The sequence below is a fragment of the Actinomyces timonensis DSM 23838 genome, from assembly GCF_000295095.1.
Lineage (GTDB): Bacteria > Actinomycetota > Actinomycetes > Actinomycetales > Actinomycetaceae > Actinomyces > Actinomyces timonensis.
Window position 1 is genome coordinate 433,327 of record NZ_JH806632.1, and the last position, 114,063, is coordinate 547,389.

Here is a 114,063-nt window from a genome sequence, read left to right on the forward strand (position 1 = left end):
TTAGCCCACGGCAGCAGGGTCTTGCCCTGCCAGCCGGCGGGCAACGTGGCCTCAGCGTCGAAGGGCATGATGAGGCCGCGTCCCTGCCGTCGCAGATGAACGAGCATGGCGCCCGATGAGGCGATGCGCGCCTCGTAGTCGCCGGCGACCAGGTCGATGAGTTCTCCGTTGATCATGGTTCCTGTCCCAGTATGCGGGGGCCTGCGCCCCACGGTATTGGCATGATGGTCGGCATCACCGTACGCCACCCACGCTCCGACCTGCGGCCTCAGATGCGGCCAGCGGTACGCGGCTTGCTCCGGCGCTCACGCTTCGACTCCCACGGTTCACGCAGCGCGGGCCGTCGTGTCCCGGACGACCAGGTCGGGCACCACCCGATAGAGGCGGCCGCCCAGGCGCCGGTCCTCGCAGGCCACCTCCGCGGGGATCCGGCCATCCTGATCCGGGTGCATGCGGGTCAGCAGCGCCCGCACCGCCACCTCGGCGATGAGACCGGCATTCTGACGCACTGTGGTCAAAGAGAAGGCCGTAGCCGCTGTCACCGGGATGCCGTCATAGCCGGTGACAGCCACGTCCTGCGGGACGCGTACGCCTTGACGGCGCAATTCCATGAGAGCCCCCACGGCGCAATGGTCGTTGAAGCACAGCAAGGCCTCGGGCAGCTCACCGGACTCGATGAGGTGGTGGACCGCTCTGGCACCACTGTTCTCATCGCCTCCCCCGGGCACCACCCGGATGGTGCCCCCCAGTCCGCGCTGCTCCATGGCCTGGCCGAAGCGCTCGACCCGTCGCTTCGCCGCGGTCTCTTCCCCACCGTCCACATGGGTGATACGACGCCGCCCGGTACCTGCGAGATGATCGACGAGCAGCTGGATGCCGACGTCGTCGCGGGAGTGTATCTCGTCGACGTCACTCAACTCGGTGCTGGTACCGATGACGACCGCCGGAGTACGACCCACGATGCGGGCCAGGGCATCCACCGGGATATCGGGGTCGACGAGGGCGAGCCCCTCGCAGCGCTCCAGCAGCAGGGCGCGCAGTCCATCGGCCACGTCCCGGTGCGGGGTGGAGGTGGCCAGGACCAGACCGTGCCCCAGGTTGGAGGCCGCCTGGTAGAGCCCGTCCACGACGAGCCCCTGATAGGCCTGCCCGATGGCGAAACTGGCCCCGATGAGCCCGGTATGGCTGCGGCGCAGGAACTGGGCGCGCGGGTCCGCCTGGTAACCGAGCTCGGCGGCGATGCGCAGGATCTCCTCGCGGGTCTTCTCGGCGACGCCGTCGGAGCCGTTGAGTGCCGCCGAGACGGTGGAGATGGAACGGCCGGCGTGCTCGGCCACGGTCCTGATCGTGACCCTGCCACCGCGCCCTCGAAGTTCCTTCACCGCAGACGCCTCCCTTCCCACACCGTTGTGCCTACCGATCCCGCACGTTGCGCGAGACCCGGCACCCGACCTCGGGCACCGTTCGCCCCATCCTATCCGACGACGCCGTTTCAGCAGGTAGATGGCCACTCGTAGGCCCGCAATCAGCCCGCCTGGACCGCACCCGCGATACGGTCGAGCAGCGCGCACCCTGCACCGGCAGGCGGATGAAGGCCACTCGGGCAGGTCCGACCAACATCCCGGGTCACATTGGATGAACTTTCATCCAACTTTCATCTTGTCAGGACAAAGTCGCTCTGATATGTTCCTGTGACGTCATTAACGACGGGTGCTTCCCGGGTCTTCCGGACGTACTTCCACACACGCAGCAGCCGACAGTGTTGTCGGAAAGGAACGTTATGACCGACAAGAGAATATTGGGCCTCGGAGTCATCTCCCTGGGATGGATGGGGCGGCTCCATGCCCGCAGCTACCGCGCCATCGCCGAGCGCTTCCCTGAGCTGGGCGTGGTCCCGCGTCTGGTTGCGGCCGCCGATCCGGTGGACCAGGTGCGTCAGGAGGCGGTGGACAATCTGGGCTTCGAGCGCGCCTACGCCGACTACCACGATCTGCTGGCCGACCCCGAGGTGGAGGCCGTCTCCATCTGCGCCCCCAACTTCCTCCACCATGAGATGGCCATTGCGGCCGTCAAGGCCGGCAAGCCCTTCTGGATCGAAAAGCCCATGGGGGTCAGCGCCACACAGTCCCGCGAGATCGCCCAGGCCGCCGAGAAGGCGGACCTTGTCACCGCCGTCGGCTTCAACTACCGCCACACCCCGGCGATCGAGTACCTGCGCTCCCTGGTGCGCGGCGGCGAGCTCGGCCGCATCACCAATGTGCGCGTGTGGTTCATCGCCGACTACAACGCCTCCCCCCTGGGCCCGCTGACCTGGCGCGCCTCGCGCGAGAAGGCGGGCGCCGGCGTCGTCCCCGACCTCATGAGCCACGGAGCCGACCTGGCGCAGTACGTCGTCGGGCGCATCTCCTCGGTCACGGCGGCCACTGGCACCTTCATCACCGAGCGCCCCATCCCCACGAAGATGGGCATCGGCCACTCCGGCTTCGAGATCGGCGACGAGGTCGGACCCGTGGAGAACGAGGACTACGTGGCCATGCTCGTCCGCTTCGACGACGGCACGATCGGCACGATGGAGTCCTCCCGCGTCTCCGTGGGCCCGCGCGCCGAGTACGTCGTCGAGGTCTACGGCACCGAGGGCTCGGCCCGCTGGAACTTCGAGCGCCTCAACGAGCTCGAGGTCTGCGTCGGCATCGACGGCGGCCCCACCCACGGCTACACCCGCGCCATGGCGAACCCCGCGTGGGGGCAGTGGCACCGCTACCAGCCCGCCATCGGCACCTCCATGGGCTTCGACGACATGAAGTCCGTCGAGGCGGCGCAGTTCATCGAGTCCGTCATCACCGGCGAGCAGATCGCCCCGTCGGCGGCCGACGCCTGGTGCGCGGCCGAGGTCGACGAGGCCATCGTCGCCTCCGCGGCCGACGGCCAGTGGCACGAGGTGGCGCGCGTCGACGGCGCGACGACCTTCGACCGCTGAGACGCGCCCCCACTCCTCCGGCGGCCCTCCGCCGGCGGCCCCACTCCCCCGGCATCGTCGCCAGGACGGGGCCATCCGGGCGATCCCGCCCATCTCCTCATCCCCCGGCCCTGAGCCGACCATCCAAGGAAACCATCCATGAGTCAGACCAGCAACGGCCTCTCGCTCAGAGGCATCACCACGGACCAGATGCGCCAGGCGGTGGCCGAGACCCCGCCGTCGGGCAAGCACCGCGGCATCGGCGCGGTCGCCGCCGTCGCCACCCTGGGCTCGCTTCTCTTCGGCTATGACACCGGCGTCATCTCCGGGGCGCTGCCCTACATGTACATGCCCCACGACGCCGCCGGGCTCCAGCTCACCAGCGGCCAGGAGGGCGCGATCGGCGGCACGCTGCTCATCGGCGCCGCCCTCGGCGCGCTCTTCGGCGGTCGCCTGTCCGACCGCTACGGGCGCCGCCACAACATCACCATCCTCGCCATAGTCTTCCTGTTGGGCGCGCTCGGCACCGCCACCGCGCCCAACATCTGGCTGATGTACATCGCCCGCTTCGTCCTCGGCCTGGCCGTCGGCGGCGCCTCCGCCACAGTGCCGGTCTACCTGGCCGAGACCGCGCCCAAGCGCATCCGCGGATCGATCGTCGCCATCGACCAGCTCATGATCGTCACCGGCCAGCTCCTCGCCTTCGCCATGAACGCCGCCATCAGCGCGGCCAGCGGCGGCCCGAGGATCACCATCGAGGCCGATCCCTCGGGCTCGGGCCTGGTCAGCCTCGGCGAGCAGTCCTTCGACAACCTCGCCCACCTCCAGTCCTCCCAGGGCGGGACGCTGTCGTCGGCCGAGTACCACGAGTTCCTCAACCAGCTCGTCATCTCGCACGGCAACGGTGAGACCTGGCGCTACATGCTCGTCCTGTGCTCCATCCCCGCCGTCGCGCTGTGGATCGGCATCCGCCTCATGCCCGAGTCCTCGCGCTGGTACGTGGCCAAGGAGCGCCTCTACGACGCCATCGGCGCCCTCAAGCGGGTGCGTGACGAGGCCAAGGACGGCCCGCTCGAGGACGAGCTCATGGAGATCGCCGAGGCCCGCCAGCACGAGCTGGAGATCCAGTCCAAGCACCTGGGACTCGGCTACGTCTGGAACACCCCATGGCTGCGCAAGCTCATGCTCGTCGGCATCTTCCTGGCGATCGTCAACCAGACCACGGGCGTCAACACGGTCATGTACTACGCGCCCAAGGTCCTGGAGTACGCCGGCATGTCCTCCGCCTCGGCGATCACCGCCCAGGTGGCCAACGGCGTCATGAGCGTCATCGGCTCGGCGATCGGCATCTGGCTCATCATGCGGTTCCGCCGCCGCCAGATCCTCATCGCCGACGTCACCGGCGTGGGCATCTGCCTGCTGGGCATCGCCGCCACCTTCACCATGTTCATCGCCCCGCACATGGACAACGGCACGCCGCCGCCCTCCTGGGCCGCCTACCTCATCCTTGGGCTCATGTCCGTGTTCATGCTCATCGTCCAGTCCTCCAACGGGACCGTGGTGTGGACGATGCTCGGCGAGATCTTCCCCGCCAATGTCCGCGGCATCATGAACGGCACCGCCGTGTTCTGCATGTGGATCGCCAACGCCATCATCACCTGGACCTTCCCTCGCATGATGGAGAGCCTCGGCGGCGGGATCACCTACACGATCTACGGCGTCCTCAACCTCGTCATCGCGCTCATCCTGCTCAAGATGATGCCGGAGACCTCCGGCAAGTCCCTGGAGCAGATCGAGCACGAGATGGAGGAGCGCTACTCCTGACGGCCCCAGCGCCGCCTTCACGCCCTACACTTGTCCTGACAAATGCGGCACCCCTGCCGCAGCGGACCCGCGAGCCCCTCCTCGCGGGTCCGCCCAGGCGCCACCGACGGCGCCGCACCACCGCGAAAAGGAGCAATGATGTCCTTCACCCTCGATCCAGCGACCGCCATCTCCGACCCCCACGGCATCTCCTGGGGCATGCACCCGATCACCTGGCGCAATGACGACATCCCCGAGGTCGGCGCCTTCAACACCCTGGAGGACATGCTCCTGGACCTGGCCGACACCGGCTACCGGGGAACCGAGTGCGCCGGCTTCTTCCCGCCCAAGGAGGAGGTGAAGGCCGCCGCCGACGCCCGGGGCATCAAGATCGTCGCCCAGTGGTTCTCCTCCTTCATCGTGCGCGACGGCGTCGAGGCGGTCATCCCGGACTTCGAGGCCACCTGCGCCTACCTGGAGTACCTGGGCGCCACCCGCGTGGTGGTCTCCGAGCAGACCGGCTCGGTGCAGGGCAAGCGCGACGTCTGCATCTTCACCAACAAGCCCTCCCTGACCGACGAGGAGTGGGACGTCCTGGCCGACGGCCTCAACCGCCTGGGCGACATCGCGCACGCCCACGGCCTCGAGCTCGTCTACCACCACCACCTGGGCACGGTCGTCCAGACCAAGGCCGAGACGATCCGCCTCATGGAGGCCACCGACCCCGCCAAGGTCTCCCTCCTGTTCGACACCGGTCACGCCTACGTGGGCGACGGCGACGTCATGGGCCTTCTCGAGGCCTGCATCGACCGCGTCAAGCACGTCCACTTCAAGGACGTGCGCCCCGAGAAGATGGCGGAGTCCAAGGCTGCCGAGCGCTCCTTCCTCGACTCCTTCCTGGCAGGGATGTTCACGGTGCCCGGGGACGGCACCATCGACTTCACCGAGCCCTACCGCTTCCTCGTGGACCACGGCTACAACGGCTGGATCCTCGTGGAGGCCGAGCAGGACCCGGCCATCGCCAACCCGCTGGAGTACGCCCGCAAGGCGCGCGCCTACATCGAGTCGACGCTCCTGAAGGCCTGAGCCCAGCATTCCGCCCGGCCCCGGCCGCGCGCGGCTCCTTCAGCGGCCGCGGGTCACGACGGCGCCCCCATCCGGACAGTGGATGGGGGCGCCGGCGTCGTCACCGCCACCGGCTTCACCTTCCGCCGCAACGCCGCCGTCGCCGAGCTCGCCAAGCTCGTGGACACCGGGCACCTGGGCGAGATCAACCACTTCGACGCCCGCTACTGGTGCGACTACGGCGCCGACCCCACCACCCCCATGGCCTGGCGCTACAAGGGCCCCATGGGCTCGGGCGCCCTGGGCGACGTCGGCAGCCACCTCATCGACACCGCGGAGACCATCTGCGGGCCCCTGGTGAGTGTGTCGGGCGCGGCCATGATGACCTCGATCAAGCAGCGCCCCGTCGCGGCCGGCCACGTCACCCGCGGCACCGCGCTGGACACCACCAACGCCGTCTACGAGGACGTGGAGAACGACGACGTCGCCACCTTCACCGCGACCTTCGCCAATGGCGCCATCGGCACCTTCTCCTGCTCGCGCGTGGCCTGGGGCCTGCCCAACTCCCTCATGGTGGACGTGCTGGGCTCCAAGGGCCGGGCCTCCTGGGACCTCGCCCGCTGCGGCGAGATCAAGGTCGACGACGTCAACTCCCCCGCGGGCCTGGGTGGCGCGCGCCGGGTCCTGGTCAACCCGGACTTCCCCTACTTCGGGCGCGGCTCCTCGATGGCCTTCGGCGGGGTGGGGCTGACCCAGATCGAGCAGTTCACCTACCAGGCCCACGCCTTCCTCCAGCAGGTCGCCGGCGTCACGGGCGAGGGCGCCCTGCCGCCCTGCGCCACCTTCGCGGCCGGATACCGCGAGATGCGCATCGCCGACGCCATCGCGCGATCTGCCGCCAGCGGCGGCGCCGCCGTCGACGTCTCCGGATTCTGAGCGCCTCCGCCCGAGCCACCAGCAACCCACCACTTGATCGAAGGAGATCACCCACCATGGCACTGAACTACGGCGCCTACACCGCCTGCCTGTCCGACCGCCCCCTGACCGCCGCCCTCGACGTCCTCAAGGAGGCGGGGCTGACCGGCGCGGAGGTCAACGTCGGCGGCTTCATCCCCTCGCCCCACTGCCCCGTCGACGCTCTGCTAGTGTCCCAGGCGGCCCGCGAGGACTACCTCGGGATCTTCGCCGAGCGCGGCATGAGGCTCTCGGGCCTCAACACCTCCGGCAACCCCACCTCGCCGCTGCCCAACGAGGGCCTCAAGCACGCCGAGGACATCCGCAACGCCATCCGCCTGGCCGGGGCGCTGGGGGTGGGCGAGATCGTCACGATGTCCGGCACGCCGGGCACCGACCCCACCGCCAAGTACCCGACCTGGGTGGTCAACCCCTGGAACGGCATTGACATGGAGATCCTGGACTACCAGTGGAGCGTCGTCGTCCCCTTCTTCAAGGAGATCGACGCCCTGGCCCGGGACAACGACGTGCAGGTCTGCCTGGAGCTCCACCCGCGCAACCTCATCTTCAACGTGCCCGCCTTCGAGCGGCTCGTCGAGGAGACCGGCGCCACCAATATCAAGGTGAACATGGATCCCTCGCACCTCTTCTGGCAGCAGATGGACCCCATCGCCGCCACGAAGCGCCTGGGCAGGCTCATCGGCCACGTCCACGCCAAGGACACCAAGATCTTCCCCGGCGCCGCCTACCGCGGCGTGCTCGACACCGACTTCGGCCACGTTCCGGCCGAGGCGGAGGGCAAGGTCCCCGTGGCCTACGGCTACTGGTGCAACGCCTGGCCCGAGGACCCCGCCTGGCGCTTCGTCGCCTTCGGCCTGGGCCACGACGCCGACTACTGGGCCGAGTTCCTGCGCGCCATCGCCGAGGTCGACCCGGAGATGAACGTCAATATCGAGCATGAGGACGCCGAGTACGGCAACGTGGAGGGCCTCAAGCTCTCCGCGGCGAACCTCCTGGCGGCCGCCGCCAAGCTCTGAGCGCGCACCATGACCAGGGCGTAGCGTCCTGATCGATCCTCCTATCCACCCTTCTCACCCGACGGCGGGCCAGCCATGAACGCACCCCTTCTCTCCTCAGCGCTCGTGGCCGCGCCCGCCGTCGGCCTCCTCCCCGACGCCGCCACCACGGGGCCGGCGGCCGCCTGGGCGCTCCTCCTCGTCGGGGCGCTGCTCGTGGGCCTGTCCAAGACCGCCCTGCCCGGCGTCACCACGATCGCCGTGGCCATGTTCGCCCAGGTGCTCCCCGCCAAGGAGTCCACCGGCGTCATGCTCCTGCTGCTCCTGACCGGCGACCTCCCCGCCATCTGGACCTACCGGCGCGACGCCGACGCCGCCATGCTCAGGCGGCTCGTTCCCGCCGTCGTCGTCGGCGTGCTGCTCGGCGCGCTCTTCCTGCGCATGGCCTCCGATGACCTCATGCGCCGCGTCATCGGCTGGTTGCTCATCATCCTCATCGTCGTCACACTCGCGCAGCGGGGCCGCGGCAGGCGACGTGGCCGGGGCCCGGGGCCCCAGGCCGCGAGCGCGGGAGCCAGCCCCGCCGATGGCACGGGCTCGGCCTCCCGGGCGGGCTCCTCCCCCATCGCCCGCATGGTCTACGGGGCGCTGGCCGGATTCTCCACGATGGTCGCCAACGCGGGCGGCCCCGTGACGAGCCTGTACTTCCTGGCCTGCCGCTACCCGGTCAAGGCCTTCCTGGGGACGACCGCCTGGTTCTTCTTCCTGGTCAACCTCACCAAGCTCCCCTTCAGCATCGCCCTGGGCATCATCCACCCCTCCGTCCTGGCGCTCGTCGCGGAGCTCATCCCGGCGGTGCTCGTGGGGGCGCTGGCCGGCAGGCTCCTGGCCGACCGCATGCCGCAGCGCGTCTTCGACCCCATCGTCATGATCCTCACCATCGTCGCCGCCCTCCCCCTCATCGCCTGAGCCACAGCCTCTCCAGCTCCTATGAGCGGCCTGTGGGTGTTCCCACAGGCACGGGGAACAACCGGTTGAGGGACTTTGGTCGCCCTCGGGCGCCGAGAGGGGCACAATCGGTCATGAAGTGCCGGCCGCCGACCGGCGCCGCCGCTCGACGTCGAGATGAGAGAAGGACCAGCACCGTGGCGCGCAGCATCTACATCGCATCCCCCAACGCAGGAACCGGCAAGTCGACGGTGGCCCTCGGCCTGGTCACCGTGCTCGCGAAGGTCGTCGCCAAAGTCGGCGTCTTCCGCCCCTTCGTGGACTCGCGCGACGAGCACCCCTTCCTCGACCTCCTCCTGGCCCACTCCGGCTCGTCCCTGCCCGCCGAGCAGTGCGTCGGCGTCACCTGGGACGAGTTCCACGCCGACCCCGAGGAGGCGCTGCCACGGATCGTCGACGCCTACCGCGCTGTCGCCCGCGAGCACGACGTCGTCATCATCGACGGCTCCGACTTCACCGACGTCGCGGGCAACCCCGAGCTGTCCTTCAACGCGCGCGTCGCCGCCAATATCGGCGCCCCCATGCTGCTCGTCGTCTCCGGCGAGGGCTCCCCCGAGGAGGTGCGCGCCAGCGTCGAGGTCTCCATGGCGGAGATCTCCGACAACCTCGGGCGCACTGCCGCGGTCCTGGCCAACCGCTGCCCCGAGGCCTCCCGGCAGGCGATCGCAGAGGCCCTCGGCGGCATCGAGGGCGTCACCGCCTCCACCCTGCCCGAGGTGCCCCTCCTGTCGGCCCCGTCGGTCGGGGAGATCCTCGACGCCGTCGACGGCACCCTCATCTCCGGCGACACCGCCCTGCTCGAGCGCGAGGCCGAGTCCGTCCTCATCGGCGCCATGGACGTCTCCCACCTCCTCGACCACCTCAAGGGGGGCCAGCTCGTCATCGTGCCGGCCGACCGCTCCGCCGTGCTCATCTCGCTGGCGGCCGCCCAGGCCTCCTCCACCTTCCCCACGCTGTCCGGCCTCGTGCTCAACGGAGGCTTCGACGTCGCCCCGCACGCGCTGAGCATCGTCAAGGGCCTCGGACTGACCCTGCCGATCATCACCTCGCCGATGGACACCTACGCCGCCGCCTCCGCGGCCGGCTCGGTCAAGGGCTACCTGGCCACCGCCTCGAAGCACAAGCTCGACGTCGCCATCACCGCCTTCGAGAAGGAGGCGGATATCGCCTCCCTCATGGCGGCCCTCGAGGTGGAGCCCTCCGACGTCGTCACCCCGATCATGTTCCAGGCCGAGCTGGTGGAGCACGCCAAGGCCCGCACCACCACGATCGTCCTGCCCGAGCCCGACGACGACCGCGTCCTGGAGGCCGCCGACGCCATCCTGCGCCGGGGCATCGCCGCCATCGTCCTGCTGGGCGACGAGACCACGGTCCGCTCCCGGGCCGCCGAGCTCGGCCTGGACATCTCCGCCGCGCGCGTCGTCTCGCCCTCGGACCCCGAGCTGCTGGAGAGGTACGCCGCCGAGTTCGCCCGCCTGCGCGCCAAGAAGGGCGTCACCCTGGAGCAGGCGCGCGAGAAAGTCCAGGACGTCTCCTACTTCGGCACCATGATGGTCCACATGGGCGACGCCGACGGCATGGTCTCCGGCGCCGCGCACACCACCGCCCACACGATCGTCCCGTCCTTCCAGATCATCAAGACCAAGCCGGGGACCTCCATCGTCTCCTCCGTCTTCCTCATGCTCCTGGAGGACCGCGTCCTCGTCTACGGCGACTGCGCCGTCAACCCCGAGCCCACCGCCGAGCAGCTCGCCGATATCGCCATCTCCTCGGCCGAGACGGCCCGCCAGTTCGGCGTCGAGCCGCGCGTGGCCATGCTGTCCTTCTCCACCGGCACCTCCGGCCAGGGCGCGGATGTGGACAAGGTCCGCGAGGCGACCGAGCTGGTGCGCGCCAAGGCGCCCGAGCTCGCCGTCGAGGGCCCCATCCAGTACGACGCCGCCATCGACCCGACCGTCGCGGCGAAGAAGGCCCCGGGATCGGCGGTGGCCGGCAAGGCCACGGTCTTCATCTTCCCGGACCTGTCCAGCGGCAACATCGGCTACAAGGCCGTCCAGCGCTCCTCGGGCGCCGTCGCCGTCGGCCCGGTCCTCCAGGGGCTCAACAAGCCCGTCAACGACCTGTCCCGCGGGGCGCTGGTCGAGGACATCGTCAACACCGTGGCCATCACCGCGGTCCAGGCCCAGGGCTGACCGGCCACCGCGGCCCCACCCCTCCCCCTCCCCCCACGAAAGGCAGACATGACCACCCGAACCGTCCTCGTCATCAACTCCGGCTCCTCCTCCATCAAGTACCAGCTCGTCGACCCGGACTCCGGCGCCTCCCCGGCCTCAGGGCTCGTCGAGCGCATCGGCGAGGCCGAGGGCGCCATCAAGCACAAGCACGGCGAGGACGTCACCGAGCTGACCGAGCCCGTGCCCGACCACGGCGCCGGGCTGAAAGAGGTGCTGCGCCTCTTCGATGAGAAGGGCCCGGCCCTCGCCGAGGCGAACATCGTGGCCGTGGGCCACCGCGTCGTCCAGGGGGGCAAGTACTTCTCCGGCCCGGCGCTCATCGATGACGACGTCGTGGCCACCATTGAGAAGCTCGTGCCGCTCGGCCCCCTGCACAACCCCGCCCACCTCAAGGGCATCGAGGTGGGCCGCGAGCTCCTCTCCGACGTCCCGCACGTCGCCGTCTTCGACACCGCGTTCTTCCAGGACCTGCCCGAGGAGGCGGCCCGCTACGCCCTCAACCGGGAGGTGGCCGACACCTACGAGATCCGCCGCTACGGCGCCCATGGCACGTCCCACCAGTACGTCTCGGGCGTCGTCGCCGACACGCTCGGCCGTGACGACCTCAAGCAGGTGGTCCTCCACCTGGGCAACGGGGCCTCCGCCTCCGCCGTCGTCGCTGGGCACGCCAAGGACACCTCCATGGGCCTGACCCCGCTGGAGGGCCTCGTCATGGGCGGGCGCACAGGCGATATCGACCCTGCGGCCGTCTTCCACCTCGCGCGCGTGGCGGGCAAGAGCGTCGACGAGATCGACCATCTCTTCAACCGCGAGTCCGGCATGAAGGGCCTGAGCGGCGACAACGACATGCGCGCCGTGTGGGCGCGCATCGAGTCGGGCGAGGCCCAGGCCCGTGAGGCCATGGACATCTACATGCACCGCCTGGTCAAGTACGTCGGCGCCTACACCGCCGTCATGGGCGGCCTCGACGCCCTGACCTTCACGGCCGGCATCGGTGAGAACGACGCGAACCTGCGCGCCGAGCTCTGCGAGCGCCTGGCGTACATGGGGGTCCGGATCGACGGCGAGGCGAATGCCCTCCGGTCCTCCGAGGCGCGTATCATTTCGACTCCGGAATCCACCGTCACCGTACTCGTGGTTCCCACCAACGAGGAGCTCGCCATCGCGCGTCAAGCGATGACCCTGGTTCAAGGCTGATCTGAGGCTTTCCCGACGCCGACCACGGCGGCTCCTCGAACGGGCCCGGTCGCAGCTCCCCGCTGCGGCCGGGCCCGCTGGTTCCGGCCGGGCCCCGCAAGGGGCATACAGGGCCTATAGAACACTTTGTGTTGGTTCGAGGCCTGGTTTTCGTTGGAATCGAGGGGTTTCCTCGGTGTCCGAGTCGGTTCGTCCCAACTTCATCCCCGGACATTCTGTGCTGGTCGAACACGGGGCTTTCGTTGCAATGGCGGGGCAAACCCGCGTCTTGACTCACTAATCGGGCAGTAGGGACCATGGACATACCGTGTTGGCTGGGCGCTGGGCTTCCGTTGCGATCTCAGCGAAATCGCTCTGCTGAAGCCAGGTGCTGCCCCCACCCACGCCTCCCGATCCCACTTGCGCCGCACCACCACCACAAACCCAGGTGAGCCATCCCCCGATAGGCCGCTGCCGTGACTGTCTGGACGGGGGTTCGGCCCTCTGGACGGGCTCTTCCCCGTCAGGACGGCGGTAGCGCCCCCGTCCAGAGGCGCAAGACCCCGGTCTGTTGCCCGAACCCGCGTCCAGACGGGCAGCGAGGAGCGCGCCGTGGGTGTCGCTGGCGACGCCACGCCGTCGGAAGCACCTGGAGACCGTCTGAAGCACCCCCAGACCGTTGAAAGCACCCCGTAGCAGGGTGCTCAAGACGGTCTGGGGGTGCTCTGGACGGCTTGGGGAGACTCTCGACGAGGAGGCGCCAGCGGTGCTGCCGTCGTCACCGCCCCGTGACTCTATGCAGGACCACCGTGGGCGTCACAGCGACGCCGCGGCCCCCAGCATGCCCAGGCCGAGGAGCGCCACCACGATCCCGGCGGCAGTCGCTTTGAGCTCCTTGCGGGACCGGTGCTCGTGGAGGATGAGGAGCGCCCCCAGGGTCGCGACGATGAAGCCGAGCTGGGACAGCGTGAAGCCGGTGGCCACCCCGACCTTCCCCGTCGCCCACAGCATGAGGGCGTTGCCAAGGCACCAGACGGCCCCTGCCCCGAACGCTGGGAGGCGCCTCGGCCCCGCGATGGGCTCACGCCTGGGCAGGACCACCATGGTGAGGACCGCGCCGAGGAGCACGCCGATCCCCATCGGGCCCAGGGCGTGGTCGGAGGGCACCTCCACTTCCCGGAGCACCGAGGCGTACGAGCCGTAGAGCACTGAGGTGATCGTGGTGCTGATCAATCCTCGACGGCGAGCCGCCGCATCGGGCTCCGGGCCGGCGCCGGCCTTCTCCTGCCATGAGCAAGCCGTGCCGCCAATGCTGATGAGCAGCAGTGCTGCCAGTCCGAGGGGCATGGCCCCGGGCGCCCGCCACTCGCCGAACAGCACAATGCCGAGCATCGCGTTGATGCTCAGCTGCATCGCGCTGGTCAGTGGCTGGGTCAGAGCGACGCCCCAGGCCATGTAGGCGCGCAGCATGAAGATCTGACCGCCGGTCCACATGAGACCGCAGACGATGCCCCACACAAGGGACCGGCCGTACCAGGGGGCGCCCAGGAGCAGGGCGGCGAGGATACTGCCCGTTCCCGCCCCAAGAAGCACCATCGTGTTCTGGCGCCTGGGATCGGTGGGGAACGCTCCCAGAAGGAGGGCCATGACGCCCCACAGGACCGAGGGGATAAGGGCGAGGGCGATGTTCATCGCCATAGTTTACGGTCCCGGAACCGCGCGGGGGTCGAGTCCGCTGGGGCAAGGTCCGATCAGGCGGTGGCGCCCAGCGGCCAAGGGCCAGAGGCCCTCAGAAGAGCGTGCCGCGCTCGGCGCGCAGGCGGGCGCGACGAGCGGCCGTGGCGCCGGGCACCGCGGCGGGCTCCCCGGATGCGCCGGTCGGCCCCGACGGCGTCCGCGAGCCGTCGGCACTGGGCGCGCCTGACGGCGTCGGGGAGGCGCCGACCCCCGGCCAGCCCGGCCCGCTGGGTACAGCGGCGCCCCGCTGGTAGGCGGTGGCGGCGGCGCGGGCGCGGGTGTCGGCCGCCTCGTTCATGGGGTGGCCGACGTGGCCCCGCACCCATTCGAAGCGCACCTGGCGCCCGGCCAGGGCCTCATCGAGGGCGCGCATGAGGTCCTCGTTGAGGACGGGCTTGCCGTCGGCCTTGCGCCAGCCGCGCTTCTTCCAGCCGTGGCGCCACTTGGTCAGGGAGTTGATGACGTACTGGGAGTCCGCCTGGATGAGGAGCTCCTCCCCCGCCAGGCCCGCGGCCGCCGTCGTCCGCAGGAGCTCGAGGACGGCGGTGAGCTCGCCGCGGTTGTTGGTGGACTCGGGCCAGCCCCCGGCCGCCCAGCAGCCCTCGTCCACGTACCACGCCCAGCCCGCGGGACCGGGGTTGCCCAGGGCGGACCCGTCCGCCGCCGCGATGATCGTCATGCCGCCCAGCCTATAGGCCGCGGCCGGCCGGTCCGCACCGCTCGATGGTCCGGGCGCTTCAGCCGCTCAGCCCGGGGAAGAGCCGGGACAGGCCGGCTGCCAGCATGCTCACGGCGATGGCGGCCAGGATCATCCCCATGAGCCGGGTCATAATGGTGCGCAGCGTAAGCGACATGTGCCGCCCGATGGTGCTGGAGAAGTGCAGCACGGCGCCCAGCGCCCCCAGGACCAGGACGAGGGAGAGCACGACGGCGGCGATCCCCTTCGCGCCGCCGGCCTGGGTGAACAGGACGATAATGGTGGTGATGGTCCCGGGACCCACGATTATGGGGAAGGTCATGGGGTAGAAGGCGACGTCGTTGGCGGCGGCGTAATCGACGGCGTGGGCCTTCTCCGTCTTGCTGCCCTCGTGCGCGCTCGAGCCGCGCCCGCTCAGCATGCCCAGCGCGATGGTGAGCAGGACCAGGCCGCCGGCGACCCGGAAGTCGTCGATGCTGATCCCGAAGAAGCGCAGCAGGGCCGAGCCGCTGACCGCGACCACCGCGCACATGAGGGCGCTGAACAGGGTCGTGCGCCAGGCGGTCCGCCGCTGCTGGGCCGGCTCCTGGCCGGCTGTCAGGGACAGGAAGAGCGGCAGGTTGACGAAGGGGTTCATAATGGCGAAGAAGGCACCCAGAGCCTTGACGAGCAGGGTGAGGTCCATGGCGCCATTGTGCCCCCTTCTCACGATCGTGGGGCGCGCACCACCACGGTGCGCGCCCCACGCCGGATGAGCGGGCGGTCCGCCCGCGACGCCTCAGGCGTCCAGGTCGGTCTCGAGGAGGGCCTTGAGCTCCGCGAGGGCGCTCTCGGATCCGTCAGCCTCGGAGGCAAGGGTGACGACGTCGCCGTGACCGGCGCCCAGCGTCATAACGCCCAGGATGGAGGAGGCGTCGACGGGGGCGCCGCCCTCCTTGGCGATGGTGACCGGGACGCCCTTCTCGGCGACGGCCTTGACGAAGGTGGCGGCAGGACGGGCGTGCAGCCCGACCTTGGAAGCGATGGTGGCGGTGACCTGTGCCATGAGCGGCTCCTTATGAGATGAGAGGGGCGGCACCTCGAGACCGTATGCGCCCCATGATTGACGCGCACCAGCTGGAGGGCTGGCGTCCTGACTGACAGTACCCGACGGGGCGGCCTCGTCGCAGGCGCATGGGCGGGCCGATGCGATCCGATCGCGATCCGAACGCGCGCACCGGCTCGTCGCGCGCCGGGGCGCCGCTCAGCTCGGGGCGTAGGGGGCCAGGACGATGCCGACGCGCTGGAGCTCCTTGACGTCGCTATAGCCGGTCGTGGCCAGGGTGCGGCGCAGGGCGCCCATGATGTTGAGCGTGCCGTCGGCGCGGTCGGAGGGGCCGTTGAGGATCTCCTCGAGGGTTCCCACGGTGCCCACGTGGGTGCGGTAGCCGCGCGGGAGCCGGGCGTGGTAGGCCTCCGAGCCCCAGTGGTAGCCGCCGCCCGGCGCCTCGGCGGCGCGGGCCAGGGCGGCGCCGAGCATGACGGCGTCGGCCCCGCAGGCGATGGCCTTGACGACGTCGCCGGAGTTGCCGACCCCGCCGTCGGCGATGACGTGGACGTAGCGGCCCCCGGACTCGTCCATGTAGTCGCGCCTGGCGGCGGCCACATCGGCGACGGCGGTGGCCATGGGCATGTGGAGGCCGAGGACCTGCCGGATGGAGGAGGACGCGCCGCCTCCCTGCCCGACGAGCACGCCAGCGGCCCCGGTGCGCATGAGGTGGAGGGCCGCCGTGTAGGTGGTGACCCCGCCGACGACGACGGGCACGTCGAGCTCGTAGATGAAGCGCTTGAGGTTGAGCGGCTCCTTGGCCCCGGAGACATGCTCGGCCGAGACCGTGGAGCCCCGGATGATGAGCAGGTCAACGCCGGCCTCGATGACGGCGCGCCAGTGCTCGAGCGTGTGGTTGGGGCTGAGCCTGCCCGCGACGACGGCGCCCGAGGCCCGCAGCGCCGCGACGCGCTCGGCGATGAGGCCGTGGTCCACGCGACGCGAGTAGACATCCTGCAGGACGCGCGTGGCCTCCTCGGGGGCGGCCGAGCGGATGCGCGAGTAGGCCTCGGAGGGGTCCTCGTAGCGGGTCCACAGGCCCTCCAGGTCGAGGGCGCCGATGCCGCCCAGGCTGCCGACGGCGATCGCGCTGCCGGGGCTCATCGCGGAGTCCATGGGGGCGGCCATGACGGGCAGGTCGACGTGGTAGGCGTCGAGCTGCCAGCCGACGCGCACGTCGCGCACGTCCCGGGTGCGCCGGGAGGGGACGAGGGCGATGTCCTCGAAGGAGTAGGCCTGGTGGGCGCGCTTGGAGCGCCCGATCTCGATCTCACCGCTCATGGCCCGATCCTAGACGGGCGCTCCCGGCCACCGCCCGCGGGGCGCCCGGATACGTGTCAGTGCCCAGTGGCATCCTGGGTCCATGAGCGCAGAACCCGCCGCATGGGCCTCCGGACCACTCCTCGGATTCGACACCGAGACCACGGGCGTCGATCCCACCAGCGAGCGCCTGGTGACCGCCGCACTGGTGGCGCGCGGGCCACGCGGGGCCGACGGCGCGCGGTCCCAGTCCGTCACCACGTGGCTCGCCGATCCCGGGGTCGAGATCCCGGCGGCGGCCGCCGCCGTCCACGGGATCACCACCGAGCGCGCGCGGGCGGAGGGGCGCGCCATCGAGGAGGTCCTCGCCGAGGTCTCCGACGTCCTCGTCACCGCGATGGGGGCGGGCACCCCCGTGGTCGCCTTCAACGCCTCCTATGACCTCACCCTCCTGGAGGCCGAGCTCTCCCGCCATGGCCTGGCCACCATGCGCGAGCGCCTGGGACGCGAGCTGGGGCCGATCCTCGATCCGCTGGTCATCGACCGCGCCGTGGACCGCTTCCGCCGGGGCAAGCGGCGCCTGGGGGACATGGCCGCCGTCTACCGCGTTCCGGTGGATGAGGCCCTGCACACGGCGGAGGTCGATGTCATCGCCACGCTCGACGTCCTCGAGGCGATCCTCACCGCCCACCCGGCGGTGGCCGCCACCCCCGCCGAGGAACTGGTGGCCGTGCAGGCGCGCTACCACCGGCAGTGGGCGGAGTCCTTCAACGAGTGGCTGGCGAGGAAGAACCCGGGCCGGCCCGGGGCGCAGACCGCCTGGCCGCTGCCGGACTCCGCACTGGCCTGAGAGCCGCCGCCAGCCCGTGCGAGCGGGCGGGCGCGAGTGGCGGCGGGGCGCTGGCGCGCTGGCCGGCCAGGCGCCGCCGCCCCAGCGTCCCAGGGCCACGCCGCTCAGTCGCCCTAGGAGCGCGACTGGTAGTTGGGGGCCTCGGCAGTCATCATGACGTCGTGCGGGTGGGACTCCTTGAGCCCCGCGGAGGTGATCCGGACGAACTGCCCGCGCTCCTTGAGCTCGGGGATCGTGCGGGCTCCCACGTAGAACATCGACTGGTGGAGGCCTCCCACCAGCTGGTAGACGACGTCGGCCAGCGTGCCGGAGTACGGCACCTGGCCCTCGATGCCCTCGGGGACGATCTTGGAGTCCGAGGAGACGTCGGCCTGGAAGTAACGGTCCTTGGAGTAGGAGCGGCGCCCGCGCGAGCTCATCGCGCCGAGCGAGCCCATGCCGCGGTAGCGCTTCCACTGCTTGCCGTTGACGAAGACGAGGTCCCCCGGCGACTCGGTGCATCCGGCCAGCAGGGAGCCCAGCATGACCGTGTCCGCGCCGGCCACGAGGGCCTTGGCGATGTCGCCCGAGTACTGCAGGCCGCCGTCGGCGATGAGCGGGATGCCCGCGGGACCGCAGGCGCGCGCGGCCTCGTAGACGGCGGTCACCTGGGGGACGCCGACGCCCGCGACGACGCGGGTGGTGCAGATCGAGCCCGGGCCCACGCCGACCTTGACGGCGTCGACCCCGGCGTCGATGAGCGCCTGGGCGCCCTCACGGGTGGCGACGTTGCCGCCGATGACCTGGACGCGGGAAAAAGCCGGGTCGGACTTGAGGCGCGAGATCATCTCCAGCGCCAGGCGCGCCCCGCCATTGGCGGTGTCGACGACGAGCACGTCCACGCCGGCCTCGGCCAGGGCGGTGGCCCGCTCCCAGGTGTCACCCCAGTAGCCGACGGCGGCGCCGACGACGAGCCGGCCCTCGGCGTCCTTCGTGGCGTTGGGGTACTGCTCGGTCTTGACGAAGTCCTTGACGGTGATGAGACCGGTGAGGCGCCCGGCGTCGTCGATGAGGGGGAGCTTCTCGATGCGGTGCTCGGCGAGCAGGGCCTTGGCATCCTCGCGCGAGATGCCGGTGCGCCCGGTGACGAGGCGCTCGCGCGGGGTCATGCAGTCGCGCACGCGGATCGTCGACCACTTCTCGGCCGGGACGAAGCGCAGGTCGCGGTTGGTGATGATGCCGTGGAGCTCGCCGCCGGGGCCCACCACGGGCAGGCCGGAGACCTTGTACTGGCCGCACAGCTCATCGAGCTGGGAAATGGTGGCGTCCGGGCCGACGGTCACGGGGTCGGACACCATGCCGGACTCCGAGCGCTTGACACGGCGCACCTGGTCGGCCTGGTCCTCGATGGACAGGTTGCGGTGGAGGATGCCCATGCCGCCCTGCCGGGCCATGGCGATGGCCATCTCCGACTCGGTGACGGTGTCCATGGCGGCGCTGAGCAGCGGTGTTGACAGGGTGATCCCACGGGTCAGGCGGGAGGTCGTATCGACCTCGGAGGGGATGACGTCCGTCAGCCTGGGCAGGAGGAGCACGTCGTCGTAGGTCAGTCCGGTGGGGGCGTAGATGTCGGGGCTGGTGATCGAGTCGCTCACGGTCGCATCGTAGGTCGGCGGCGGGCAGCGGCGCATCCCAGGTCCGCCTGCCGCGGTCAGCGGGGCGAGCGCCATCGCTCCCTCGGGGGCCCGAGCGGCCCCAGTGCATTCCCAGGGCGCTCTCAAGGCGCTGCGAGAATGCTCGGATCCCCCGGCGGCCGTTGCGGCTGCCGGGGGATCCGAGAGGCGCGGGCTCGTGCCCGCGGGAGTCACTTCGTGACGACCGCGAGGACGTCGCGGGCGGAGAGGATGAGGTACTCCTCGCCGTCGTACTTGACCTCGGTGCCGCCGTACTTGGAGTAGATGACGATGTCGCCCTCGGCGACATCGACCGGGACGCGGTTGCCGTTATCGTCAACGCGGCCGGGGCCCACGGCCATGACCTTGCCCTCCTGGGGCTTCTCCTGGGCGGTGCCCGGCAGGACGATTCCGGAGGCGGTGACCTGCTCGGCCTCGACCGTCTGGACGACGATCCGGTCCTCGAGCGGCTTGATGGAGATCGACATTGCGGACCTCCCCTTCTCGCTAGTGGGTGTGATGACGTTGTCTGCCGCGCTCGATGCGCGCTGTGCCGCCGTCGCGGGGGCCGGCAAGCGCTCCTGAGTGCGAGCCGCGGGGCCGGTCGGGCCCCGTGCCGGGAATGAATCTACGTCCGCGATTAGCACTCAGTCAACGCGAGTGCCAGACGGTCGCGGTGCTTTCGCCGACGGCGTGGCCGGGGGCGCCGGGGCTGAGGAGGCGGCCGCGCGCGGCTCAGCGGTGCGCGCGGGTCCAGGCGACGGCGTCGTCGACGCTCGTCTCATGGCGACCGAGGATCGGATCGCGGCCGCTGAGGGCGTCCCATGCGGCCTTGGGCAGGGCCAGCCCCTCCCTGGCCAGGGCCTTGGCGTAGGTGCCCCGGTCGGCGTGGGCGCGGGCGTCCCCCACGCCGTCGGCATCGACGCCCGCCGCGCGGCACAGGGCGACGGCCCGGGGCACGTGGTAGTCCTGCGAGACCATGAGCGCACGGTCGACGCCGAAGACCTTCTTCGCGCGCACGCAGGTGGCGTGGGTGTCGAAGCCCGCGTAGTCGAGGGCGATCGCCTCGGTGGGGACGCCGTCGCGCTCAACGAGGTAGCGGCGCATGGCCTCCGGCTCGTTGTAGTGGGCGTCGCCGTTGTCCCCGGAGACGAGGATCGCGTCGACCTTCCCGTCCCGGTAGAGCTGCGCGGCGGCGTCCAGGCGGTAGGCGAGCCAGGGCGATGGATCGCCGGAGGGGTAGACCTGGGCGCCCAGGACGATCGCGACCGGCGCCGAGGGGGTTCCGCCCTCGCCCGGATCGTACAGCCGCCCCGCGCTGGCGCCAGCCACCCAGATGGCGGGCGAGGCGAGGAGGACGACGGCGAGGCCGAGGCATCCCAGGATGATGCGACGGCACCGCCTGGGGCGGGGAGAGCGCCGCTCGTGGGCCTCGCCGTCGGCGCGCTCCGCGCTCGGCGCGCCCGGGCTGGCCGGCGCGCCCGGCATACCCGCGCTGGCCGGAGTCGTGTTCGGCGCGCCCGGGCTCCTCGAGCCCTCCGGGTTCGCGCTGCTCGCGACGTCGTGCCCGGGGTCGGTCATTCTTCCCTCCTCATCGGATCCGCCATGGCATGCGGACCACCTTAGGGCCGCCGGGCCCGGATGGCGACGGGGAGAACTGAACACATGCCATGATCGGGGCGATGACTGACTCCCCGCACGACACCGCCACGACTGAGCCCGATCACACCGAGCAGCCCGCCGCGCCCTCCGACCAGGCCGCCCAGCCCACGCAGCCCGCCGCGCCCTCCGACCCGGCGGCGCTCGCCCTCATGCCCCTCCTCACCCCGGAGGGCTGGGCGCTGCTCGGCTCGCTGCCCCCGTATGACGAGGCTGAGGCGCTCAGCCTCACCGAATCCATGCGCGAGGAGGGCCACTCCCCCGAGCTCGTCGCTGCGGCGCTGTCGCAGCAGCGCCTGCGGGGGCGGGCCGAGGCCAAGTTCGGCCCCTTCGCCACGGCCATGCTCTTCACCCCCGATGGGCTGGAGCAGGCCACGCGCCTGGCCGTCGCCGCCCGGCACGCCGCCCGCTACTCGGCGGCAGGGGCGAGCAGGGTCGCGGACCTCGGCTGCGGCATCGGCGGGGATGCCATGGCCCTGGCGGGGCTCGGGCTCGCCGTGCTCGCCGTCGAGCGCGACGAGGCGACGGCGGCGCTGGCCACGATCAACCTCATGCCCTTCGAGCAGGCGCGGGTGCGCTGCGGCGACGCCCTGGGCATCGACCTTGAGGCCGAGGGTGTCGACGCCGTCTTCGCCGACCCTGCCCGGCGCGCCGGGAGCCGCCGCATCACGGACCCGGAGCAGTGGTCCCCCGCTCTGTCCGAGCTGCTGGCGCTGCGCGAGTCGGTTCCCGCCCTCGGCCTCAAGGTGGCGCCGGGACTCGACCACGCAGCCATCCCCGACGACGCCCATGCGCAGTGGGTGAGCGTCGATGGCGCCGTCGTCGAGGCCGGGCTGTGGTTCGGGCCGCTGGCGCCCGAGGGCCCGGGGCGCTCGGCTCTGTGCCTGCGCACCGGCGGCGCGGATGGGGCATCCGCTGAGGCCGGCGGGACTGGCGCGGTGAGCGCGTCAGTGCTGCGCGATGAGAGCGGCGCCGCGCCGTCGTCACAGCCCGAGCAGGCCGAGCCCATCGGGGGAATCGACGAGCTCGGCGCGCTCATCATCGAGCCCGACGGCGCTGTCATCCGCGCGGGCCTGGTGGCGCAGGTGGCCAGGAGCGCGGGCGCCCGGCCCGTCGGCTCGCGCATCGCCTACCTGACGGCGGATGAGGCGCCGGGCGCGGAGCTCGAGCCCTTCGTGCGGGCGTGGCGGATCGTAGACGTCCTGCCGCTGCACCTGAAGTCCCTCAAGGCGCGGGTGCGCGAGCGCGGCATCACCCGCCTGGAGATTCACAAGCGCGGCGTCGACGTCTCTCCCGACCAGCTCCGCACGGCCCTGCGGCTGCGCGGAGGCAAGGGCAACGAGGGCGAGACCTGGCTGCTCACCCGCATCGGCGCCCAGGGCGGCGAAGGGGAGAAAGGCTCCAAGGGCGCGAAAGGCGCCGTCCTCGTCGTCGCCCCAACTCCTTAGCCCCGCTTATCGCCGAAACCGGGCGAACAGCACGGCGAAACCGGGCGGTTTTCCACAGATCCGAATCTCGCCGTGCTGTTCGCCCGGTCTCGTTCATAGGGTGGGGCGATGAGGGGGCGGGTCAGGAGAATCAGGGGATGCGGGCGATGATCGTGTCGAGCGGCATGCCGGAGTCGGGTGCGAAGTCCAGGGGCGAGGGCTCGACGCCGGCGCGCACGGCAGCCGCCCCCAGGGCCGCGATCTGGGCCCCGTTGTCCGTGCAGTAGCGCAGCGGCGGGATGCGCAGCGCGATCCCCGCCGCCTCGCAGCGCTCGGCAGCGAGCTCGCGCAGCCGGGAGTTCGCCGAGTAGCCGCCGCCGATGACGAGAGTGTCGCAGTCGGCGTCGAGGCAGGCGGCCACGGCCTTGGCGGTCAGCGAGTCGTTGATCGCCTCGGAGAACGCCGCGCAGATGTCGTCGACGGGGACCTCCTTCCCGCCGTCCTCCAGGGACTCCACATAGCGGGCCACGGCCGTCTTGAGGCCGGAGAAGGAGAAGTCGTAGCGGTGGCGCTCGCGGTCCTTGGCGGCGGCCAGCCCCCGTGGGAAGCGGATCGCCTCGCGGTCGCCGGCCCGGGAGTGGCGGTCGACATGCGGGCCGCCGGGGTAGGGCAGGCCGAGGAGGCGGCCGACCTTGTCGAAGGCCTCCCCCGCGGCGTCGTCGAGGGTGCCTCCGAGTTCGACGACGTCGGTGGCGATGTCCCGGATGCTCAGGATGTTCGAGTGCCCGCCGGAGACGATGAGCCCGATGAAGCGCTCGGGCAGGGGCCCGTCGACGAGCTCGTCGACGGCGAGGTGCCCGATGACATGGTTGACGCCGTAGATCGGCTTGCCGAGCGACGTGGCGAGCGCCTTGGCGGCGGAGATGCCCACGGTGAGCGAGCCGATGAGCCCGGGCCCGGCGCACACGGCGATCGCGTCGACCTCCTCCAGCCCCACCCCGGCACGCTCCAGGGCGGCGTCGAGCGTGGGGACGAAGGACTCCAGGTGGGCGCGGGAGGCGATCTCGGGAATGATCCCACCGAAGCGGGCGTACTCATCCATCGAGGTGGCGGTGACATCGCCGAGGAGCTCGCGGCCGCGCACGAGGGCGACGCCGGTCTCATCACAGGTGGACTCGATGCCGAGGATCAAGGGTTCGCTCACGGCGCTCAGCCTAGTACGCGCTGGGGCGGCCACCTGTGCGGTGGCCGTCCCAGCGGCAAGGCGCGTGCGCGCCGTCATCCCCCGTGCCCGGGAGGCGGAACTCAGTGCGATCTCAGTGAGCCTTCTGGCCCTTCCACAGCGCGTGGCCGAGGTCGCGGTTGAGGCGCGAGATGACCTCGATCGGCACGGACTTGGGGCACACCGCGGCGCACTCGCCAATATTCGTGCAGCCGCCGAAGCCCTCGGCGTCGTGCTGGTTGAGCATGGAGACCACGCGGGCGAGGCGCTCGGGCTGGCCCTGCGGGAGCAGGCCCAGGTGCGAGATCTTCGCGCCGGTGAACAGCATGGCGGAGGCGTTCGGGCAGGCGGCCACGCAGGCGCCGCAGCCGATGCAGGCGGCGGCCTCGAAGGCGGCGTCGGCCTTCTCCTTCGTCACCGGCACTGAGTGCGCCTCGGGGGCGCCGCCGGTGTTGACCGAGATGTAGCCGCCGGCCTGGACAATGCGGTCCAGGGCGGAGCGGTCCACCATGAGGTCCTTGAGGATCGGGAAGCCCGTCGAGCGCCAGGGCTCGATGGTGATCGTGGAGCCGTCCTTGAAGGAGGGGTCCTCGGCCAGGTGGCGCATGTGCAACTGGCAGGTGGTGGAGCGGATGGGCCCGTGGGCCTGCCCGTTGATGACGACGCCGCACTGGCCGCAGATGCCCTCGCGGCAGTCGGAGTCGAAGGCCACGGGGTCCTTGCCCTCGGCGAAGAGCTGCTCGTTGAGCAGGTCGAGGACCTCGAGGAAGCTCATGTGCTCCTCGATGCCGGTCATCGAGTACTCCTCGAAGTGGCCCTTGGCGCTCGTGTTCTTCTGGCGCCAGATCTTCAGCTTGATGTTCACTTGTAACTCCGCTGCTTGAGCTCGATGTCCTTGTAGATGAGGTCCTCCTTGTGGAGGATCGGCGGCTGGTTCTCGCCGCCCCACTCCCACGCGGCGACGTAGAGGAACTCGTCGTCGTGGCGCAGTGCCTCGCCCTCGGGGGTCTGAGACTCGGCCCGGAAGTGGCCGCCGCAGGACTCGCGGCGGTGGAGGGCGTCGATGCACATGAGCTCGGCAAGCTCGAAGAAGTCGAGCAGGCGCCCAGCCTTCTCCAGTGCCTGGTTGACCTCCATGGCCTCGCCGGTGACCTTGCCGTCCCTCCAGAACTCCTCCTTGAGGGCGCGGATCTGCTTGATGGCCTCGCGCAGTCCGGCGTCGCGGCGCTCCATGCCGCAGTACTCCCACATGATGCGGCCCAGGGCCATGTGGAAGTCGTCCACGCTCCGGTTTCCGCGCAGCGCCATGAGGCGGTTGACGCGGTCCTCGACACTGGCCTTGGCCTCGGCGATCTCGGGGGCGTTCGGGTCGGCCTTGCCCAGGCGCAGCATGTCCGCCAGGTAGTCGTTCATGGTGTCGGGCAGGACGAAGTAGCCGTCGGCCAGGCCCTGCATGAGGGCGGAGGCGCCCAGGCGGTTCGCGCCGTGGTCGGAGAAGTTGGCCTCGCCGCCGATGTACAGGCCCGGGATGTTGGACTCCAGGTCGTAGTCGACCCACAGCCCGCCCATCGTGTAGTGGACGGCGGGGTAGATGCGCATCGGGACCTCGTAGGGGTCGTCTCCCGTGATGCGCTGGTACATCTCGAACAGGTTGCCGTAGCGGGCGGAGACGGCGTCCTTGCCCAGGCGGCCGATGGCCTCGGAGAAGTCGAGGTAGACACCGCGGCGCATCATGCGCTCGGTGCCGTCCGGGGTGGTCTCCTTGATGGCGGGGCCGACGCCGCGGCCCTCGTCGCACATGTTCTTGGCCTGGCGCGAGGCGATGTCGCGCGGCACGAGGTTGCCGAAGGCCGGGTAGATGCGCTCGAGGTAGTAGTCGCGGTCCTCCTCGGGGATCTGGCGCGGGTCCTTGTCGCAGTCCTCGGCGCGCTTGGGCACCCAGATGCGCCCGTCGTTGCGCAGGGACTCGCTCATGAGGGTGAGCTTGGACTGGAAGTCGCCGGACTGCGGGATGCAGGTCGGGTGGATCTGCGTGTAGCAGGGGTTGGCGAAGTAGGCGCCCTTGCGGTGCGCGCGCCAGATGGCCGTGGCGTTGCAGCCCATGGCGTTGGTCGACAGGAAGAAGACGTTCCCGTACCCGCCGGTGGCCAGGACGACGGCGTCGGCCAGGTGAGTGGTGATCTCACCAGTGACCATGTCGCGCGCGACGATGCCGCGGGCCCGGCCGTCGACGATGATGAGCTCGACCATCTCGTGGCGGCGGAACTCCTTGACCGTCCCGGCGTGCACCTGGCGCTCGAGGGCCTGGTAGGCGCCGATGAGGAGCTGCTGGCCTGTCTGGCCGCGGGCGTAGAAGGTGCGGGAGACCTGGACGCCGCCGAAGGAGCGGTTGTCGAGCAGGCCGCCGTACTCGCGGGCGAAGGGCACGCCCTGGGCGACGCACTGGTCGATGATGTTGGCGCTGACCTCGGCGAGGCGGTAGACGTTGTCCTCGCGGGCGCGGTAGTCGCCGCCCTTGACGGTGTCGTAGAAGAGCCGATAGACGGAGTCGCCGTCGTTGCGGTAGTTCTTCGCGGCGTTGATGCCGCCCTGCGCCGCGATGGAGTGCGCGCGGCGGGCGGAGTCCTGGTAGAAGAACACCTGGACGTTGTAGCCCTGCTCGCCGAGCGACGCGGCGGCGGCGCCACCGGCCAGGCCCGAGCCGACGACGATGATGTCGAGCTTGCGGCGGTTGGCCGGGTTGACGAGCTTGGCGTTGAACTTGCGCTGCTCCCAGCGCTGCGCGATCGGGACGTCGTGCGGGGCCTTGGTGTCGGCGATCTTGTCGCCCTCATAGTAGAGGCCGTCGACGAGCGGCGCCGTCGGGGTGGGGGTCGATGCGGTGGTGTTGCTCATGTCTTTCACTTACCCATCCAGTTGATGCCCGCGTTCGCGGCCTCGACGGCGTACTTCGCGGCGTCCATGGGCTCAGGGGTGAGGCCCAGGAGAATCGCGGTGGGCACGCACATGAAGGCGAAGAAGAGGCCGAAGGCGACGATGAACGCGATGAGGCGGACGAAGGGGATGACGTTGCCGCGGATCGCCCCGAGGGTCTGCAGGGCGGACCACACGCCGTGCCACACGTGCAGGCACAGGGCGGCCAGGGCCACCGCGTAGATGAGCCAGACCCACCACAGCTGGAAGCCGTAGTACATGTTCATGTAGGCGCGGCCGTGCTCGTAGTGCCCGCCGGGCGTCAGGTGGAGAGTGGTGAACTGGAGGATGTGCCAGACGAGGAACAGCAGGAGGATGACGCCGCCCCAGCGCATGGTGCGCATGGCGTAGCGGGAGGCGAAGTAGTCCGCGTTGGACTTCTTCACCGCGTAGGCGTCGTTGCCGCGGGCCTTCTTGTTGCGGATCCACAGGTGGAAGGCGCTGCCGGCGTGGGCGGCGAGGCACACGAGGAGGGCCACGCGCAGGATCCACAGGAAGCCGCTGAAGGGCAGGATCGGGACGAGCAGCTCGCGCAGGAAGTACGCGTAGTGGTCGTAGGCGATCTCACCCTCGAAGTAGTGAGTGTTGCCGTAGGCGTGGAACAGGACGAAGAACAGGAACACGAGGCCTGAGACCGCCATCATGCGCTTCATGAAGACGGTCGTCGTCAACGCGCTCCGCTTCTTGGAGGGAACAGTCGCTTTGGTCACGCGGCGAGCCTACGGATCCCTCGCCGCCGATGTTCGGGACCCTTGGACCCAGAACGTCAGATAACCCGCCCGACCCCGCGTTTCCAGGCAAAACTCTGGACATTTCGCCGTCGCGCGCTGCTGGCAGGCCCATGGGGTGAGGCCCGGACAGCACTAGATCAGCCCGGCATTTCGTCACACCCATGTATAGGAAATAGTGATGGAGGTCCTATTCGACGGCGCCCCGAGGTGCCTGGGAGGGCTGTTCGGGCCGGTCAGACAGCCTCCGAGCCCACGGGCCCGACGCCGCTGGCGCGCGCGGTCCCGGGGAGCGCCAGTCGCATGACGACGGCGTCCTCGGTGGGGGCGGAGTAGTAACGGCGGCGCCTGCCGATCGGCTCGAAGCCGCGTGCGAGGTAGAGCGCCTGGGCGGGCTCGTTGGAGGCGCGGACCTCCAGAAGGATGGCGCCACAGCCGGCCTCCCGCGCCTGCGCGATGAGGTGATCGAGCATGAGGCGGGCCAGGCCGCGGCGCCGGGCGCGCGCCGCCGTGGCGATGGTGAGGAGGTCGGCGTCCCCCCGGCCGTCGCCGAACCAGAGCCCCGCGTAGCCGAGGATCGCGCGGCCGCCATCGGCACCGCCAGCGCCGCCAGCGCCATCAGCCCCATCGGAATCATGAGCGCCCTCGCCCTCAGCATTCTCGCTCTCGACGACGACGTAGCGGCGGTCGGCCCCCTCCCCCTGGCTGGCCGCGAGCTCGGCGCCCAGCAGCGCCGGGCTCCACGCCTCACCCCCGAAGAGCTCGGCCTCGAGGGCGGCGACGACGTCGAGATCATCGGCGCGCATCTCGCGCAGGCGCGCTGGCGGGCAGGCGGGGGGCTCCGCGGGCTCGGTGCGCATGAGGGCCTCGGCCGCCCTCAGCCCGCGAGGGCGCGCTTGCGGCCCGCGGGCATCTGCACGTCCGCCAGGCGCAGGTAGAGGGGCTCGGTGGCGAGCTCCTCACCCCGGGCCAGGCGGGCCAGGGCGATGCGCACCTGCGCCTCGGCGCTGCCCGAGGCGGGGGCCAGCACGGGGCGGCCATCCGCGATCTCGGGGTAGAGGACGCATCCCGATCCGGCGGGGACTGCGTCAGGGCCGAGGCCCGCCAGGCGCTCGGCGGCGGCGAGCGGGGTCGTGACCGCTGGCGCGGAGAGAGCCTCGACGTCGTCGGCACCCCGAGCGCGGTAGGCGGCGCAGTAGACCTCCTTGCGGCGCGCGTCCGTGGCCACGAGGATGGTCGCGGCCTCGGCCGCCTCCCGCCCGCGCTCGGCGGTGAGCTCGTCGAGGGCCAGGCGGGCGACGGCGTCGAGACTCGGCACCCCATGCGCGGGGATCGAGCGGGCGCGGGAGAGGGCCCGGGCGGTGACGAGGCCGGCGCGCAGGCCGGTGAAGGGCGCGGGGCCGGTGGCGGCCACGACGGCGTCGAGCGGGACGTCATCGGAGGGGGCGGCGAGGGCGGTGGCGAGCATCGGCCCGAGCGACTCGGCGTGACGACGGGAGTCCTGGAGCGCTTGGGCGGACAGGATCTCCAGGGGGCGCCGGACGCCGTCGGCGGAGACGCCGGGCTCGGCGTCGCACAGGAGGAGCTGGGTGCCGAGGGAGGAGTCGATGGAGAGGATGCGCACGGGGGGAGCCTATCCCGGCGCGGGTCAGGGCTGCTCGGGCGTCCTGGCCATCTCGGGGGTCTTGGCGTCCTCAGCAGAGCCCTCGCCACGCTTGGGAGCCTGGTCCGGGCGGGCGACCTCAGCCGTCCTCCAGCGCCGGGGCTTGGCCGGGGGCCTCGTGGGCGCGAGGACCCGCCGCTCCCGGCGCACCGTGATGACGATGAGGAGCAGGCCGAGGCCGACGGCGGCGGCCACCTCCGCCTGCTGGTCCGAGCTGAGCACCGAGTCCTCGCCCTTGCTGCCCACGGCGGGGGCGGGGGTGGTGCCGTGGGAGCGCTGGAGGATGACGGCGGAGTAGTCGTCCAGGGAGATGGGGCCGGCGAGCATCTCCTGGGCACCATGGGAGGCGGCCCGGGCTTGGCCGCCCGAGACCACGTACCAGTCGGTGGACTGCCCGAGGACGATGACGGTCCCCTGGGCTCCCGAGGGGGATGCCGAGCCCGTGGAGGTGGGCGAGGGACTGGCCGACGGCGTTCGCGCCGTGGGTGGCGCCTGGGTGCTGCCGGGGGCTGAGGCCTGGGGGGAGGCGGTCTCCAGGAGGGCGGCGGCGAGGAGCTCGTCCTCGACGGGGGCGCCCTGGGCCGTGGAGTCGGCGACGACGACGGCGATCGCGCCGATGGGGTCGCCGTCGGCCAGGACGGGCGCGACCCAGAGGGCGGCCGCGGGGAGAGGAGCCTCCGGGGCGCTGCCGTCGAGGAAGCCGGTGGACCAGCGGTGGACCTGGGCGGGCTGGCCAAGCGTCGTGGAGGCCCCGCTCGCCGCCATGCCGGAGGCGAGCGACGACCCCTGGTCCTGGAGCCACGCGCGCGCGATGGCCTCGTCCCCGGGGGCGGGATCGGCGGCGGCGTGCAGGTCGGGGATCGTGGAGGATGAGGCGGGGGCCGTGGGTGTCGTGGAGCGCGCGGGTGAGGCGGCGGCGCTGGGGGCGATGAGGAGCCGGGCGGCTGCGAGCGGCGCGAGCATCATGAGCACGACGACGAGCGCCGGGATCACGGGGCGCGCCGGGAGGCGGCGGGGGGCCGTGCGCATCATCCGGCCAGCGCGCTGAGATCCACGCCGGCCCAGCGCCGCCCGTGGGCGCGGATCGTGATGGCGCGGCGCCCGTCGTCGACGCCATCGAGGTCGAGGGCCGGGCGGGCCGCGGGGTCGGCGTCGCCAGGTGCGGAGGCGCCGTCGTCACGAGTCGCGGGATCGGCGCCGCCGGCCGCGGGGAGCCCGCCGTGGGGGCGGTCCACGGAGATCTCGAGGCGGTCCTCGGCGAGGCCCTCGACCTTGTCCTGGCCCCATTCGACGAGGGTGACGGAGCGCTCAATGGAGGAGTCGAGGTCGAGGGCGTCGACCTCCTCGAGGCTGGTGAGGCGGTACGCGTCGACGTGGATGAGGTCCGGCCCGTCCCCAAGGGCGGGGTGGGCGCGGGCGATGATGAAGGTGGGCGAGGAGACGCGGCCGCGCACATCCATGGCGGCGCCGATCCCTTGGGCGAGGGTGGTCTTGCCCGCGCCGAGCCCACCGGTGAGGAGCACGAGGTCACCGGAGCGGAGCAGGGCCGCGAGGCGCGCGCCGAGGGCGCGGGTGGACTCCGCCCCGGTCGTCTCGACGACGATCTGGCTCAGGGTGTGGAACATCGCGACTCCTCTCGGCTGGAAGCGGCGGTTCAGACTCTATCCTCCCAGCCAACTCCCAGATAAACGCGCGGGACCCGCGCGCCAAGGCGGGTGACGATCTCATAGTTGATCGTTCCGCACACGGCGGCCCACTCGTCCGCCGTCGGGATGCCCGCGGGATCAGCGCCGTCGCCCCACAGCACGGCGGTGTCGCCGGCCCGAGCGCCGGGGGCGGGGGCGCTGGAGCCGCCGGGGGCGGGGGCGCCAGAGCCGCCGGGAGCGGCGGGCCCGAGGTCGATGACCATCTGGTCCATGCACACCCGGCCGACGATCCGGGCGTGGACCGGGGCGGGGGCGGCATCGCCGCCTCCACCCTGGGAGGGGATCACCGTGACGGGGGCGCCGGAGGCGGAGCGGGGAATGCCATCGGCGTAGCCGAGGGGGACGAGGCCCACCCACCGGTCCGTGGGCGCGGTCCAGGTTCCGCCATAGGAGACCGCTTGGCCGGCGGGGATGCGCTTGACGAGGGTGAGGGGCGCCTCCAGGCGCATGGCGGGGCGAAGCCCGAGCCCGGCGCTGGTGGCCACGGTGGGATCGGGCGAGAGCCCGTAGAGCCCGATGCCGGCGCGCACGAGGTCGAGGCGCGCGTCGGGGTGCCAGAGCAACCCGCCGGTGGCGGCGAGGTGGCGGACGACGGGCGTCAGGCCGGCGGAGGCGACGGCGTCGGCGGCGGCGTGGAAGCGGGCGAGGTGGTCCTCGGTGGAGCCGGAGTCGGGCTCGTCGGCGCGGGAGAGGTGGGACCACAGGCCGACGACGGCGAGGCTCCCGGCGCGCTCGGCGCCAGCGAGCTCGGCGGCCAGCGCGGGGAGCTCGTTGTCGGTCGCGCCGGCGCGGGACATGCCGGTGTCGGCCTTGAGATGGACGCGGGCGGCGCGGCCCTCGGCCTCGGCCGCCGCGGCGATGGCGCGGGCCTGGTCGATGGTGGACACGGAGAGGTCGAGGTCGGCGGCGATCGCGGCGCGCAGCGGGGAGCCGGGGGCGGCGGCGCGCTCGGGAGTGAGGACGGGGGCGAGCCAGGTGAGGACGCGCGGCGCCGTCGGGGTCGGAAGCGCGCGGGCCTCGGGAGCGGGCCGGGCGATGCCGGCGGCGTCGAGCAGGGAGCGCAGGTGGAGGGCCTCGGCGAGCTGGGCGACGCCGAGCCAGGTGGCGCCGGCGCCCAGGCAGGCGCGGGCGACGGGCTCCAGGCCGTGCCCGTAGGCGTCCGCTTTGACGACGGCCATCCACGGGGTGCCGGCAGCCTGGGCAAGAACCGCGGCGTTGTGGGCGATGGCGCCGAGGTCGATGACGGCCCGGGAGGTGGTGGCGGGGGTCGGCTGCGGGGCAGAAGGTGTTGTCGCGCTCACGCGGTGATTCTCCCACTCCTCCCCCACCCCCACCCATCACCCCCTCTTATAACCGAGACCGGGCGAACAGCACGGCGAAACCGGGCGGTTTTCCACAGATCAGAATCTCGCCGTGCTGATCGCCCGGTCTCGCATATAGGGGCGGGCTATTTCTTGGTGGTGCGCGGGGTGGGGAGGGCTCGGGCGCGGAGGCGCTGACGGGCCTGGGGAAGATGCTCGGCGACATCCATGGCGGCGATGGGATGTCCCTCCTTCCCCCGCGCCTCCCCACTGGCCAGGCGGCCGGCGTCGGCGTGGAGGCGCACAGCCACGGCGGCCGCGAGCGCGATCGCGTCCCCGAGGGCCAGGCCGCTGACCGCGCCAATACCCCGCTCGTCATGCTCGCCGCCCCCGCCACGCGCGCCCTCACGATCCGCGCGCACGGCCGCGAGCACCGCGCCGAGGGCGCCGGAGAGGACGTCCCCGCTGCCCGCGGTCGCCAACCAGCCCGGGCCAGAGCCCAGCGAGAGGAGGGGCGCGCCGTCGGGACGGGCGATGAGCACCGGCGTGCCTTTGAGGACAACGGTCGCACCGGTCTCCTCGGCGAGCCCCCGCACGGCGGATGCGGGCGCTGCCTCGACCTCCTCTCGCGTCGTCGGCTGCCCGAGGCCGGCGAGGAGCGCGGCGGCCTCGCCCGCGTGCGGTGTGAGGACGTGCTCGGGACCGCAGGCGAGCCCTTCGGCGGCAAGGCCGGGCAGGAGCGGGAGGGCCCCGGCGTCGATGACCGCCCACTGGCCCTCATCCCTCCCTTGCCGCAGCGCGGCGCGCAGGGCCTCGCGCAGTTCCTCGGCGCGGGGCTCGTCGGCGGGGTCGGTTCCGGGGCCGACGACGATCGCCTGGCAGCGCCCTGGCGCGGGGACCGCCTCGGGGCGGGAGGCGAGGACGAGGTCGGTGGCCCGCCGGGGGGCCAGGATGCGCGCCATGCCGGTTCCGGCGCGGATGGCGCCGCTGACGGCGAGGACCGCGGCGCCGGGGTAGGCGTCGCTCCCGGCGTGGATGCCGACGACGCCGCGCGTGTACTTGTGGTCGGTGGCGCCGGGGACGCGGAGGAGCGGGGCGAGCCGGGCGGGGTCGGGGGCGATGGCGAGCGGCGCGCCGTCTGTGGGGACCGGCAGCCCGAGGTCGACGACGTCGACTCTCCCGTTCAGGGGCGCTGCGGGCGGGAGGAGGTGGGCCCCGCGCGGGCAGGTGAAGGTGACGGTGCGGTCGGCGGCGAGGACGGGGCCGGGCAGGGCGCCGTCGTCGACGCCCACGCCGGAGGGGATGTCGACGGCGAGGACGCGGAAGCCCCGCTCGCCAGGCGGGCCCGCGGCGATGAGGGGGGCGAGGAGCGCCGCGGCGCGAGGACGCAGGGGCCCGCTGGCACCGATGCCGGTGAGGCCGTCGATAACGAGGTCGAGGCGGGCGGCCTCGGCAGCAGGCTCAGCGGCTGGCCCATCCGCGATCACCACCCCAGCGGCGCGGGCTTCGGCCAGCGCGTCCGCGTGGGGGTGGTCGGTGGCCAGGCGCGCCTCCACCGTGGCGCCGCGGCGGGCCAGGATGGCCGCGGCGAGGAGGGCATCGCCGCCGTTGTTCCCACCTCCCGCGAGCACGAGGACCTGTCCTTCGGCGACGGCGCCGGAGGCCTCCCACAACTCGGCGAGGGCGGCGGTGGCGAGGGCCTGGGCGGCGCGGCGCATGTACTGGTCAGTGCCCGCGGTCAGGGGTTCCTCGGCCCGCGCGATGGCGCGGGCGGCATAGGCGGTGCGGGCCGCGAGGGCGGGGGTGCCGGCGGCCACTGCGGCCCCAGCGGGCCTTGCGGCTCCGGTGGCGCGGGCCCTGTTCCTAGCGGTGGTCATGGCACCATCCTCGCTCCCAACAGTCCGCAGAACCAGGGGTTTGGGCGTCGAGATCCCGGCTGCGGGGCGGGGCAACCGCGGCAGCTGGGAGACAGCGGCGCCGTCCGGCTCACTCCTCGTCGTCGACGGCGCGGGGGCGCAGCCAGATCGTGAGGGTGGCGACGCCGGTGAGCGCCAGGGCCCCAGTTCCTGCCAGGGCGTCGTCGACGGTCGCCATGACCCAGGCCCACCAGTAGGCGACCCCGTCGTGCTCGATGCCGAGCAGCCAGTTGGCCATGACACCGAAGATGACGAGCATGCCCGCGGCTCGGGGACCGGTGAGTGGAGCGAGCCCGATACCGGTCGCCGCGAGGAGCAGGGTGTTGCGGGCGAATGTGGGCACACCGAGCGCCCAGGCGAGCGCGCAGGTCGGGATGAGGAGGACGGCGACGCCGAGCACGAGGATGCCGAGGACGCGGGGCCTGCCGCGCGCGGAGACGATCTCGCGCTCGCCGATGCGCCCGGCGGCCGCCATGATGGCGAGCGCGGGGATGGTGGGGATGATGTTGGTGACGACGGCGCGCACGTTGAGTCGCCCGGGGATGGGCAGGGGCTCCTTGGTCATGACGGCGCAGAGGAGCACGCCGACGGCGCAGGCGGCGGCGATCTGCGGAAGGAGGAGGTAGCGCAGGGCGGCGAGCCGCGGACGCGCGCGGTAGGCGTCGGGCAGCCGGTGGCGGGGAGCGTTGTGGTGGGAGCGCCTTGCGGGGCGCCCCAGAGCGGGCGCCGCCCCGCCCCGGCGCGCTCGGCTCATTGAGCCCCTCTGGTGCTGCCGGGCTGTCCGCACTGCTGAAGGTCGTTGATCGCGGCAAGGAGAGCCGCGTCGCGCTCCTCCTGGGGCATGGAGGCGAGGTCATCAGCGGAACCGAAGGTCCCACTGCCCCCCTCGGCTGATCTTGAGCCAGAGCATGATCGTGTCCCGGCTTCTGGAACCCTCCCCGGGGCCTCTTACCGGAGGGCAGTTCCGCGCGTACCAGCGAACAATGTTGTTCTCAACACGGAACTGCTGCGAATCCATAAGATCGAGCGAATTCAGCGGGATAGCGTCACCAGAGTAGCCATTCGACTGCTCCAGCCGCGCCGGAACCGCGGCACCGGCGCGATTCAGTGAGGCTTATTCATAGGGTGTAGGTGAATATGAGTCCGAGGACTGCGGTGATGGTTTCCGGGAAGGTTTCCGGTGGTCTTCTGCAGCCGGTGCGCAGGACTCTCCAGGCCTTGATGTTGGCGATGACTCGTTCGATCTTGTGGCGGATCTGGTTGACGGCCCGGTTGCAGGCCTTGTCGTCTGGGTGGAGGGGAAGTCTCGCGGGTTCTCTTCTCGGGGTGATCATGCCCAGCCCGATGCGCCCCTTGTCGCCAATACGCCTGGGTGGTGACGCCCCGTCGGGCAGGTCGGCGGCGGGGACGTCGAGCAGGCCGCCGCGGCGCAGGGCCTGAGCGTCGTGCGCGCATCCGTCCTGGGGGTCGGACACCCAGGCCAGGGTCCCTGACAGGGCGCAGGCCACCTGGACGCTCAGCCCCGTGGTCTTGTGCTCACCGGAGCACAGCTCAAAGTGGTCCTTCCAGGACCAGCACTGAAAGCAGGGCGCCGTCGATGATCAGCTGGGCCGTGGCATCCAGGTCCTCCACCGTTGGAGCACTGCCGTTCAGGCATGCGGCAATCAGGGGCGTGCAGGCGCTGATGACGCGAAAGACGGTGGCCTGCCAGACGCCGTAGAGCTCGGCGAGCAGCTCCTGGGGCAGGCTGTGCCGCAGCCAGGATCAGGGTCAGGCGCACGCACACGAACAGCCCCAGCGCCCTCGCCCCGAAGACCGGCAGATCGGGGTTCTCGGCGAAAATGGCCTCGCACAGGCCCATAACCTCACACCGAGGGATTCTCGTGCTACTATTCGTCATGGCGGTTTGCCTCTTGGTCGGATTGGCTTAAGCACCAAAGATTCTCTCAAGAGCAAGCCGCCACCCTGCTTAGCGACACGCTATTACCAACAAAACACCCTAAACACCCCTATGAATAAGCCTCGCTGCATGGTCCCGCCGGAAAGAGTCCCGATCCTCGATTCCAGCACCGCATCGAGCCCCAGGGCGACTGCGAGCTCGTCGATCCGATGGTGGGTCTCCCCCTCGCCCATCGCCTGGAGCCACGCCGCGTAGAGGAGCGCCGCTCTCACGGTCAAGCGCCTGGGGAAAGAGGATCTCTGCGGCAGGAATCCGAGGCCTGCCCTGGCCTGGCGCGTCTGGCTCACGAGATCGTTCCCGCCGATGGAGACCCGGCCGCGCTCCAGTGGAATGAGCCCGGTGATCGCGCGGAGGAGAGTGGTTTTACCACTGCCATTGGGCCCGACGACGGCGGTCACTCCCGTGCCGCAGGTCAAGGATATTCCGTCGAGAATCTCCCTCCCGCCAAGCCGGACTCGGACGCCATCGACCACAAGGCCGTCGCCTGTTCCCATGCCCCTCCTTCGGCGTTCCCATCAGCCACAGAATCCATCCTGACCGCGTTATTCACAAGGACCATCAGTGGTTTCCCGTGCCTTTGCCAGGCTCCTCCCAGAATAAGCCCTCCTTTCACAGGAGGGTTCGCCGTTCTTCCCGTCGGCAGTCGCACCGCATCGGGCACACTTGCGCCATGGGCGCTATCAAGGGGATCGGGACGGACCTCGTGGGGATCGCGCGTCTCGCGGAGGCGCTCGACCGCTCGCCGTCGCTGGCCCGGCGCCTCTTCACCCCCGCTGAGCTGAGCTCGGGCGGCGACGGCGGCACGAGCGCCCCCGGCAGCGCGGCCCATGCCGCCAGTCCCGGCGCGGCGAGCCTCGCCGCGCGCTTCGCCGCCAAGGAGGCCGTCATCAAGGCCATTGGCGCGGCCGGCCAGAGCGCTCCCCCAGGCAGCGTGCCCCCTCCCCCACCGTCCTGGCGCTACACGGAGATCGAGGTCGTCTCCTCCCCCGGGTCTCCCCCGCGCCTCGCCCTCCACGGCGCCGTCGCGCGGCACGCCGCCGCGCTGGGCATCACCGCATGGCACCTCTCGCTCAGCCACGACGCCGAGGCGGCCCTCGCCTTCGTCGTCGCCGAGTAGCACGGGGGACGCCGAGTAGCGGAGAAGCAGGCTCCCGGAGGACAAGAGCTCAGGGCCCCGGCGGGCGCGATCGACTCGCTCCCGCCGGGGCCCCATCACAACAGCGGCGAGACCCGCCTATCTCACTCCACGGTGACGGACTTGGCCAGGTTCCTCGGCTGGTCGATGTCCAGGCCCTTGGCGCCCGCGAGCGCAGCGGCGAAGACCTGCAGCGGCACAACGGTCAGCAGCGGCGCCATGAGGGTCGGCGTGGCGGGGATGCGGATGATGTGCTCGGCGAAAGCGTCGACGGCGTCGTCCCCCTCCTCGGCGACCACGATGGTGCGCGCCCCGCGGGCCCGGATCTCCTGGATGTTGGACAGGACCTTGTCGTGCAGGATCGGACGGCGCGGGGTCGGCACGATGACGAAGACCGGCAGCCCCTCCTCCACGAGGGCGATGGGGCCGTGCTTGAGCTCGCCGGCGGCGAAGCCCTCGGCGTGGACGTAGGCGAGCTCCTTGAGCTTGAGCGCGCCCTCGAGGGCCACCGGGAAGCCCACGTGGCGGCCCAGGAACAGGAAGGACGAGCGGTCCGCGAGCGCCGCGCCCAGCTCGCGCACGGCGGTCTCCTGCTCGTCGAGGATCCACTGGACCTTGTCGGGCATCTCGCTGAGCTTGGCGAGGTAGTCGGCGACCTCGTCGGGCCACTTGTTGCCACGCAGCTGCGCCAGGTAGAGGCCCAGCAGGTAGCAGGCGGTGATCTGGGCGAGGAAGGCCTTCGTGGAGGCCACCGCGACCTCGGGACCGGCGTGGGTGTAGAGCACGGCGTCGGCCTCGCGGGCGATGGTGGAGCCGTAGGTGTTGACGATGGCGAGCACCCGGCTGCCCTGCTCGCGCGCGTGGCGGACGGCCTGGATGGTGTCCATGGTCTCCCCGGACTGGGAGATCGCCACGGTGAGGGTCTTCTCGCTCACGACGGCGTCGCGGTAGCGGAACTCGTGGGCGAGCTCGACCTCCACGGGGATGCGGCACCAGTGCTCGATGGCGTACTTGGCGACGTGCCCGGCGTAGGCGGCGGTGCCGCAGGCGATGACGATGATCTTGTCGACGCTGCGCAGCACGGCGGAGTCGATGCGCATCTCGTCGAGCTGGATCTCCCCGCGCTCGTCGACGCGGCCCCGCAGGGTGTCGGCGACAGCGGCGGGCTGGTCGTGGATCTCCTTGTCCATGAAGGTCTCGTAGCCGCCCTTGACGGCCGCCGAGGCGTCCCAGGAGACCTCCCAGGTCTTGGGCTCGACGACGCTGCCGTCCTTGTCCCACACGGTGACCGAGTCGGGGCGCAGGAGGAGGATCTGGTCGTCGTCGACCTCGGCGGCGTGGGAGGTGAAGGCCACGAAGGCGGCCACGTCCGAGCCGAGGAAGTTCTCGCCGTCGCCCAGGCCGATGACCAGGGGGCTGGAGCGGCGGGCGGCGACGATCGCCTCGGGGGCCAGCGGGGTGACGGCCAGGAGCGCGAAGGCGCCCTCGAGGCGCTCGGTGACGGCGCGCATGGACTCCACGAGGACCTGCGCGGGGTCCGCGGCGGGATCGGCAGCGGTCGCCTCGGCCAGGCGGGCGGTGAAGTCCATGTCGAGGATGTGGGCGGCGATCTCGGTGTCCGTGTCGGACAGGAGGGTGCGGCCGGCCTCCTCGACCTCGGCGCGCAGGGCGCGGAAGTTCTCGATGATGCCGTTGTGGACGACGGCGATGTTGCCGGCGCGGTGCGGGTGGGCGTTCTGTGTCGTCGGCCCGCCGTGGGTGGCCCAGCGGGTGTGGCCGATGCCGGCGGTGGCGGGGGCGGGGGGCTCGGCGGCGATGGCGGCCCGCAGGTTCTCGAGCTTTCCCGCCGCCTTGGCGACCTGCAGACCGGAGGGGCCGACGAGGGCGACGCCAGCGGAGTCGTAGCCGCGGTACTCCAGGCGGCCGAGGCCGTCGAGGAGGACGGAGAGGGTGCGCCCCTCCACCTCGGGGGTCGCGGGGGAGGAGATGACGGGGGCAAGGGGGCGGACGTGCCCGACGATTCCACACATGGGGTGATCGAATCATGAGTGGAGCGCTCAGGAAAGCGTCATTGGTCGGGTCTTCTGTGATTCGCGGCAATCGGTTGCGCGGATCTGCGCGCGATCTTGACGCATGAGTCAGACTTGGGCAGTGACCTCCTCGCACTCCCCCTACATCGAGCTGGCGCGCGAGCAGTGGAGGGCCCTGGCGTCCTCCACTCCCCTGCCCCTGACGCAGGACGACGTCGTCAAGCTCCGCGGCCTGGGAGACCCCACGGACCTGGTCGAGGTCGACGCCGTCTACCGCCCCCTGACCGCGATCCTCCAGGACTACATCCTCACCTCCCGGGAGCGCGCCCGCCGCACGGCCGAGTTCCTCGGCGTCGACACCCGCCCGACCCCCTTCGTCATCGCCGTGGCCGGCTCGGTCGCGGTGGGGAAGTCGACGACGGCCCGCCTCATCGCCCATCTCCTGGCCCGCTTCCCGGGCACGCCCCGCGTGGACCTGGTGACCACCGACGGGTTCCTCCTGAGCAACGCCGAGCTGGAGGCGCGCGGGCTCATGGCGCGCAAGGGCTTCCCCGAGTCCTACGACCGGCGCGCGCTCGTGGACTTCGTTGCCGCCGTCAAATCCGGCGCCCCTCGCGTCGAGGCCCCCGTCTACTCCCACAAGGTCTACGACATCGTCCCCGGGAGCAGCGTCGTCGTCGAGCAGCCCGACGTCCTGGTCCTGGAGGGGCTCAACGTGCTCCAGCCCGCGCCGAGGGGCAGGGCCGCGCCCGAGCACGACGTCCTACATGAGGGGCATCCCTCCTCCGCGGCCCTGGCGGTATCGGACTTCATCGATTTCTCGATCTACGTCGACGCCGATCCCGCCGACATCCGCCGCTGGTACCTGGACCGCTTCCTCACCCTCAAGCGCACCGCCTTCAACGACCCGGAGTCCTACTTCCAGCGCTTCGCGTCGATCCCCGACGACATCGCCCTGACGGCGGCCAGCGAGATCTGGGAGTCGGTCAACCTGGCGAACCTGCGGGAGAACATCGCCCCCACCCGCGGTCGGGCGACCCTTGTGCTGGTCAAGGGCCCCGATCACCACATGAGCCGCGTCCTGCTGCGCAAGGCCTGAACCCGCCCGCCGCCGTCTCGCCATGCCGACGGTCCTAGATGGTCCCCGCGATCGCCCTCTACTGTTGCGCCCATCACTCACATCCCTGTGATCTGCGTCCTCTCGTCGCAGCGCCACGGGGATGCCTGCTGAGAGGAGCCACCATGCGCGTGGGAATCCCCTGCCAACCACCGGGCCATGCCCTGGCAGCCGCGACGCCGCGGACCGTCGCCCGGATCGTCCGCCTGGGCTACGAGGTCGCGGTCGAGCGCGGCGCCGGGGCCGCCGCCAGCTTCCCCGACGCCGACTACGAGGAGGCCGGCGCGCTCCTGACCGATCGCGCGGGCGCGTGGGGGGCCGACGTCGTCGCCTCCACCGGAGCGCCCACCGCCGCCGAGCTCGACCTCATGCGCCCGGGCGCCGCGCTCATCAGCCGCCTCGGCCCTGCGCGCAGCCCGGAGCTCCTGGAGGACCTGCGGCGCCGCGGCCTGACCGGCCTGGCGATCGACGCCGTGCCCCGCATCTCCCGCGCCCAGGCCATGGACGTGCTCTCCTCCCAGGCGAACCTCGCCGGCTACCGGGCCGTCATCGAGGCCGCCTCCAGCTTCGGCCGCCTGCTGGGCGGGCAGGTGACCGCGGCCGGCAAGTTCCCGCCGGCCACCGTCTACGTCATCGGCGCTGGCGTGGCAGGGCTCGCGGCGATCGGCACAGCGCACTCGCTGGGCGCCGTCGTGCGCGGCACCGACGTGCGCCCCGAGGTGGCCGACCAGGTGCGCTCCGTGGGCGCCGAGTTCGTGCCCGTGCCCACCGCCCAGGAGGTCTCCTCCGACGGCTACGCCAAGGAGATGAGCTCGGACCAGGCTGCCCTCGCCCAGGCCCTCTACGCCCGCGAGGCGGCCGGCGCGGACATCGTCATCACGACGGCGAACATCCCGGGCCGCCGCTCCCCCATCCTCCTTGACCGCGCGGCCGTGGAGGCGATGCGCCCCGGCACGGTCATCGTGGACATGGCGGCGGCCAACGGCGGCAACACCGAGCTGACCGTGCCGGGCGAGACCATCACGACGCCCGGCGGCGTCACCATCATCGGGGCCACGGATCTGGCCGAGCGCCTTCCGGCCCAGGCCTCCCAGCTCTACGGGCAGAACATCGTCAACCTGCTCACCCTCATGACACCCGCCAAGGACGGCGTTCTCGCGCTCGACCTGGAGGACGACGTCGTCCGCGGCATCACCGTGTGCGCCGACGGCGAGCTCCTGTGGCCACCACCGCCCATCTCGGTCTCGGCGGCGCCCGCCCCCGGCACCGCGCCGCAGCGCTCCCCGGAGGAGGAGGCGGCCGAGCTCGCCGCGGCGGCCCGGGCCAAGGCCCGCTCCCGGCGTCGGCGCATGGCGGGGATCGCGGTCACCGCGGCGCTGGCGGCCGCCCTCGTCCTGGCCACGCCAGCCGCCGTCACCAGCCACTACATCGTGCTGGCGCTGTCCATCATCCTCGGGTTCCACATCATCTCCAACGTGACCCCCGCGCTGCACACCCCGCTCATGTCGGTGACCAACGCGATCTCCGGCATTATCCTGCTGGGGGCAATCTCGCAGGTCGGCAACGCGAACCCGCTCATCAGCGCCATCGCCTTCGTGGCGGTCGCGCTGGCCACGATCAATGTCTTCGGCGGATTCGTGGTCACCCACCGCATGCTCGCCATGTTCAGGAAGGACTGAGCCGATGCACGCAGCACTCGCCCTGCCCTCCCCGGTGGCGCTGGCGTACATCGTCGCCGCGCTCCTGTTCATCGCCGCTGCGGCGGGCCTGTCCCGCCACGAGACCGCCGTCACCGGCAATATCGCCGGGGCGGTCGGCATGGGGGTCGCCGTGGCGGCCGCCATCGGGCTGGCCCTCACCTCCCACCCGGGCCGCGGCGTGATCGCCACCGCGGTCCTCATCGCGCTCGCCCTGGGGATCGGCGCGGTCATCGGCATGTTCCTCGCCGGGAGGGTCGCGATGACCGGGATGCCGCAGCTCATCGCCGTCCTCAACGGGCTCGTGGGCCTGGCCGCCGTCCTCGTGGGATACAACTCCTACGCCACCCCGGACGAGATGTCCCACGCCCTGGGAGCCTTCCACCTCGGCGAGGTGTTCCTGGGCGTCCTCGTGGGCGCCGTGACCTTCACCGGCTCGGTGCTCGCGGCCCTCAAGCTGTCCGGCAAGGTGCCTGGGCGCCCCCTGACCCTGCCGGGGCGCAACCTGCTCAACCTCGGGATGCTGCTCGTCTCGGGCGCCCTCATGGTCGCTTTCATGCTCCTGCCCGAGCACTCGCCGGCCGCATGGGCCTGCCTGGGGGTCATGACGCTCCTGGCGCTCATCCTCGGCGCGCACCTCGTGCTGGCGATCGGCGGCGGGGATATGCCCGTCGTCGTGTCCATCATGAACGCCTACTCGGGCTGGGCCTCGGCCTTCACCGGCTTCATGATCAACAACGACCTGCTCATCATCACGGGCACGCTTGTGGGCTCGTCCGGCGCCTACCTGTCCTACCTCATGTGCCAGGCGATGAACCGCTCCTTCATGTCGGTGCTCCTGGGCGGCTTCGGCACCGAGGGTGCGACGGCGCCCAGGGCGTCGGCGCAGGAGGGCACGATCGTCGAGACCGATGCCGCGTCCCTGGCGCGCGACCTGCAGTCCGCGCGGCGCGTCGTCATCACCCCGGGCTACGGGATGGCAGTGGCCCAGGCGCAGTACCCGGTGGCCGTGCTCACCGAGATGCTGCGCTCCCAGGGCGTTGAGGTGAGCTTCGGCATCCACCCCGTGGCGGGCCGCCTGCCCGGGCATATGAACGTCCTGCTGGCCGAGGCGAAGGTCCCCTACGACCTGGTCCTGGAGATGGACGAGGTGAACGACGATTTCTCCGACGTCGACGTCGTGCTCGTCATCGGCGCCAATGACACGGTCAACCCGGCCGCCGAGGAGCCCGGCTCCCCCATCGCGGGCATGCCCGTGCTGCGCGTGTGGGAGGCGGGGCGCGTCGTCGTCTTCAAGCGCTCGATGGCCACCGGCTACGCGGGCGTGACCAACCCCCTGTTCTTCAAGGAGAACACCGCCATGCTCTTCGGGGACGCCAAGGGCACGGTGGAAGAGATCATCCGCGCCCTCGACTGACGGGCCGCCGCGTTCTCAGTACTCTCGGCGCCCTCAGCGCTCCCACCGCGGACATGGAGCGGGGCCCCGGCGCGCTGCCGGGGCCCCGCTCCATGAGGTCTATCGCGGTCCCGCCTCAGAGGGCCAGGCGCTCCTTGACGACGCCGGCGAGTCGGCTGGCGACGGCGTCGGCCTGCTCCTGGGTGGCGGCCTCGACCATGACGCGCACGAGCGGCTCGGTGCCCGAGGGGCGCAACAGGACCCGACCGGTCTCGCCCAGGTCCTTCTCCGCGGAGGCCACCGCGTCCTGCACGGCCTTGTTAGTGCTGGCGGCGCCCTTGTCGACGTTCTTGACGTTGATGAGGGTCTGGGGCAGGCGGGTGACGACGCTGGCCAGCTCGGCCAGCGTCTTGCCGGTGCGCTTGACGCGCGCGGCCACGTGCAGGGAGGTGAGCACGCCGTCACCGGTGGTGGCGTGGACAGTGTCGATGACGTGCCCGGACTGCTCGCCGCCCAAGGTGTAGCCGCCCTGGAGCATCCGCTCGAGCACGTAGCGGTCGCCCACGCCGGTCTGGACGGTGCGGATGCCGTGCTCGCGCATGGCCAGGATGAGGCCGAGGTTGCTCATGACGGTGACGACGAGCGTGTCGGAGCCGAGGGTGCCGTCGGCCTTCATGCCGATGGCGAGCATGCCCATGATCTGGTCGCCGTCAACGAGCTTGCCGTCGGCGTCCACGGCCAGGCAGCGGTCGGCGTCGCCGTCGTAGGCCACACCCATGTCCGCCCCGACCGCCGTGACGTAGTTCTGCAGCTGCTCGGGGTGGGTAGAGCCGCAGTTGTCGTTGATGTTGAGGCCGTCCGGGGAGGCGTTGATGACAATGACCTCGGCGCCGGCGGCCCGCAGCGCGGCCGGGCCGACGGCGGAGGCGGCACCGTTGGAGGCGTCGACGACGATGCGCAGCCCGGACAGATCGGTGGCGACGGAGTCGACGAGATGGTTGATGTAGTTCTGGTCGGCGACGGTCTCCCCCTTGATGACGCGGCCGACGTCGGCGCCGGTGGGGCGGTCGTTGACCTTGCCCAGGAGGGCCTCGATCTCGTCCTCGACGGCGTCGGCGAGCTTGTAGCCGCCGCGGGCGATGAACTTGATGCCGTTGTCCGGGAAGGGGTTGTGGGAGGCGGAGATCATGACGCCCAGGTCGATCTCCTGGGTGGCGGTCAGGTGGGCGATCGCGGGAGTCGGCAGGACGCCGACGCGGGTGACATCCACGCCGGAGGAGGCCAGGCCCGAGCTGATGGCGTGGTCGAGGAACTCGCCGGAGGCGCGGGTGTCGCGCCCGACGATCGCGCGGGGGCGGGCGCCACGGGAACGCGCGCGGGCTTCCTTGGTCAGGACGCGGGCGGCGGCCTCGCCGAGTTGGACGGCGAGGGCGGGGGTGAGCAGGTCGTTGGCCAGGCCCCGAACGCCGTCGGTGCCGAAGAGTCGTGCCATGGGTGGGTTCCTCTCGTGTCTGGATTCCGAGGAGCATCCTCCCACTGTCCGCCGCGTCGCGCACCGCCAATACCGCCGGCACCGCCAATACCGCTGGCGCTGCCAGCACTGGCAGCGCCGCCCGTGCCCGGTCGGGAAGCGCGGACGGCGCCCCGCCGGCCTCGCGTGGGAGCGGGGCGGACGGGGCGCCGTCGTTGTCGGAAGGGCATGGCCAGGGCGGCCAGCCCACGCCGTATCAGCGCTTGGAGTACTGCGGGGCGCGGCGGGCCTTGTGCAGACCGGCCTTCTTGCGCTCGACGATGCGGGCGTCGCGGGTCAGGAAGCCAGCCTTCTTGAGGGCCGGGCGGTTGGCCTCGCGGTCGATCTCGTTGAGGGCGCGGGCGACGCCCAGGCGCAGGGCACCGGCCTGGCCGGAGATGCCGCCACCGTGGATGCGGGCGACGACGTCGAAGCGGCCCTCGAGGTCGAGGATCGTGAAGGGGGCGCGCACGAGCTGCTGGTGCAGCTTGTTGGGGAAGTAGTCCTCCAGAGTGCGGCCGTTGATGGTCCAGTTGCCGGTGCCGGGGATGAGGCGGACGCGGGCGACGGCCTCCTTGCGGCGGCCAAGGCCCGCCCCGGGGGCGGTGATGGACTGCCCGCGGCCCTCCACGGAGGTGCCGCCGGTCTCGGTGGTGTAGCTGGAGGGGGCGTTCTCCTCGTCCAGCGCGTCGATGTCGACAGTGGTCTCAGCCACGATGTGTCCTTTGCTTGTCGCGGGGTGCCGGGCGCTGGAGCGCTTACTGGGCGACCTGGGTGATCTCGAAAGCCTGCGGGTTCTGCGAGGCGTGCGGGTGCTCGGGGCCGGCGTACACCTTGAGCTTCTTGAGCTGGGCGCGGCCGAGCTTGGTGTGAGGCACCATGCCCTTGATGGCCTTCTCGACGGCGCGCTCGGGGCGCGTCGCCAGCAGGTCGCGGTAGGAGACGGCCGTCAGACCACCCGGGTAGCCGGAGTGGCGGTAGGCGAACTTGCGGTCGGCCTTGCCGTTGGTGAGGGCCACCTTGTCGGCGTTGATGATGACGACGTAGTCGCCGCAGTCGGCGTTGGGCGTGAACTGCGGCTTGTGCTTCCCACGGAGCAGGTTCGCGGCCTGAGCCGCGAGGCGGCCGAGAACGACGTCGGTGGCGTCAATGACGTACCAGTTCTTCTCGACGTCGCCGGGCTTCGGTGTGTACGTGCGCACGGGCGTTGCCTTCGTTTCTCTTGGCGAGCGGTCACGTCGACGAGCGTTGAAGCGTCGCTGTTCGACGAGACCGCCATGGTCAGGTGAGGTGGTCGGAGCACTCGCGCCCCGGGGCGAGTGGGATGGCACCGCGGTTGCGCGTTCAGCGTGCTGCACGACGGTTGCCCACATTACCGGCCGCTTGTCAGGGGGGTCAAAAGAAGGGGCCGCGCTCCCGCCGTGAATCCTGCCACGCTAGTGCCCTGCCTCCTCCGCCGGGAGGGAGCGCAGGACGCGGGCGCGCTGGGCCTGGGCCGCGAGCTCCTCGTCGGCGGGGTAGGCCACCCGCTCCAGGGTGAGGCCATGGGCGGGGGCGACCGGCGCCGCGGCGTCCCGGCTCGCCCTCAGCAGGATCCGCGCGGGCCAGTCCTCCTCCCGGCGCCCCTGGCCAACGGCGATGCAGGCGCCCACGAGGGAGCGCACCATCGAGTGGCAGAAGGCGTCGGCGACGACGTCGAGCACGACGAGGCCCGCATCCGCCCCTTCCCTCCCGGGGGCGCCATCGGGCACCCGGGACCATTCCAGGCGCTTGAGCGTCCGGATGGTCGTGGCGCCCTCACGGGGCTTGCAGTAGCCGAGAAAGTCGTGCTCGCCGAGCAGTGGCGCGGCGGCGCGGCGCATGGCATCGACGTCGAGCGCCTCCGGGATCCACAGCACGCTCCCCCGCCGCCCCGGGTCGCGCAGCCCCGCCGCGGGCCCGCCGTCGGCGATCCGGTAGCGGTAGGCGCGCTCGGTGGCGGAGAACCGCGCGTCGAAGCCCTGCGGCGCCTCGCGGACCCCATGCACGACGACGTCGCTCGCCCCCCGCGGCGCACTCCCCCCTCCCCCGCCACCAGCGCTCTCGCGGGCCTCGCGCGCGAGGACCCCGGCGACGCGTGTGAGCAGGGCCTGGGCGGGGGCGCGGTCCGAGCGGCCCGGCAGTGCCCGCCAGGCCTCCTGAGCGACGTCGACATGGGCCACCTGCGCCGCAGCGTGAACACCCGCGTCCGTCCGCCCGGCCACGGTCAGCCGCACGGGGGCGCGCAGCACCGTGCCGAGCGCCTCAGTGAGCACTCCCTCAACGGTGCGAAGGCCCGGCTGCGCCGCCCAGCCCGCGAAACCCGCACCGTCATAGGCCAGGTCCAGCCGCACCCGCACCAGCGAGCCATCGCCGATCGACTCCCTCGAGCCGTTCAACTCCTCCATGCCCTTATTCGATCACGGCGCGGGGCCCCGCCGAAGCGCCTGGCGGCCCCAGCCCGCCCATCCTCGGGGCGCCTGCCCGCGCTTGGCGGTAGCGTCATCCCCGTGAGCACGAATCCCGGAGCCCCGAGCCAGGCAAGCCGCGCCAGTCACTCCTCTGTGACGACGCTGTCCGTCGACTGCGGGGGCGGCGGCATCAAGGCCTCCGTCCTCGACGCCGAGGGGACGATCAGCTCGCGCGCCGTGCGCACCCCCACCCCCTACCCGCTCCCGCCGATGAAACTGGTGAAGACGATCGCCGGCCTCGCCGAGCAGCTGCCCCGGGCCGACCGGGTCACTGTGGGGATGCCGGGGATGATCCGCCACGGCGTCGTCGTGGCCACCCCCCACTACATCACGAAGGACGGGCCGCGCTCCAAGCCTCTCCCCGAGCTCGTCGAGGCGTGGCACCGCTTCGACATGGGCTCGGCCATCGCCGAGCACCTCGGCCTGCCCTCGCTCATCCTCAATGACGCGGAGGTCGCCGGCGCCGGTGTCGTCACGGGGCACGGCCTGGAGATGATCGTGACCCTGGGGACGGGCCTGGGCAACGCCATCTTCGACAACGGCGTCCTGGCGCCGCATGTCGAGGTCTCCCAGGGCCCCGTCCGCTGGGGCCTGACCTACGACGACTACATCGGCGAGCACGAGCGCCTCCGCCTGGGCGACGCGCACTGGTCGCGCAGGGTGCGGCGCGTCGTCGACGGCCTGCGGCCCATGTACCTGTGGGACCGCCTCTACCTCGGGGGCGGGAACTCCCGCAGGATCACAGCCCTCCAGCTCACCCGCATGGGCGACGACGTCGTCGTGGTCCCCAATGAGGCTGGGATGACCGGCGGGGCGCGCTGCTGGACCATGGCCCGCCCCTGAGGCGGCCAGCCCTGCCACGGCCCCGACGGCGGAACTGCCGCCGGGGCCGTATGGCACCCGGACGACGCGACGGCGGGCTCCGCACGCCAGCCCGCAGAGTGCCCGAACCGCGGGCACCCACCTGATGCGAGCGCGCGAAGGGCCCACCCGGATGATCCGGGTGGGCCCTTCTCTCAGTCCGTGTCAGCTCTCAGTGACGATCGCCGACGGGGACCGGGTGAGGATCAGGCGCGGCGACCGCGACGAACCAGGAAGATACCGCCACCGATGACGGCGCCCGCGATGAGCACCGGGACCACGATGCTGGCACCGGTCTTGGCCAGCGACGGCTTGGAGGTGGGCTGGCTGGTGGACGGGGCCGGGGCGGCGGGGGCCGGAGCGGCCGGGCTCTTGGGAGCCTGGGCGCCGGGCTGCTGCGGAGCCGGGGCCGGGGCGGGCGCCTCGGTGGTGGCGGGAGCCGGAGCGGGGGCCGGGGCCTCGGTGGTGGCCGGGGCGGTCGGCATCGGAGCCGGAGAGGTGGTCTCGGGAGCCGGAGCGGGGGCCGGGGCCTCGGTGGTGGCCGGGGCGGTCGGCATCGGAGCCGGAGAGGTGGTCTCAGGGGCCGACGGGGCCGGAGCCGGAGCCGGAGAGGTGGTCTCAGGGGCCGACGGGGCCGGAGCCGGAGAGGTGGTCTCGGGCGCCGACGGCATCGGGGCCGGAGTGGTCTCCGCCGGGGTGGACGGCGTGGCCGACGGCGTCATGGTCTCCGGGGCGGAGGGGGTCGCGGTCGGCGGGGTGTTGCTGTTGTTCGGCGGAGTGGTCGAGGGGGTCGGCGTCGGGGTGGCGTTCTTGCCGCCCTGGGCGTTGCCGGAGCCTGCCTCGGTGGCGGTGATGCCGTTGCGCGAGAAGGTCTGGTCGTTCACCGTGGCGGTGTTGGCCTGAGCGGCCTTCGTGGGCTCGGTGATCGTGTAGAAGCGAACGCGGCAGATGGCGTCAGCGGACGGGGAGTCGAACTCGATCTGCTCCTGGGGCCAGCCGGGGGCGACCTTCACGTTGGCCGCGCCCTTGCCCTCCTGCCAAGAGCCGGTGGTGCACACGACGGAGTCGGCGACGTAGGAGGCGCCCGGGTCCTTGACGACCCAGTGGGTGTTCTGGGCGCCGCCGGTGTTCTGGGCGCGCACCTCCCACATGAAGACGTACTTGCCGCTCTCGTTGATGCCGTTGAACCAGCCGGACTTGAAGGGGTTGGGCTCGGGGTAGTTGGGCTTGACGCCGTCGCAGCCGGTGTCGCAGGTGCCGTCACCGTTGGAGTCGCCGAAGACGATGGGAGCGGTGGTCGGGCCGACCTGGACGGTGCTCTTCTTGAGGCCGATGCCCTTGTTGTTGATCTGGGCCTGCGCGGTGAGAGTGCCGTCGGTGAGCTTGTCCCACTTCTCGGCGCCGGCCGTCAGGGTGCAGGTCATGTCCTGCGAGCCGACGGTGAAGGTGCAGTTGCCGACGTCGGAGCCATCCTGGTCGAGGAGGTTGAAGGCCAGCGAGCCGTACCACTCCATGCCCTCGCCGAGCTTGACGGTGAAGGAGTCGCCGGCCTTGGGGGCGTCGGCCTCCCACTTGGCCTGGAGGCTCACCTTGTCCCAGGCCTCGACGGCGACGCCGTTGACCGGGCGCTGGCGGGCCTCGGAGGTGACCTTGACATCGGTCACCTTGATGTTGTCGGAATCGGCGGCCTGAGCCTGCGTGCTCACGGCGGCGGGAACGAAGGCGCCTGCGGCGACGAGCGCGCCGGCGGCAAGAGCGGAAGACCGTCTCATGACTCTCCTCATGCGAATATGGGACTGGTATGGCTGATCTGGGCACACCGCGCCCGAGGCGCGGCCACGTGCCCAAACTAACGGATTCAGAGGCAGATGTCTCGTCTGCATCACAGATTAACTGGTAGATCACATCTCTGTCACAGAGTTCTGAGGTACCGCAGGTCACCGCCGTTCCAAGGAAATAACGGAGGGCTGGGAGCCTCCCGGCTCCCAGCCCTCCGTCGTCATGCGACGTGAATCACATGCAGGTGTCTCAGGCGTCGACCTTCTGCGCGGCAGCGCCACCGGCGGGGGCGAAACCAGCGGCCTCGGCCTCCTCCACCGTGGCGAACCAGACCTCGGCGACCGTGGCGTCATACCAGCGCGAGCCGGGAACGTGGTACTTCATCGAGTCCTCGTTGCCCTTGATGCGGTGCTCGTCGTCGGGGGCGTCCGCGGAGCCCTCGTCGAGGCGGACGGCGCCGGCGAACGCGACCTTCTCAGCCTTCTCGCCGGCGTCCTTCGCGGCGGGCTTGGCGTCGTCCTTGGCGTCTGCCTTCGCGGCGTCGGCCTTGTCACTCTTGGCCTCGGCGACGGCGTCCTGCGCGGCCTTCTTCGCGGCGGACTTGGCGGTCTTGACCGCGTCCTCGACGACGGCCTTCTTGGCGACCGGCTCGAGCACGAGGGAGATGACGGCCATGGGGGCGTTGTCGCCCTTGCGGGGAGCGGTCTTGACGATGCGGGTGTAGCCGCCGTCGCGGCCCTCCATCTTCGGGGCGATCTCCTCGAAGAGGCGGTACACGGCGTACTTGTCCGTGATCTTCTTCATCACGGTGCGGCGGGCGTGGAGGTCCCCGCGCTTGCCCTTGGTGATGAGCTTCTCGGCGTAGGGGCGCAGGCGGCGGGCGCGGGCCTCCGTCGTCGTGATGGACTCGTGGATGAAGAGCTGCCGGGCGAGGTTGGCCAGCAGGTGGCGCTCGTGCTGGGCGGAGCCGCCCAGGCGGGGTCCCTTGGTGGGGCGAGGCATTGTTGTCTCCTAGTGTTTGACGAGGTGGGGCTCAGGCCTGCTCGTCGCTGAAGGTGGGGTTGGTGTAGTCGTCCTCGGCGAGGTAGTCGAGGGGGGAGCCCTTGAGGGACAGGCCGAGCTCGGCGAGCTTGTCCTTGATCTCGGAGATCGACTTGGCACCGAAGTTGCGGATGTCGAGCAGGTCGGCCTCGCTGCGCGAGACGAGCTCTCCGACGGTGTGGATGCCCTCGCGCTTGAGGGCGTTGGAGGAGCGCGCCTGGAGGTCCAGCTCGTCGATCATGAGGGCGAGGTCCTGCTGGAGGGCCTGGTCCATGGGGGACAGGCCGACCTCGATGCCCTCGGCCTCCACGTTGAGCTCGCGAGCCAGGCCGAAGAGCTCGACGAGGGTCTTGCCCGCCGAGGCGAGCGCGTCGCGGGGCGTGATCGAGGACTTCGTCTCGACGTCGACGATAAGGCGGTCGAAGTCGGTGCGCTGCTCGACACGGGTGGCCTCCACGGAGTAGGAGACCTTCTTGACCGGCGAGTAGATGGAGTCGACCGGGATCCGGGAGATCTCCGCGTTCGGGTCCTTGTTCTGGTTGGCGGAGACATAGCCGCGGCCGCGCTCGACGGTCAGCTCGATCTCCAGCTTCCCCTTCTCGTTGAGGGTCGCGATGACCAGCTCGGGGTTGTGGACCTCGACACCGGCGGGCGGGGTGATGTCACCGGCGGTGACGGCGCCCGGGCCGGACTTGCGCAGGTACATGACGACCGGCTCGTCGTTCTCACTGGAGAGCACGATCTCCTTGATGTTGAGGATGATCTGGGCGACATCCTCCTTGACCCCGGGGATCGTGCGGAACTCGTGGGGCACTCCGTCGATGCGCACGGAGGTGACTGCCGCGCCCGGGATGGACGAGAGCAGCGTGCGGCGCAGGGAGTTGCCCAGCGTGTAGCCGAAGCCGGGCTCGAGGGGCTCGATGATGAACCGCGCGCGGCGGTTCTCCTCGACGACCTCCTCCGTGAGGGTGGGACGCTGTGCGATGAGCACTGTCGGTTTCCTTTCGTCGCGGCGCCCGCTATATGACGCCGTTCCTCATGGTTATCGCCGTGGCACCGGGACTCCCGGGGCGGCGGCCCCGCGCGGCGGGGCTGTGTACGGGCCGACGGCGCCCGTGGCCCTTGGGAGGGCAGGGGCGCCGTCGAACCGGCTGTCTCAGACGCGGCGGCGCTTCGGGGGGCGGCAGCCGTTGTGGGCCTGGGGGGTGACGTCCGTGATGGAGCCGACCTCGAGGCCAGCGGCCTGGAGGGAGCGGATCGCGGTCTCGCGACCGGAGCCGGGGCCCTTGACGAAGACGTCGACCTTCTTCATGCCGTGCTCCTGGGCGCGGCGCGCGGCGGCCTCGGCGGCGAGCTGGGCGGCGTAGGGCGTCGACTTGCGGGAGCCCTTGAAGCCGACCTGGCCGGAGGAGGCCCAGGCGATGACGGCGCCAGCCGGGTCCGTGAGGGACACGATGGTGTTGTTGAAGGTGGACTTGATGTAGGCGTTGCCGTGGGTGACGTTCTTCCGGTCCTTACGACGCGGCTTGCGCACGGCGGTGCGGGTCTTCGGAGGCATTCTTCCTTCTTCTTCTCAAGATCTGGTCGCGCGGCGGGCGTCAGCGCCCGGGCCGCGGGTCAACTGCTTACTTGGCCTTCTTCTTGCCGGCCACGGTGCGCTTGGGGCCCTTGCGGGTACGCGCGTTGGTCTTGGTGCGCTGGCCGTGCACCGGGAGGTGACGGCGGTGGCGCAGGCCCTGGTAGCAGCCGATCTCGACCTTGCGACGGATGTCGGCCTGGACCTCGCGGCGGAGATCGCCCTCCACCTGGTAGCTGGAGTCGATGTGGCTGCGCAGAGCCACGAGCTCCTCCTCGGTGAGGTCCTTGACGCGGGTGTCGGGGTTGACGCCCGTTGCCTTGAGGGTCTCGTCCGCACGGGTGCGGCCGATCCCGAAGATGTAGGTGAGCGCGACCTCGACCCGCTTCTCGCGGGGGAGGTCGACGCCGGAAATGCGTGCCACGGTGGTGGTTCTCCTGTGTGCTCCCGGAGGTCGTCACCCACCTCCCCCGCCTCCTTCGGGCGGCCCCGGCCTCCAGGAACCGAGGGTTGCGCAGTGCTGGCCGATCGGGCTCAGCGCTGATCGCTGGGGTGGATGCTGATGGTGGCCACGCCTCGCGTGGCCGGTGCGCGGGGCCTCAGCCCTGGCGCTGCTTGTGCCGCGGGTTCTCGCAGATGACCATGACACGGCCGTGGCGACGGATCACCTTGCAGCTGTCACAGATCTTCTTGACGCTCGGCTTGACCTTCATGATTGTCCTCCGCCGGCCGGGGGCCGACTTGTCACTTGTACCGATAGACGATGCGGCCGCGCTGGAGATCGTAGGGACTCATCTCCACGACAACGCGGTCCTCGGGGAGGATGCGGATGTAGTGCTGCCGCATCTTTCCGGAGATGTGCGCGAGCACGACGTGCCCGTTGCTCAGCTCCACCCGGAACATCGCATTCGGAAGGGCCTCGACGACCGATCCCTCGACCTCGATGACTCCGTCCTTCTTAGCCATGTTCCTCCGTCGGTTCTCTCGCTCGAGTTCTCCGGCGACGACGCCGCCGGTCGGGCGCGCATGCCTCTGCCCGGCCGGGAGGGACGGATCAGGAGCGGTGGGCGCACCGAGGGCCAACGATACGACACCTCGATACCGCGCCACCATGCGGGAAGGCGCTCCCAGCCGGTGTTTCCGGCCACATCGGCGCCAAGGGATCGCTCAGCCGCGCTCGGGCAGGGGGCGGGGCGAGATGCCGAAGGGCGCCAGGCCCTCCTCCCCGCCGTCGGGGGCGGTGAGCACCCACACTCCCCCGGGGACGATCGCGACGGTGTGCTCCCATTGGGCGGCGCGCGAGCCGTCCTGGGTGACGACGGTCCAGCCGTCGTCGAGCTCGCGGACCTCGGGGCCGCCGGAGGTGAGCATCGGCTCGATGGCCAGCACCATGCCGGGGCGCAGCTTGGGGCCCTTGCGCTTGATCGAGTAGTTGAGGACGTCGGGGGCCTGGTGCATGGCGGTGCCGATGCCGTGGCCGACGTACTCCTGGAGGATGCCGAGGCGGGCGCCGGCGCTCTCCTCGCGGGCCGTCTGGGCGAGGGCGCGGTCAACGGTGGCCTCGACGGCGTCGCCGATCGCGTTGAGCCGGGCGGCGCGCCCGCTCGTCTCCCCCGCGGCGGCGCGGGCGACCGCGGCGATGGCCTCCCACAGGGCCTGGCGGGTGGTGGTGTCCAGGAGGCGGTCGGCCTGGGAGGCGTACTCGCCGCCGACGACAGTGGTGAAGGCGGCGTCGCCGTGCCACTGCTCGCCGTCGTCGTCGAGGATGTACGCGCCGCAGTCGAAGGTGACGAGGTCTCCCTCCTCCAAGACGCGCGGCCCGGGGATGCCGTGGACGACCTCGTCGTTGACCGAGACGCACACGGTGGCGGGGTAGTCGTAGTAGCCCAGGAAGTTCGAGTGGGCCCCGGCGGCCTCGATGGTCGCGGCGCAGACGGCGTCGAGCTCGGCGGTGGTCGCGCCCGGGCAAACGGCCTCGCGCAGGGCGGCGTGGATATCGGCGACGACGAGGCCCGCCCGCCGCATGAGCCGGACCTGGTCCGGTGTCTTGATCTCGATCTGCTCGCGCGCCAGCACCGCGCGCCCCCTCTCTCATAGCAGTGGCGCGGGACCTCGCCGGTCCCGCGCCACTGGGGATGACTTGCTCAGGCCGTGGCGCCCGCGGAGGCGAGCGCCGTCATGATGCGCTCGGTGACCTCGTCGATGTCGCCGATGCCGTCGACGCGCACGAGGAGACCCTTGGCCTCGTAGAGGGCGGCCAGCGGCTCGGTCTGCTCGGCGTAGACCTCAAGGCGGCGGCGGATGACCGGCTCGGTGTCGTCGGCGCGGTTCTGCTCAGTGGCGCGCTTGAGGAGGCGCTCGACGACGACCTCGGCGTCGGCGGTGATCTCCAGGACGACGTCGAGGGCGAGGCCCTTGGCGGCGAGCATGGCGTCGAGCTCGTGGACCTGGGCCTCGGTGCGCGGGTAGCCGTCGAGGAGGAAGCCGGAGGCGGCGTCGTCGGCGGCGATGCGGTCGGCGACCATCGCGTTGGTGACGGAGTCGGGGACGTACTCGCCCTTGTCCATGTACTCCTTGGCCTTGAGGCCGAGCTCGGTGGCGCCGGCGACGTTGGCGCGGAAGATGTCGCCGGTGGAGATCGCGGGGATGGACAGGCGCTCGGAGATGCGGGCGGCCTGCGTGCCCTTGCCGGCCCCGGGAGGGCCGAGGAGGACCATGCGTGCGCTCATGAGAGAAACCCTTCGTAGTGTCGCTGCTGGAGCTGGGAGTTGATCTCCTTGACGGTCTGGAGGCCGACTCCCACCATGATGAGGATAGTCGTGCCGCCGAAGGGCAGCGACTGCGAGAGGCCCAGCCAGATGACCGCGATGGTCGGCAGCAGCGCGAGGAGCACGAGGTAGATCGCGCCGACGACGGTGACGCGGTTGATGACGTAGGACAGGTACTTCACGGTGGGCTCGCCCGCGCGGATGCCGGGGATGAAGCCGCCGTACTTCTTCATGTTGTCCGCGATCTCGTCGGCGTTGAAGGTGATCGCCGTGTAGAAGAAGGTGAAGAAGAGGATGAGGACGCCGTAGGCGACGAGGTAGATCGTGTCCGTCTGGCGCAGGTTCTGGCCGACCCAGGCCGCCCACGAGCTGTTCGGGGAGAACTGGGAGACGAGCTGGGGCATGGCCAGGATCGAGGAGGCGAAGATGACGGGGATGACGTTCGCCGTGTTGATCTTGATCGGGATGTAGGTGGTGGAGCCGCCGTACTGGCGCCGCCCGATCATCCTCTTGGCGTACTGGACGGGGATGCGCCGGGTGCCCTGCTCGACGAAGACGACGGCGATCGTGGCCACGAGGATGACGGCGATGACCATGAAGAACTTCGAGGCGCCGCCGCTGCCGGTGAGGATCGAGCCGAGGTTCTGCGGGAAGCGGGCGACGATCGAGGTGAAGATGAGCAGCGACATGCCGTTGCCGATGCCGCGGTCCGTGATGAGCTCGCCCAGCCACATGATGAGGCCGGTGCCGGCGGTCATGGTGACGATCATGAGGGCGAGGTTGACCGGGCTGTCGTTCGGGATGACCGGGACGGTGCAGGTGGGGAAGAGCTGGCCGTTGGCCGCCGTGGCGACGATGGTGGCGGACTGGAGGACGCCCAGGCCGATCGTCAGGTAGCGGGTGTACTCGGTGAGCTTGGCGGTGCCGGCCTGGCCCTCCTTGTGGAGCTCCTCGAATCGCGGGATGACCACGCGCAGGAGCTGGATGATGATGGAGGCCGTGATGTAGGGCATGATCCCCAGCGCGAAGACGCTCAGCTGGAGGAGCGCGCCGCCGGAGAAGATGTTGATGAGGCTCAGGAGGCTGGCGTCCTCGGCCTGGCCCACGCAGGTCTGGACGTTCTTGAGGCTCACGCCCGGCGTCGGCAGGACCGAGCCCAGGCGGAACAGGGCCATGATGCCGAGGGTGAAGAGGAGCTTCCTCCTCAGGTCAGGCGTCTTGAATGCCTGGACGAAGGCGCTGAGCACGCGGTCTCCTGTGGGCTCGGGGAATCGGCGTCGAATGGCCCGGACACGGGCGCGACGGCGGACGCGCAGGCGCGCGCCGGGCTCACACTACCCCGGAGCACGGGTCTCCTTCGAGGCCGTGACCCTTTCGGAAGGCAAGGCGTATATCACGCGCGCTCCTCCCCGCCTCCACCCCTCCGGCCGAGACCGGGCGAACAGCACCGCGAGACCGGGCGAGCAGCACGGCGAGGCCGGTTCGGGCGGCTCCGCGCGCCGTCGTCGCGAGACCTTCCCCGCCCGACAGCGCGGCGAGGCCCCGGTGGAGCGGACCTCACGTCCGCCCCCACCGGGGCCTCGTCATGCTCGCTTGGAGCGATCAGCTCACTGATCAGTCCTCGGAGAGCTCGATCGTGCCGCCAGCGGCCTCGATCTTCTCCTTGGCGGAGGCGGACCAGGCGTCCGCCTTGACCGTCAGCTTGACGGAGACGTCCCCGCCGCCGAGGACCTTGACCAGGTGCCCGTGGCGCACAGCGCCAGCGGCCACGAGGTCGGCCACGGTGACCGTCCCACCGGAGGGGAACAGCTCGGCGATGCGGCCGACGTTGACCGGCTGGAACTCCACGCGGTTCGGGTTGCGGAACCCGCGGAGCTTGGGCAGGCGCATGTGCAGAGGCATCTGACCGCCCTCGAAGCCGGGGCGCACCTGGTAGCGGGCCTTCGTGCCCTTGGTGCCGCGCCCGGACGTCTTGCCCTTGGAGCCCTCACCGCGACCCACGCGGGTCTTGGCCTTCTTGGCGCCCGGGGCGGGGCGGAGGTGGTGCAGCTTGACGACGCGCACCTTCTCCGTCTCGGACCCAGCGGCGTTCTCGGCGGCCTTCTCAGAGGCCTTCTTGGTGTCTGCCATCTCAGACCTCCTCAACGGTCACGAGGTGGTGCACCGTCGCGATCATGCCGCGAACGGTGGGGGTGTCCTCGCGAACAGTGGACTGGCGGATCTTGCGCAGGCCGAGGGACTTGAGGGTCTCGCGCTGGCGGTGGGTGCCACCGATGCCGGAGCGGACCTGGGTCACCTTGAGCTGCTTCGTGCTCGCGGTCTTGGTGTCAGCCATCACGCCTCCACTCCTTCAGCGGCCTTCTCGGCCTCCTTCTTCTCCGCCTCAGCGCGCTTCTCGGCCTCGCCCTCGGCGCGGGCCCGCAGCATGGACTGCGGGGCGACGTCCTCCAGGGGCAGGCCACGGCGGGCGGCAACCGTCTCGGGCTGCTCGAGCCTCTTGAGCGCGTCGACCGTCGCGTGGACGATGTTGATCGCGTTCGAGGAGCCGAGCGACTTCGACAGGATGTCGTGGATACCGGCGCAGTCCAGCACGGCGCGCACCGGGCCGCCGGCGATAACACCGGTACCGGGGGACGCCGGGCGCAGGAGGACGACTCCGGCGGAGTCCTCGCCCTGGACCAGGTGGGGGATGGTGCGCCGGATCATCGGGACGCGGAAGAAGTTCTTCTTCGCGAACTCCACGGCCTTGGCGATCGCGGCGGGCACCTCCTTCGCCTTGCCGTAGCCGACGCCGACCGTGCCCTCGCCGTCACCGACGACGACCAGCGCCGTGAAGGTGAAGCGGCGGCCGCCCTTGACGACCTTGGACACGCGGTTGATGGTGACGACGCGCTCGATGTACTTGTCGTCGTTGCCGCGGCCGGAGTTGCGGTCGCGGCGGTCGTTGCGGTCACGACGGCCGCGGCTCTCGCCCCGGTTCTCGTCGTTGCGGGCCGAGCCGTCGGACGACGCGGACCTGTCTCGCTGCGGTGCAGCCATCAGATTCTCCTTTGCTTTCTCGTCGTCTCAGTGCTCAGAGCACCAGGCCGCCCTCGCGGGCGCCGTCAGCGACGGCCGCGACACGGCCGTGGTACTTGTTTCCACCGCGGTCGAAGACGACCGCCTCGATGCCCAGGGCCTTGGCGCGCTCGGCCACGAGCTCGCCGACCTTGTGGGCGGCGCCGACCTTGTGGCCCTCGACGCCCTTGCAGGCCTCCTCGAGGGTCGAGGCGGAGCACAGCGTGTGGCCGATGGTGTCGTCGACGACCTGGGCGACCATGTGGCGGTTGGAGCGGGTGACGACCAGGCGCGGGCGCTCGGGCGTGCCATTGACGTGCTTGCGCACGCGCTGGTGGCGGATCTTGCGGGCAATAGCCTTGGACTTGCCCCTCTTGATCGAGTAAGCCATGGTCACTTACCAGCCTTTCCGACCTTGCGGCGCACGTTCTCGCCGGCGTAGCGCACGCCCTTGCCCTTGTAGGGCTCCGGCGGGCGGATCTTGCGGATGTTCGCGGCGACCTCGCCGACCTGCTCCTTGGAGATGCCGGAGACGGCGATCTTCAGGTTGCCGTCCACCGTGAAGGTGATGCCCTCGGGGGGCTCGACGACGACGGTGTGAGAGAAGCCGAGGAAGAGCTCGATGGCCGAGCCCTTGGCGGCGACGCGGTAACCGGTTCCGACGATCTCGAGGTTCTTGACATAGCCCTCGGTGACGCCGATGACCATGTTGTTGATGAGCGTGCGGGCCAGGCCGTGGAGCGAGCGCGAGCGGCGCTCGTCGTCGGGACGGGTCACGAGGATCGTGCCGTCATCCTGCTTGGCCACGCTCAGGGGCTCCGAGATGACGCGGCTCAGGGTGCCCTTGGGGCCCTTGACCGTCACCTCGTTGCCATTGATGGTGACGTCCACTCCGGCGGGAACCGGAACGGGGAGTCGTCCAATACGAGACATGGTGTTCCTCCGTTCCTTTCTCTCACCAGACGTAGGCGAGGACTTCCCCGCCGACGCCCTTGTTCTCAGCCTGGCGGTCGGTCAGGAGGCCGGAGGAGGTGGACAGGATGGCCACCCCCAGGCCGCCGAGGACCTTGGGCAGGTTCGTGGACTTCGCGTAGACGCGCAGGCCGGGCTTGGAGATCCGCTTGAGGCCCTGGATGGCGCGCTGGCGGTTGGCTCCGTACTTGAGGCTCAGCGTGAGCGTCTTGCCGACCTCGGCATCCGTGACCTCGTAGTCGGCGATGTAGCCCTCGGTCTTCAGCATCGCGGCGATGTTGACCTTGAGCTTGCTCGACGGCATCGAGACGGTGTCGTGGTAGGCGCTGTTTGCATTGCGCAGACGGGTCAGCATGTCTGCGATCGGGTCTGTCATAGTCATGAGTGGGCCTTGGCCCTTCCTCGTCGTGGTTTCCTCAGCGGACCTGCGACGTAAGTTCTTACCAGCTGGACTTGCTCACGCCGGGGAGCTCGCCACCAAGGGCCATCTCCCGCAGGCAGATACGGCACAGGCCGAACTTGCGGTACACGGAGTGCGGGCGGCCGCAGCGCTGGCAGCGCGTGTAGGCACGAACACCGAACTTCGGCTTCCGGTTCGCCTTCTGGATGAGAGCGGTCTTCGCCATGTCACTTCTCCTTGAAGGGGAAGCCGAGCCGCGCGAGCAGCGAGCGGGCCTCCTCATCGGTCTTGGCCGTGGTCACGATGGTGATGTCCATGCCACGGACGCGGTCGATCGAGTCCTGGTCGATCTCGTGGAACACAGCCTGCTCCGTGAGACCGAAGGTGTAGTTGCCATTGCCGTCGAACTGCTTGGGGCTCATTCCGCGGAAGTCGCGGATTCGCGGCAGCGAGATCGAGATGAGGCGGTCGAGGAACTCCCACATGCGGTCGCCGCGCAGCGTGGCGTGCGCGCCGATCGGCTGGCCCTCGCGCAGCTTGAACTGCGCGATGGACTTGCGGGCCTTCGTGATCTGGGGCTTCTGGCCGGTGATGGCCGCCAGGTCGCGGACGGCGCCCTCGATCATCTTGGAATCGTGGGCGGCCTCGCCCACACCCATGTTGACGACGATCTTCGAGATGCGGCCGATCTCCATCACGTTGGAGTGCTTGAACTCATCGCGGAGGGCGGGGAGCACCTCCTCGGCGTACTTGGTCTTGAGACGGGGGGTGATCTTGTCGCTCATCAGAGGTCCTTCCCGCTCGCCTTGGCGTAGCGCACGCGAACGGTGCGCTTGCGGCCGTTGGGCCGGACGCCCTCCTCGACGCGGAAGCCGACGCGAGTGCGCTTCTTGGTCTGGGGGTCCACGGGCATCACGTTCGAGATGTGGATCGGGGCCTCGACGGTCTCGATGCCGCCGGTGCGGGCGCCCTGGGCGGACTGCCCGACCTTGACATGCTTGGTGACGCGCTGGACGCCCTCGACGACGACGCGGTCGGTGGCCTTGATGACCTCCAGGACACGGCCGGTCTTGCCCTTGTCCTTGCCCGCGATGACGATGACCTGGTCGCCCTTCTTGATGCGTGCCATTTTCAGATCACCTCCATGGCGAGCGAGACGATGCGCATGAACTTCTTCTCGCGAAGCTCACGGCCGACGGGGCCGAAGATGCGCGTGCCGCGCGGCTCCCCATCAGTGTTCTTGAGGATGACGGCCGCGTTCTCATCGAAGCGGATGTACGAGCCGTCCGGACGACGGCGCTCCTTGCGGGTACGGACGACGACGGCCTTGACGACGTCGCCCTTCTTGACGTTGCCGCCGGGGACAGCGTCCTTGACGGTGGCGACGATCGTGTCGCCGATGCCCGCATAGCGCCGGCCCGAGCCGCCGAGCACACGGATGCACAGGATCTCCTTGGCACCGGTGTTGTCGGCGACCTTCAGTCGCGACTCCTGCTGGATCATAGGGTGTTCTCCTTCGTCGAGCCGGTTCTCGGGTCCCCCCGAGCCTTGCCGAACGTTCTTGGTGTTCTTGCGCGCTGCTCCCCCGGCCCGGAGGCAGGAGGAGTCCACGAAGCGTGGGTCCCATCAGACACAGGCGCAGGAGCGCGGGGTCTCTGATGGGCGCGCCGAGGGCGCACGCAACTGTCACAGCCTAGTGCAGCGCCGAAGGCCCCCGATACCAGAGGCCCCCTCCCACCCCTGTGCCTTTCCTCACCAGCCTCCCGCCGCTCTCCCCCAACCCGCCCCCGCCTGTCCCCCGCCTGTCCCCCGCGCCATTCATCGCCCGTCCTTATATCCGAGACCGGGCGAACAGCACGGCGAAACCGGGCGGTTTTCCACAGATTCTCCAGCCCTGTTCCATCGCGCTGCTCCGGCAGTGACCCTTGATACATGTACGACCCCCATGACACCCCAGCTGCTCCCCATCCCACGCACCGCGCATCAACTGCCGCTCATTCCCATCACGACGTCGCCTCCGGCGCCGTCAAACCGCTTCGCCGAGGAAGCGTCCTGGTTGTCCACCCCGATGAGCCCTTCTGGGAAACCGCCTCACGCGCCCGGGCGAAGATCCTGTCAATATTCGAGGCAGAGCGCTTGGAGGGCACCGTCTGCCTGGAATCCGCCGCCAGACTTCATGGCGCGCGGGTCATGGCGCAGAGCCAGTCCGTGGACATCATCACCTCTTGGAAACCGAACGGCCTCAAACGGAGGCCCTGTCCTCGTCGCCCAGCCCGCGTCCCGTCCCGCGACGCCTCCCCCGCCGAGCGCCGCCGCCTCCTCGAGGCCAGGCCGATCGTGCGTCACCACATGCCACTGGCCGCGGGCGACGTCGTCGACCATGACGGGCTGCGCGTCACCAGTCCGGAGCGGACGATTCTCGACTGCGCGCGCTTCCTTCAGCCCGACCGCGCCCTCGCCGTCGTCGATTCCCTCTTCGCCGTCGTCGTGGGCGCGGGCGATCACCCGTGGGACCACCGGCGCCGGATCGAGGCGGCCTGCGCGGAGCTGCGCCGCCGACTCCTCGCGCGACTGGAGGAATGGGCTGGTCAGCGCGGCTACCGGCGCGCTCAGGCGGTTCTCCTCGCAGCGACGGCCATGAGCCAGTCCGTCTGGGAGTCCGAGGCCCGGCGGCTCTGCCTAGCCTCTGGGATCACTCCCCCGCAGGTGCAGGTACCCGTGCGCGGGGCCGACGGCGGCGTGTACTTCGCGGATCTCGGCTGGCTGCTCGTCCGCCTTCTCCTGGAGGTCGACGGCGAGGTCAAGCTCGCGGTGGATCCCGACGGCGAGATGCGGCGTCGGATCGCCCGGGAGGAGGCGATCCGCGAGGCCGGCTTCGATGTTCTTCGCCTAACGCCCGAGGATCTGAGAGACTCTCGCGCGGCGGTGCGCCGAATCTGGGACGCGCTGCCGCCGTCGGCACGGGACGCCAGTCCGATCACAGCACTGCTGACGACTCACGAGCGCGACTCCGGAGGGTTACGGCCGTCGGCGTGAGCCCGCAGCACCCTCCGCTGCGAATCTCGCCGTGCTGTTCGCCCGGTTTCGCCGTGCTGTTCGCCCGGTCTCGGTGAGAAAGGACGACGACGCCGCGGCAGCCGGCATAAGCGGGGCTACCGCGGCGTCGCGATGCTGTGATCAGCGGGAGGTCACTTGGCCTTCTCGATGATCTCCACGAGGCGCCAGTGCTTGGTGGCGCTCAGGGGACGGGTCTCCATGATCGAGACGAGGTCGCCGACGGCGGCCGTGTTGTTCTCGTCATGGGCCTTGACCTTCTTGGACCGACGGATGACCTTGCCGTAGAGGGAGTGCTTGTAGCGCTCCTCGACGAGGACGACGATCGTCTTGTCCATCTTGTCGGAGACGACGTAGCCGCGGCGGACCTTGCGCTGGTTGCGCTCGGGGGCGGCCTCAGTACTGGTGGTCTGCTCGCTCACTTGGACTCCTGGCTGCTCGGAGCGGTACGGATGCCGAGCTCACGCTCGCGCACGATGGTGTAGATGCGGGCGATGTCGCGGCGCACGGCCTTGAGTCGGCCGTGGTCCTCGAGCTGGCCGGTCGCCGAGGCGAACCGGAGGTTGAACAGCTCGGCCTTCGCCTTGGTGAGCTCCTCGGCGAGGCGCTCGTTGTCCATGCCGTCGAGGTCGGCGGGGGTCAGGCCCTGGGATCCGATTGCCATCAGACGTCACCACCCTCACGAGTCACGAAACGGGTCTTCATCGGGAGCTTGTGCATCGCGCGGCGCATGGCCTCACGGGCGAGCTCCTCGGGGACGCCCCCGAGCTCGAACATGATGCGGCCGGGCTTGACGTTGGCGATCCACCACTCCGGGGCGCCCTTACCGGAACCCATGCGGGTCTCGGCGGGCTTCTTGGTCAGCGGACGGTCCGGGAAGATGTTGATCCACACCTTGCCGCCACGCTTGATGTGACGGGTCATGGCGATACGGGCCGCCTCGATCTGGCGGTTGGTGATGTAGGCGGGCTCGAGGGCCTGGATGCCGAAATCACCGAAGGCGAGCTGATTGCCGCCCTTGGACATGCCCGAGCGGTGCGGGCGGTGCTGCTTGCGGAACTTGGTCCGGCGGGGGATGAGCACGGCTCAGGCCTCCGTTCCCTGCGTGGCGGCAGCGTTCTCGGTGGCCGGCGCCTGCTCGACCTGCTGCTCGCCGCCCTGACGCGCGCCGCGCTCGCCGCGTCGCGCACCACGGCGGTCGCCGGAGCGACCCCCACGGCCGCGCGGGGCGGACTCGGCCTGCTGGCGGGCGAACTCACGCTCGGTGAGGTCGCCCTTGTAGATCCACACCTTGACGCCGAGACGGCCGAAGGTGGTCTTGGCCTCGTAGAAGCCGTAGTCGATGTTCGCGCGCAGGGTGTGCAGCGGCACGCGGCCCTCGCGGTAGAACTCGGAACGGCTCATCTCGGCGCCGCCGAGGCGGCCGGAGCACTGAACACGGATGCCCTTGGCGCCGGCGCGGATGGCGGACTGCATGCCCTTGCGCATCGCGCGGCGGAAGGACACGCGGGAGGCGAGCTGCTCGGCGATGCCCTGTGCCACGAGCTGGGCGTCCAGGTCGGGGCTCTTGACCTCGAGGATGTTGAGCTGGACCTGCTTGCCGGTCAGCTTCTCCAGAGAGCCGCGCAGGCGCTCGGCCTCGGCGCCGCGGCGCCCGATGACGATGCCCGGGCGGGCGGTGTGCAGGTCGACGCGGACGCGGTCGCGCGTGCGCTCGATGTCGACCTTGGAGATGCCGGCCCGCTCCATGCCATCGGCCATGAGGCGGCGGATCTTGACGTCCTCCTCAACGAAGTCGCGGTAGCGCTGACCGGGCTTCGTGGAGTCCGCGAACCAGCGCGAGCGGTGGTCCGTGGTGATGCCCAGGCGGAACCCGGTCGGGTTGACCTTCTGCCCCATTACCGGGCTCCTTCCTTCGTAGCGGTGTCGGCGCGGTCGCCGACGTAGACGGTGATGTGGCTGGTGCGCTTGAGGATCCGGCTCGCGCGGCCCTGGGCCCGCGGGCGGAACCGCTTGAGGGTCGGGCCCTCGTCAGCGAACACCTCGGTGATGAACAGATCGTTCTCGTCGAACCGCTCGCCGGCGGCCTCGGCCTTGAACCGGGCGTTGGCGATCGCGGACTCGATGACCTTGCGCACCGGCACGGCAGCGGCCTGCGGGGCGAAACGGAGCACGTTGACAGCCTCGACGGCGCGCTTGCCGCGGACGACGTCCACGACGCGGCGAGCCTTCATCGGCGTGCAGCGCACGTACTTGGCCTGCGCCTTAGCTTCCATAGTTCTCTTTGCCTCTCAACTCTCCGCGCGTCAGCGGCGCGACTTGCGGTCGTCCTTGACGTGCCCGCGGAAGGTGCGGGTCGGGGCGAACTCGCCGAGCTTGTGGCCCACCATGGACTCGGTGATGAAGACCGGGACGTGCTTCCGGCCGTCGTGGACGGCGAAAGTGTGTCCGAGGAAGTCCGGCGTGATGACCGAACGACGGGACCAGGTCTTGATGACGTTCTTGGTGCCCTTCTCGTTCTGGGCGTCCACCTTCTTCTGGAGGTGGTCGTCGACGAAGGGACCCTTCTTCAGACTGCGCGGCATATCCGGCTCCTATCAGCGCTTCTTGCCGGTCCGACGACGACGCACGATGAGGCGGTCGCTGGACTTGTTGGGACGACGGGTACGGCCCTCGGGCTTGCCCCACGGAGAGACGGGGTGGCGGCCACCGGAGGTGCGGCCCTCACCACCACCGTGCGGGTGGTCCACCGGGTTCATGACGACACCGCGGACGGTCGGGCGGACGCCCTTCCAGCGCATGCGGCCGGCCTTGCCCCAGTTGATGTTGGACTGCTCGGCATTGCCGACCTCGCCGACCGTGGCGCGGCAGGCGACCTCGACCATCCGGATCTCGCCGGAGGGCATGCGCAGCGTGGCGTACTTGCCCTCCTTGGCGACGAGCTGGACGGAGGTGCCGGCCGAGCGGGCGATCTTCGCGCCGCCACCGGGGCGCAGCTCGACGGCGTGCACAAAGGTACCGGTGGGGATGTTGCGCAGCGCGAGGTTGTTGCCGGGCTTGATGTCCGCGCCCGGACCAGCCTCGACGACGTCGCCCTGGGCGAGCTTGTTCGGAGCGATGATGTAGCGCTTCTCGCCGTCGGCGTAGTGCAGCAGGGCGATGCGCGCGGTGCGGTTGGGGTCGTACTCGATGTGAGCGACCTTGGCGGGCACGCCGTCCTTGTCGTGACGACGGAAGTCGATCACGCGGTAGGCGCGCTTGTGACCGCCGCCCTTGTGGCGGGTGGTGACGCGGCCGTTGTTGTTGCGACCACCGGTCTTGTGGAGCGGGCGAACGAGGGACTTCTCGGGCTCGCTGCGCGTGATCTCGACGAAGTCGGCCACGGAGGAGCCACGGCGACCCGGCGTCGTCGGCTTGTACTTACGGATTCCCATGTCGATCCTTTACCTTCCGTGTCCGTGTCAGTTCGCCACGTCGCCGAAGATGTCGATGCTGCCCTCGCGCAGCGTGACGATCGCGCGCTTGGTGTCCTTGGACTTGCCGAGCCCGGTGCGGGTGCGGCGGGTCTTGCCCTTGCGGTTGGCCGTGTTCACCGAGTCGACCTTGACGTTGAAGATGGACTCGATGGCCATCTTGATCTCGGTCTTGTTGGAGCCCGGAGCCACGAGGAACGTGTACTGGCCACGGTCCATGCAGGCGTAGGACTTCTCGGAGACGACCGGCGCGATGATGATGTCGCGGGGGTTCTTGGACTTCTCGAGGCTCACTTGGACTCCTCCTCGCCCTTGCCGAGGAACGAGTCCAGGGCAGCGGAAGTGAAGACGACGTCGTCGTTGACCAGGACGTCGTAGGTGTTGAGCTGGTCGGCCCACAGGACGTGCGCCTCGGGAGCGTTGCGCAGGCTCAGGCGGCTCAGGTCATCCTCGCGGGTGACGACGACGAGGGCCTTGCGGTCCGTCAGGTTGCGCAGCGCGCCGAGGGCCGACTTGGTGGAGGGCTTCTCGGTGGTGACGAACTCGGTGATGACGTGGACGCGGCCGTTGCGGGCGCGGTCCGACAGGGCCGAGCGCAGGGCGGCGGCTTTCATCTTCTTGGGCGTGCGCTGGGTGTAGTCGCGCGGCTGCGGGCCGTGGACGGTGCCACCGCCGGCGAACTGGGGGGCGCGCGTGGAGCCCTGGCGGGCGCGGCCGGTGCCCTTCTGGCGGTAGGGCTTCTTGCCACCGCCGCGGACCATGCCGCGGGTCTTGGTGGCGTGGGTGCCCTGGCGGGCCGCGGCGAGCTGGGCCACGACGACCTGGTGCATGAGCGGGATGTTGAGGTCGACGTCGAAGATCTCGGCGGGGAGCTCGGCGGTGCCCTTCTTGGCGCCCTTGGAGTCGACGATCGCGACGGTGAGGGTCTGGTTCTCAGCCATGGTCTCAGGCTCCCTTCACGGCCGTGCGGACGACGACGACCTGTCCCTTGGGGCCCGGGACGGCGCCGTTGACGAGGAGGTAGCCCTTCTCGACGTCGATGCCGCGGACCTTGAGGTTCTGGACGGTGGTGGTGGCGTGGCCCATGCGGCCGGCCATGCGCAGGCCCTTGAAGATGCGGCCGGGCGTGGCGCAGGCGCCGACGGAGCCGGGCTTGCGGTGGTTGCGGTGCGCGCCGTGGGAGGCGGAGACGCCCTTGAAGCCGTGGCGCTTCATGACACCCGCGAAGCCCTTGCCCTTGGAAGTGCCGGTGACGTCGACCAACTGGCCGACCTCGAAGGTGTCCGCGCCGAGCTCCTGGCCCGGGGTGAACTCCGAGGCGATGGAGGTGCGCAGCTCGGCCACGTGGCGGCGGGGGGCGACCCCGGCCTTGGCGAAGTGGCCGGCGAGGGGCTTGGTGACCTTGCGCTCGTCGATGTCGCCGAAGGCGAGCTGGACGGCCTCGTACCCGTCGGTCTCGACGGTGCGGACCTGGGTCACGACGTTGGTGTCGACGCGCACGACCGTGACGGGGCGGAGGACTCCGTTCTCGTCCCAGATCTGCGTCATGCCGAGCTTGGTGCCGAGGAGCGCCTTGGCAGGCGCGGCGGCTGCCGGCTTGTTAAGCGTAGTCATGGCGATGGTCCTCAGAGCTTGATCTCGATGTTGACATCGGCCGGGAGGTCGAGGCGCATGAGCGAGTCAACGGCCTTCGGCGTCGGGTCGATGATGTCGATCAGCCGCTTGTGCGTGCGCATCTCGAAGTGCTCGCGGCTGTCCTTGTACTTGTGGGGCGACCGGATGACGCAGAACACGTTCTTCTCGGTCGGCAGCGGCACCGGGCCCACGACCGTCGCGCCAGCGCGGGTCACGACGTCGACGATCTTGCGCGCCGAGGAGTCGATGACCTCGTGGTCGTAGGACTTGAGCCGGATGCGGATCTTCTGTCCCGCCATGGCGCCAAACCTCTCTTACTTTCGGGCGACCGGTCCACGCGCTCGGGCGTGTCGCAAGCGCGACGCTCCACGGGTCTCTCTCATGAGGGAGGGTGGGCCGGTCTGGACACACGGAAACCCGATCGGTGATCGGCTCCGTCAGACTGGTTCCCGGGACGACCCCGGGAGGTGGCTGCCGGGACTGGCGGGCGCCGCCGCGATGAGCGCGGCAGCAGGACCAGGGCCCAGCGGCTGGACAACGCTATCAGGGCGGGGTGCGGGCCGGTCAACCTGAGAACGGGCGCAGGGCTGTGAGACCGACCACCGTCCCACGCGCTCGGGCGTGTCGCGGGGAGCTGGCGGGTGGGTGGCCGGTTGCGGCGGGCGACGCCGCCCCCCTCCCCCCTCTCCGCTCCTCCTCTGTGGCGAGACCGGGCGATCAGCACGGCGAAACCGGGCGATCAGCACGGCGAGACCGGTTCGGGGTCGGCTCGAGGGGGCTCGCGGAGCACCGTGAGGTGCGTCCTGCACCGGTGGTTGCGCGGAGCACCTTCGGCTGCGTTCCCACCGCACCCCACGGTGCTCGAGGCAACCACCGGTGCAGGACGCACCCCACGAGGCCCATGACCAGGCCCCCGATGGCGTCACCTCCGCCGCCTACGATGGTGCCGCCTTCTCCGGCACCTCCTCCCGGAACACGTCCGTGTCCTTGCCGGGGAAGGAGGCAGCCAGGGAGGAGGTGAGGGCCGTGACCCGTCCGAAAGGCCGGCACGCCAAAGTCCACGAGGACAAGGAAACGGCCCGGCAGGTGAGCGAAATACTTAACTCCATCGCTCGCCTGATCCGAGCCGTCGGTGTCCTTGTGGATGCCCTCGGTCGATGGATCAACTGAGCCATCGGCCTCGGAGACCCATCCGGTAGCCGCCGGATGGGTCCCCACCATTATGGGCCCCGACGCCGCGGCTGTCCACGACAGGTGGCGAGGCGCCCGGCCTGGTAATCGCATCAGGACATCGGAGACGTTCACGCGCATCCCAGGCGACCCGATCGATGTATCTCGCCGTGCTGTTCGCCCGGTTTCGCCGTGCTGTTCGCCCGGTCTCGACTAGGAGGTGAGGGGGCCGTAGGGGGTCTGGCGGGAGACCCTGGAGGTGAGCTCCTCAGAACGTCCCTCAGAAGAGCCAGGGTCGTCGGGGCTGTCGGCCGACGGCGTGGAGCCCGCGGATGAGCCGGAGCTCAGGGGCGTCCACTGGACCTCGTCGGGCGAGGGCGCGGACCATGTCTCCCCCGATCTCGGCAGAGGGCCGGCGTCCGGGTCCTCGGGCGTCGCAGCCGAGTGGAGGGAGACGGCGCTAGCGACCTCTACCGACGACGGCGTGGCCGCGGCAAGCGCCTCCTCACCGGAGCCGCCCTCACCGTCCTTACCGTCCTCGCCGCCGTCCTTCTTGGCCGCGGCGGCCTTGGGCGGGTAGCCGGTGCGCCAGAGGTAGAGGCCAACAGCGATGACGACTCCGCTGATCCACACCGCCCACCAGGGGAATCCGGGGACGTCGGGCTTGGCGCCGGCCGCGGCGAGGTCGTCGGCGGGGGTGGGGGTGATGCGCTCGGCGGTGACGAGGATGCGGTGGGTGTTGATGCCGAGCGGGGTGCAGGTGACGAGGGTGACGAGGTCGCGGTCGGGGTCGGCGCGCAGAGCCTCGGTCTCCTCGGGGGCGACGACCTTGGTCTCGACGACTTGGTAGCTGAGGACCTCGCCGAAGACCTCGAGGGTGAAGGTGTCGCCGACGCCGACCTTGTCGAGGTTGGTGAACATGGTGGCGTTGGCGAGGCCGCGGTGGCCGGTGATGACGGAGCGTGTGCCTTTTCCTCCGACGGGCAGGGAGGTTCCTTGGAGGTGGCCGAGTCCGGCGAGGAGGACCTCGTCGGAGGTGCCGTGGTAGATGGGCAGGTCGAGGTCGATGGTGGGGATGCGCAGGCGGCCCATGAGTCCGACGGCGTTGGCGGAGAGGATCTTGTTGTAGTCGAGGGAGTCGTCGGGATGCTCGCCGGCGCCGATGGGGATGTTGGTGTTGGCCTCGAGGACGGCACCGGAGGAGAGGGCGTCGTTGTAGGCGTGGGCTTGGGCGAGTTGCTCCTCGGCGGCGGGCTTGGCGTTGTCGACCTGTTGCTCGTAGTCGGCGACGACTTTGGACTGGTTGTACTGGCTGAACCAGGAGGCGACGGACGGGTAGGAGAAGAGGGCGAGCCCGGCCAGGGCGAGGACGGCGGGGATGATGTTGATGAGGCGGAGCCGCCAGCGGCGCTTGCCCTCGGGACGGGCGCGGCGGGAGCGGCGCTTGGGAGAGCGCGCGGTGTCGGGGGTGCCGCCGGCCGGAGTGGAGTTCTCGACGGCGGATGCGGACTCGGGGCTGCCCGCGCTGCTGGCCCGGTCGGGCAGGCTGCGGCTGCGGGTGTCGCTGGGGGCGTCAGCTGTGCCGGTGGTGCTGCTCATGGCGGCTCGGGCTCCTGGTGGGTGGGCGGGGTGCGATGGCTGGGATGGTGGGCGACGGACGACGACGGCGTGGCCGGGGGCGCCGCGCACCGTCGCGGCAGGGGTGGGGGTCCTGGGGCGGGCCGACGGCGCAGCGCGGAGCTGGGCGGGACGCGCGGAGGTGGCGGGGAGGCTGGTGCCTCCCCGCCACCTCATGCGTGGGGCTGATGCCGCCGGGCGCGGGGCGGGGTCATGCCCGCGCCGGGGTGGTCATCAGGCCTCGTTGGCGCGGCGCTTGCGGGCCGCGAGGACGAAGCCGACGGCGATCGCCATGAGCGACAGGCCACCGACGGTCATGAGGATCTTGCCCGCGGCACCGGTCAGTGGCAGCTGCGGAACAGTGCTCTTGGTGTTGGTGATGTCGACCTGGTGGTCGGTGGTCTCGCCAGCCGTCACCTTGAGAGCGGTATTCGCCCCGTCGTCAGTCGGAAGAACGTAGCCCTCAGGAGCTTTCGTCTCAACCAGCACGTAGCACCGGCTGTTGTGCTCAACGGCGACCTCCTCCTGGCCCGCCGCGCCCTTCTTGGAGTCCACATAAAGACCATCGATGTTGAACTTACCGTGCTCATCGGTCGTGAACTCCGTGTTCCCATTCACGGAGATGGGAGCGTTCTCCACTACGTCAGTCTTTGGATCGTCAGAGGCAACGACAGCCTTGCCGCAGTCTTGCGCCCACGGATCAGCAGCATTGTAGATCTTGAAGGTAGCACCCTTCAATGCGTCGTTGTTCTGCTTGTCCTTCTTGAACACCGAGGCCGCGCCCCAAGCAGTGACGGCCTTGTTGGAAGGCACAGGGGGAACGTTCGTCGGAGGGGTCGGGGTCGGGGTGTCCGGAGGAGTTGCCCCCGGAATGGTGTTGACATAAAGATTCGCAGTGTTGTCGATCTTCGCGGAAGGCGTCTTGGTCTTCGCGGTGAAGACGACCGCGACCTTGGCGTCGGGGTTCTTCTTCAGATTCTCAAGTCCGACCTTCGTGAACGAAAGAGTGATCTCGTTGCCAACAAGCTTCTTGGTGTACCAAGACGAATCGACAACATTACCAGCAAGAGTCACAGAGTTCTCTTTGATGTCAGGGGTGGTGTAACCCTCACCCATCGGATCGGAGAGAATGAAGTACTCGAACGACACGTTATCGCTGATCTTCGGCACAGTGGCCGTGACAGGGAACTCAACCTGAGCCTCATCGTTCAGACCATACTTGACGACCTTGACGTCCTTCTCAGGAGCCTGGACGAGCACGTTCTTCGGGTAGACATTGACATTGTACAGCCACTTGCCGTTCGAGTTCTCGCCAGCCCCCTGGGCCTTGTTCTCCTCGGTATTGGGGAACGGCACGGTCACAACGAAGGGAGCGGCCTTCTCGGTCACCTTCGCAGGAGAGGCGGTCTCACAGACCAGGTAGGCGCCGACCGCGAGCTGGCCAATCGTGGCCTGACCGTCAGATCCAGTCTCGTTGGACTCCTTCTTCTGGTCCTTCTGCACAGCGAGGGTTCCGACCTGATCAACAGGCGACTTGAAATCACTGCCGCATGCATCATTCGGCACGGTGAGCTCGGACAGCTTCTTCCAGACCCCATTGTCGCTGAGGTCGGCGTCGAGCTTGAAAGCAGTGAAGGTGACCCCCTGAACAGGAGCCCCTGTTTTACCAGGAGTTCCAGAAGCGGTTCCAGTCGTCGCCCCCTCCATCTTCTCGTGCTTGTGGATGAGGATGGATCCCTTCTCATCGAAATTGATGTTGCCAGGACCGATGGGATCCGCCGCCAGCGCGGTGGCGCCGAGGCCGGAGAGGCCCAGGCAGAGGACGCCGGCTGCGCCGAGCGCTCCTCGGGAGAAGCGTGTTGCACGCATGGGTAGGGATTTCCTTTCAGGATGTGCCCGGGGATGGGCTGGCGCCGCAGTGTGGGAGCACTGCGCGGGCTCTCATGTGAGAGACCCATGCACCGTGATTGATGGGAACCTGTGGGATGAGCCGACGGGGATCGGCCATGGGATCAGGCATCCGTGCGATCAGCCCACCCCCTTAGCTCGGACCAAGCGTCGGCTCAGGACTGGGGCCATCGACATTGAGCATATCGGCTCTCCAGGTCTGAAAACGTCCTGGACGATTGCGATCCGATCTCTCATTATCGCGAGCTGGCGTCTCATTCCTGCCGCCTCCGGCGCCGGCGGACCACCTCCGCGACGACGGTGAGGAAGAACAGGCCCGCCGCTCCCATGAGGAAGACGTCCGAGCCCATACCGCCGGTCAGCGGAAGTGTGGGGACGGGGCTCTTCTGGTTGGTGAACGGATCGTCGAAGGCGTAGTCCCGCGCGTCGGCAGCGATGGTGAACTCGTGGGAGTCCTTGCTCAGCGTGTAGCCAGCAGGAGCCTTCGCCTCCACCAGGCTGTAGGCCCGCGCGTTCCAGGGAAGGTCGGCCAGCTTGAAGTGCCCAGGACGCGGATCCTGATCAAGATACGCGCCCACGACGCAGGTGGCCTGCTCGCAGTCCTTGACCACTGTGTCCGCGGGGACGCCCGGGCCGGTCAGCCTCCACTCGGACCCGGCGAGATCCTCGCTGGTGTCCGCGTCGACCTTCTGCCAGGCCACCGATCCTTTCTGGGGCTCGTTGCCGATCGCGCCATTCTCGTCCACCACTCCCCCGGCGGGCAGGGTCGCCTCGAGCGCGGAGGGCTTGATCTGCGGGAAGGTGAATGTCTCCGTGCTGGGCACGTACCCACTCGGGGCGGCCTGCTCCGTGATGGAGTACGTCCCCCACTTGAGACCGGTCAGCGAGAATCGGCCGGGGGCGGGGTCCTGGTCCTGGTAGTCCCCCGCGGGGCAGGTGCCGGACTCGCAGTCGGTGACCACGGTGCCCGCCGGGACCTCCGGGCCGCTGAGCGTCCACGCGCTGCCGCCCAGAGCATCGCCGGTGGCAGAGTCCCGCTTGCCCCAGGTCAGCGCACCGGGCTTCGCGGTGTTCGTGATCTCGCAGGAGACGCGGTCGAGGTTGTTGACGGTCAATGTGGCCGCGCCGCTGCCGTCTGTGGCGCCAACAGACGAGGAGTACACCTTGACGTCGCCGCGAACGGCGTCATTGATCGTGCCCGGCGTCTCGGAGCAGGTCCATTGGCCGGGCGCGTAGCCGGCGGCGCCGTCGTTGCTGGAGGACTCGGAGAGGGCGACCTTCCCAGCGGCGATCGCCAGCGGGTGGTCGCCCGTCGTCCCCTCGGCGGAGACCGTCGCGTTCTCGCCCTTGCCGGAGACGGTCCACTGATCAGCGGTCAGCCCCGGCACCTCGTCGGTCTCGTAGGGGTTCTCCACCTTCTTCGTCAACTGGATCGTGGGAACGCGAATGGAGACCTTGTAGTCCTCCACCTCACCGGTCGCCGTGATGCCGCTCGGCTGCTGGTTGTCACCATTGTTGTCGTTGGTGATGCGGATGCGCATGTAGGAGTCAGCGCGAGAACCGGTCTCCCCGTCAACGCTGCGCACCGTGTTGGTGACGTCCGCCGGGACGGTCCAGGTCAGTGTCGCACCGCCGCCGCTGCAGGCGACCTCGTCGCTCTTCTCGCCGGGTTCGAAAGTGCCGTTGTTGTTCCAGTCGATCCATCCGGCGACCTTTCCGACGCCGCCGCATTTGACGTACTGCTGCATCGCTTTGCCCGGCCCCGTGGTGATGCCGCGGGAGCCGCCGTTCCAGATCGAGGTGTCGATGGCGTCCTCGTCGTCGCGCCACCAGGTGTTCTCATCGTCTCCCAGAGCGTCGTCACTGAACTCCTGGTAGCCCTCGGCATCGATATAGGTGCCGAGGACGGGCGAGCTCTGGTCCATGTACATCGACGCCTGGGACACGCTGAAGACATCCGTGGTGCGGGAGATCTCCCCCTCGGTCCACTTCGGCTCGAAGAGCGCGCCCGCGTTGCCATAGGAGCTGGGGGCGTCGCCGAAGTCGGTGGCGACGATGAGGCCAAGGGCGACGGCGGAGTAGCCCGCGCCCTGGATGGTGATCGTCGCGCTCGTCGCGCCCTGCATGAGCATGACCGCGTCAGGGCCGCCGAGGCCATTGGGGCGGCTATATCTCCCGCCATTCTGGTAGACGCACTCGTCGCCAGTGGGCATGAGGCGCAGCGTCCGACCGCCCCCGGAGATCTCAGCGTTCGTGGTCGTCGGGCAGTTGTCAGACTTGAGGGTGTCCAAGACTCGCCAGGTCACGGGTTGGCTCGTCGAGGCCTGGACCCACTCGTCGCTCCACTCGTCAGGTGCGTCCCTGAGGGGTTTCACTCCGAAGCGCTTCGACGAGGCCTCCGCATCGGCGAAGACGAGACCCTGGAGGGGGACATTCTTCACCGAGCCGTCCGAGGCTCGCAGTTCCGCCTTGCAGGAGTAGTCCACGCTCACACGGGCGTTGAAACCGGTGGGGGTGGTGTCGGAGCCAGGCGTGCCCCAGTCCTTGCCGTCCCAGGTCTTGTTACCGTTGTAGGCGTAACCGTTGGCCAGACCGATGACCATCTGGTTCTTGTTGACATAGTCCTGGGGATACTTGAGGCCGGCGTGCCACGCCGCACTGCCATCGGTCCATTGACCGGGGCCACCGACGTTGTAGAGGTTGTCGAGGGCGTCGCCCGCCCAAGCGCCGGGGATGGTCGCCACGAGGGGGCCCGTGGACTGCTCTTTGGGCATCTTGCCAGGGTGCCCAAGGTGCTGCAGGTTGGACAAGGTGCAGGTGGTCACCAGTGTCCCGGCGTCGCCCAGGTCCCGGGTGTTGGTGAAGTTCCTCGTCTCACCGTAATCCAGCACCGGGACATTCGGCTTGGCCACGCCGTCGAACTTCGAGTAATCAGCCCACTGGAGCCACTGGATGGCATCGACATACCGGCCCTTGCCACCGGTCGCGAAGATCGCGGGCTGGGAGGAATCGCCAGGCGCGGCCTGCGCCGCTGAGGGCAGCGCCGCGGGGGCGGTCAACCCGAGGACCATGCCCGCACCGAGGAGCGACGTGACCCCGGCGAGCCGGAGACGCCGCCGAAGTAGGGATCCGAGGGTCATAGTGATGGGAACTCTCTCTCTATCGCGCCACCAGAGCCGTGATGGCCCTGCTGAGGGATGTGGCTGGATCATGCTGGCGACCGCGGGGAACGGCACCACGATGGTGATGAGCAACGCCATCGGCGCACCCGCTCTTGACTTTACACGGGGTCGACAACAGCAAGCTCACAGCACAATCACATCAGCGTCACGATTTCCGACGAGCGCCAGCAGGCAACTTTCCGCAGTCCACGGGCATGGTTGCGTCTCAGCATCTGCGCCGACTGCGGAGGATCGCCACGATCTGAATGACCGATCCCTCCACGTGGATGCGGAGCCCTTCACCGTCGCTTGTGGCGAACGATCCCAGCCAGGATCGCCAGGGCGCCAAGCACTCCGCCACCGATATAGAACATGTCGGCGCCCATGCCGCCGGTCAGTGGCAGGGTCGGCACCGGGCTTTTGGCGTTGGTGAACGCCCCCGGGAAGGCGTGGTCCTGAGGGGTGCCGTCAGCTGCAACCGTGATGGTGAACTCGTGAGGAGCGGTATCCAGGGTGTACCCGGCCGGCGCCCGGTGCTCGGTCACCGCGCGGGTCACCGCGTCATCCGCGGGCAGTCCCCGCACCTTGAAATACCCCGGGCGCGGGTCGGCGTCGAAGTATGTGGCGCCATTGGCCTGGGCCGCGCAGTCACCATCCACGCAATCCGAGATGAGCGTGCCCGCCGGAATATCATCGGCGGTGAGCTCCCACTGGGAGTCTGCCAATGCCTCGCCCGTGGCGGCATCGGTTTTCGACCAGATCACCGCCCCCAGTGCCCGGGTATTCGTCACCGTGCCCAGGTCGAGCGAGAGGGTGCCATCCGCTCGGGGCGAGCGGTAGTCGAGTGTCCCGGCCTTCCGATCATCGGACTTCACATAGCCCTTCGGCGCGGCCGACTCCACGATCGTGTAATCGCCCCAAAGCGCGGTCAGCCGGAAGTAGCCGGCGCGGCCATCCTGATCGAGGCTTGTTTCCTCGCAGGTCCCCACGCAATCCGCCACCTCGAAGGTCTGCTCATCCGAGCCGTCGGTCCTCGTGCGCGTGAGGGTGAAGGTGGCCCCGCCCAGGGGCGTGGCGCCGTCGGCCTCTGTCTTGGTCCACGTGACGGCACCGGCCTGGGCGCTATTCGTGATCTCGCAGGTGATGCGGTCGTGGTTGTTGACCGTCAGCGTCCCCGTCCCCGTGCCCTCCTGGGAGGCCACGGTGGAGGAGTAGTCCGCGGCCCCGTCGGTTGAGGAGCAGGTCCATGCCGACGATGAGTAGCCACCCGCCACCGAGTTCGTCGACGCCTCGGCGAGGTTGACCTCGCCCACGGGGATGGGCGTTTCCGCGGCCTGCCCGGCGCCAGAGAGGAGTTCGCCGCCGCCCTGAGAGGCGGTCAGCGTCCACTGGTCGGCCTCGATACCCGCGCCGTTGGCGGAATCGTTGACGACGTTCTTCTTCAGCGTGAGCGTCGGGAGCAGCACGGTGATATTGCCGTGGTCCTCCACCTCACCGTTGAGAGTCAGGCCTGTGGGCCCCGGGATCACCGGGGAACCGTCCGGGTTCCGGTCGTCCGTGATGCGCAGGCGCGCGAAGGTCGACGCCGAGCCGGCCTCCCCGGGAACAGAGCGCTTCGCGTCCGCTGGCACCTTCCAGGTGAGCGTCGCCTTGGAACCATCGCAGGTGGTCGGGGAGCCATCAGGGTTCATCGAGGAGCGCTCGCCGTCGTCGAAAACGCCATTGCGGTTCCAGTCGATCCAGCCGACGACGGTCGCTCCCGCGCCCGCGCACGTGAAGGTGGTGCTCCAGTCCGCCCCGATATAGGTCTCCGCGGTCAATCCCGGTGAATTGGCCGTGCCGATCGCGTCCTCGTCGTTCCTACTGCCGACAACGTCGTCCCCTGTGGCATCTGCGGAGATGGGCGAGTCCGGCTCGGCATCCACGCGTTTGCCGAGGCGCAGGCGCGGGGCCGAGGCCTCCGCGACATAGCCCTGGGCCTGCGCGTCGGTGAAGTTGTACCAGGTGCCCGAGGCCTCGGGCGGCGCGGGCGAGGAGGAGATATCCGTGGTGTCCGTACCGCCGGGCTTGCCGCCCCACCAGGTGGGCTGGAACAGGGAGGCCGCCTCGCCGTAGGAGGCGGGGGCATCCCCGTGATCCACATAGGTGACGACGCCCAGCGCCATCGCACTCACGCCGCCGCCCTTGATCTCGACGTAGCCGCCGTCGGCGTTCTCCATGAAGAAGACCGAGGAAGGGCCGTGGCCGACGTTCCGCACCGCCCAGGTGGCGCACTCGTAGCCATCAGGGCGCAGCTGCAGTCCGGTCCGCGCGCCGGACGGATAGGGGAAGGTGGTCTCCCCTCCCCAGGAACTCGTCGTGCAACCCGGGGAGCGAGTGCTCTCCATCAGCCGGAACGTCACATCGCGCTTGCTCTTGCCCTCCATGGGAATAGCGTCAACGGTGATGGACTCGCGGGATCCAGGCATCCAGTTGGAGGCCTCCGCGTCCGCGTAGACCATGCCCACCATGGGGATCTGCTTCTTCGGCAGGCCGTCCAGCGCGCTCTTCGCCGGCTTCGACGCCGACTCGATCGCGTAGGTGGTGCAGTCGAACTTGAAGTAGGCGTTCGCCGAGTTGCCGTACTTGCCGCCCTGCACGTTGGAGATGCCGATCGGCAGATTCGAGCGCACGTTCTTGGTCTTGTAGTTGACGCTCTGATCCAGCCAGCCCGGCTGGATCTCCACGCCGTTGTCATAGCGGGAGGAGTCGTTGTAGAGGCGGGCGAGGCCATCCCCCACCCAGGAACCGGGGACGTAACCGAGCCGGAGGCCGGCATCGGCATTGATCGGCGGGTTCTTCCCGCTAGGGTCGACACTCTCGAAGTGGGTCTCGACCTCGCTGATCGTGCACTGGCTGGAGCGCCACTGGCCCTCCACGAGCTTGGTGGGCGTGGACCATACCGTCACCGTGCCGCCGTCGACAGCGATGCGCCGCGTCCTGCCGTCCGTGTCGAGTTCGGCCCCAGTCATCTCCGTCCAGTCGATCCAGTCGATGACCTCGGCGTACTGGCCGGATCCGCCGTCAGGCGCCGCGTAGATCGCCGTCGCCGGGGGCGTTCCGGCGCCCAGCGTATGGACGACGATCAGCGCGGCGGAGGAGAGCACAGCCGCCAGACGAGCACGGCGCGCCGCCAGCGGAGCCGTGGTGGCCGCGTGTCCGTAGCGACGACGGCGAGGAACGGGATGAGTCATGAGTGGGAACTCCGGCCGGGCGAGCGACCTCAGCAGGATTGCTGAAACGGGGATGGGATGGGGGGGTGAGCAGAGTCCTGAGGATGGGGAACGGACCCGCTCTCCACTGCGCGAATGAGGACTGAGGACCTATCCGGCAGGTTTCGCATCACGATAGCACGCACAAACTCCTCGTCACAGGAAGTATCCCCCGATATTCAGCCCTTCCGGGCGTCAGCATCGCAGCCGATTCCCTACAAGCGGCGGAATACAGCGGGATTCTCGAAGGATCACAGTTGAGCCGCACCTTCTGAAGCGCCTCGTCCTGGGACAGCGCTCGGCGGCTTATGGACGTTTGCTGTTGGTTCTGGTTTCTGCTGGCGCTGGGGTCGATGGCCCGGTCGGCGGTCTCGTCGGGTGCTTTCAGCACCGGCGGCTGCGCTGAGCACTGCGGGTTGCGCTGAGCACCTTCGGCTGCGGTGAGAACGCAACCCACGGTGCTGGAGGCAACCGCTGGTGCAGGAGGCACCCCGCGGTGCTCTCGAGGGCGCAGGGTCGCCCACGACCGCCCAGCGCTGCTCAAGACACACCCACGCGAGCCCGCGGCGGGCTCCAGGCGCTGCCCGACGGCACAGCGTCGCCGACGACGCCCACGCCGCGCTCCGTCCGGACTGTCTGTACGCGGGTTCGGGCGACATGACGCGGGTTCGGGGGTCATGCCGGGTGTTCGGGGGTCATGCCGGGTGTTCGGGGCACAGGACGGGGTCGTTGCCCCCGTCCAATGGGGTAAGACCCCGGTCAGAGGGGCGAACCCCCGTCCGGAGGGCCACGACGGCCACGTATCGGAGGAGGCTTCACCTGGGCTCACTCATGGGCGCACTCGGTTGACGCCCCGCCCCCGCACTTGTGAACGTGCGGCGGGTTTGCGGACGTGCGTTGGGGTTGTGGATGTGCCCCCGGGGCGCGTCGGCAACCCTGGAGCACGTCCACAACTCCCGGGCACGTTCACAACGAGGCGAGTCCCGCGCATCTGCGCGGCGCCGGCGGGCGCCGCCCCACGGGCGGCACGGGTGGGATCGGCAGGCTCGGGCGGGCCCCGCCGCGCCGACTTCATCACGCCGATTCCGGCGCCATCGCGACGAAAACCCGGCGCCTGGCCAACACGATATGTTCGGGGTCCCCACTGCCCGATCAGTGAGTCAAGACGCGGGTTTTCCTCGCCATTGCAACGAAAACCCCGTGTCCGACCAACACGGAATGTCCGGGGATGGACCCAGGACGAACCGACTCCAACACCGAGGAAACACCGCGATACCAGGGAAACCCGACCTCAAACCAACACAAAGTGTCCAATAAGCCAGCTCGGCGCCCTTTCATCGGCATCTCGCCGTGCTGTTCGACCGGTTTCGGCGGGAATGCGGGTTCCCCCGGTACTCGCGGGGAGTACCGGGGGAACCGGGGGCTCACAGAGCCGGAAATTCATAGGCCCACAGAGCGCAGGAGCTGCTCACGCAGCGATCATCACTTGATGATCTTGGTGACGCGGCCGGAGCCGACGGTGCGGCCACCCTCGCGGATGGCGAAGCCGAGGCCCTCCTCCATGGCGATGGGCTGGATGAGCTCGACACTCATCTCGGTGGTGTCGCCGGGCATGACCATCTCGGTGCCCTCGGGCAGGGTGATGACGCCGGTGACGTCCGTGGTCCGGAAGTAGAACTGCGGACGGTAGTTCGAGTAGAAGGGGTTGTGGCGGCCGCCCTCATCCTTGGTGAGGATGTAGACGTGGCCCTCGAACTGAGTGTGCGGGGTGATGGAGCCGGGCTTGCAGACGACCTGGCCGCGCTCGACGTCCTCGCGCTTGGTGCCGCGCAGGAGCAGACCGCAGTTCTCGCCGGCCCAGGCCTCGTCCATCTGCTTGTGGAACATCTCGATACCGGTGACCGTGGTCTTCTGGGCCTCGCGGATACCGAGGATCTCGACCTCGGAGTTGATCGGCAGCTTGCCGCGCTCGACACGGCCGGTGACGACGGTGCCGCGACCGGTGATGGTGAAGACGTCCTCGATGGGCATGAGGAACGGCTTGTCCATGTCACGCTCGGGAGTCGGGATGAAGGTGTCGACCTCGTCCATGAGCTCCTTGATCTTGGCGGCCCACTCGGCGTCGCCCTCAAGGGCCTTGAGCGCGGAGACGCGAACCACGGGGGCGTTGTCGCCGTCGTAGTCCTGGGAGGACAGCAGCTCGCGGACCTCCATCTCGACCAGGTCGAGGAGCTCCTCGTCGTCAACCATGTCAGCCTTGTTGAGGGCGACGAGGAGGGCGGGGACGCCGACCTGACGGGCGAGCAGGACGTGCTCGCGGGTCTGGGCCATCGGGCCGTCGGTGGCGGCGACCACGAGGATCGCGCCATCCATCTGGGCGGCACCGGTGATCATGTTCTTGATGTAGTCGGCGTGACCGGGGGCGTCGACGTGCGCGTAGTGGCGCTTGTCGGTCTCGTACTCGACGTGCGCGATGTTGATCGTGATACCGCGCTGGCGCTCCTCAGGAGCCTTGTCGATCTCGTCGAAGGGGGTGAAGGGGTTGAGCTCCGGGTACTCGTCGTGCAGAACCTTCGAGATCGCGGCGGTCAGCGTCGTCTTGCCGTGGTCGACGTGACCGATCGTTCCGATGTTGACGTGCGGCTTGGTCCGCTCGAACTTGGCCTTGGCCACTGGTGTCCTCCTGGGACTCGGGTAGTGCTCTTCGTCGGGATTCGACTAGCACATGCTAGCCGGTCCTCCTGCCAGAGCCACTACAGGATGGTTGTTGGAAATCTTACTGGAATGCGAGCTCGGCGCCGAACGGCCCGAGCAGTCCCGGGGACCGGGCCGGATCAGTCCGGTCCCCGGGCTCATGGGCCCCTCGCGGGGCCGGCGGGCTCAGGCGCCCTTCGCCTTGGCGACGATCTCTTCCTGGACGTTGCGCGGGACCTCGGCGTAGGAGTCGAAGGTCATGGAGTAGACCGCGCGGCCCTGGGTCTTGGACCGCAGGTCACCAACGTAGCCGAACATCTCGCTCAGCGGCACGTTGGCGCGCACCACCTTCACGCCGACGGCGTCCTCCATCGACTGGATCATGCCGCGACGAGAGTTGAGGTCACCGATGACGTCGCCCATGTACTCCTCAGGCGTGCGGACCTCGACGGCCATGATGGGCTCGAGGATGACCGGGCTGGCCTTCTTCGCGCCCTCCTTGAACGCCATGGAGCCGGCGATCTTGAAGGCCATCTCGGAGGAGTCGACCTCGTGGTAGGCGCCGTCGATGAGGGTGGCCTTGATGTCCACCATCGGGTAACCGGCGAGCACACCGGTCTGCATGGCGTCCTGGACACCGGCGTCGACACTGGGGATGTACTCGCGGGGCACGCGACCACCGGTGACGGCGTTGGCGAACTCGTAGTGGACCTTCTCCTCACCCTCGGCGGCCTCGACGACCTCCAGGGGCTCGAAGGACATCTGCACCTTCGCGAACTGGCCGGAGCCACCCGTCTGCTTCTTGTGGGTGTACTCGACCTTGTCGACCTTCTTGCGGATGGTCTCGCGGTAGGCGACCATCGGGTTACCGACGTTCGCCTCCACCTTGAACTCGCGGCGCATGCGGTCCACGAAGACGTCCAGGTGCAGCTCGCCCATGCCGCCGATGACGGTCTGGCCGGTCTCCTCGTCCAGGCGGACGGTGAAGGTCGGGTCCTCCTCGGACAGCTTCTGGATGGCCACGCCCAGCTTCTCCTGGTCGCCCTTGGTCTTGGGCTCGATCGCCACGTGGATGACCGGGTCCGGGAAGGTCATGGACTCCAGGATGATCGGGGCGCTCTGGGAGGAGAGGGTGTCACCGGTGGTGACGTCCTTGAGGCCGATGAAGGCGTAGATGTGGCCCGCGGAGGCCACCTCCACCGGGTTCTCCTTGTTGGAGTGCATCTGGAAGAGTTTGCCGATGCGCTCCTTCTTGCCCTTGGTGGCGTTGAGGACCTGCTCGCCCTGCGCGACCTTGCCGGAGTAGACGCGGACGTAGACGAGCTTGCCGTAGAAGGGGTGCGTGGCGACCTTGAAGGCCAGCGCCGAGAAGTCCGCCTTGGCGTCGGCCGGACGGGTGTCGACCTCCTCCTCGTTGCCGGGCTTGTGGCCCTCGACCGCCGGGACGTCCAGCGGGGAGGGGAGGTAGTCGAGCACGGCGTCGAGAACGGGCTGGATGCCCTTGTTCTTGAAGGCCGAGCCGGCCATGACCGGGAAGGCCTTGCCGGCGATGGTGAGCTTGCGGATGCCGGACTTGAGCTCGGCGATGCTCAGCTCCTCGCCCTCCAGGTACTTCTCCATGAGGGCATCGTCGGCCTCGGCGACCGTCTCGACGAGCTCGGCGCGCAGCTCCTCGGCCTTGGCCACGAGCTCGGCGGGGATCTCCTCGTACTCGACGACGGAGCCGCGGGTGTCCTTGCCGTCGGCGTCCTTCTCGGGGAAGCGGATGGCCCGCATCTCCAGGACGTCGACGAGGCCGGAGAACTCGTTCTCGGCGCCGATCGGGAAGTTGATGACGATCGGGGTGGCGTGGAGGCGGTCCCGGATGGTCTGGACGGAGAAGTCGAAGTTCGCGCCCAGCTTGTCCATCTTGTTGATGTAGCACACGCGCGGGACGTTGTACTTGTCCGCCTGGCGCCACACCGTCTCCGACTGGGGCTCCACGCCCTCCTTGCCGTCGAAGACCGCGACGGCGCCGTCGAGCACGCGCAGGGAGCGCTCGACCTCGACCGTGAAGTCCACGTGGCCGGGGGTGTCGATGATGTTGATCTGGTTCTTCTTCCAGAAGCAGGTGGTGGCGGCGGAGGTGATGGTGATGCCGCGCTCCTGCTCCTGCTCCATCCAGTCCATCGTCGAGGCGCCGTCGTGGGTCTCGCCGATCTTGTAGTTGATACCCGTGTAGAAGAGGATGCGCTCCGTCACGGTCGTCTTGCCGGCATCGATATGGGCCATGATGCCGATGTTGCGGACCTTGGTGAGGTCGGTCAGCACGTCGAGTGCCACGTGTGGTGTCCTTCGTTCGAGAGATCTGTGGGTTCGCGTCGGGCGGGGCGGGCTCGGGCCCGCGATCGCGCGAGGCGGCTCCGGGGCGCGGGGCCCCAAGGGATGCCAGGCGGGCGGCTTCGGGAATCCCGCCCCGGCCGACGATGGGGCTTACCAGCGGTAGTGCGCGAAGGCCTTGTTGGACTCGGCCATGCGGTGCATGTCCTCGCGGCGCTTGACCGCGGCGCCGAGGCCGTTGGAGGCGTCGAGGATCTCGTTCATGAGGCGCTCGGTCATCGTGTTCTCGCGGCGCTGCCGGGAGAAGTCGACCAGCCAGCGCAGGGCCAGCGTGGTGGCGCGGTTGGGACGGACCTCGACCGGGACCTGGTAGGTCGCGCCGCCGACGCGGCGGGAGCGGACCTCGAGGGCCGGGCGGATGTTGTCCAGCGCGCGCTTGAGCACGGAGACCGGGTCCTGGTCCGTCTTGGCGCGGACGCCCTCGAGGGCGCCGTAGACGATGCGCTCCGCCGTCGACTTCTTGCCGTCGAGGAGGACGCGGTTGACGAGCTGGGTGACGACCGGGGAGCCGTAGACGGGGTCGACGACGAGCGGGCGCTTCGGGGCGGGGCCCTTACGAGGCATTACTTCTTCTCCTTCTTGGCGCCGTACTTGGAGCGTGCCTGCTGGCGGTTCTTGACACCCTGGGTGTCGAGAGCGCCGCGCACGATGTGGTAGCGGACACCGGGAAGGTCCTTCACACGACCACCGCGGACGAGCACGATCGAGTGCTCCTGGAGGTTGTGCCCCTCGCCGGGGATGTAGGCCGTGACCTCGATGCCGGAGGAGAGGCGCACACGCGCGACCTTCCGGAGGGCGGAGTTCGGCTTCTTAGGGGTCGTGGTGTACACGCGGGTGCACACGCCACGACGCTGCGGGCTGGCCTTCAGCGCCGGCGTCTTGGACGCGGAGCGCTTCGTCGAGCGGCCCTTGCGGACCAGCTGCTGAATCGTAGGCACTACGGATTCTCCATCTTGAGTGCATGCTGACAGTGCTGCTGCCCTCACCAGCCCCGCTCCCCTGGTCCGCGACGACGCGCACCGCGCTCATGGCGGGGCCGGCCCGCCCGGGGCATGGTCCTCGGACGCCCGGAGCCCTCCGGCCAGTGGACTGGAGGACCCGTCGGTTCCCGCTGCGGCAGACCCGCATGGCGGAGGGGCGCGCTCGCGCGCTGCTCGACCGCTGGGAACGGAATGGAGATCGGAGCCCGGATGCGGGCACCGGGGGCAACAGTACTCGGGCGGCGCCACCCGGGCCAGACCACGGGCGCCCGCTCGCGCATGATCCTCGCCACGCGCCGTCGTGCTCCTCGCGAGACCCTCCACTGGGCCACCCCAGCCGAGGCGCTCAACGCCTTCCTCACCGCCCAACCCACCACCGGCTAAACTCGCCCCCGACACCGGGTGTTGCACTCACCCCCGGAACCCGCCCCCTGATATCGACCGGTCTCGGCGAGGGGGCGGAGGGCGGAGGTGAAGGCCTCCATGCTCTCGGGGCGGTCGGCGGGGTTGAGGGCGAGGGCGCGGGAGAGGAGCGCCTCGAGGGCCTCGGGGACGTCGTCCCGGCCGATCGGCGGGCGCGGCTCGTGCATGACCCGGTTGAGCACGGAGAGCTGGTCCCCACCGGTCCATCGCCCTGCCGCGCCGGCGCGCCCCTCCCCCTCCGCCTCGTGTGGGGAGCGGCCGGCGAGCAGGGTGTGGAGCGTCGCCCCGAGCGCGTAGACATCGGCCGACGGCGCCACCGCCCCCTCGCCGAGCTGCTGCTCCGGGGGCGCCCACAACGGGGACGCCCCGCCCGCCGTGCCTCCCCCGGCGCTCGCGCCGAGCGGGGCCGCGATCCCGAGGTCGATGAGCACCGGCGCCCCCATGGCGTCGAGGAGGATATTCGCCGGCTTGATGTCGCGGTGCGCGTACCCCGCCCCGTGGATCGCCGCCACCGCGCCGGCCACGCCCAGCACGATCTCCAGGGCCCGCTCCACCGGCAGCGGCCCAGCCTCGAGGAGATCGACGACGGCGGGCGGCGGGCAGTGCTCCAGGGCGACCCAGTCCCGCCCATCGGCCGCCACGCCCGAGTCGAGAACGGTGGGCAGGCCCGGATGGCCGGACAGCTCGATGAGGAGCGCGATCTCGCGCCGAAAGGCGCGTGCCCGCCCCTCGGGAGCCCCCGGGCGCAGCGCTTTGACGGCGCACACAGGGGCATCGCCGGCATCCCTGCTGTCCCCGCCATCGCCGCTGGCCCCACCGGCCTCACTGCCCAGACTCCCCCCGGCCCAACGGCACAGGACGACGTCGGCGAAGCCGCCGCGACCAAGAGGTCGCAGGGGCTCCATGCCGGGGATGCTCGGGACGCCCGGCGGGGCGCCCCCGCGCGCCGCGCCCATCGCGGGCTCAGGCCTCGACGAGGACCGAGACGCCGTCGCCCAGGTCGATGACATCGCCCGCGCGCAGCAGCGCCCGCTGGTGCTGGGTGAGACGGCGCGGGGGCTCGGAGGGGCGCATGAGGATCGTGCCATTCGTCGAGCCCAGGTCCTCGACGCTCAGGTCCCAATCGTCCAGCCTCACCGCGCAGTGGGACTTGGAGATGGCCTTGGAGGGGCTGATGACCGCCATGAGGCGGGGCTGGGGCTCGCCCTCCGGGGCGTCCGACTTGGGCACGCGCCCGATGATGATGTCGCCGTCGATCGGCAGGGCGGTGCCGTCGGAGGCGTGCAGCGTGCCGAGCACGGGCCGGTTGACGTGCCCGGTGCGGCTGGTCAGCGCCCCGCCGCACACGCGGCAGTGCGGGGCGTGGATCGGGTTCGGGTGGCCCTCTGTGCAGAACGCGGCGAGGACCTTGACGGCGTTCGCCGGCTCCTCCTCGTCCGTGGTCGCGGGAGCGGAGGTTCCCGCGGCCGCGGCGGCGCTGGACGAGCCGCCCGCCTGGGGGCTGCCGGCAGTGGCCGGCGCTTCCTCGACTGACGGCGTGGCGGCGGGCATGTTGGTGAGGGTCTGCCCGTCATGCGACCAGGGCTCAGCGGCCTTGTCGCTCGCGGGCGCGCTGATCCCCACACCGGCGTCGGCAGCGCTGCCGCCCACCTGGGCGGGCATCGGCAGGACCGGCGTCGGCTCGGCGGTGGCGGCGATCTCGGCCTCCGCGTAGGCCTCGAGCCGCCTCGCGGCGCGGGTCAGCTCGGACAGGTCGTTGACCGCGGGGACGTCGTCGGCGCTGATGGGCTCGACGGCGACGATCGGCGCGGCGACGTCGGGCAGCGCCCGCGCATCACCAGTACCAGCACCGGTCTCACCGCCCGCAGCGCCATCGATGCCCGGGCGGCGCTCGGCCTGCCAGCGGCTGATGACCGCGTCCTCGGGCGCGCCCGTGGCGGACAGCACCGGGGACTTCACCGATGGCGCCGCCAGCAGGGAGGGCTGGTGGTCCGCGGCGATCGGGGAGGCGGTCGTCTCGTCGTCGACGGCGGAGTCAGCGCCGTCAGCGCCATCGGTGCCAACCGTGCCCGCGGCACCGTCCCTGATCGGGATGGGACCCGTGGGCGCTGCCTGCGAGGGGATGCCGACGATCGCGTCGATCTCCGCGAGATCAGCCGGGGAGGGCTCGTTCACGGCGGCTGCGGCCTGAGCCGCGGCACGGCGGCCGCTGCGGCTGCGGCCCTGGGGGGCCTCGGCGACGGCGGAGTCAGTGGTCGATTCGGCGGCCGGCTCAGCAGCGGCGGAGTCGGTGGCGGAGGTGTCAGTGGTACCAGCGGAACCCGCTGGTCCAGCCTCCTCGTCGTCGGAGGAAGGGGCCTCCGAACTGGACGACTTCCGGGAGCCCTCTGCCAGGGAGCCCAGGGCGACGGAGGAGGCGGCGACAACGCCGGAGGCCACCGGCAGCGGGGCTGTGTCCGTAGCGGCGGAGTCGGTGAGCTCGAGGCCGATGCCGCGCACGCCGCGCAGGCGGACCTCCTCCCAGGCGAGCACCTCGGGGGCGGAGATCGTGCGCATGCCCTCGTCGGTGTCGACGATGAGCTTAAGGCTGCCCCTCACGGCAGCGGTCAGCTCGCCGTCCTCCAGAACGGCGACGACGAACTCGGGCAGGTCGAAGACGCTCCCGCCGTGGGAGTCCATGAGCCCGTGGAGAAGATCGATGAGGGAAGCGCCATCGAGCATCGCGGACCAGAGCCGGGGGACGTCCTCGGTAGAGGCCTCCCCGCCGCGGGCGGAGGCGACGGCAGCCAGGCCGCGCTCGCAGATGGCGGTGCGGGTCAGTCCAGGGATGTGGAGGGCGGCAGCATGGCCAGGGATGCTCTGCGCGTGCCTCATGAGGGGTTCTCCTTGCTGCTGTGCTGCTCCCGCGCTCGGGGCAGCGTGTCGTGCTTCGTCGACGGGATCGTCGTACTGTCCACGTCCGGCGCGGTGTCCGTCATCGCGGGCGGAGCGTGGGTAACGTCGATGACAATAACTGTCGCATTGTCCCTGCCGCCAGCCCCCAGTGCAGCGTCAATGAGCGAATCCGCTGTTTCCTGGGGCCTCTGGCCTCGGTGAACGATGCTGCTGATCGAATCGTCATCAATCTCACCACTGACCCCATCAGTGCACACGATGAGCCGATCGCCAGCCCTGGCGGGGATGAGGAAATGGTCGGCGAGGGCCACAGGGCCGATGCCCGCCCCCAGCGCGCGGGTGATGACGTGGCGGCGGGGCGAGGCCAGTGCCTCACCCGCGGTCAGCTGGCCTGAGGACATGAGCTCCTGGACCTCCGAGTGGTCCACTGTGATCTGCTCAACGCCGTCGGGAGTCATCCGGTAGGTCCGCGAGTCCCCAATGTTGAGCACCCGCAGGCAGGCGCGCCCGTCGATGCTCGTGACGACGACGCCGCTGAGGGTGCAGCCCGGCAGCCCCATGAGGGGGTCGCGGTCGGCTCCCAGGGCGTCGACGTCGCGCGCGGCGCGGCCCAGGCATTCCATGAGGGCGTCACCGGAGATCTCGGGAGCGCCGAGATATGGGGAGAAGGCGGCCAGGGCGGTCCTCGAGGCCACGTCCCCGGCCTCATGGCCGCCCATCCCGTCGGCGACGAGGAAGACAGGATGGGCGGCGAGGTAGGAGTCCTCGTTGTGGGCGCGGGTCAGGCCGGTATCGGTGGCGGCGCCATGATCCAGGACGATCGCGCGAGCGCCCGCCCTCGATTCACCTCCTCGCGACATCTCAGGCTTCCAGTCGCGCGGTGCGCTCGCCCAGACGGATCGTGGAGCCGACGGGCACGGGGACCATCATGCCCGGCAGCACCTGGGTGGCCGCGCCGCTGGGCTCGACGACGACCGTCCCGTTGGTGGACTGGAGGTCCTGGATGACGAGCCGGCCGCCGTCGTAGGTGATGAGGGCGTGCGTCTTGGAGATGGAGAAGGCCGGGTCGTCCACGGGCACGGGCTGGGCCTGCGCCCAGGGGCCCGCGGCGACGGGCGCGCGGCCGATGAGGGAGGTCCCGCTGAGTTGGACCACCTGGCCGGTATCGAGGGCCAGGCGCAGGGACGGCGCGCCGATCCCTGCCCGCTGCGCGGAGGAGCGGTCGAAGACGACGGTTGCCGCGGCGCCCGCCACCTGCGCCTCGTAGGCTCCAGCGCCCGGGGCCTGGGGGGCGGGAGCCTCAACCTGTGGAGGCTGGGGGGCCTGAGGGACCTGCGGCGCTTGGAACGGCGCGGCCGGAGTGGGCTCGGGGCCCGGGACGGGCAGGCCCGGCTGGGCCTGCCCGGCGGGCGAGGCGTAGGGGGCGATTGGCTGCTGCTGGAAGCCGGGCTGCTCGTAGCCGGGCTGCTGGTAGGGCTGCGTCGGCTCGGCGAGTCCGGGGGCCTGGTATGGCTGGGCGGGCGCCTGCGGGGCCTGCTGGCCGGTCTGGTAGGCCTGCGCGAGCTGGTCCGCCTGGGCGTACCCCGGCTGGACCGGCGCCTGGCTGAAGCCCTGCTGAACCGGCTCAGCCGGCTGAGCCGCGCCCGGCTGGTGGGGCTGCTGGTACGGCTGGGAGAAGGGCTGGCCCTGTTGGAACGGCTGGGCGTCCTGCTGCTGGTAGCCGGGCTGCTGGAAGGCCTGCGCCTGATCCCACCCGCCACTCTGCCAGCCGCCCGATGCCGGGATGCCCTCCGGGCCGGTCTGGGGCGCCTGCGGCTGGGAGGACTGCAGCGCGGAGACCCAGCCGGTTCCCTCGGCCGCGGGGGCACCGGGAGCCGGCGCCTGGGGCTCGGGCGAGGGCCACTGGCCCGATGTCCCAGCGCCGGAGGGAACCGCTGGGGCCGACGGCGCCTGCGGGGCGGAGGGGACCTGGGGCTCCGGTGCCGCGTGAGCGCCCCGAGAGCGACGGGGCGCCTGATCGTCGGCCTGGTTCGGACTGCCCTGGAAGGCGGCGCGAGCCGCGTCCCGATCGATGTAGGTGGTCTGCGCCTGGAGCGAGGCGAGCATCTCCGCCGCGTCCGGGGCCTGGGCGAGCGAGGGGGCGGTCTCAGGAGCGGGCGCGGCGGCGTCGGGCCCGGGAGCAGGGGCGACGGGGGCGCCCTGCCAGTCGGTCTGGTCCGCCTGCTGCCACTCGGCGGGGGCAGTGCCCTGAGGGCCCTGGGCGTCCAGGGAGTACTGGTCCTGCCCCGGCTGCTGCCATGGGGCCTGGCCAGCCGGGGCGCCGAAGCCGGATGACTCAGCGCGCAGGGCCTCGTCGGGACGGAGCTGCCAGTCGCCGGTCGAGGACTGCGCCTCCGAGGCGCCGCCCATCGGGTCGCCGCCCATCATGGCCAGGGGCGATCCAGCGTCGTTGTAGGCGGGGGCAACGGCGATGGGCTCCTCGCCCCAGGGCAAGGAGGAGTTCTTGGCGTCGACGGCGTAGATGTCGGTCACCCGGTCGAACCAGAAGCGGTCGAACTCGTCGCGGGTGCAGCAGTAGACGATGATCGCGCCGATGCCAATGGTGAAGATGCCGATGAGCGACTGGATGATCTTCTTGATCAGGCCCTGCCAGCCGGGGTAGTCGGGGTAGGACCAGCGGGCCCAGGTCACGCCCGCGATGCGCATACCGGGTGTCGCGCCTTTCCTCATCAAGGCGATGATCCAATACTTGATCGCCACCCACAGGACGATGATCGCGCCGACGAGTCCACCGATGATGGCACCGGCGGTATCGCCGACCGCTTTGCCTCCACAGACGGTGGCTCCGATGACGAGGCCGAGCAGTCCCCCGAGGACGCCGTCGAGCAGCAAGGCGATGAATCGCGCTGAGAGCCGCGCCGGCGGAGCGCTTGCGAGGTGCGGCGGGAGCAGCCCGGGATCGCTGGTGCTGGGGAGAGTCATAGTCACGTCCATCCTGATCGGCGTCGCCCAGTCAGTGGGTGGGGCGCAGATTGCAGAGTCACCGCGCCTCGCGGGCACGGAATCGGATGCGGCACGCCAGCGTCATCATGGATGGATGACACGAGTCTTCACCGATCCGTGATCTGAGCGTAGCGAGGACTGGCCGCTCGCGCTTCCCCCATGAAGGGATGAACTGGATCGAGGACGTGGGATATCTCGCCCTCCGGGACGGGCCCGGACCGTGCGGAGGGCGGCCAGCAACGCCCGGGACGCCGGCTCGGGGCCTCACATACGGGCGGTCGGCGCCGGGACCTTCCCCACGGCGGCCGTGATGACCTGCGTGGCCGTGGCCCCGGCGAACTCGGCGTCGGGGTCCATGACGAGCCGGTGCGCCCACACGACCTCCGCGAGTGCCTTGACGTCGTCGGGCAGGACGTAGGCGCGGCCCTGCGAGGCGGCCCACACGCGGATCGCCCGGGTCATGGCGATGGCGCCACGCGTGGACACGCCCAGGCGGGTGGACGGATCCTCCCGGGTGGCCTCGATGAGCGCACCAATGTAGTCCAGGACGGCGGACTCCACGTGGTTCTCCGAGGCGAGGTCGGACATGGAGGCGACGGCGGAGGAGGAGATGACCGCGGAGATCGCCTGGGACCGGTCGGGGCGGGCCGAGCCGGCCAGCACCTGGGTGAGGGCGGTGCGGTCCGGGTAGCCCACGGAGGTCTTCATGAGGAAGCGGTCGAGCTGCGCCTCGGGGAGCCGGTAGGTGCCGGCCTGCTCGACCGGGTTCTGGGTGGCTATGACCATGAAGGGGCGGCCCGCGTCATGGCGCTCCCCATCGACCGTCACATGCGACTCCTCCATGACCTCCAGGAGGGCGGACTGGGTCTTCGGCGAGGCGCGGTTGATCTCATCGGCCAGGACGATCGAGGAGAAGACAGGCCCGGGGTGGAACTCCCAGGAACCGGTCTTCTGGTCGTAGACGGTCACGCCCGTAATGTCGCTGGGCAGGAGGTCGGGGGTGAACTGGATGCGCGAGTGCGTGCCCTGGACGGTGGCCGCGATGGCGCGGGCCAAGGCCGTCTTGCCGGTCCCCGGGGCGTCCTCCAGGAGGAGGTGGCCCTCGGCGAGCATCGTGGTCAGGGCGAGGCGGATGACATCCTCCTTGCCCAGGAGGGCCTGGCCGACGTTGTCGACCATCTTGCCGAAGGTGTCGGCGAACCAGGTCGCGTTCTCCTGGGTGATGGGCATGGCTGGGTTCCTGTTCGGGTCACGGCGGAGAGGAGGCTAGGGACGGGAGCGCTCCACCGGAGAGCTCAGGGCCCACTCCCGAGGCGCCCCGCGCGCCAGGTCCGCTCGTTCAGGGATACGCGGACCGGCCTGTCACGGGATGCCTCCGTTCGTCAAGGATTCTCGCATACTCGCCCGCTCTGGCCGGGGCAGGCACCGCCCTGCCAGGCCTCAAATTGGACTCAATGATGAATGCCCAGGTGAAACCCTGTCACAACTGATGGCCGTGGGCCGGTCCCTGCTGGGGACCGGCCCACGGCCATCATTCGCGCTCCCGGGCGCGCTGGGCTCGCGGAGTGCTCAGCGAGCCCGCCGCGGCCCGGGGGCGGATGAGAACTGAGTCAGAACTCCACGTCCTGGCTGTTGAAGCCCGTGCGGAAGTCGTCGGAGAAGTCCGCGCGGAAGTCGCCGCCGAAGGAGAAGTCGTCGAGCGCGACGCTCTCCCCCACGCCGAACATGTCCTCGGAGAAGCCGGTGCGGGAGAAGACCTCCGCCTTCGTCTCCTCGGTGGGCTCCACCTCGATGTCCGAGTAGCGGGCCAGGCCCGTGCCGGCGGGGATGAGCTTGCCCAGGATGACGTTCTCCTTCAGGCCCACCAGCGGGTCGGACTTGCCGTTCATGGCGGCCTCGGTGAGCACGCGCGTGGTCTCCTGGAAGGAGGCGGCGCTCAGCCAGGAGTCCGTGGCCAGCGAGGCCTTGGTGATGCCCATGAGCTCGGTGCGCCCGGAGGCGGTCTTGCCGCCCTCGGCCACCACACGGCGGTTCTCCGAGCGGTAGGTCATGACGTCCACGAGGTCGCCCTGCAGGAGCGTGGTGTCGCCCGGGTCGAGCACGGTCACGCGGCGCAGCATCTGGCGCACGATGACCTCGATGTGCTTGGAGTGGATGTCCACGCCCTGGGAGCGGTAGACCTCCTGGACCTCGTCCACGAGGTGGCGCTGGGTGGCGCCGACGCTGCGCAGGCGCAGGATCTTCTTGGGGTCCACCGGGCCCTCGGTGAGGGCCTGGCCGGGCTCGAGGTGCTGGCCGTCGACCACCAGGAGGCGGCGGCGCGAGGAGACGGGGACTACGAGGTCCTCCTCGCCGTCGTCGCGCTTGATGACCAGGCGCTTGCCGTCGGCGTCCTGCTCGATGGCCAGCGTGCCCGCGGCCTCGGCCACGACGGCCTCGCCCTTGGGCGTGCGGGCCTCGAAGAGCTCCTGCACGCGGGGAAGACCCTGCGTGATGTCCGCGGCGCCGGCCGCGCCACCGGTGTGGAAGGTGCGCATCGTCAGCTGCGTGCCGGGCTCGCCGATGGACTGGGCGGCGATGATGCCGACGGCCTCGCCGATGTCGACGCGCTTGCCGGTGGCCAGCGAGCGGCCGTAGCAGGCGGCGCAGGTGCCGACGGCGGAGTCGCAGGTGAGCACGGAGCGCACCGTGATCTCCTCGATGCCGGCCTCGATCGCGGCGTTCGCCTCGGCGGTGCCGATGTCGGCGCCAGCGGGGATGACGACGTTGCCCTCGGCGTCGACGACGTCACGGGCGGCGGTGGTGCCGATGACCGTGGTGTCGAGGATCTCCGAGACGTCCTTGAAGCGCTCGCCGTCGGCGTCCTTCCAGGTGAAGAGGCGCTTGGTGAGGCCCTTGCGGGTGCCGCAGTCGTCCTCGCGCACGATGACGTCCTGCGAGACGTCCACGAGGCGGCGGGTGAGGTAGCCGGAGTCGGCGGTCCGCAGGGCGGTGTCCGCCAGGCCCTTGCGGGCGCCGTGCGTGGCGATGAAGTACTCCAGGACGCTCAGGCCCTCGCGGTAGTTCGACTTGATGGGGCGGTCGATGAGGCGCTGCTTCGGGTCCGCCACCAGGCCGCGCATGCCGGCGAGCTGGCGGATCTGGTCCCAGTTGCCTCGCGCACCGGAGACGACCATCTGGTAGACGGTGTTGCGGTGCGGGAAGTTCTCGCGCATCGCCTCGGCGACCTCGGCCGTGGCCTTGGTCCAGATGTCGATGAGCGAGGAGTAGCGGTCCTCCTCGGTCAGCGCGCCGAGGTCGAACTGCTCCTCGATCTGGGCGGCCTCAGCCTCGTGGCGGGCCAGGATCTCCGCCTTGGCCTCCGGGGAGACGACGTCGGCGAAGGCGACCGTGATGCCGGACCAGGTGGACCAGTAGAAGCCGTTCGACTTGAGCTTGTCGAGGGAGGCGGCCACGTCCACGCGCGGGAAGGACTCGGCGAGCGTGTTGACGATGTTGCCCAGGGCCTTCTTGTCCACCGTGTAGTTGACGTAGGGGAAGGCCTCGGGCAGCGCCGTGTTGAACACGGCCCGGCCCAGCGACGTGCGCAGGGTGATCGGGTCGCCCTCGCTCCAGCCCTCGGGGGCCTGCCAGCCCTCGGGCGCGGCGATCCCCTCGGTGAAGCGGATGTCGCAAGTGGCGTTGACGTCGAGCTTGCCGAAGTCGTGGGCCATGAGGGCCTCCGCGAAGGAGGAGAAGGCCGGGACGATCTCCTCGCCGTCGGCGCCCTTGGCGACCTCGACGGCCGGGTCGGGCTCCTGGGTGAGGTAGTAGGTGCCGATGATCATGTCCTGGCTGGGCATGGTCACGGGGCGGCCGTCGGAGGGCTTGAGGATGTTGTTGCTCGAGAGCATGAGGATGCGGGCCTCAGCGGAGGCCTCGGTGCCCAGCGGCAGGTGGACCGCCATCTGGTCGCCGTCGAAGTCCGCGTTGAAGGCGCCGCACACGAGCGGGTGCAGCTGGATCGCCTTGCCCTCGATGAGCTGGGGCTCGAAGGCCTGGATGCCCAGGCGGTGGAGGGTGGGGGCGCGGTTGAGCAGCACGGGGTGCTCGCGGATGACCTCGGCCAGGACGTCCCAGACCTTCGGGTTGGCGCGCTCGACCATCCGCTTGGCGGCCTTGACGTTCTGGGCCTCCTTGAGCTCGACGAGCCGCTTCATGACGAAGGGCTTGAACAGCTCCAGGGCCATCTGGCTGGGCAGGCCGCACTGGTGCAGCTTGAGCTGGGGGCCGACGACGATGACGCTACGGCCCGAGTAGTCCACGCGCTTGCCCAGGAGGTTCTGGCGGAAGCGGCCCTGCTTGCCCTTGAGCATGTCGGACAGGGACTTCAGCGGGCGGTTGCCGACGCCGGAGACGGGGCGGCCGCGGCGGCCGTTGTCGAAGAGGGCGTCGACGGCGTCCTGGAGCATGCGCTTCTCGTTGTTGACGATGATCGTCGGGGCGCCCAGGTCGATGAGCCGCTTGAGGCGGTTGTTGCGGTTGATGACGCGGCGGTAGAGGTCGTTGAGGTCGGACGTGGCGAAGCGGCCGCCGTCGAGCTGCACCATGGGGCGCAGATCCGGCGGGATGACCGGGATGTTGTCCAGGACCATCGACTCCGGCTTGGTGCCGGTCATGCGGAAGGCGTTGATGACCTTGAGGCGCTTGATGGCGCGGGTCTTGCGCTGCCCGGAACCGGAGGCGACCACCTCGGCCAGGGCCTCGGCCTCGGCCTCCAGGTCGAAGCCGCGCAGGCGGTCCTGGATGGCCTGGGCGCCCATGGCGCCCTTGAAGTAGATGCCGTAGTCCGCCTGCATGTCGCGGTAGAGGACCTCGTCGCCCTCGAGGTCGCCGACCTTGAGGCCCACGAAGCGGTCCCAGACCTTGTCCATGTGCTCCAGCGTGCGCTGGTTCTTGCGGCGCATGGCGCCCATCTCGCGCTCGGCGGTCTTGCGGAGCTTGTCGCGCTGGGAGGCCTCGGCGCCCTCCGCCTCGGCGGCGGCCAGGTCCTCCTCGAGGCGGCGCTGGCGGGCCTCGACGTCGGCCTCGCCGGCCTGCTCGACGTGCTTCTTCTTCACCTCGAACTCGGAGCGCAGCGAGGGGAGGTCGTCGTGACGGCCCTCCTCATCAACCTCGGTGACCATGTAGGCCGCGAAGTAGATGACCTTCTCCAGGTCCTTGGGTGCGAGGTTGAGCAGGTACCCCAGGCGCGAGGGGACGCCCTTGAAGTACCAGATGTGGGTGACGGGCGCGGCCAGCTTGATGTGGGCCATCCGCTCGCGGCGCACCTTGGAGCGGGTGACCTCCACGCCGCAGCGCTCGCAGATGATGCCCTTGTAGCGCACGCGCTTGTACTTGCCGCAGGCGCACTCCCAGTCCCGGGTGGGGCCGAAGATCTGCTCGCCGAACAGACCGTCCTTCTCCGGCTTGAGCGTGCGGTAGTTGATGGTCTCGGGCTTCTTGACCTCACCGTGCGACCAGGACTTGATGTCCTCCGCGGTGGCCAGTCCGAGCTGGATGCGATCGAAGACGTTGGCGTCGAGCACAGTTCCTACTTCCGATGGGTCAGATCTCGTCGATGGTGGAGGCCGTGGCCCCGCCCGGGCGGCGGCCCAGGTCGAAGCCGAGCTCCTCGGAGGCGCGGCGGCCGTCGTCGTCGGTGTCGTCCAGGCCGATGACATTGCCCTCGGCGTCCAGTGCCTCGACGTTCAGGCACAGGGACTGCATCTCCTTCATGAGCACCTTGAAGGACTCGGGGATGCCGGGCTCGGGGATGTCCTCGCCCTTGACGATGGCCTCGTAGACCTTGACACGGCCCACGACGTCGTCGGACTTGACGGTGAGCAGCTCCTGGAGGGCGTGGGCGGCGCCGTAGGCCTCCATGGCCCACACCTCCATCTCGCCGAAGCGCTGGCCACCGAACTGGGCCTTACCGCCCAGCGGCTGCTGCGTGATCATCGAGTACGGACCCGTGGAGCGGGCGTGGATCTTGTCATCCACGAGGTGGTGGAGCTTGAGGATGTACATGTAGCCGACCGAGACCGGGTACGGGAAGGGCTCGCCGGAGCGGCCGTCGAAGAGCCGGGCCTTGCCGTTGGGGGCCACGAGCTGCTTGCCGTCGGCGCCCGGGATCGTGGAGTCCAGCAGGCCCATGAGCTCGTCGTCGCGGACGCCGTCGAACACCGGGGTGGCCACGAGCGTGCGCGGCTCGGCGGTCACGCCGTTGTCCGGCAGGCGCAGTGCCCACTCCTGGCCCGCCTCGCGGGCGGCCGTGGCGTCCCATCCGCGGGAGGCCACCCAGCCCAGGTGGAGCTCGAGGACCTGGCCGATGTTCATGCGGCTCGGCACGCCCAGCGGGTTGAGGATGACGTCGACGGGGGTGCCGTCGGCGAGGAAGGGCATGTCCTCCACCGGGAGGATCTTGGAGATGACGCCCTTGTTGCCGTGGCGGCCCGAGAGCTTGTCGCCCACGGTGATCTTGCGGCGCTGGGCGATGTAGACGCGCACCATGCGGTTGACGCCCGCGGGGAGCTCGGCGTCCTCGCTGGCGGCGTCGAACTCGCGCACGCCGGTGACGATGCCGTACTCGCCGTGGGGGACGCGCAGGGAGGTGTCGCGCACCTCGCGGGCCTTCTCGCCGAAGATGGCGCGAAGGAGGCGCTCCTCGCTGGTCAGCTCGGTCTCACCCTTGGGAGTCACCTTGCCGACGAGGATGTCGCCGCTGCGGACCTCGGCGCCGATGCGGATGATGCCACGCTCGTCGAGGTTGGCGAGGGTCTCCTCGGAGACGTTGGGAATGTCCCGGGTGATCTCCTCGGCGCCCAGCTTGGTGTCGCGGGCGTCGACCTCGTGCTCCTCGATGTGGATGGAGGTGAGGATGTCCTCGGAGACGACCCTCTGGGACAGGATGATGGCGTCCTCGAAGTTGAGGCCCTCCCAGGTCATGAAGGCGACCAGGAGGTTCTGGCCCAGGGCGAGGTCGCCCTCGGCGGTGGCAGGGCCGTCGGCCAGGACGGTGCCCTCCTCCACGCGCTCGCCCTCGGAGGCAACAACGCGCTGGTTGTAGCAGTTGCCCTGGTTGGAGCGCAGGAACTTCGCGACCTTGTAGACCGTCTCGGAGCCGTCGTCGTTGGCCACGCGCACGAAGTCCGCGCAGACCTCGGTGACGACGCCGGCCTTGGAGGCCACGAGGACGTCGCCGGCGTCGACGGCGGTGCGCCGCTCCATGCCCGTGCCCACGAGCGGGGCGTCGGGGCGGATGAGCGGCACGGCCTGGCGCTGCATGTTGGCGCCCATGAGGGCGCGGTTGGCGTCGTCGTGCTCCAGGAAGGGGATGAGCGAGGTGCCCACGGAGACCATCTGGCGCGCGGAGATGTCCATGAGGTCCACCTGGTCCGCGGGGACCAGGGCGGGCTCGCCGCCGGTGACGCGGCACAGGACGTGGTCCTCGGCGAAGTGGTTGTCCGCGGTGAGCTCGACGTTGGCCTGCGCGATGATGTGGCGGTCCTCGTCGTCGGCCGTGAGGTAGTGGGTCTCGTCGGTGACGAGGCCGTCCTTGACCACGCGGTACGGGGTCTCGATGAAGCCGAAGGGGTTGATGCGGGCGAAGGTGGCCAGCGAGCCGATGAGGCCGATGTTCGGACCCTCGGGGGACTCGATGGGGCACATGCGCCCGTAGTGCGAGGTGTGGACGTCGCGGACCTCCATGGAGGCGCGCTCGCGCGACAGGCCCCCGGGGCCGAGGGCGGACAGGCGGCGCTTGTGCGTCATGCCGGCCAGGGGGTTGTTCTGGTCCATGAACTGGCTCAGCTGCGAGGTGCCGAAGAACTCCTTGATCGCGGCCGTCACGGGCCGGATGTTGATAAGGGTGTTCGGCGTGATGGCCTCGACGTCCTGGGTGGTCATGCGCTCGCGCACCTGGCGCTCCATGCGGCTCATGCCGGTGCGCACCTGCGCCTGGATGAGCTCGCCGACGGCGCGGATGCGGCGGTTGCCGAGGTGGTCGATGTCGTCGTACTCGACCGGCATGTCTACGATCTCACCCGCGCGCAGGCCCTCGATCGTCTCGGCGCCGGCGTGCAGGGCGAGCAGGTACTTGATCGCGGCGGTGATGTCCTCGATGCGCAGCACCGAGTCGGTCAGGTCCGCGTCCAGGCCCAGCTTCTTGTTGATCTTGTAGCGGCCGACCTTGGCCAGGTCGTAGCGCTTGGGGTTGAAGTAGAAGTTCTCGATGAGGGTGCGACCGGCCTCGACGCTCGGCGGCTCGCCCGGGCGGATCTTCTTGTAGATGTCGAGGAGGGCCTCGTCCTGGGTGGTGATCTTGCGGTCCTCGTCCAGGGCGACGGTCAGCGCCGGGTAGTCGGCGAACTCCTTGCGGATCTCGGCCTCGTCCATGCCCAGGGCGAGCAGGAAGACGGTGATGTCCTGCTTGCGCTTGCGGTCGATGCGCACGGCGACGCGGTCCGACTTGTCGATCTCGAACTCGAGCCAGGCGCCGCGCGAGGGGATGAACTTGACGTTGTAGACGTGCTTGTCCGTGGTCTTCTCGGTGGCGCGCTCGAAGTAGACCCCCGGGGAGCGCACGAGCTGGGAGACGACGACGCGCTCGGAGCCGTTGACGATGAAGGTGCCCTTGTCCGTCATGAGGGGGAAGTCGCCCATGAAGACGGTCTGGGACTTGATCTCACCGGTGGAGAAGTTCTCGAAGTCGGCCACCACGTACAGGGGGGCGGAGTAGGTGAGGTCCTTCTCCTGGCACTCCTCCGCCGTGTACTTGGGCTCCTCGAAGCGGTGGTCGTGGAACGACAGCGCCATGGTCTCGCCGAAGTCCTCGATCGGGGAGATCTCGTCGAAGATCTCCTCCAGGCCGGAGGTCTCGGGCAGCGAGCCCGGGCGCTCGGCGTTGGCGGCGTTGACGCGGGCGCGCCACTTCTCGTTGCCGACGAGCCAGTCGAAGGACTCGGTCTGCAGGGCGAGGAGGTTCGGAGCCTGCATGGGCTCGGGGATCTTCGCGAAGTTGATGCGCCGTGACGCGGTGCGCGCGGCGATGTCAGCGGCAGTGGGTGCAGAGGTGCGCGAGGCAGCCAAGTGGGGATCCTTCCCTCAGTCCGGGGATCACTCTCGCGTCCGACGGCATGGCTGACACCGGTTTTCCCCCAGGATGACGCGGATCGTGGCAGGGCCTCACCGCGCCGTCCGAGAGGGCCATCGACGACAGCACGCATACTGGACGCAAAGCGCTAGCGTACACGGCAGGTTTTGTACCTTCCACATCGGGAGAAGCCTTGATCTTGCGATTCCCGCCACAGTCGCGCATACTGCCCCGCCGCGAGGGTCGCTTCTCCGCGCGCTGGCGGGGATCGGGGTGTGTGGGGTGGGTACAGTGATGTGTGTTGGGCGGCCCGCGGCGGCGGGTGGGTGCGCGTGGCGCCGAGCCCAGCCAGCGATGGGGCCCGCGGCAAGCACGACCGCAGTGGCCGCCTCAGCAGCGAGGAATCAACTCATCCGCGCATCATGCCCGCAGGGCCGCCTGGGGCACAGGAGGAGTTGGGGCATAGGAGTGCTCGGCGCCCGGTAGAGCGTCCGGGAGAAGACTGCTGCCGGTCGTGGTCTCCGTCGTGGTGATGATGGAGCCCCGCCATATGCCGAGTGCCTCGGCCTGCCCCTCCTCCATCTCGATCACGGCCGCGGCCGAAACCCGTGGAGCGCCCATGCGCCCGGGCCGGTGGGTGGCCATGGAGACAACCTGCCCCGTCCTGGAGACGTAGACGGCCTCGAGCGCGTACCTCATGCCGAAGCAGTGGATCCAGTTGCAGCGGGTGATCCAGAGAGCTCCAGCGATGCCGTCGGTGCCGAGGAGCCCCTTGTCGCGCTCGGCGCGAGTGCGGGCCGTCCAGACGGGGAGTGAGGTCACACGACCGTCCACGATCAGGAGCGGCAATACGGAGGGATCATCAGAGGACCACACAGGGGACGTCGTCGTCATGGATCTGACCCTAGATCCGAGCCGACACTCCGACGAGGGGCGAGCACCCCAAGCAACGCCCTATCGCAGTCCTCACAATGCGCAGCAGGACGCCCATCGCCCGCAGACGATCATCTCGCGCCACAACCAGTAGGAGAGGGCGAGACTCCACCCCACCGCCTACGTGAGCTCGATCCAGCGGCCGAGGGTATGGAGCTGGTCGCTCGTGATGCCCTCGCCGGAGAAGTCCACCAGGGCGATCCTGCCGCCGTTGCTGACCGCCCAGATCGCGCCCTTGCTCGCGTGGGGCCAAGTGATGCTGTAGTCCTGGCGGACGAGGGTCGTCGAGCCGTCGGAGACCGCCCGCCTGGTGCCCACGGGCAGGAAGCCGCGCGTGGTGGCGCGGGCCGCGTGCATGGCGAGATCCACGGCGTCGGCGGGGCTGGAGGCGGACACCTTCGCCGCGGTCAGGAGGATCCCGGAGGGGTCTTTCGGGGAGACCCATCTGCTCCCCCACAGTCCCGAGGAGAGGGAGGAACGGTCCCAGCCCGAGGGGACGATGGCGCGCAGATCGCCGTCCTCCACACTGTCCCAGTCCGATCCCGCCGCTGAGCCCCCGGCGCAGGCGGCGAGGGTGAGGCCCACAGCAGTCGCGGCACTCGCGCTCATCCCGGCGCGCCTGGTGATCGTCGTCATCGGGTCCTCCTGGTCATGGCGAGGGTGTCCTCGATCCCGTTACGCAGCCCGTCGTCGAGGACGCTGCCGAGGAGCGTGACCACACCTGCCGCGCTGGACGAGGCGATGATCCATGTCCACCCGTAGAAGGCGCCCTCGGAGCCCCACACGAAGGCGACTCGCTCCACGACGGATTGCGACTCCAGCTGCCAGCGCACCCGGGTGATCTCCGCGTAGCCCTCGATGAGTCCGGAGTTGGCGAGGTCGGTTGTCTGGCGGAGGCCGGCCGCGGTGGTGCTCGCATCGGCGGCTGAGATCATGACTCGGTGCCAGCCGGCCTGATCGGACGATGGGACGTCATAGGACATGGTGTAGAGGCCCCAGTCCGGGTGGGGCGAGGGGCCGACGGCCGTGGCCGGCAGGCTGAACGTGATCCCCGAGGCGTTGATCTGCTGCCAGTTCGAGGGGGCCTCGTTCGGCCCTGGGCTGGGCGAGTAGGGCTGGACGACGTCGTCCATGGCGGTCTTGCCGTCATTGGGGGCCGTGGTGGGGCCCCCGCACATGGAGAGTGCTCCGAGGCCGATCACCCCGACTCCGGCGGCGCCGGCACCGGTGAGGATGAGGTTCCGGCGCCGGCGCGCCTGCTCTTCCTGGCGGGCGAGGTTCTGCCAGCGCTCTTCTGGGGGCGGTGGAGCCGCGATCGGTTCCGTCATGCCGCGCTCACCTCCATCGATGCGGTGATGGTGGAGGCCAGTTGAGAGGTCGTCTGCCGCGCGCCGTCGTAGAGCGCGTGCACGGCGTAGCTGGCGCCGCCCGGCCCGTCCGCAAAGATCCCTGAGGCGGTGATAGGGGCGGAGGCCGCGGTGTCGTCCTGCGCCCATGGGGGGATCGCGGGGGCGCTCCAAGCCAGCGTGGAGACCGCCGTGCCGTTCGTCAGGGTCGTGGTCCCGGGGGTGGCGGTGATCCCCTGGCCTGCGAGGGCCGCCTGCTCGGCGGCGAGGATGCTGGCGGCCGACTTGGCGCCCGCGGGGTAGTACTCAACGACGACGCTCAGGGCTTGGCTCTCGGTGGAGTAGGTGACCTGCCACATGCCGTCGTCGTAGGTGACTGGCGCGCAGGTGTAGGCCTCCGCCGGGATGGATAGGAGTAGGCCAGGGGCCGCGGTAAGCGTCATGAGCCCGGATTGGGCGGCAGTGCTCTGGGCTCCGGCGGATGGCGATGCGGCGGGGGCTGTCGTCGCTGGCGCTGTGGCTTGCGCGGTGGCTGCGGTGGACGGCTCCGGGGTGGGGGTGCCCTGCTCGTCCTGTGTGGCGAGCGGCTCGGGCAGGACGGGGAGGATGAGGCTCAGGACTCCTCGGCGGGTGGTGGTGGCCATGGTGCTGGGAATGCTCCTCATTGTTTCAGGGACGGGGGTTTGGGGTCACAGCGCCTGCTGGGCCAGCTGCCCGTGGTCGGCGCTGAGGGTGGAGGCGGTCCAGCCCTTCGCGAGCGCCGCTACTCCTCCGTGGTCGGTGATCGCTGAGCCTTGGAGGATGGTGAGGGTGGAGGAGGCCTTCTTGTCGAGGAGGTCGGCGAAACCGCCGCTCTGGGTGGCGGGACCGGCGAGCGCCGTCAGGGGGATGGTCAGCGCGCCTGAGGCGAGCGCGATGGTGCGTGCCCAGGTGATGGCGGTGTCGTGGTCGCCGCTGCCCAGTTGGGTGACGTTGAGGGTGGTGGTGATGAGGGAGGTGACGGGGGTCTGGGCCGCGATGCTGGACAGGGCCCCGTCGGCTGGCCCCTCGACGGCGTGGGTGAAGGTGATGCTGTCGAGGTCGGCGCCCCGGTCGTAGGCCAGGGTGAGGCGCCCCAGGCAGATGCGTTGGTCCGCAGCGGTGGGCGGAATTGTGGTGAATGCCGTCCATGGGTCGGTGTGGTCGGCGGGGGGCGGGGGGACGAGGGCGGTGTAGCTGAGCGTGTGGGAGACGGCGGCTGTGCCGTCGGGTTGCGCGTCGGTGGTGGAGCGCCGGTAGCCGACGGCGTCGCTGTGCCGGAGCAGTGCTGGAGCGGCCTGCTGGTCAGCGCCTGGGGAGGCGCTTGGGTCCGCTGACGCGCCAGCGGTGGGGGTGGGAGTGGCGCTTGGCGCGGGGGTCGGGGTGGCTGTTGGGGATGCTCCCCCGATCTCAGGAGCACCGCCTGACGCAGGAGCGGTGCTCGCCGGTGTCGCCAAAGTGATCGTGGAGCCGGAGGCGTTGACGAGGCCTTCGAGGAGGGGGCTGGGCGGGCGGTGGGCGGTGCGGAGGCGGCCAGCGCCGAGGTTGTTCCCCTGCGAGCCGGTCGCGGGCGACTTTGCCAGGCAAGCTGTGTCCGAGGGGGTGCAGGCGTCTTGGGCCTGGGTGCGGAGCATGGCGGCCAAGACATCGGCGAGCGGGTCCGTGGGGTCGGCGGCGCCTGCTGCGGCGGAGTAGCCAGCAGTGAGTTTCTGAATCGCTGAGGCGGTGCCTGCCGCAGCTCCTGAGTTCGATGGCGCGGGGGTTGGCGCGAGTGGGCTGAGACTCGCGGAGCGCGACTGTCGACGTGCCACCCGCCAGCCGAGCGTCGCGTCCTGTGGCATGGGGGCTCCTCATCCTCGGCAACGGGTCCTGGGGTCGTCAGCAGCGCGAAGCGCCGTGACTCGATCGTAACCCGCAGCGCGTGGCGGATGTCCAGCGCTATCACCGGGGATGGGGAGGAGGGCCCATGCGCGATCCCGTGGTGGGATGATGCTGGGTGCGCGCCGTCAGGCGACGAGGCGTGTGGAGATCTTCACGTGGTTCTCGAAGCCCTTCGGGGGGCTGTAGGACGGGGCAGGGCTGGGTGAGGGCGTGGCCTTCTTCCCTGGCGCATTGCCCGCATCGGGCTCGGGGGCTTTGGTCTGGCATTTGCCTTTGACCACGAGGCCGACCTTGCCGTGGTCGAGGCAGACCCCTTTGTCGAGGACGATCTCGGCGGTGGACGTGGAGGTCATCTTCTTGTCCGTGCCCTCGACGGAGGAGTTGGAGCGCACGGAGACAGTGACCTGCCGATGGGCGGCGTCGACGGACATGGAGGTGACGGTGGCATCGTTGAGCTCGGCGTAGTGCTCGGCCGCAGCGCGCAGGCCCGAGTCGGCGTAGGAGTCGAGGGTCTTGCCGGTGCCTCTCCAGAGCTCCTCGTCGTTCTTGGCGTCGGCGGCATCGTCATGCATGCCCTCGATGCTCTTGGCCCACGCCCGCGCGGCGCCGAGCGCCGCCGCGTCAGATGCGGTGGAGGCGGTACGGGCCTGGGCGAAGAGGGAGCCAAAGCCCACCATGAGGCCAAAGGCGACCGCCACGAGGAGCATGACGGCGACGCTCACGTACGGGAGGATGCTTCCACGCTCCCCCTCACGCAGCCGGAGTCTCATCGCCCGGCGCAGGTTCAAACGAGATCGTTGTCCCATGGCTTTCACCTCATTCGTCGACGACGGGGATGTCGGTAAGGCGCCAGGGAAGATCAACAACCGTCCCACTTGCGACGCCAGCTGCAGGGGCGCGATCAAGGATCACGGAATCTTGTCCCATATCAGGCCAGATCACACATATTCCAGTATTACCGCTCAGACTGCCTTCCACGCGGAGTTCGGCGAGTGTCGAGTGCCGCTCGGCACCGAGAGGAACGTAGTCGCAGGGCGAGTAGCGGCGGTCCCCGGCGATCAGATCAAGACCATTAGCTCCTTTGGGGAGGAATGCGCCGGCAGAATCCTCCGAGCGACTATCCTCGAAGAGCCCCGCAGAACTGTCGCTCAGCCAGTCCGTAAGAGCCGGGCCGTCCGCGCCAGGAACCCCCGAGACCTGGGCGACCCCGAAAAGATACTTGCCCCGTCTTGCCACCTTCTCCAAAGAGATAGTAACACTGCTCTGACCATCGATGGAATTCACAGTCACCCCGTCAGGCCCCTTGCCCACAGGGCCCTTCGCCTCAGGGACCGAGCCGCCAGACCTGGCGGCGGAAGGCGACGCTGAAGCCGACGACGCGGCCTCCGTGCCCCCATCGGGCGTGAGCGTCACAACTACTCGACGATTAATGGCGCGAGCAGCCTCATCATCACCTTCAACGGCGGGCTCAGTCTCACCCTTGCCCTCCTCGCTCACCGTCCAGGAGGAAAGATCGGCCAGTTCGCCCAGGCGCTTGTGAACGGCGGCGGCCCTCTGCTCGGAAAGGGTCTGGTTGAAGGCCTCGTCCGCAACATCGTCAGTATGCCCGACGATGCTCATGTCCCCACCGCCGGAGTAGGAGGCGATTTGGTCGGCCACGATCTGCAGCTGCGCATCGGCTTGAGCGGTGAGATCGTACTTGCCGAACTCGAATGTCACGTCACTGGAAAGAATCGTGGTCACCGTGGCGGTAGTGGTACGACTCTGAGTCGAGGTGTCAAGAGACCTAGTGAATACCTCGACGTTCAACGGAGCCCGGGGATCTCCTGCCGAATCCTGCCCTCCACCCTTCTCGGCGACTTCAATCCCCTCGAAAAGAGACGCGAGATCCAGGCCCAGAGCCGACTCCGCCTCCGCCTTCTCGACCACGTTCACAACCGGAAATCCGATCATTGGGAGAGACACTGTCACCTGGGCTGCATCGACAGCGCCAAAGACGACCCCCCGAACGAGCTCGTTGCCGGGCTGAAGACCTCTGAGCTCTTCGTCGATAGAAGCCTCATTAATGGGATCCCAAAGGCGCAGTCCGCCAGCATCGATGACACGTACGAGCGACAGCGGTTGATTGGGCTCGAAACGACTCCAGACCTCGGAGATGTCGAAGGCTCCGGTGTTACCATCGTCTGCCGACCTTGTGATCTTCAATGGAAGCATCGTCGTCGAATCGTCCATGCGCACCAATGGAGCCACGCCCACAGTGACGGAATGCCCCATCATGCTGCCCGAGAAGGACTGCCAATCAGATGATCCAGCGCCCATCGAGCCAGTTGGACCAGGGGTTTGATCACCACCAGAGGAAGTGTCATCGGAACAAGCAGCCAGCCACAGCGCGCTCCCAGCCGCCAGCACCGGGTATCCGATGACCGCGCGTCGACTCACACTCATGAAACCATCCTCCTGAAGACGCCGACGACAACCTACGATGCCAACCTAGCACCGATACGCGCCCAGCACCAGTGATTTCACTCTCGGAACACCGAATGGGCGCGGGGAGTAACACCCCGCGCCCATTCAGGCAAGACTCAGCGAGTCAGTGCAGACCCTTGATCGCCTTCGAAATCTTGCTGGTGATCGCCTTGCCGATGCTGCTGTCGCCCTTCACGGCGGCGACGACAGCGGCGATGATCGCGGCGACCACGAGAGCGACGCCAGCGTACTCGACCATCGTCTGTCCCTTTTCGCTGTAGCGGAAGTTGGTCCAGGCGGTCTGAATGCGGACCTGAAGGCGGAGCAGGGTGTTGTTGTTCATGATGACCTCCGTAGAAGTGGATCGATGGTGGGAACCAGCCAGGTCCCCGTGACATGAAGAAAGTTACGCGGTCGTCCGCCCCACCGCCCAGGGGCAGCCGCCCCCTCCTGCGCCCCCTCCCGCGCCCCTCAGCGCCCCTGCCTCGCCTTGAGCCAAGCAGCCACCGCCTCGGCGCGGGTGTGGACGCCGATCTTCGGGTACGCGGCGTTGAGGTAGTTCTTCACAGTGCGCTCAGACAGGTACAGGCGAGCGGAGATCTCCTTGTTGGAGCAGCCGTCGGCGGCCAGCTCGAGCATCTCCGCCTCCCGATCCGTCACGAGGGAGCGCAAGGGGTTCGCTTCCCCGGTTCCAGTAGGATTGAGGACGATCTCGGCCGCCTCGCGTCCCAGGACGAGACCACCCCGCGCGCAGGTCTCGATCGCGCCCGCGACCTCATTGACACCGAGCTGCCCATGCACGAGGTACCCGCGCGCTCCCGCGGCCAGCGACCGGCGAATGAGCTCCGGCTCCGTCATCGATGTCAGCATGATGACACTCATGCGCTCAGCCAGCTCAGGAAGGACGTCCAGTCCAGAGCGCCCCGGCATCCTCACGTCGAGAAGGCAAATGTCAGGCTGGGCACCGGCGGCAACCTCGAGCGCGGCGAACGCGTCCGCGGCTTCGACAACCTCCGTCACGGCCTCCACTCGATCCAGGACCGCGCGCAATCCAGCGCGAACGATGGCATTATCGTCAACAACCATTATTTTCAACGCTCTACCTCCTCGACATACTGAGCGCTCGCAGTGGGACAACCAGCCTCAAACACAGGCCGTCACCATTCTCCGAGCGGGATGAAACCTCGAGCCACGCTCCGAGAGAATCCGCCCGCTCTTTCATTCCTTGAAAGCCATAATGGCCGACTCTGCCCTTATCAGCGATCACTGAGGCGGGAAGGCCGCGACCATCATCAGAGATCTCAATGAGCAGATCCTCCCCGAGCCGCTTCGCGGTGAAATACACATGCCGCGCACCAGAATGCTTCTCGGCGTTCACGAGGGCCTCTCCGACGATGCGATGCAACTGCCACATCGCTTCTGGGGTTGAACGAAGAGCGCCCAACGTGCTGTCAATATCGAACACGGGTGTGATCGATGAGCGATCGCCCCAACGGACGACCGCTTCTTCAAGCGCCGCAACAGTATTGTCCTCACCCCCCACGCGGAGCCCATCCAATACAATACGGGCCTCTCGGCTAGCCTCGTCCGCCGACTCGAACAGTGTGCGGGAGAGAAGCGCGCACGTATGGCCCTCCTCGCGGAGGGCGCCATCCAGGGTCTCGGAGAGCATTCTTATTCCGTGAACACTTTTCGCAAGCGAGTCGTGGAGATCTCTCGCTATCGAAAGGCGCTCAGCCATGGCCCGGCGTTCCTCGCGCGCGCTGGCGACCTCAGCTGAGAGCTCGCCGATATCCCACACTTTCCGCCTCCATTTGTTGCCCAGCACGACGCTCGACACTATCCCAAGGCTCATTAGAAACGAGCTTCCCCTCACAGAATCTCCGGCAACGCCGCAAACAGCGATCCATGAGATGATTCCTGAGGCCCATACCGCAGGCCAGAGCGATGACATCGCAAGTCCGATAAACACTGCCGAGACGAGCGCGTAGGAGGACCAAAGCGCACGGAGGTTGTCCGCGTAACTGACGGCGCTCAGCAGCAGCAGACAGCCCACGACGAGATCAACGCAAGTGAGGAACCAATCGTGAAGAAATAACGGTAGACGCCTCCTGAGCCCTTGATAGCACGCCCAGCACACGGCGGTCGCCAGCACCGGCAGAAGAGCCGTGGCATAGGGCGCCCTCGATCCGAGGAGGAGTACCTCGCCAGCGAACAAGACTCCCATCCGGGCCACCGTCACTACACCGAGCGCATCCATGACCCCTCGGTCGTTGACAACTCGAAGCAGGGATTCGCTCGAGGCCTGATGCGGCGGCATCAACTTATCCTCCCAGGATTTTTGCCAGGACATCACGATTCGCGAAGATGAAGCCGCCGATCATGAGGATCATGGTCCCTGGTACCATCGTCACCGTCGCGATGAGCGCAACCTTCGGCTGCGCCTTGCCTGCCGCTTGAAGCACCTGCTGCGCCCGCGTTCTTCGGATCTCCCTCACGATCGAACTAAGAGCGTCCCCAATCGGTGTGCCCAGTTCCTCCGATTGCAGGAGGGCACCGACGAAGACGTCCACATTCTCCGAGCGGCATCGTTCTCGCGTCGCAGCGAAGGCATCTCGTCGAGCAACCCCAAGTCGCATCTGATGAAGGGCCATCCGCATCTCCTCGGCGACTGGCCCGTCGAAGTAGTCGCAGACCCTTTCCAGAGCACTTCGGAAAGGGATTCCCGAGCGAACCGTAACGGCGAGCACCTCCAGGAAATCAGGAAGGTCCCTGTTCACCGAATCCTGCCTCTTGCGTACCGCTTGAGCCAACCACAGATACATCCATCCGGAGAATATAAGAGCAATCGTCGCGCCGATGTAGGGATGCCCAAGCAGTAACATCAATGCGAAGATCACCGCACTGAGAACAAGGAACCCGGCCTCTCGCTGAATGAAGAGGTCAAGCGTAAGGCCTTCCGGGTTGCCAGCATTCTTGAGCCGCCTGTCGAGCGAGCGGAGCCTCGACTGGCCATACAGCTGGCGCAAGAGTCGCTGGCCACGCAGCCCTACGGCGTCAAGGAGCCTGACGAAGAGACCGTCATCCTTGGTCTTACTCGCCTCCAAACCATCGCCACCAAGATAGTCCGCATCGTGGCCTCGAACCATTCTGATTCCTGCGGCGGCCGTCAAGACATACACGAACGACAACAACGCCACGCCCAACGCCAGCAGCATAGCTCACACCTCAACCCTCGAGACAAGCCGCATGAGAAGAACTCCGATGACGAAGAACACTGCGGATACCACCAAAATGATCTGGCCGACTAACGATGTGGCCATATCATCGAGAACACCGGGGCGCATCATGTTGAGGAGAATCACCGAGGCCGCGCCGATGCATGGAACGATGTACGCACCGAATGCTGTTCCCAGAACTGCGGTTCGCACCTGACGGTGCAGTTGCTTGCGATCCTCCAGCGCAATAGCGATGTCTTGAAGCGCCGCCACGAGCGCGCCACCGGAGCGCGATTGAATGACGATAGTCCTTACGAGCACATTGAGTTCCCTGGAGGGCAGTCTCGCCGACAGCTCCTGCAGCGCACCGTCAAGTGACCAGCCCAGTTTCAACCGCGCGACCACGTCATTGATCTCAGTGTGGCTCGGCTCAGGCAATTCTTTGGCGGCCAAGGCCAGCGATCGCTCGACAGAAAGGCCCGCCGATGTTCCATTGGACAGAAAACGCGACAATTCGGGGAGTTGCGCGATGAACATTTCGGCCCGACGCAGGATCTTCCGTTTCAGCCACATATTGAATGCTACGGGGACAGCTAAGGCAATGACCCCGCCAGCGATATACCCGACAATATACCGTGCACCGAGAAACGTAATAATTGAAAAGAGCGCGATGACCGACTGCACGATTGTCGACGACCACTGTATTCCCGCTCCTGCGAGGCGTCGGCGAAACGAATTCTGCACGGGCAGTCGGTCAATTCTGGCCGCCAGCCGTCTGAGAGCTCCGGCACGCTCGCCACCGTCTGCGCCCAGTGCCGCAGCGACTTCCGCAGAACGCTGTGACGCCATACCGAATACGAAGCAAGCCGCCCCACCGGCCACCAGAGTGGCGGTAAGTGATACAAGAATTGCGCCAATTCCGCTCATGCTGCGGCCTCCACAGCGAGTCCCATCGGCAAGCTTCCTCCATGGCGAAGCACTCGATCAGCCATCTGGTGTGGGATCGACCTCATCTCGAACTTCCCTTCTCCTCTGCGAGCTGAGCGCACGTATTCAAGGATCGAGGAGGTCTGGTAGGCGTCTCGATGACGGGAGGTGACAGTTTCAATAGTCGAGACCCGCCTCACGCCTTCGGAGTCGCGTTCCAACTGGACGATCACATCGATCGCGCCGTTGATCTGGTCACGGATTGTCTCCACAGGAAGTTCGACATCGGACATTGAGGCAAGGGTCTCCAGCCGGCTCAGCGCGTCCGCGGCGGAGTTGGCGTGAACCGTTGTCAAGGAACCCTCATGCCCTGTGTTCATCGCTTGGAGCATATCGAGCGTCTCACCACCACGGACCTCGCCAACAATAATCCGATCGGGCCGCATACGCAGCGAGTTACGCACAAGATCCCTGATCGTCACCTGACCGCGCCCCTCAGTGTTGGGGGGCCGGGCCTCCAAGCGCACCACATGCGGTTGCTGGAGGGATAGCTCAGCAGCGTCTTCGATAGTGATGATCCGCTCGCGGCCTGAGATCACGCCAGACAGGGCGTTGAGGAAGGTTGTTTTTCCTGAACCTGTCCCGCCGGAAACCAGGATGTTGAGCCGCGCCTCGACTAGCGAGCCCAGGAGGTCGGCCGCTTCTTGAGGAAGCGACCTGCGCGCAACGAGATCGGCCAGCCTGAAGGGCTGCGGAAATCGCCGGATGGTGATTGTTGGTCCATCGAGAGCGAGAGGTGGGATAATGACGTTGACACGCTCGCCTCCAGGAAGACGGGCGTCGACCATCGGACTCGACTCGTCGATGCGCCGGTTGACCGAGGATACGATCCTGTCGATCAACTGGTAGAGGTCGGCCTCCGAGGTGAAGCGCGTCGGCACTCGCTCAATTCGCCCCGAGCGCTCGACGAACACGTCGTCGGCGCCATTGACCATAATCTCCGTGACGCTGCTGTCGGCCACAAGAGGCTCGAGGACACCAAGGCCAACGGCATCATCGATGACCCGCTTTATGAGCCAGGCCCGCTCCCGTGGCGACATGATCGGGCCCTCGAGCGAGAGCAATCGGGACAGCACCCTCTCCAGGCGAGCCCTCTGCTGGGCCTGCTCCAGACCGGCGACCTCATCGAGATCGACCTCGTCGAGGAGCCTGCTCCTGTACTCGGCGACCAGATCTTCTCGGCTCCCCGCCGACTGCCGTGTGCCGCGCTCCGAAGGCGCGACGCGATCCTGCAGTGCCATCTCAGCGCTCCGGGAAGTAGGCCGTGCGGGTCACAGTGACATCTTCCGTCGTGATCGACGGGAGACCGATCGGCACCCTGGCCGTGACGCTGACACATCTTCCGGAAGCGCAGTTGTCCGAAACTGATTCAAGCCTCACCCAGTCAGGCAGGCTCCTTTCGACAGCCTCACCGGGCGCTTGTCCGAGCATCGCTGCCCGAGCACCGTCGCGAGCGGCGGACTCCACAGAGGTGACAGTGGAGACCGCGAGGAAGCCCTGGACCAAGAACAGCGTGACAAGTACGAGAATCGGCACGAAGGCGACCAGCTCGATGTCGAGGACCCCCTTCTCCTCCCGCAAGAGTCTTCTTCGCAGGCACGGCCACCAGCTTTGCATTTCTCGGCGCACAGATTTCCCAGGCATGCTATCTCTCCCAGACAATTCCTGACGACGCGGTTGTATGAGCGTCGATCACGGATGGAACCGGCAAAGTCACCGTCACCTTGTTCGAGGCCGAACGCTCGATCGTCATCTCCGAGGCATAGACACCTGGAAGATCATGGGCGACCACCGCGTGAACCTCTTCAACCGATTTTCCGACGGCATACGCATGCGCAGCCTCTTTCGCCGCATGGTTCGCATACATATATGAAATACCGAACCCTAAACCTTGGATACACATAAGAAGCGCCATTGTCGCAAGAGCGAAGACCACGGGAAACTCGACCATGATCTGCCCCTTCTCGGGTCGCGCTTTGCGACGGAGCGCCGAGCGGCGCCTCCGCGCACGTCCACCGCGCTTACTCGTCTGATGGGCCTGGGGCTCACTCAGTCCGTCATGACCCGTGGCGTCCGTGGCACCACGCGTTGTGACACTGCCTGCGGCGTTTGTGGACGTGACGACAGTGTTGGCGAGCTCCTCCCCCGCCTTGGAGAGTTCTGCCACGCTGGACGTGAGGAGCGTCGAGGAATTGAACGCATTCTCCGCTTGTGCGGTCACGTCGCGGACAGAGACGGCAAGGGGCATGCCAGACATGCGCGAGGCGGAAGACGGCTGAATCTCCCGCTGGCGGCTAGTCCGATTGAGGACGAGCGCCCTCGATCTTCCTCGGCCGATGTCGAGGCGGTCCAGCGATTCCTCAAGCTTCCGCACGGCGCGTAGAGCGGGCGTATCCGGGGTCGCCACGACGAGGACCTGATCGGCTGATTCCAGGCCCATCGCGAGAAGCTCATCAAGTCGGCTTCCGCAGTCGATCATGACGTAGTCGAACTGATACCTGAGCATCGAGATGATCTGGCGTGCCGCCGTATCCGTGAGGGATTCTCCGTCCTCGCTAGCCTCGGGCGCGGGAAGCAGAGC

Annotated in this window: 107 protein-coding genes (2 of these 107 cut by a window edge); 18 read left to right on the forward strand and 89 right to left on the reverse strand. The window is 69.4% G+C overall.

From position 1 onward, the window contains the following. Together A1QA_RS0101935 and A1QA_RS0101940 are read right to left on the reverse strand one after the other, a co-directional pair. On the reverse strand, positions 1-176 hold the start of the coding sequence (locus A1QA_RS0101935; protein WP_017177250.1) for an aldose-1-epimerase. 853 nt of this gene lie to the left of the window's left edge; only the first 176 of its 1,029 coding nucleotides appear in the window; its start codon is at positions 174-176; its stop codon lies beyond the left edge, outside the window. Between the two features lie 150 nt (positions 177-326). Beyond that, the gene (locus tag A1QA_RS0101940; RefSeq protein ID WP_026048606.1) at positions 327-1,382 is read right to left on the reverse strand and encodes a LacI family DNA-binding transcriptional regulator; all 1,056 of its coding nucleotides are present in this window, start codon (positions 1,380-1,382) and stop codon (positions 327-329) included. Positions 1,383-1,780: 398 nt separating this feature from the next. Here A1QA_RS0101940 and A1QA_RS0101945 point away from each other — a divergent pair, with 398 nt between their 5' ends. The 8 genes from A1QA_RS0101945 to A1QA_RS0101980 all read left to right on the forward strand — a co-directional run bounded on the left by A1QA_RS0101945 (position 1,781) and on the right by A1QA_RS0101980 (position 12,233). Next, on the forward strand, positions 1,781-2,977 hold the full coding sequence (locus tag A1QA_RS0101945; RefSeq protein ID WP_017177252.1) for a Gfo/Idh/MocA family protein: 1,197 nt from the start codon (positions 1,781-1,783) through the stop codon (positions 2,975-2,977). Between the two features lie 138 nt (positions 2,978-3,115). Further along, positions 3,116-4,780, forward strand: a complete 1,665-nt coding sequence (locus tag A1QA_RS0101950) for an MFS transporter (RefSeq protein ID WP_017177253.1) — start codon at positions 3,116-3,118, stop codon at positions 4,778-4,780. A 138-nt stretch (positions 4,781-4,918) separates the two neighbouring features. After that, positions 4,919-5,845 carry a myo-inosose-2 dehydratase gene (iolE, locus tag A1QA_RS0101955; protein WP_026048607.1) on the forward strand — a complete coding sequence of 309 codons (927 nt, stop codon included), beginning with the start codon at positions 4,919-4,921 and terminating at the stop codon, positions 5,843-5,845. A 78-nt stretch (positions 5,846-5,923) separates the two neighbouring features. Continuing rightward, positions 5,924-6,760, forward strand: coding sequence for a Gfo/Idh/MocA family protein (locus A1QA_RS13080; RefSeq protein WP_017177255.1), 837 nt, complete (start codon positions 5,924-5,926; stop codon positions 6,758-6,760). A 56-nt stretch (positions 6,761-6,816) separates the two neighbouring features. Then, positions 6,817-7,815: a sugar phosphate isomerase/epimerase family protein gene (locus A1QA_RS0101965; protein ID WP_017177256.1), complete on the forward strand. Its 999-nt coding sequence runs from the start codon at positions 6,817-6,819 to the stop codon at positions 7,813-7,815. Between the two features lie 75 nt (positions 7,816-7,890). Beyond that, a complete protein-coding gene (locus A1QA_RS0101970) occupies positions 7,891-8,763 on the forward strand; it encodes a sulfite exporter TauE/SafE family protein (protein WP_051000501.1) in 873 nt (290 codons plus the stop codon). 176 nt (positions 8,764-8,939) lie between these two features. Next, a complete protein-coding gene (pta, locus tag A1QA_RS0101975) occupies positions 8,940-10,994 on the forward strand; it encodes a phosphate acetyltransferase (protein ID WP_017177258.1) in 2,055 nt (684 codons plus the stop codon). Between the two features lie 48 nt (positions 10,995-11,042). Then, the gene (locus tag A1QA_RS0101980; RefSeq protein WP_017177259.1) at positions 11,043-12,233 is read left to right on the forward strand and encodes an acetate/propionate family kinase; all 1,191 of its coding nucleotides are present in this window, start codon (positions 11,043-11,045) and stop codon (positions 12,231-12,233) included. Between the two features lie 795 nt (positions 12,234-13,028). Here the strand turns inward: A1QA_RS0101980 and A1QA_RS0101985 are convergent. The 5 genes from A1QA_RS0101985 to A1QA_RS0102005 form a co-directional block, all read right to left on the reverse strand. Beyond that, entirely contained in the window at positions 13,029-13,904 is an 876-nt protein-coding gene (locus tag A1QA_RS0101985; protein WP_154652191.1) for a GRP family sugar transporter, read from the reverse strand. 97 nt (positions 13,905-14,001) lie between these two features. Continuing rightward, complete coding sequence (locus A1QA_RS0101990; protein ID WP_017177261.1) at positions 14,002-14,628, reverse strand: ribonuclease H family protein; 627 nt, start codon at positions 14,626-14,628, stop codon at positions 14,002-14,004. A gap of 58 nt (positions 14,629-14,686) precedes the next feature. Next, entirely contained in the window at positions 14,687-15,331 is a 645-nt protein-coding gene (locus A1QA_RS0101995; protein ID WP_017177262.1) for a MarC family protein, read from the reverse strand. 93 nt (positions 15,332-15,424) lie between these two features. Then, entirely contained in the window at positions 15,425-15,691 is a 267-nt protein-coding gene (locus A1QA_RS0102000; RefSeq protein WP_017177263.1) for an HPr family phosphocarrier protein, read from the reverse strand. Positions 15,692-15,889: 198 nt separating this feature from the next. Next, a complete protein-coding gene (locus tag A1QA_RS0102005) occupies positions 15,890-17,014 on the reverse strand; it encodes a GuaB3 family IMP dehydrogenase-related protein (protein ID WP_017177264.1) in 1,125 nt (374 codons plus the stop codon). A gap of 82 nt (positions 17,015-17,096) precedes the next feature. Here A1QA_RS0102005 and A1QA_RS0102010 point away from each other — a divergent pair, with 82 nt between their 5' ends. Continuing rightward, positions 17,097-17,843 carry an exonuclease domain-containing protein gene (locus tag A1QA_RS0102010; RefSeq protein WP_017177265.1) on the forward strand — a complete coding sequence of 249 codons (747 nt, stop codon included), beginning with the start codon at positions 17,097-17,099 and terminating at the stop codon, positions 17,841-17,843. Positions 17,844-17,956: 113 nt separating this feature from the next. Here the strand turns inward: A1QA_RS0102010 and guaB are convergent, their stop codons facing one another. From guaB to A1QA_RS0102030, 3 genes are all read right to left on the reverse strand, one after another. Next, positions 17,957-19,513 carry an IMP dehydrogenase gene (guaB, locus tag A1QA_RS0102015; RefSeq protein ID WP_017177266.1) on the reverse strand — a complete coding sequence of 519 codons (1,557 nt, stop codon included), beginning with the start codon at positions 19,511-19,513 and terminating at the stop codon, positions 17,957-17,959. A gap of 173 nt (positions 19,514-19,686) precedes the next feature. After that, a complete protein-coding gene (gene groES / locus A1QA_RS0102020; protein ID WP_017177267.1) occupies positions 19,687-19,983 on the reverse strand; it encodes a co-chaperone GroES in 297 nt (98 codons plus the stop codon). A gap of 247 nt (positions 19,984-20,230) precedes the next feature. Beyond that, a complete protein-coding gene (locus A1QA_RS0102030; RefSeq protein ID WP_017177269.1) occupies positions 20,231-21,076 on the reverse strand; it encodes an ElyC/SanA/YdcF family protein in 846 nt (281 codons plus the stop codon). Positions 21,077-21,306: 230 nt separating this feature from the next. Between A1QA_RS0102030 and A1QA_RS0102035 the strand changes: the two genes are divergently transcribed. Further along, positions 21,307-22,602, forward strand: coding sequence for a class I SAM-dependent methyltransferase (locus tag A1QA_RS0102035; RefSeq protein WP_026048610.1), 1,296 nt, complete (start codon positions 21,307-21,309; stop codon positions 22,600-22,602). Between the two features lie 130 nt (positions 22,603-22,732). Here A1QA_RS0102035 and tsaD read toward each other — a convergent pair whose 3' ends face one another. From tsaD to A1QA_RS13095, 13 genes are all read right to left on the reverse strand, one after another. Further along, positions 22,733-23,785, reverse strand: coding sequence for a tRNA (adenosine(37)-N6)-threonylcarbamoyltransferase complex transferase subunit TsaD (tsaD, locus tag A1QA_RS0102040; protein WP_017177271.1), 1,053 nt, complete (start codon positions 23,783-23,785; stop codon positions 22,733-22,735). Between the two features lie 112 nt (positions 23,786-23,897). Next, positions 23,898-24,668 (reverse strand): succinate dehydrogenase/fumarate reductase iron-sulfur subunit, encoded by a 771-nt coding sequence (locus tag A1QA_RS0102045; RefSeq protein ID WP_017177272.1) that lies wholly within the window; start codon positions 24,666-24,668, stop codon positions 23,898-23,900. Beyond that, entirely contained in the window at positions 24,665-26,698 is a 2,034-nt protein-coding gene (locus A1QA_RS0102050) for a fumarate reductase/succinate dehydrogenase flavoprotein subunit (RefSeq protein WP_051000538.1), read from the reverse strand. Before A1QA_RS0102050 ends, A1QA_RS0102045 begins: the two co-directional genes overlap by 4 nt. Before the next feature lie 5 nt (positions 26,699-26,703). Continuing rightward, positions 26,704-27,429: a succinate dehydrogenase cytochrome b subunit gene (locus tag A1QA_RS0102055; protein ID WP_208853899.1), complete on the reverse strand. Its 726-nt coding sequence runs from the start codon at positions 27,427-27,429 to the stop codon at positions 26,704-26,706. Positions 27,430-27,740: 311 nt separating this feature from the next. Further along, positions 27,741-28,364, reverse strand: coding sequence for a GNAT family N-acetyltransferase (locus A1QA_RS13085; RefSeq protein WP_017177275.1), 624 nt, complete (start codon positions 28,362-28,364; stop codon positions 27,741-27,743). 17 nt (positions 28,365-28,381) lie between these two features. Beyond that, positions 28,382-29,128, reverse strand: coding sequence for a tRNA (adenosine(37)-N6)-threonylcarbamoyltransferase complex dimerization subunit type 1 TsaB (gene tsaB / locus A1QA_RS0102065; protein WP_017177276.1), 747 nt, complete (start codon positions 29,126-29,128; stop codon positions 28,382-28,384). Positions 29,129-29,152: 24 nt separating this feature from the next. Beyond that, positions 29,153-30,199 (reverse strand): hypothetical protein, encoded by a 1,047-nt coding sequence (locus A1QA_RS0102075; RefSeq protein WP_017177277.1) that lies wholly within the window; start codon positions 30,197-30,199, stop codon positions 29,153-29,155. Next, positions 30,196-30,792 (reverse strand): tRNA (adenosine(37)-N6)-threonylcarbamoyltransferase complex ATPase subunit type 1 TsaE, encoded by a 597-nt coding sequence (tsaE, locus tag A1QA_RS0102080; RefSeq protein WP_017177278.1) that lies wholly within the window; start codon positions 30,790-30,792, stop codon positions 30,196-30,198. The genes A1QA_RS0102075 and tsaE overlap by 4 nt, the downstream gene beginning before the upstream one ends. A 29-nt stretch (positions 30,793-30,821) precedes the next feature. Continuing rightward, entirely contained in the window at positions 30,822-32,174 is a 1,353-nt protein-coding gene (gene alr / locus A1QA_RS0102085; RefSeq protein ID WP_017177279.1) for an alanine racemase, read from the reverse strand. A gap of 146 nt (positions 32,175-32,320) precedes the next feature. Then, positions 32,321-34,051 carry a bifunctional ADP-dependent NAD(P)H-hydrate dehydratase/NAD(P)H-hydrate epimerase gene (locus A1QA_RS0102090; protein WP_017177280.1) on the reverse strand — a complete coding sequence of 577 codons (1,731 nt, stop codon included), beginning with the start codon at positions 34,049-34,051 and terminating at the stop codon, positions 32,321-32,323. 109 nt (positions 34,052-34,160) lie between these two features. After that, the gene (locus tag A1QA_RS0102095; protein ID WP_017177281.1) at positions 34,161-34,844 is read right to left on the reverse strand and encodes a hypothetical protein; all 684 of its coding nucleotides are present in this window, start codon (positions 34,842-34,844) and stop codon (positions 34,161-34,163) included. Between the two features lie 364 nt (positions 34,845-35,208). After that, a complete protein-coding gene (locus tag A1QA_RS16395) occupies positions 35,209-35,598 on the reverse strand; it encodes a transposase family protein (protein ID WP_017177282.1) in 390 nt (129 codons plus the stop codon). Between the two features lie 475 nt (positions 35,599-36,073). Then, a complete protein-coding gene (locus A1QA_RS13095) occupies positions 36,074-36,544 on the reverse strand; it encodes an ATP-binding cassette domain-containing protein (RefSeq protein ID WP_017177283.1) in 471 nt (156 codons plus the stop codon). A gap of 176 nt (positions 36,545-36,720) precedes the next feature. Here A1QA_RS13095 and A1QA_RS0102110 point away from each other — a divergent pair, with 176 nt between their 5' ends. Then, complete coding sequence (locus tag A1QA_RS0102110) at positions 36,721-37,167, forward strand: holo-ACP synthase (protein ID WP_017177284.1); 447 nt, start codon at positions 36,721-36,723, stop codon at positions 37,165-37,167. 122 nt (positions 37,168-37,289) lie between these two features. Here the strand turns inward: A1QA_RS0102110 and glmS are convergent, their stop codons facing one another. Continuing rightward, on the reverse strand, positions 37,290-39,215 hold the full coding sequence (glmS, locus tag A1QA_RS0102115) for a glutamine--fructose-6-phosphate transaminase (isomerizing) (RefSeq protein WP_017177285.1): 1,926 nt from the start codon (positions 39,213-39,215) through the stop codon (positions 37,290-37,292). A gap of 103 nt (positions 39,216-39,318) precedes the next feature. Between glmS and coaA the strand changes: the two genes are divergently transcribed. From coaA to A1QA_RS0102130, 3 genes are all read left to right on the forward strand, one after another. Continuing rightward, positions 39,319-40,314, forward strand: coding sequence for a type I pantothenate kinase (coaA, locus tag A1QA_RS0102120; RefSeq protein WP_026048613.1), 996 nt, complete (start codon positions 39,319-39,321; stop codon positions 40,312-40,314). Positions 40,315-40,457: 143 nt separating this feature from the next. Beyond that, positions 40,458-42,011: a Re/Si-specific NAD(P)(+) transhydrogenase subunit alpha gene (locus tag A1QA_RS0102125; RefSeq protein WP_017177287.1), complete on the forward strand. Its 1,554-nt coding sequence runs from the start codon at positions 40,458-40,460 to the stop codon at positions 42,009-42,011. Between the two features lie 4 nt (positions 42,012-42,015). Beyond that, positions 42,016-43,446 (forward strand): NAD(P)(+) transhydrogenase (Re/Si-specific) subunit beta, encoded by a 1,431-nt coding sequence (locus A1QA_RS0102130; RefSeq protein WP_017177288.1) that lies wholly within the window; start codon positions 42,016-42,018, stop codon positions 43,444-43,446. Positions 43,447-43,561: 115 nt separating this feature from the next. Here the strand turns inward: A1QA_RS0102130 and glmM are convergent, their stop codons facing one another. From glmM to A1QA_RS0102150, 4 genes are all read right to left on the reverse strand, one after another. Beyond that, the gene (gene glmM, locus A1QA_RS0102135; RefSeq protein WP_017177289.1) at positions 43,562-44,917 is read right to left on the reverse strand and encodes a phosphoglucosamine mutase; all 1,356 of its coding nucleotides are present in this window, start codon (positions 44,915-44,917) and stop codon (positions 43,562-43,564) included. Positions 44,918-45,152: 235 nt separating this feature from the next. Next, entirely contained in the window at positions 45,153-45,650 is a 498-nt protein-coding gene (gene rpsI / locus A1QA_RS0102140) for a 30S ribosomal protein S9 (RefSeq protein WP_017177290.1), read from the reverse strand. A 43-nt stretch (positions 45,651-45,693) separates the two neighbouring features. Next, positions 45,694-46,137: a 50S ribosomal protein L13 gene (gene rplM, locus A1QA_RS0102145; protein ID WP_017177291.1), complete on the reverse strand. Its 444-nt coding sequence runs from the start codon at positions 46,135-46,137 to the stop codon at positions 45,694-45,696. A gap of 234 nt (positions 46,138-46,371) precedes the next feature. Then, positions 46,372-47,361 (reverse strand): tRNA pseudouridine synthase A, encoded by a 990-nt coding sequence (locus tag A1QA_RS0102150; protein ID WP_017177292.1) that lies wholly within the window; start codon positions 47,359-47,361, stop codon positions 46,372-46,374. Positions 47,362-47,517: 156 nt separating this feature from the next. Between A1QA_RS0102150 and A1QA_RS0102155 the strand changes: the two genes are divergently transcribed. After that, positions 47,518-48,267, forward strand: a complete 750-nt coding sequence (locus tag A1QA_RS0102155; protein ID WP_017177293.1) for an ROK family protein — start codon at positions 47,518-47,520, stop codon at positions 48,265-48,267. Between the two features lie 224 nt (positions 48,268-48,491). Here A1QA_RS0102155 and A1QA_RS0102160 read toward each other — a convergent pair whose 3' ends face one another. From A1QA_RS0102160 to rplN, 20 genes are all read right to left on the reverse strand, one after another. Then, entirely contained in the window at positions 48,492-50,057 is a 1,566-nt protein-coding gene (locus A1QA_RS0102160; RefSeq protein ID WP_026048614.1) for an Ig-like domain-containing protein, read from the reverse strand. Between the two features lie 256 nt (positions 50,058-50,313). After that, positions 50,314-51,066 carry a 50S ribosomal protein L17, sunset domain variant gene (rplQ, locus tag A1QA_RS0102165; RefSeq protein WP_017177294.1) on the reverse strand — a complete coding sequence of 251 codons (753 nt, stop codon included), beginning with the start codon at positions 51,064-51,066 and terminating at the stop codon, positions 50,314-50,316. Positions 51,067-51,097: 31 nt separating this feature from the next. Next, positions 51,098-52,096 (reverse strand): DNA-directed RNA polymerase subunit alpha, encoded by a 999-nt coding sequence (locus A1QA_RS0102170; RefSeq protein ID WP_017177295.1) that lies wholly within the window; start codon positions 52,094-52,096, stop codon positions 51,098-51,100. Between the two features lie 165 nt (positions 52,097-52,261). Further along, a complete protein-coding gene (rpsK, locus tag A1QA_RS0102175; RefSeq protein WP_017177296.1) occupies positions 52,262-52,663 on the reverse strand; it encodes a 30S ribosomal protein S11 in 402 nt (133 codons plus the stop codon). A gap of 67 nt (positions 52,664-52,730) precedes the next feature. Then, the gene (rpsM, locus tag A1QA_RS0102180; RefSeq protein ID WP_017177297.1) at positions 52,731-53,105 is read right to left on the reverse strand and encodes a 30S ribosomal protein S13; all 375 of its coding nucleotides are present in this window, start codon (positions 53,103-53,105) and stop codon (positions 52,731-52,733) included. Positions 53,106-53,280: 175 nt separating this feature from the next. Further along, positions 53,281-53,394: a 50S ribosomal protein L36 gene (rpmJ, locus tag A1QA_RS0102185; RefSeq protein ID WP_003781903.1), complete on the reverse strand. Its 114-nt coding sequence runs from the start codon at positions 53,392-53,394 to the stop codon at positions 53,281-53,283. Between the two features lie 31 nt (positions 53,395-53,425). After that, positions 53,426-53,647: a translation initiation factor IF-1 gene (gene infA, locus A1QA_RS0102190; protein ID WP_017177298.1), complete on the reverse strand. Its 222-nt coding sequence runs from the start codon at positions 53,645-53,647 to the stop codon at positions 53,426-53,428. 201 nt (positions 53,648-53,848) lie between these two features. Beyond that, on the reverse strand, positions 53,849-54,757 hold the full coding sequence (gene map / locus A1QA_RS0102195) for a type I methionyl aminopeptidase (RefSeq protein WP_017177299.1): 909 nt from the start codon (positions 54,755-54,757) through the stop codon (positions 53,849-53,851). Positions 54,758-54,825: 68 nt separating this feature from the next. Next, a complete protein-coding gene (locus A1QA_RS0102200; protein WP_208853885.1) occupies positions 54,826-55,410 on the reverse strand; it encodes an adenylate kinase in 585 nt (194 codons plus the stop codon). Further along, entirely contained in the window at positions 55,407-56,696 is a 1,290-nt protein-coding gene (gene secY, locus A1QA_RS0102205; protein ID WP_017177301.1) for a preprotein translocase subunit SecY, read from the reverse strand. The genes A1QA_RS0102200 and secY overlap by 4 nt, the downstream gene beginning before the upstream one ends. A 367-nt stretch (positions 56,697-57,063) precedes the next feature. Then, positions 57,064-57,579 (reverse strand): 50S ribosomal protein L15, encoded by a 516-nt coding sequence (rplO, locus tag A1QA_RS0102210; RefSeq protein ID WP_017177302.1) that lies wholly within the window; start codon positions 57,577-57,579, stop codon positions 57,064-57,066. A gap of 1 nt (position 57,580) precedes the next feature. After that, the gene (rpmD, locus tag A1QA_RS0102215; protein ID WP_017177303.1) at positions 57,581-57,784 is read right to left on the reverse strand and encodes a 50S ribosomal protein L30; all 204 of its coding nucleotides are present in this window, start codon (positions 57,782-57,784) and stop codon (positions 57,581-57,583) included. Beyond that, positions 57,784-58,488, reverse strand: coding sequence for a 30S ribosomal protein S5 (gene rpsE / locus A1QA_RS0102220; protein ID WP_017177304.1), 705 nt, complete (start codon positions 58,486-58,488; stop codon positions 57,784-57,786). The genes rpmD and rpsE overlap by 1 nt, the downstream gene beginning before the upstream one ends. Before the next feature lie 34 nt (positions 58,489-58,522). Next, the gene (gene rplR / locus A1QA_RS0102225; protein ID WP_026048616.1) at positions 58,523-58,897 is read right to left on the reverse strand and encodes a 50S ribosomal protein L18; all 375 of its coding nucleotides are present in this window, start codon (positions 58,895-58,897) and stop codon (positions 58,523-58,525) included. 2 nt (positions 58,898-58,899) lie between these two features. Beyond that, entirely contained in the window at positions 58,900-59,439 is a 540-nt protein-coding gene (gene rplF / locus A1QA_RS0102230) for a 50S ribosomal protein L6 (RefSeq protein WP_017177306.1), read from the reverse strand. Between the two features lie 22 nt (positions 59,440-59,461). Beyond that, a complete protein-coding gene (rpsH, locus tag A1QA_RS0102235) occupies positions 59,462-59,860 on the reverse strand; it encodes a 30S ribosomal protein S8 (RefSeq protein WP_017177307.1) in 399 nt (132 codons plus the stop codon). 58 nt (positions 59,861-59,918) lie between these two features. After that, positions 59,919-60,104, reverse strand: a complete 186-nt coding sequence (locus A1QA_RS0102240; protein ID WP_017177308.1) for a type Z 30S ribosomal protein S14 — start codon at positions 60,102-60,104, stop codon at positions 59,919-59,921. Between the two features lies 1 nt (position 60,105). After that, positions 60,106-60,663: a 50S ribosomal protein L5 gene (gene rplE, locus A1QA_RS0102245; protein WP_017177309.1), complete on the reverse strand. Its 558-nt coding sequence runs from the start codon at positions 60,661-60,663 to the stop codon at positions 60,106-60,108. Further along, positions 60,663-61,007 (reverse strand): 50S ribosomal protein L24, encoded by a 345-nt coding sequence (gene rplX, locus A1QA_RS0102250; RefSeq protein ID WP_017177310.1) that lies wholly within the window; start codon positions 61,005-61,007, stop codon positions 60,663-60,665. The genes rplE and rplX overlap by 1 nt, the downstream gene beginning before the upstream one ends. Before the next feature lie 2 nt (positions 61,008-61,009). Then, entirely contained in the window at positions 61,010-61,381 is a 372-nt protein-coding gene (gene rplN, locus A1QA_RS0102255) for a 50S ribosomal protein L14 (RefSeq protein ID WP_017177311.1), read from the reverse strand. Positions 61,382-61,810: 429 nt separating this feature from the next. On the opposite strand from rplN, the gene A1QA_RS0102260 reads away from it, so the two are divergent. Beyond that, positions 61,811-62,914, forward strand: coding sequence for a hypothetical protein (locus A1QA_RS0102260; protein ID WP_154652193.1), 1,104 nt, complete (start codon positions 61,811-61,813; stop codon positions 62,912-62,914). A gap of 152 nt (positions 62,915-63,066) precedes the next feature. On the opposite strand, the gene rpsQ is transcribed toward A1QA_RS0102260, so the two are convergent. The 11 genes from rpsQ to rpsJ are packed head-to-tail and all read right to left on the reverse strand — an operon-like array spanning position 63,067 to position 68,339. Beyond that, complete coding sequence (gene rpsQ / locus A1QA_RS0102265; RefSeq protein WP_017177313.1) at positions 63,067-63,354, reverse strand: 30S ribosomal protein S17; 288 nt, start codon at positions 63,352-63,354, stop codon at positions 63,067-63,069. Further along, positions 63,351-63,596, reverse strand: coding sequence for a 50S ribosomal protein L29 (rpmC, locus tag A1QA_RS0102270; RefSeq protein WP_017177314.1), 246 nt, complete (start codon positions 63,594-63,596; stop codon positions 63,351-63,353). Before rpmC ends, rpsQ begins: the two co-directional genes overlap by 4 nt. Then, positions 63,596-64,015 (reverse strand): 50S ribosomal protein L16, encoded by a 420-nt coding sequence (gene rplP, locus A1QA_RS0102275; RefSeq protein WP_017177315.1) that lies wholly within the window; start codon positions 64,013-64,015, stop codon positions 63,596-63,598. The genes rpmC and rplP overlap by 1 nt, the downstream gene beginning before the upstream one ends. 3 nt (positions 64,016-64,018) lie before the next feature. Continuing rightward, positions 64,019-64,831: a 30S ribosomal protein S3 gene (gene rpsC, locus A1QA_RS0102280; protein WP_017177316.1), complete on the reverse strand. Its 813-nt coding sequence runs from the start codon at positions 64,829-64,831 to the stop codon at positions 64,019-64,021. Next, positions 64,831-65,208 carry a 50S ribosomal protein L22 gene (gene rplV / locus A1QA_RS0102285; protein WP_017177317.1) on the reverse strand — a complete coding sequence of 126 codons (378 nt, stop codon included), beginning with the start codon at positions 65,206-65,208 and terminating at the stop codon, positions 64,831-64,833. The genes rpsC and rplV overlap by 1 nt, the downstream gene beginning before the upstream one ends. 30 nt (positions 65,209-65,238) lie before the next feature. Further along, entirely contained in the window at positions 65,239-65,517 is a 279-nt protein-coding gene (gene rpsS / locus A1QA_RS0102290; RefSeq protein ID WP_009748893.1) for a 30S ribosomal protein S19, read from the reverse strand. Positions 65,518-65,529: 12 nt separating this feature from the next. Then, positions 65,530-66,366: a 50S ribosomal protein L2 gene (gene rplB, locus A1QA_RS0102295; protein ID WP_017177318.1), complete on the reverse strand. Its 837-nt coding sequence runs from the start codon at positions 66,364-66,366 to the stop codon at positions 65,530-65,532. A gap of 27 nt (positions 66,367-66,393) precedes the next feature. Beyond that, on the reverse strand, positions 66,394-66,699 hold the full coding sequence (gene rplW, locus A1QA_RS0102300; protein ID WP_017177319.1) for a 50S ribosomal protein L23: 306 nt from the start codon (positions 66,697-66,699) through the stop codon (positions 66,394-66,396). Continuing rightward, complete coding sequence (gene rplD / locus A1QA_RS0102305; RefSeq protein WP_017177320.1) at positions 66,696-67,346, reverse strand: 50S ribosomal protein L4; 651 nt, start codon at positions 67,344-67,346, stop codon at positions 66,696-66,698. Before rplD ends, rplW begins: the two co-directional genes overlap by 4 nt. A gap of 4 nt (positions 67,347-67,350) precedes the next feature. After that, a complete protein-coding gene (gene rplC / locus A1QA_RS0102310; protein WP_017177321.1) occupies positions 67,351-68,019 on the reverse strand; it encodes a 50S ribosomal protein L3 in 669 nt (222 codons plus the stop codon). Positions 68,020-68,030: 11 nt separating this feature from the next. Next, a complete protein-coding gene (rpsJ, locus tag A1QA_RS0102315) occupies positions 68,031-68,339 on the reverse strand; it encodes a 30S ribosomal protein S10 (RefSeq protein WP_005987219.1) in 309 nt (102 codons plus the stop codon). 577 nt (positions 68,340-68,916) lie between these two features. Between rpsJ and A1QA_RS13105 the strand changes: the two genes are divergently transcribed. Next, positions 68,917-69,210: a hypothetical protein gene (locus A1QA_RS13105; protein WP_017177322.1), complete on the forward strand. Its 294-nt coding sequence runs from the start codon at positions 68,917-68,919 to the stop codon at positions 69,208-69,210. A gap of 213 nt (positions 69,211-69,423) precedes the next feature. On the opposite strand, the gene A1QA_RS15220 is transcribed toward A1QA_RS13105, so the two are convergent. From A1QA_RS15220 to rpsL, 8 genes are all read right to left on the reverse strand, one after another. After that, a complete protein-coding gene (locus A1QA_RS15220) occupies positions 69,424-70,809 on the reverse strand; it encodes a class C sortase (protein ID WP_017177323.1) in 1,386 nt (461 codons plus the stop codon). A gap of 252 nt (positions 70,810-71,061) precedes the next feature. After that, positions 71,062-72,696 carry a SpaH/EbpB family LPXTG-anchored major pilin gene (locus A1QA_RS0102330; protein ID WP_017177324.1) on the reverse strand — a complete coding sequence of 545 codons (1,635 nt, stop codon included), beginning with the start codon at positions 72,694-72,696 and terminating at the stop codon, positions 71,062-71,064. A gap of 293 nt (positions 72,697-72,989) precedes the next feature. After that, positions 72,990-75,806, reverse strand: a complete 2,817-nt coding sequence (locus tag A1QA_RS0102335) for a CshA/CshB family fibrillar adhesin-related protein (protein ID WP_154652195.1) — start codon at positions 75,804-75,806, stop codon at positions 72,990-72,992. A 389-nt stretch (positions 75,807-76,195) separates the two neighbouring features. Next, a complete protein-coding gene (locus A1QA_RS0102340) occupies positions 76,196-79,042 on the reverse strand; it encodes a CshA/CshB family fibrillar adhesin-related protein (RefSeq protein WP_017177326.1) in 2,847 nt (948 codons plus the stop codon). Positions 79,043-80,629: 1,587 nt separating this feature from the next. Continuing rightward, entirely contained in the window at positions 80,630-81,820 is a 1,191-nt protein-coding gene (gene tuf, locus A1QA_RS0102345) for an elongation factor Tu (RefSeq protein WP_017177327.1), read from the reverse strand. 207 nt (positions 81,821-82,027) lie between these two features. Continuing rightward, a complete protein-coding gene (gene fusA / locus A1QA_RS0102350; protein ID WP_017177328.1) occupies positions 82,028-84,163 on the reverse strand; it encodes an elongation factor G in 2,136 nt (711 codons plus the stop codon). A 150-nt stretch (positions 84,164-84,313) separates the two neighbouring features. Beyond that, a complete protein-coding gene (rpsG, locus tag A1QA_RS0102355) occupies positions 84,314-84,784 on the reverse strand; it encodes a 30S ribosomal protein S7 (protein ID WP_006548368.1) in 471 nt (156 codons plus the stop codon). After that, positions 84,784-85,158 (reverse strand): 30S ribosomal protein S12, encoded by a 375-nt coding sequence (gene rpsL / locus A1QA_RS0102360; protein ID WP_017177329.1) that lies wholly within the window; start codon positions 85,156-85,158, stop codon positions 84,784-84,786. Before rpsL ends, rpsG begins: the two co-directional genes overlap by 1 nt. 234 nt (positions 85,159-85,392) lie before the next feature. Here rpsL and A1QA_RS15695 point away from each other — a divergent pair, with 234 nt between their 5' ends. Further along, the gene (locus A1QA_RS15695) at positions 85,393-85,584 is read left to right on the forward strand and encodes a hypothetical protein (RefSeq protein WP_154652196.1); all 192 of its coding nucleotides are present in this window, start codon (positions 85,393-85,395) and stop codon (positions 85,582-85,584) included. Here the strand turns inward: A1QA_RS15695 and A1QA_RS13115 are convergent. The 22 genes from A1QA_RS13115 to A1QA_RS0102475 all read right to left on the reverse strand — a co-directional run. After that, complete coding sequence (locus tag A1QA_RS13115; RefSeq protein ID WP_167320634.1) at positions 85,581-86,528, reverse strand: serine/threonine-protein kinase; 948 nt, start codon at positions 86,526-86,528, stop codon at positions 85,581-85,583. The genes A1QA_RS15695 and A1QA_RS13115 overlap by 4 nt on opposite strands. Before the next feature lie 58 nt (positions 86,529-86,586). Further along, complete coding sequence (locus tag A1QA_RS0102375; protein ID WP_017177332.1) at positions 86,587-88,497, reverse strand: FHA domain-containing protein; 1,911 nt, start codon at positions 88,495-88,497, stop codon at positions 86,587-86,589. Further along, the gene (locus A1QA_RS13120; protein ID WP_017177333.1) at positions 88,494-89,378 is read right to left on the reverse strand and encodes a PP2C family protein-serine/threonine phosphatase; all 885 of its coding nucleotides are present in this window, start codon (positions 89,376-89,378) and stop codon (positions 88,494-88,496) included. The genes A1QA_RS0102375 and A1QA_RS13120 overlap by 4 nt, the downstream gene beginning before the upstream one ends. 1 nt (position 89,379) lies before the next feature. Beyond that, positions 89,380-91,500, reverse strand: a complete 2,121-nt coding sequence (locus tag A1QA_RS16675; protein ID WP_026048619.1) for an RDD family protein — start codon at positions 91,498-91,500, stop codon at positions 89,380-89,382. A 285-nt stretch (positions 91,501-91,785) separates the two neighbouring features. Beyond that, positions 91,786-92,751, reverse strand: a complete 966-nt coding sequence (locus tag A1QA_RS0102390) for an AAA family ATPase (protein WP_017177334.1) — start codon at positions 92,749-92,751, stop codon at positions 91,786-91,788. A 380-nt stretch (positions 92,752-93,131) separates the two neighbouring features. Beyond that, entirely contained in the window at positions 93,132-97,088 is a 3,957-nt protein-coding gene (locus tag A1QA_RS0102395) for a DNA-directed RNA polymerase subunit beta' (RefSeq protein WP_017177335.1), read from the reverse strand. A 19-nt stretch (positions 97,089-97,107) separates the two neighbouring features. Then, positions 97,108-100,629 carry a DNA-directed RNA polymerase subunit beta gene (rpoB, locus tag A1QA_RS0102400; RefSeq protein WP_017177336.1) on the reverse strand — a complete coding sequence of 1,174 codons (3,522 nt, stop codon included), beginning with the start codon at positions 100,627-100,629 and terminating at the stop codon, positions 97,108-97,110. 424 nt (positions 100,630-101,053) lie between these two features. After that, positions 101,054-101,455, reverse strand: coding sequence for a DUF192 domain-containing protein (locus A1QA_RS13125; protein WP_244266051.1), 402 nt, complete (start codon positions 101,453-101,455; stop codon positions 101,054-101,056). A 231-nt stretch (positions 101,456-101,686) separates the two neighbouring features. Continuing rightward, positions 101,687-102,202, reverse strand: a complete 516-nt coding sequence (locus tag A1QA_RS0102410) for a hypothetical protein (RefSeq protein ID WP_017177338.1) — start codon at positions 102,200-102,202, stop codon at positions 101,687-101,689. After that, positions 102,199-102,894 (reverse strand): hypothetical protein, encoded by a 696-nt coding sequence (locus tag A1QA_RS0102415; protein ID WP_017177339.1) that lies wholly within the window; start codon positions 102,892-102,894, stop codon positions 102,199-102,201. Before A1QA_RS0102415 ends, A1QA_RS0102410 begins: the two co-directional genes overlap by 4 nt. Beyond that, positions 102,891-103,577, reverse strand: a complete 687-nt coding sequence (locus A1QA_RS0102420) for a hypothetical protein (protein WP_154652198.1) — start codon at positions 103,575-103,577, stop codon at positions 102,891-102,893. The genes A1QA_RS0102415 and A1QA_RS0102420 overlap by 4 nt, the downstream gene beginning before the upstream one ends. Before the next feature lie 24 nt (positions 103,578-103,601). Beyond that, complete coding sequence (locus A1QA_RS13130) at positions 103,602-104,564, reverse strand: hypothetical protein (RefSeq protein ID WP_154652199.1); 963 nt, start codon at positions 104,562-104,564, stop codon at positions 103,602-103,604. 372 nt (positions 104,565-104,936) lie between these two features. After that, positions 104,937-105,533 (reverse strand): hypothetical protein, encoded by a 597-nt coding sequence (locus A1QA_RS0102430; protein ID WP_154652200.1) that lies wholly within the window; start codon positions 105,531-105,533, stop codon positions 104,937-104,939. Positions 105,534-105,627: 94 nt separating this feature from the next. Beyond that, positions 105,628-107,256 (reverse strand): OmpA family protein, encoded by a 1,629-nt coding sequence (locus tag A1QA_RS0102435; protein WP_082181101.1) that lies wholly within the window; start codon positions 107,254-107,256, stop codon positions 105,628-105,630. Positions 107,257-107,401: 145 nt separating this feature from the next. Continuing rightward, positions 107,402-107,620 carry a hypothetical protein gene (locus A1QA_RS0102440; RefSeq protein WP_017177343.1) on the reverse strand — a complete coding sequence of 73 codons (219 nt, stop codon included), beginning with the start codon at positions 107,618-107,620 and terminating at the stop codon, positions 107,402-107,404. Between the two features lie 128 nt (positions 107,621-107,748). Next, on the reverse strand, positions 107,749-108,363 hold the full coding sequence (locus tag A1QA_RS0102445; protein ID WP_017177344.1) for a response regulator transcription factor: 615 nt from the start codon (positions 108,361-108,363) through the stop codon (positions 107,749-107,751). A 13-nt stretch (positions 108,364-108,376) separates the two neighbouring features. After that, positions 108,377-109,597, reverse strand: a complete 1,221-nt coding sequence (locus A1QA_RS0102450; RefSeq protein WP_017177345.1) for a sensor histidine kinase — start codon at positions 109,595-109,597, stop codon at positions 108,377-108,379. 4 nt (positions 109,598-109,601) lie between these two features. Further along, a complete protein-coding gene (locus tag A1QA_RS0102455) occupies positions 109,602-110,495 on the reverse strand; it encodes a type II secretion system F family protein (protein ID WP_017177346.1) in 894 nt (297 codons plus the stop codon). Positions 110,496-110,498: 3 nt separating this feature from the next. Beyond that, complete coding sequence (locus A1QA_RS0102460; RefSeq protein WP_026048624.1) at positions 110,499-111,422, reverse strand: type II secretion system F family protein; 924 nt, start codon at positions 111,420-111,422, stop codon at positions 110,499-110,501. Continuing rightward, the gene (locus A1QA_RS0102465; protein ID WP_017177348.1) at positions 111,419-112,723 is read right to left on the reverse strand and encodes a TadA family conjugal transfer-associated ATPase; all 1,305 of its coding nucleotides are present in this window, start codon (positions 112,721-112,723) and stop codon (positions 111,419-111,421) included. The genes A1QA_RS0102460 and A1QA_RS0102465 overlap by 4 nt, the downstream gene beginning before the upstream one ends. A 1-nt stretch (position 112,724) precedes the next feature. Then, complete coding sequence (locus A1QA_RS0102470; RefSeq protein ID WP_017177349.1) at positions 112,725-113,063, reverse strand: TadE/TadG family type IV pilus assembly protein; 339 nt, start codon at positions 113,061-113,063, stop codon at positions 112,725-112,727. A 64-nt stretch (positions 113,064-113,127) separates the two neighbouring features. After that, positions 113,128-114,063, reverse strand: the 3' portion of a protein-coding gene (locus tag A1QA_RS0102475) for a CpaE/TadZ family protein (protein WP_154652201.1). It continues 660 nt past the right edge of the window; only the last 936 of its 1,596 coding nucleotides appear in the window; its start codon lies off the right edge, out of view; its stop codon occupies positions 113,128-113,130.

Excerpts from the sequence above, each read along its gene's own strand:
- A1QA_RS0101945 (WP_017177252.1), top strand. The coding sequence starts at position 1,781 with ATGACCGACAAGAGAATATTGGGCCTCGGAGTCATCTCCCTGGGATGG.
- A1QA_RS0101950 (WP_017177253.1), top strand. The coding sequence starts at position 3,116 with ATGAGTCAGACCAGCAACGGCCTCTCGCTCAGAGGCATCACCACGGAC.
- iolE (WP_026048607.1), top strand. The coding sequence starts at position 4,919 with ATGTCCTTCACCCTCGATCCAGCGACCGCCATCTCCGACCCCCACGGC.
- A1QA_RS0101965 (WP_017177256.1), top strand. The coding sequence starts at position 6,817 with ATGGCACTGAACTACGGCGCCTACACCGCCTGCCTGTCCGACCGCCCC.
- A1QA_RS0101970 (WP_051000501.1), top strand. The coding sequence starts at position 7,891 with ATGAACGCACCCCTTCTCTCCTCAGCGCTCGTGGCCGCGCCCGCCGTC.
- A1QA_RS0101980 (WP_017177259.1), top strand. The coding sequence starts at position 11,043 with ATGACCACCCGAACCGTCCTCGTCATCAACTCCGGCTCCTCCTCCATC.
- A1QA_RS0101985 (WP_154652191.1), bottom strand. The coding sequence starts at position 13,904 with ATGAACATCGCCCTCGCCCTTATCCCCTCGGTCCTGTGGGGCGTCATG.
- A1QA_RS0101990 (WP_017177261.1), bottom strand. The coding sequence starts at position 14,628 with ATGACGATCATCGCGGCGGCGGACGGGTCCGCCCTGGGCAACCCCGGT.
- A1QA_RS0101995 (WP_017177262.1), bottom strand. The coding sequence starts at position 15,331 with ATGGACCTCACCCTGCTCGTCAAGGCTCTGGGTGCCTTCTTCGCCATT.
- A1QA_RS0102000 (WP_017177263.1), bottom strand. The coding sequence starts at position 15,691 with ATGGCACAGGTCACCGCCACCATCGCTTCCAAGGTCGGGCTGCACGCC.
- A1QA_RS0102005 (WP_017177264.1), bottom strand. The coding sequence starts at position 17,014 with ATGAGCGGTGAGATCGAGATCGGGCGCTCCAAGCGCGCCCACCAGGCC.
- A1QA_RS0102010 (WP_017177265.1), top strand. The coding sequence starts at position 17,097 with ATGAGCGCAGAACCCGCCGCATGGGCCTCCGGACCACTCCTCGGATTC.
- guaB (WP_017177266.1), bottom strand. The coding sequence starts at position 19,513 with ATGCGCCGCTGCCCGCCGCCGACCTACGATGCGACCGTGAGCGACTCG.
- groES (WP_017177267.1), bottom strand. The coding sequence starts at position 19,983 with ATGTCGATCTCCATCAAGCCGCTCGAGGACCGGATCGTCGTCCAGACG.
- A1QA_RS0102030 (WP_017177269.1), bottom strand. The coding sequence starts at position 21,076 with ATGACCGACCCCGGGCACGACGTCGCGAGCAGCGCGAACCCGGAGGGC.
- A1QA_RS0102035 (WP_026048610.1), top strand. The coding sequence starts at position 21,307 with ATGCCCCTCCTCACCCCGGAGGGCTGGGCGCTGCTCGGCTCGCTGCCC.
- A1QA_RS0102050 (WP_051000538.1), bottom strand. The coding sequence starts at position 26,698 with ATGAGCAACACCACCGCATCGACCCCCACCCCGACGGCGCCGCTCGTC.
- A1QA_RS0102055 (WP_208853899.1), bottom strand. The coding sequence starts at position 27,429 with ATGAAGCGCATGATGGCGGTCTCAGGCCTCGTGTTCCTGTTCTTCGTC.
- A1QA_RS13085 (WP_017177275.1), bottom strand. The coding sequence starts at position 28,364 with ATGCGCACCGAGCCCGCGGAGCCCCCCGCCTGCCCGCCAGCGCGCCTG.
- A1QA_RS0102075 (WP_017177277.1), bottom strand. The coding sequence starts at position 30,199 with ATGATGCGCACGGCCCCCCGCCGCCTCCCGGCGCGCCCCGTGATCCCG.
- tsaE (WP_017177278.1), bottom strand. The coding sequence starts at position 30,792 with ATGTTCCACACCCTGAGCCAGATCGTCGTCGAGACGACCGGGGCGGAG.
- A1QA_RS0102090 (WP_017177280.1), bottom strand. The coding sequence starts at position 34,051 with ATGACCACCGCTAGGAACAGGGCCCGCGCCACCGGAGCCGCAAGGCCC.
- A1QA_RS0102095 (WP_017177281.1), bottom strand. The coding sequence starts at position 34,844 with ATGAGCCGAGCGCGCCGGGGCGGGGCGGCGCCCGCTCTGGGGCGCCCC.
- A1QA_RS13095 (WP_017177283.1), bottom strand. The coding sequence starts at position 36,544 with ATGGGAACAGGCGACGGCCTTGTGGTCGATGGCGTCCGAGTCCGGCTT.
- A1QA_RS0102110 (WP_017177284.1), top strand. The coding sequence starts at position 36,721 with ATGGGCGCTATCAAGGGGATCGGGACGGACCTCGTGGGGATCGCGCGT.
- glmS (WP_017177285.1), bottom strand. The coding sequence starts at position 39,215 with ATGTGTGGAATCGTCGGGCACGTCCGCCCCCTTGCCCCCGTCATCTCC.
- coaA (WP_026048613.1), top strand. The coding sequence starts at position 39,319 with ATGAGTCAGACTTGGGCAGTGACCTCCTCGCACTCCCCCTACATCGAG.
- A1QA_RS0102125 (WP_017177287.1), top strand. The coding sequence starts at position 40,458 with ATGCGCGTGGGAATCCCCTGCCAACCACCGGGCCATGCCCTGGCAGCC.
- A1QA_RS0102130 (WP_017177288.1), top strand. The coding sequence starts at position 42,016 with ATGCACGCAGCACTCGCCCTGCCCTCCCCGGTGGCGCTGGCGTACATC.
- glmM (WP_017177289.1), bottom strand. The coding sequence starts at position 44,917 with ATGGCACGACTCTTCGGCACCGACGGCGTTCGGGGCCTGGCCAACGAC.
- A1QA_RS0102150 (WP_017177292.1), bottom strand. The coding sequence starts at position 47,361 with ATGGAGGAGTTGAACGGCTCGAGGGAGTCGATCGGCGATGGCTCGCTG.
- A1QA_RS0102160 (WP_026048614.1), bottom strand. The coding sequence starts at position 50,057 with ATGAGACGGTCTTCCGCTCTTGCCGCCGGCGCGCTCGTCGCCGCAGGC.
- rplQ (WP_017177294.1), bottom strand. The coding sequence starts at position 51,066 with ATGCCTCGCCCCACCAAGGGACCCCGCCTGGGCGGCTCCGCCCAGCAC.
- rpsK (WP_017177296.1), bottom strand. The coding sequence starts at position 52,663 with ATGCCTCCGAAGACCCGCACCGCCGTGCGCAAGCCGCGTCGTAAGGAC.
- rpmJ (WP_003781903.1), bottom strand. The coding sequence starts at position 53,394 with ATGAAGGTCAAGCCGAGCGTCAAGAAGATCTGTGACAGCTGCAAGGTG.
- infA (WP_017177298.1), bottom strand. The coding sequence starts at position 53,647 with ATGGCTAAGAAGGACGGAGTCATCGAGGTCGAGGGATCGGTCGTCGAG.
- A1QA_RS0102200 (WP_208853885.1), bottom strand. The coding sequence starts at position 55,410 with ATGAGCGCACGCATGGTCCTCCTCGGCCCTCCCGGGGCCGGCAAGGGC.
- rplO (WP_017177302.1), bottom strand. The coding sequence starts at position 57,579 with ATGGCAGACACCAAGAAGGCCTCTGAGAAGGCCGCCGAGAACGCCGCT.
- rpmD (WP_017177303.1), bottom strand. The coding sequence starts at position 57,784 with ATGGCTGACACCAAGACCGCGAGCACGAAGCAGCTCAAGGTGACCCAG.
- rpsE (WP_017177304.1), bottom strand. The coding sequence starts at position 58,488 with ATGGCTGCACCGCAGCGAGACAGGTCCGCGTCGTCCGACGGCTCGGCC.
- rplR (WP_026048616.1), bottom strand. The coding sequence starts at position 58,897 with ATGGCTTACTCGATCAAGAGGGGCAAGTCCAAGGCTATTGCCCGCAAG.
- rplF (WP_017177306.1), bottom strand. The coding sequence starts at position 59,439 with ATGTCTCGTATTGGACGACTCCCCGTTCCGGTTCCCGCCGGAGTGGAC.
- rpsH (WP_017177307.1), bottom strand. The coding sequence starts at position 59,860 with ATGACTATGACAGACCCGATCGCAGACATGCTGACCCGTCTGCGCAAT.
- A1QA_RS0102240 (WP_017177308.1), bottom strand. The coding sequence starts at position 60,104 with ATGGCGAAGACCGCTCTCATCCAGAAGGCGAACCGGAAGCCGAAGTTC.
- rplE (WP_017177309.1), bottom strand. The coding sequence starts at position 60,663 with ATGAGCGACAAGATCACCCCCCGTCTCAAGACCAAGTACGCCGAGGAG.
- rplX (WP_017177310.1), bottom strand. The coding sequence starts at position 61,007 with ATGGCACGCATCAAGAAGGGCGACCAGGTCATCGTCATCGCGGGCAAG.
- rplN (WP_017177311.1), bottom strand. The coding sequence starts at position 61,381 with ATGATCCAGCAGGAGTCGCGACTGAAGGTCGCCGACAACACCGGTGCC.
- A1QA_RS0102260 (WP_154652193.1), top strand. The coding sequence starts at position 61,811 with ATGTACGACCCCCATGACACCCCAGCTGCTCCCCATCCCACGCACCGC.
- rpmC (WP_017177314.1), bottom strand. The coding sequence starts at position 63,596 with ATGGCAATCGGATCCCAGGGCCTGACCCCCGCCGACCTCGACGGCATG.
- rpsC (WP_017177316.1), bottom strand. The coding sequence starts at position 64,831 with ATGGGGCAGAAGGTCAACCCGACCGGGTTCCGCCTGGGCATCACCACG.
- rplV (WP_017177317.1), bottom strand. The coding sequence starts at position 65,208 with ATGGAAGCTAAGGCGCAGGCCAAGTACGTGCGCTGCACGCCGATGAAG.
- rpsS (WP_009748893.1), bottom strand. The coding sequence starts at position 65,517 with ATGCCGCGCAGTCTGAAGAAGGGTCCCTTCGTCGACGACCACCTCCAG.
- rplB (WP_017177318.1), bottom strand. The coding sequence starts at position 66,366 with ATGGGAATCCGTAAGTACAAGCCGACGACGCCGGGTCGCCGTGGCTCC.
- rplD (WP_017177320.1), bottom strand. The coding sequence starts at position 67,346 with ATGGCTGAGAACCAGACCCTCACCGTCGCGATCGTCGACTCCAAGGGC.
- rplC (WP_017177321.1), bottom strand. The coding sequence starts at position 68,019 with ATGACTACGCTTAACAAGCCGGCAGCCGCCGCGCCTGCCAAGGCGCTC.
- rpsJ (WP_005987219.1), bottom strand. The coding sequence starts at position 68,339 with ATGGCGGGACAGAAGATCCGCATCCGGCTCAAGTCCTACGACCACGAG.
- A1QA_RS15220 (WP_017177323.1), bottom strand. The coding sequence starts at position 70,809 with ATGAGCAGCACCACCGGCACAGCTGACGCCCCCAGCGACACCCGCAGC.
- A1QA_RS0102330 (WP_017177324.1), bottom strand. The coding sequence starts at position 72,696 with ATGCGTGCAACACGCTTCTCCCGAGGAGCGCTCGGCGCAGCCGGCGTC.
- A1QA_RS0102335 (WP_154652195.1), bottom strand. The coding sequence starts at position 75,806 with ATGGTCCTCGGGTTGACCGCCCCCGCGGCGCTGCCCTCAGCGGCGCAG.
- rpsG (WP_006548368.1), bottom strand. The coding sequence starts at position 84,784 with ATGCCTCGTAAGGGCCCCGCCCCGAAGCGCCCGCTCGTCGTCGACCCC.
- A1QA_RS15695 (WP_154652196.1), top strand. The coding sequence starts at position 85,393 with ATGGAGATCGGAGCCCGGATGCGGGCACCGGGGGCAACAGTACTCGGG.
- A1QA_RS13115 (WP_167320634.1), bottom strand. The coding sequence starts at position 86,528 with ATGGAGCCCCTGCGACCTCTTGGTCGCGGCGGCTTCGCCGACGTCGTC.
- A1QA_RS0102375 (WP_017177332.1), bottom strand. The coding sequence starts at position 88,497 with ATGAGGCACGCGCAGAGCATCCCTGGCCATGCTGCCGCCCTCCACATC.
- A1QA_RS13120 (WP_017177333.1), bottom strand. The coding sequence starts at position 89,378 with ATGTCGCGAGGAGGTGAATCGAGGGCGGGCGCTCGCGCGATCGTCCTG.
- A1QA_RS16675 (WP_026048619.1), bottom strand. The coding sequence starts at position 91,500 with ATGACTCTCCCCAGCACCAGCGATCCCGGGCTGCTCCCGCCGCACCTC.
- A1QA_RS0102390 (WP_017177334.1), bottom strand. The coding sequence starts at position 92,751 with ATGCCCATCACCCAGGAGAACGCGACCTGGTTCGCCGACACCTTCGGC.
- A1QA_RS0102410 (WP_017177338.1), bottom strand. The coding sequence starts at position 102,202 with ATGACGACGATCACCAGGCGCGCCGGGATGAGCGCGAGTGCCGCGACT.
- A1QA_RS0102415 (WP_017177339.1), bottom strand. The coding sequence starts at position 102,894 with ATGACGGAACCGATCGCGGCTCCACCGCCCCCAGAAGAGCGCTGGCAG.
- A1QA_RS0102420 (WP_154652198.1), bottom strand. The coding sequence starts at position 103,577 with ATGAGGAGCATTCCCAGCACCATGGCCACCACCACCCGCCGAGGAGTC.
- A1QA_RS13130 (WP_154652199.1), bottom strand. The coding sequence starts at position 104,564 with ATGCTCCGCACCCAGGCCCAAGACGCCTGCACCCCCTCGGACACAGCT.
- A1QA_RS0102435 (WP_082181101.1), bottom strand. The coding sequence starts at position 107,256 with ATGAGTGTGAGTCGACGCGCGGTCATCGGATACCCGGTGCTGGCGGCT.
- A1QA_RS0102440 (WP_017177343.1), bottom strand. The coding sequence starts at position 107,620 with ATGAACAACAACACCCTGCTCCGCCTTCAGGTCCGCATTCAGACCGCC.
- A1QA_RS0102445 (WP_017177344.1), bottom strand. The coding sequence starts at position 108,363 with ATGGTTGTTGACGATAATGCCATCGTTCGCGCTGGATTGCGCGCGGTC.
- A1QA_RS0102450 (WP_017177345.1), bottom strand. The coding sequence starts at position 109,597 with ATGCCGCCGCATCAGGCCTCGAGCGAATCCCTGCTTCGAGTTGTCAAC.
- A1QA_RS0102455 (WP_017177346.1), bottom strand. The coding sequence starts at position 110,495 with ATGCTGCTGGCGTTGGGCGTGGCGTTGTTGTCGTTCGTGTATGTCTTG.
- A1QA_RS0102460 (WP_026048624.1), bottom strand. The coding sequence starts at position 111,422 with ATGAGCGGAATTGGCGCAATTCTTGTATCACTTACCGCCACTCTGGTG.
- A1QA_RS0102465 (WP_017177348.1), bottom strand. The coding sequence starts at position 112,723 with ATGGCACTGCAGGATCGCGTCGCGCCTTCGGAGCGCGGCACACGGCAG.